The 114290-nt window shown below is 59.2% G+C and carries 102 protein-coding genes, 1 tRNA gene and 3 pseudogenes (1 of these 106 running past the window's edge); 66 read left to right on the top strand and 40 right to left on the bottom strand.

From position 1 onward, the window contains the following. The 6 genes from CHU71_RS08000 to CHU71_RS07975 form a co-directional block, all read left to right on the top strand. Positions 1–596 carry the 3' portion of a hypothetical protein gene (locus CHU71_RS08000; RefSeq protein ID WP_110333308.1) on the top strand. It extends 247 nt beyond the left edge of the window, so only the last 596 of its 843 coding nucleotides appear in the window; the start codon falls outside the window, past its left edge; it ends in the stop codon at positions 594–596. A 20-nt stretch (positions 597–616) separates the two neighbouring features. Next, on the top strand, positions 617–1714 hold the full coding sequence (locus CHU71_RS07995; RefSeq protein WP_147760735.1) for an exonuclease SbcCD subunit D: 1098 nt from the start codon (positions 617–619) through the stop codon (positions 1712–1714). A 3-nt stretch (positions 1715–1717) separates the two neighbouring features. Beyond that, positions 1718–4303, top strand: a complete 2586-nt coding sequence (locus CHU71_RS07990; RefSeq protein WP_147760734.1) for an AAA family ATPase — start codon at positions 1718–1720, stop codon at positions 4301–4303. A gap of 37 nt (positions 4304–4340) precedes the next feature. Next, on the top strand, positions 4341–4865 hold the full coding sequence (locus CHU71_RS07985) for a MarR family winged helix-turn-helix transcriptional regulator (protein ID WP_034657594.1): 525 nt from the start codon (positions 4341–4343) through the stop codon (positions 4863–4865). 68 nt (positions 4866–4933) lie between these two features. Then, positions 4934–5221 (top strand): molecular chaperone GrpE, encoded by a 288-nt coding sequence (locus tag CHU71_RS07980; RefSeq protein WP_147760733.1) that lies wholly within the window; start codon positions 4934–4936, stop codon positions 5219–5221. A 141-nt stretch (positions 5222–5362) separates the two neighbouring features. Further along, the gene (locus CHU71_RS07975; protein ID WP_147760732.1) at positions 5363–5563 is read left to right on the top strand and encodes a hypothetical protein; all 201 of its coding nucleotides are present in this window, start codon (positions 5363–5365) and stop codon (positions 5561–5563) included. Between the two features lie 91 nt (positions 5564–5654). Here CHU71_RS07975 and CHU71_RS07970 read toward each other — a convergent pair. From CHU71_RS07970 to CHU71_RS07940, 7 genes and pseudogenes are all read right to left on the bottom strand, one after another. Next, positions 5655–5942: pseudogene (locus CHU71_RS07970) on the bottom strand (cupin domain-containing protein); the annotation flags it as partial. An 819-nt stretch (positions 5943–6761) separates the two neighbouring features. Then, a complete protein-coding gene (locus tag CHU71_RS07965) occupies positions 6762–7088 on the bottom strand; it encodes a hypothetical protein (RefSeq protein WP_147760731.1) in 327 nt (108 codons plus the stop codon). A gap of 218 nt (positions 7089–7306) precedes the next feature. Beyond that, positions 7307–7380 (bottom strand) — tRNA-Arg (locus CHU71_RS07960). A 129-nt stretch (positions 7381–7509) separates the two neighbouring features. Next, a complete protein-coding gene (locus CHU71_RS07955) occupies positions 7510–8145 on the bottom strand; it encodes an LUD domain-containing protein (RefSeq protein WP_005531997.1) in 636 nt (211 codons plus the stop codon). Further along, positions 8142–9647, bottom strand: coding sequence for a LutB/LldF family L-lactate oxidation iron-sulfur protein (locus CHU71_RS07950; protein WP_147760730.1), 1506 nt, complete (start codon positions 9645–9647; stop codon positions 8142–8144). The genes CHU71_RS07955 and CHU71_RS07950 overlap by 4 nt, the downstream gene beginning before the upstream one ends. After that, positions 9647–10432 (bottom strand): (Fe-S)-binding protein, encoded by a 786-nt coding sequence (locus CHU71_RS07945; RefSeq protein ID WP_046645516.1) that lies wholly within the window; start codon positions 10430–10432, stop codon positions 9647–9649. Before CHU71_RS07945 ends, CHU71_RS07950 begins: the two co-directional genes overlap by 1 nt. A 333-nt stretch (positions 10433–10765) precedes the next feature. After that, on the bottom strand, positions 10766–12418 hold the full coding sequence (locus CHU71_RS07940; protein WP_147760729.1) for an L-lactate permease: 1653 nt from the start codon (positions 12416–12418) through the stop codon (positions 10766–10768). Positions 12419–12615: 197 nt separating this feature from the next. Here CHU71_RS07940 and argS point away from each other — a divergent pair, with 197 nt between their 5' ends. The 4 genes from argS (at position 12616) to thrB (ending at position 18033) form a co-directional block, all read left to right on the top strand. Next, on the top strand, positions 12616–14277 hold the full coding sequence (gene argS / locus CHU71_RS07935) for an arginine--tRNA ligase (RefSeq protein ID WP_147760728.1): 1662 nt from the start codon (positions 12616–12618) through the stop codon (positions 14275–14277). Further along, complete coding sequence (gene lysA, locus CHU71_RS07930) at positions 14278–15612, top strand: diaminopimelate decarboxylase (RefSeq protein WP_147760727.1); 1335 nt, start codon at positions 14278–14280, stop codon at positions 15610–15612. A gap of 157 nt (positions 15613–15769) precedes the next feature. After that, complete coding sequence (locus CHU71_RS07925; RefSeq protein WP_147760726.1) at positions 15770–17107, top strand: homoserine dehydrogenase; 1338 nt, start codon at positions 15770–15772, stop codon at positions 17105–17107. Next, positions 17104–18033 carry a homoserine kinase gene (thrB, locus tag CHU71_RS07920; protein WP_147760725.1) on the top strand — a complete coding sequence of 310 codons (930 nt, stop codon included), beginning with the start codon at positions 17104–17106 and terminating at the stop codon, positions 18031–18033. The genes CHU71_RS07925 and thrB overlap by 4 nt, the downstream gene beginning before the upstream one ends. Here thrB and CHU71_RS07915 read toward each other — a convergent pair. The 4 genes from CHU71_RS07915 to CHU71_RS07900 all read right to left on the bottom strand — a co-directional run bounded on the left by CHU71_RS07915 (position 18030) and on the right by CHU71_RS07900 (position 21556). After that, positions 18030–18725 carry a metalloregulator ArsR/SmtB family transcription factor gene (locus CHU71_RS07915; protein WP_070420389.1) on the bottom strand — a complete coding sequence of 232 codons (696 nt, stop codon included), beginning with the start codon at positions 18723–18725 and terminating at the stop codon, positions 18030–18032. The two genes, thrB and CHU71_RS07915, sit on opposite strands and share 4 nt — an antisense overlap. A 135-nt stretch (positions 18726–18860) precedes the next feature. Continuing rightward, positions 18861–20546 carry an ATP-binding cassette domain-containing protein gene (locus tag CHU71_RS07910; RefSeq protein WP_100086841.1) on the bottom strand — a complete coding sequence of 562 codons (1686 nt, stop codon included), beginning with the start codon at positions 20544–20546 and terminating at the stop codon, positions 18861–18863. A 10-nt stretch (positions 20547–20556) separates the two neighbouring features. Then, the gene (gene modA / locus CHU71_RS07905) at positions 20557–21279 is read right to left on the bottom strand and encodes a molybdate ABC transporter substrate-binding protein (protein ID WP_100086842.1); all 723 of its coding nucleotides are present in this window, start codon (positions 21277–21279) and stop codon (positions 20557–20559) included. 16 nt (positions 21280–21295) lie between these two features. Next, the gene (locus CHU71_RS07900) at positions 21296–21556 is read right to left on the bottom strand and encodes a DUF2249 domain-containing protein (RefSeq protein WP_100086843.1); all 261 of its coding nucleotides are present in this window, start codon (positions 21554–21556) and stop codon (positions 21296–21298) included. A gap of 75 nt (positions 21557–21631) precedes the next feature. Here CHU71_RS07900 and CHU71_RS07895 point away from each other — a divergent pair, with 75 nt between their 5' ends. Genes CHU71_RS07895 through CHU71_RS07885 form a run of 3 tightly spaced genes read left to right on the top strand, consistent with a single transcriptional unit; the run spans position 21632 to position 25271 of the window. After that, positions 21632–22699, top strand: coding sequence for a hypothetical protein (locus tag CHU71_RS07895; protein WP_253254928.1), 1068 nt, complete (start codon positions 21632–21634; stop codon positions 22697–22699). Next, positions 22686–23885 carry a beta-carotene 15,15'-monooxygenase gene (locus tag CHU71_RS07890; RefSeq protein ID WP_147760724.1) on the top strand — a complete coding sequence of 400 codons (1200 nt, stop codon included), beginning with the start codon at positions 22686–22688 and terminating at the stop codon, positions 23883–23885. The genes CHU71_RS07895 and CHU71_RS07890 overlap by 14 nt, the downstream gene beginning before the upstream one ends. Further along, positions 23886–25271 carry a multicopper oxidase domain-containing protein gene (locus CHU71_RS07885; RefSeq protein WP_101504858.1) on the top strand — a complete coding sequence of 462 codons (1386 nt, stop codon included), beginning with the start codon at positions 23886–23888 and terminating at the stop codon, positions 25269–25271. It begins immediately after the preceding gene. 58 nt (positions 25272–25329) lie between these two features. Here the strand turns inward: CHU71_RS07885 and narI are convergent, their stop codons facing one another. The 5 genes and pseudogenes from narI to CHU71_RS07860 form a co-directional block, all read right to left on the bottom strand. Further along, the gene (gene narI / locus CHU71_RS07880) at positions 25330–26112 is read right to left on the bottom strand and encodes a respiratory nitrate reductase subunit gamma (RefSeq protein ID WP_147760723.1); all 783 of its coding nucleotides are present in this window, start codon (positions 26110–26112) and stop codon (positions 25330–25332) included. Between the two features lie 9 nt (positions 26113–26121). Then, on the bottom strand, positions 26122–26940 hold the full coding sequence (narJ, locus tag CHU71_RS07875; RefSeq protein WP_147760722.1) for a nitrate reductase molybdenum cofactor assembly chaperone: 819 nt from the start codon (positions 26938–26940) through the stop codon (positions 26122–26124). 17 nt (positions 26941–26957) lie between these two features. After that, positions 26958–28553 (bottom strand): nitrate reductase subunit beta, encoded by a 1596-nt coding sequence (gene narH / locus CHU71_RS07870; protein ID WP_147760721.1) that lies wholly within the window; start codon positions 28551–28553, stop codon positions 26958–26960. Next, positions 28553–32279 (bottom strand): annotated as a pseudogene (locus CHU71_RS07865) (nitrate reductase subunit alpha). The gene narH and the pseudogene CHU71_RS07865 overlap by 1 nt, the downstream one beginning before the upstream one ends. 32 nt (positions 32280–32311) lie before the next feature. Further along, on the bottom strand, positions 32312–33637 hold the full coding sequence (locus CHU71_RS07860) for a NarK/NasA family nitrate transporter (protein ID WP_147760720.1): 1326 nt from the start codon (positions 33635–33637) through the stop codon (positions 32312–32314). Positions 33638–33869: 232 nt separating this feature from the next. Between CHU71_RS07860 and CHU71_RS07855 the strand changes: the two genes are divergently transcribed. Further along, positions 33870–34352, top strand: a complete 483-nt coding sequence (locus CHU71_RS07855; protein WP_147760719.1) for a molybdopterin-binding protein — start codon at positions 33870–33872, stop codon at positions 34350–34352. Between the two features lie 16 nt (positions 34353–34368). On the opposite strand, the gene CHU71_RS07850 is transcribed toward CHU71_RS07855, so the two are convergent. From CHU71_RS07850 to CHU71_RS07830, 5 genes are all read right to left on the bottom strand, one after another. Further along, the gene (locus tag CHU71_RS07850) at positions 34369–34971 is read right to left on the bottom strand and encodes an NTP transferase domain-containing protein (protein ID WP_147760718.1); all 603 of its coding nucleotides are present in this window, start codon (positions 34969–34971) and stop codon (positions 34369–34371) included. Between the two features lie 3 nt (positions 34972–34974). After that, entirely contained in the window at positions 34975–35454 is a 480-nt protein-coding gene (moaC, locus tag CHU71_RS07845) for a cyclic pyranopterin monophosphate synthase MoaC (protein WP_100086847.1), read from the bottom strand. A gap of 32 nt (positions 35455–35486) precedes the next feature. After that, a complete protein-coding gene (locus CHU71_RS07840; RefSeq protein ID WP_147760717.1) occupies positions 35487–36722 on the bottom strand; it encodes a molybdopterin molybdotransferase MoeA in 1236 nt (411 codons plus the stop codon). 26 nt (positions 36723–36748) lie between these two features. Further along, on the bottom strand, positions 36749–37765 hold the full coding sequence (gene moaA / locus CHU71_RS07835; RefSeq protein ID WP_147760716.1) for a GTP 3',8-cyclase MoaA: 1017 nt from the start codon (positions 37763–37765) through the stop codon (positions 36749–36751). Between the two features lie 72 nt (positions 37766–37837). Continuing rightward, positions 37838–39598: a long-chain fatty-acid--CoA ligase gene (locus tag CHU71_RS07830; RefSeq protein ID WP_049146393.1), complete on the bottom strand. Its 1761-nt coding sequence runs from the start codon at positions 39596–39598 to the stop codon at positions 37838–37840. A gap of 366 nt (positions 39599–39964) precedes the next feature. On the opposite strand from CHU71_RS07830, the gene rho reads away from it, so the two are divergent. The 22 genes from rho (at position 39965) to CHU71_RS07720 (ending at position 60789) form a co-directional block, all read left to right on the top strand. Beyond that, a complete protein-coding gene (gene rho, locus CHU71_RS07825; protein ID WP_147760715.1) occupies positions 39965–41959 on the top strand; it encodes a transcription termination factor Rho in 1995 nt (664 codons plus the stop codon). Beyond that, positions 41959–43035: a peptide chain release factor 1 gene (gene prfA / locus CHU71_RS07820; protein ID WP_147760714.1), complete on the top strand. Its 1077-nt coding sequence runs from the start codon at positions 41959–41961 to the stop codon at positions 43033–43035. The genes rho and prfA overlap by 1 nt, the downstream gene beginning before the upstream one ends. Before the next feature lie 2 nt (positions 43036–43037). Next, the gene (prmC, locus tag CHU71_RS07815; protein ID WP_147760713.1) at positions 43038–43946 is read left to right on the top strand and encodes a peptide chain release factor N(5)-glutamine methyltransferase; all 909 of its coding nucleotides are present in this window, start codon (positions 43038–43040) and stop codon (positions 43944–43946) included. Between the two features lie 30 nt (positions 43947–43976). Continuing rightward, a complete protein-coding gene (locus CHU71_RS07810; protein ID WP_147760712.1) occupies positions 43977–44645 on the top strand; it encodes an L-threonylcarbamoyladenylate synthase in 669 nt (222 codons plus the stop codon). Positions 44646–44719: 74 nt separating this feature from the next. Continuing rightward, positions 44720–45895: an MraY family glycosyltransferase gene (locus tag CHU71_RS07805; RefSeq protein ID WP_147760711.1), complete on the top strand. Its 1176-nt coding sequence runs from the start codon at positions 44720–44722 to the stop codon at positions 45893–45895. Between the two features lie 28 nt (positions 45896–45923). Next, the gene (locus tag CHU71_RS07800) at positions 45924–46370 is read left to right on the top strand and encodes a hypothetical protein (RefSeq protein WP_049062703.1); all 447 of its coding nucleotides are present in this window, start codon (positions 45924–45926) and stop codon (positions 46368–46370) included. A 540-nt stretch (positions 46371–46910) separates the two neighbouring features. Beyond that, positions 46911–47711 carry a F0F1 ATP synthase subunit A gene (gene atpB / locus CHU71_RS07795; protein WP_046645535.1) on the top strand — a complete coding sequence of 267 codons (801 nt, stop codon included), beginning with the start codon at positions 46911–46913 and terminating at the stop codon, positions 47709–47711. A 105-nt stretch (positions 47712–47816) separates the two neighbouring features. Continuing rightward, positions 47817–48056, top strand: coding sequence for an ATP synthase F0 subunit C (locus CHU71_RS07790; protein ID WP_005532052.1), 240 nt, complete (start codon positions 47817–47819; stop codon positions 48054–48056). Between the two features lie 45 nt (positions 48057–48101). Continuing rightward, complete coding sequence (locus tag CHU71_RS07785; protein ID WP_046645536.1) at positions 48102–48668, top strand: F0F1 ATP synthase subunit B; 567 nt, start codon at positions 48102–48104, stop codon at positions 48666–48668. 6 nt (positions 48669–48674) lie between these two features. Continuing rightward, positions 48675–49490, top strand: coding sequence for a F0F1 ATP synthase subunit delta (locus tag CHU71_RS07780; RefSeq protein ID WP_100086854.1), 816 nt, complete (start codon positions 48675–48677; stop codon positions 49488–49490). A 59-nt stretch (positions 49491–49549) separates the two neighbouring features. After that, positions 49550–51190: a F0F1 ATP synthase subunit alpha gene (gene atpA / locus CHU71_RS07775; protein WP_046645538.1), complete on the top strand. Its 1641-nt coding sequence runs from the start codon at positions 49550–49552 to the stop codon at positions 51188–51190. 57 nt (positions 51191–51247) lie between these two features. Then, positions 51248–52231 (top strand): F0F1 ATP synthase subunit gamma, encoded by a 984-nt coding sequence (locus CHU71_RS07770; RefSeq protein ID WP_049062706.1) that lies wholly within the window; start codon positions 51248–51250, stop codon positions 52229–52231. A 3-nt stretch (positions 52232–52234) separates the two neighbouring features. Further along, positions 52235–53680, top strand: a complete 1446-nt coding sequence (atpD, locus tag CHU71_RS07765) for a F0F1 ATP synthase subunit beta (RefSeq protein WP_005532061.1) — start codon at positions 52235–52237, stop codon at positions 53678–53680. Positions 53681–53690: 10 nt separating this feature from the next. Next, positions 53691–54062: a F0F1 ATP synthase subunit epsilon gene (locus tag CHU71_RS07760; RefSeq protein WP_005532062.1), complete on the top strand. Its 372-nt coding sequence runs from the start codon at positions 53691–53693 to the stop codon at positions 54060–54062. 178 nt (positions 54063–54240) lie between these two features. Beyond that, a complete protein-coding gene (locus CHU71_RS07755; protein ID WP_100086855.1) occupies positions 54241–54720 on the top strand; it encodes a DUF2550 domain-containing protein in 480 nt (159 codons plus the stop codon). Positions 54721–54741: 21 nt separating this feature from the next. Beyond that, positions 54742–55434: an endonuclease NucS gene (gene nucS, locus CHU71_RS07750; RefSeq protein WP_046645542.1), complete on the top strand. Its 693-nt coding sequence runs from the start codon at positions 54742–54744 to the stop codon at positions 55432–55434. After that, on the top strand, positions 55434–55718 hold the full coding sequence (locus tag CHU71_RS13040; RefSeq protein ID WP_100086856.1) for a hypothetical protein: 285 nt from the start codon (positions 55434–55436) through the stop codon (positions 55716–55718). The genes nucS and CHU71_RS13040 overlap by 1 nt, the downstream gene beginning before the upstream one ends. Positions 55719–55728: 10 nt before the next feature. Next, positions 55729–56037 (top strand): MTH1187 family thiamine-binding protein, encoded by a 309-nt coding sequence (locus CHU71_RS07740; RefSeq protein ID WP_046645543.1) that lies wholly within the window; start codon positions 55729–55731, stop codon positions 56035–56037. Beyond that, positions 56034–56924: a tetratricopeptide repeat protein gene (locus CHU71_RS07735; RefSeq protein WP_100086857.1), complete on the top strand. Its 891-nt coding sequence runs from the start codon at positions 56034–56036 to the stop codon at positions 56922–56924. The genes CHU71_RS07740 and CHU71_RS07735 overlap by 4 nt, the downstream gene beginning before the upstream one ends. A 275-nt stretch (positions 56925–57199) precedes the next feature. After that, positions 57200–58639, top strand: a complete 1440-nt coding sequence (locus CHU71_RS07730; RefSeq protein ID WP_100086858.1) for a cation:dicarboxylate symporter family transporter — start codon at positions 57200–57202, stop codon at positions 58637–58639. Positions 58640–58759: 120 nt separating this feature from the next. Further along, on the top strand, positions 58760–60337 hold the full coding sequence (locus tag CHU71_RS07725) for an ABC transporter substrate-binding protein (protein WP_110333285.1): 1578 nt from the start codon (positions 58760–58762) through the stop codon (positions 60335–60337). A 47-nt stretch (positions 60338–60384) separates the two neighbouring features. After that, on the top strand, positions 60385–60789 hold the full coding sequence (locus CHU71_RS07720) for a low molecular weight phosphatase family protein (RefSeq protein ID WP_005532079.1): 405 nt from the start codon (positions 60385–60387) through the stop codon (positions 60787–60789). 26 nt (positions 60790–60815) lie between these two features. Here the strand turns inward: CHU71_RS07720 and glgB are convergent, their stop codons facing one another. Both glgB and CHU71_RS07710 read right to left on the bottom strand, forming a co-directional pair. Next, the gene (glgB, locus tag CHU71_RS07715) at positions 60816–62936 is read right to left on the bottom strand and encodes a 1,4-alpha-glucan branching protein GlgB (protein ID WP_147760710.1); all 2121 of its coding nucleotides are present in this window, start codon (positions 62934–62936) and stop codon (positions 60816–60818) included. A gap of 51 nt (positions 62937–62987) precedes the next feature. Beyond that, positions 62988–64994, bottom strand: coding sequence for a maltotransferase domain-containing protein (locus tag CHU71_RS07710; protein ID WP_147760709.1), 2007 nt, complete (start codon positions 64992–64994; stop codon positions 62988–62990). A 58-nt stretch (positions 64995–65052) separates the two neighbouring features. Between CHU71_RS07710 and CHU71_RS07705 the strand changes: the two genes are divergently transcribed. The 8 genes from CHU71_RS07705 to CHU71_RS07670 all read left to right on the top strand — a co-directional run bounded on the left by CHU71_RS07705 (position 65053) and on the right by CHU71_RS07670 (position 74366). Then, the gene (locus CHU71_RS07705; protein WP_147760708.1) at positions 65053–65904 is read left to right on the top strand and encodes an ABC transporter ATP-binding protein; all 852 of its coding nucleotides are present in this window, start codon (positions 65053–65055) and stop codon (positions 65902–65904) included. 12 nt (positions 65905–65916) lie between these two features. Continuing rightward, positions 65917–66744: an NUDIX domain-containing protein gene (locus tag CHU71_RS07700; RefSeq protein ID WP_147760707.1), complete on the top strand. Its 828-nt coding sequence runs from the start codon at positions 65917–65919 to the stop codon at positions 66742–66744. Continuing rightward, positions 66741–67925, top strand: coding sequence for an SAM-dependent methyltransferase (locus CHU71_RS07695; protein ID WP_147760706.1), 1185 nt, complete (start codon positions 66741–66743; stop codon positions 67923–67925). The genes CHU71_RS07700 and CHU71_RS07695 overlap by 4 nt, the downstream gene beginning before the upstream one ends. 24 nt (positions 67926–67949) lie before the next feature. After that, positions 67950–68726 carry an electron transfer flavoprotein subunit beta/FixA family protein gene (locus CHU71_RS07690; protein WP_147760705.1) on the top strand — a complete coding sequence of 259 codons (777 nt, stop codon included), beginning with the start codon at positions 67950–67952 and terminating at the stop codon, positions 68724–68726. A gap of 8 nt (positions 68727–68734) precedes the next feature. Further along, positions 68735–69676, top strand: a complete 942-nt coding sequence (locus CHU71_RS07685; RefSeq protein ID WP_147760704.1) for an electron transfer flavoprotein subunit alpha/FixB family protein — start codon at positions 68735–68737, stop codon at positions 69674–69676. Further along, complete coding sequence (locus tag CHU71_RS07680) at positions 69676–70785, top strand: cysteine desulfurase family protein (RefSeq protein ID WP_147760703.1); 1110 nt, start codon at positions 69676–69678, stop codon at positions 70783–70785. Before CHU71_RS07685 ends, CHU71_RS07680 begins: the two co-directional genes overlap by 1 nt. Positions 70786–70855: 70 nt before the next feature. Then, positions 70856–72064, top strand: a complete 1209-nt coding sequence (locus CHU71_RS07675) for an esterase family protein (protein WP_147760702.1) — start codon at positions 70856–70858, stop codon at positions 72062–72064. Continuing rightward, the gene (locus tag CHU71_RS07670; RefSeq protein WP_147760701.1) at positions 72051–74366 is read left to right on the top strand and encodes a bifunctional lysylphosphatidylglycerol flippase/synthetase MprF; all 2316 of its coding nucleotides are present in this window, start codon (positions 72051–72053) and stop codon (positions 74364–74366) included. Before CHU71_RS07675 ends, CHU71_RS07670 begins: the two co-directional genes overlap by 14 nt. Here the strand turns inward: CHU71_RS07670 and CHU71_RS07665 are convergent. After that, positions 74338–75522: an HNH endonuclease signature motif containing protein gene (locus CHU71_RS07665; protein ID WP_147760700.1), complete on the bottom strand. Its 1185-nt coding sequence runs from the start codon at positions 75520–75522 to the stop codon at positions 74338–74340. The genes CHU71_RS07670 and CHU71_RS07665 overlap by 29 nt on opposite strands. Positions 75523–75715: 193 nt before the next feature. Here CHU71_RS07665 and CHU71_RS07660 point away from each other — a divergent pair, with 193 nt between their 5' ends. Beyond that, positions 75716–76816, top strand: a complete 1101-nt coding sequence (locus CHU71_RS07660) for a glycoside hydrolase family 25 protein (protein ID WP_049063740.1) — start codon at positions 75716–75718, stop codon at positions 76814–76816. On the opposite strand, the gene CHU71_RS07655 is transcribed toward CHU71_RS07660, so the two are convergent. After that, positions 76797–77618 (bottom strand): spermidine synthase, encoded by an 822-nt coding sequence (locus CHU71_RS07655; protein ID WP_147760699.1) that lies wholly within the window; start codon positions 77616–77618, stop codon positions 76797–76799. The two genes, CHU71_RS07660 and CHU71_RS07655, sit on opposite strands and share 20 nt — an antisense overlap. 93 nt (positions 77619–77711) lie before the next feature. Here CHU71_RS07655 and mnmA point away from each other — a divergent pair, with 93 nt between their 5' ends. Beyond that, positions 77712–78797: a tRNA 2-thiouridine(34) synthase MnmA gene (mnmA, locus tag CHU71_RS07650; protein WP_147760698.1), complete on the top strand. Its 1086-nt coding sequence runs from the start codon at positions 77712–77714 to the stop codon at positions 78795–78797. Beyond that, on the top strand, positions 78797–79708 hold the full coding sequence (locus tag CHU71_RS07645; protein WP_147760697.1) for a methionine synthase: 912 nt from the start codon (positions 78797–78799) through the stop codon (positions 79706–79708). The genes mnmA and CHU71_RS07645 overlap by 1 nt, the downstream gene beginning before the upstream one ends. On the opposite strand, the gene CHU71_RS07640 is transcribed toward CHU71_RS07645, so the two are convergent. The 5 genes from CHU71_RS07640 to CHU71_RS07620 form a co-directional block, all read right to left on the bottom strand. Then, the gene (locus CHU71_RS07640) at positions 79709–80689 is read right to left on the bottom strand and encodes an ATP-binding protein (RefSeq protein WP_304505071.1); all 981 of its coding nucleotides are present in this window, start codon (positions 80687–80689) and stop codon (positions 79709–79711) included. 336 nt (positions 80690–81025) lie between these two features. Beyond that, positions 81026–81337, bottom strand: a complete 312-nt coding sequence (locus CHU71_RS07635; protein WP_147760696.1) for a hypothetical protein — start codon at positions 81335–81337, stop codon at positions 81026–81028. Beyond that, on the bottom strand, positions 81334–82344 hold the full coding sequence (locus CHU71_RS07630) for a serine hydrolase (protein ID WP_187272048.1): 1011 nt from the start codon (positions 82342–82344) through the stop codon (positions 81334–81336). Before CHU71_RS07630 ends, CHU71_RS07635 begins: the two co-directional genes overlap by 4 nt. Continuing rightward, complete coding sequence (locus CHU71_RS07625; RefSeq protein WP_049146438.1) at positions 82344–82865, bottom strand: helix-turn-helix transcriptional regulator; 522 nt, start codon at positions 82863–82865, stop codon at positions 82344–82346. Before CHU71_RS07625 ends, CHU71_RS07630 begins: the two co-directional genes overlap by 1 nt. A 38-nt stretch (positions 82866–82903) precedes the next feature. Next, the gene (locus CHU71_RS07620) at positions 82904–83575 is read right to left on the bottom strand and encodes a 3'-5' exonuclease (protein WP_147760695.1); all 672 of its coding nucleotides are present in this window, start codon (positions 83573–83575) and stop codon (positions 82904–82906) included. Between the two features lie 76 nt (positions 83576–83651). Between CHU71_RS07620 and ligA the strand changes: the two genes are divergently transcribed. Genes ligA through CHU71_RS07605 form a run of 3 tightly spaced genes read left to right on the top strand, consistent with a single transcriptional unit; the run spans position 83652 to position 86546 of the window. Beyond that, a complete protein-coding gene (gene ligA / locus CHU71_RS07615) occupies positions 83652–85688 on the top strand; it encodes an NAD-dependent DNA ligase LigA (protein WP_239297909.1) in 2037 nt (678 codons plus the stop codon). Between the two features lie 48 nt (positions 85689–85736). Beyond that, the gene (locus CHU71_RS07610; protein WP_147760693.1) at positions 85737–86213 is read left to right on the top strand and encodes a hypothetical protein; all 477 of its coding nucleotides are present in this window, start codon (positions 85737–85739) and stop codon (positions 86211–86213) included. A 12-nt stretch (positions 86214–86225) separates the two neighbouring features. Then, positions 86226–86546 carry a transcriptional regulator gene (locus CHU71_RS07605; RefSeq protein WP_086891527.1) on the top strand — a complete coding sequence of 107 codons (321 nt, stop codon included), beginning with the start codon at positions 86226–86228 and terminating at the stop codon, positions 86544–86546. Here the strand turns inward: CHU71_RS07605 and CHU71_RS07600 are convergent. After that, positions 86543–87202, bottom strand: coding sequence for an amino acid-binding ACT domain protein (locus CHU71_RS07600; protein ID WP_147760692.1), 660 nt, complete (start codon positions 87200–87202; stop codon positions 86543–86545). The genes CHU71_RS07605 and CHU71_RS07600 overlap by 4 nt on opposite strands. A gap of 198 nt (positions 87203–87400) precedes the next feature. Here CHU71_RS07600 and gatC point away from each other — a divergent pair, with 198 nt between their 5' ends. From gatC to CHU71_RS07585, 3 genes are read left to right on the top strand one after another with little or no spacing between them, the layout of a single operon-like run. Then, the gene (gene gatC / locus CHU71_RS07595; RefSeq protein WP_086891525.1) at positions 87401–87703 is read left to right on the top strand and encodes an Asp-tRNA(Asn)/Glu-tRNA(Gln) amidotransferase subunit GatC; all 303 of its coding nucleotides are present in this window, start codon (positions 87401–87403) and stop codon (positions 87701–87703) included. Next, positions 87703–89187: an Asp-tRNA(Asn)/Glu-tRNA(Gln) amidotransferase subunit GatA gene (gene gatA, locus CHU71_RS07590; RefSeq protein WP_147760691.1), complete on the top strand. Its 1485-nt coding sequence runs from the start codon at positions 87703–87705 to the stop codon at positions 89185–89187. Before gatC ends, gatA begins: the two co-directional genes overlap by 1 nt. 5 nt (positions 89188–89192) lie before the next feature. Next, entirely contained in the window at positions 89193–90002 is an 810-nt protein-coding gene (locus CHU71_RS07585; RefSeq protein ID WP_005532116.1) for a siderophore-interacting protein, read from the top strand. Positions 90003–90059: 57 nt separating this feature from the next. On the opposite strand, the gene CHU71_RS07580 is transcribed toward CHU71_RS07585, so the two are convergent. Beyond that, positions 90060–90383, bottom strand: coding sequence for a hypothetical protein (locus CHU71_RS07580; protein WP_005532119.1), 324 nt, complete (start codon positions 90381–90383; stop codon positions 90060–90062). Between the two features lie 47 nt (positions 90384–90430). Between CHU71_RS07580 and CHU71_RS07575 the strand changes: the two genes are divergently transcribed. Both CHU71_RS07575 and CHU71_RS07570 read left to right on the top strand, forming a co-directional pair. Further along, positions 90431–91831: a DHA2 family efflux MFS transporter permease subunit gene (locus CHU71_RS07575; protein ID WP_201817226.1), complete on the top strand. Its 1401-nt coding sequence runs from the start codon at positions 90431–90433 to the stop codon at positions 91829–91831. Between the two features lie 10 nt (positions 91832–91841). Next, positions 91842–92873 carry an ATP-dependent 6-phosphofructokinase gene (locus CHU71_RS07570; RefSeq protein WP_147760689.1) on the top strand — a complete coding sequence of 344 codons (1032 nt, stop codon included), beginning with the start codon at positions 91842–91844 and terminating at the stop codon, positions 92871–92873. 55 nt (positions 92874–92928) lie between these two features. On the opposite strand, the gene CHU71_RS07565 is transcribed toward CHU71_RS07570, so the two are convergent. Next, complete coding sequence (locus tag CHU71_RS07565) at positions 92929–93738, bottom strand: DUF4261 domain-containing protein (RefSeq protein ID WP_187272047.1); 810 nt, start codon at positions 93736–93738, stop codon at positions 92929–92931. A gap of 144 nt (positions 93739–93882) precedes the next feature. Here CHU71_RS07565 and gatB point away from each other — a divergent pair, with 144 nt between their 5' ends. From gatB to CHU71_RS07550, 3 genes are all read left to right on the top strand, one after another. Beyond that, the gene (gene gatB / locus CHU71_RS07560; protein WP_086891519.1) at positions 93883–95388 is read left to right on the top strand and encodes an Asp-tRNA(Asn)/Glu-tRNA(Gln) amidotransferase subunit GatB; all 1506 of its coding nucleotides are present in this window, start codon (positions 93883–93885) and stop codon (positions 95386–95388) included. A gap of 84 nt (positions 95389–95472) precedes the next feature. Next, positions 95473–96525, top strand: coding sequence for an NAD(P)-dependent alcohol dehydrogenase (locus tag CHU71_RS07555; RefSeq protein WP_147760687.1), 1053 nt, complete (start codon positions 95473–95475; stop codon positions 96523–96525). A gap of 153 nt (positions 96526–96678) precedes the next feature. Further along, entirely contained in the window at positions 96679–98109 is a 1431-nt protein-coding gene (locus tag CHU71_RS07550) for a hypothetical protein (protein ID WP_147760686.1), read from the top strand. A gap of 5 nt (positions 98110–98114) precedes the next feature. On the opposite strand, the gene CHU71_RS07545 is transcribed toward CHU71_RS07550, so the two are convergent. Together CHU71_RS07545 and CHU71_RS07540 are read right to left on the bottom strand one after the other, a co-directional pair. Then, positions 98115–99389, bottom strand: coding sequence for an Nramp family divalent metal transporter (locus CHU71_RS07545; RefSeq protein WP_147760685.1), 1275 nt, complete (start codon positions 99387–99389; stop codon positions 98115–98117). A 151-nt stretch (positions 99390–99540) separates the two neighbouring features. Then, a complete protein-coding gene (locus CHU71_RS07540) occupies positions 99541–100209 on the bottom strand; it encodes a LysE/ArgO family amino acid transporter (RefSeq protein ID WP_110092349.1) in 669 nt (222 codons plus the stop codon). A 69-nt stretch (positions 100210–100278) separates the two neighbouring features. Between CHU71_RS07540 and CHU71_RS07535 the strand changes: the two genes are divergently transcribed. Beyond that, positions 100279–101139, top strand: coding sequence for a LysR family transcriptional regulator ArgP (locus tag CHU71_RS07535; protein ID WP_005532133.1), 861 nt, complete (start codon positions 100279–100281; stop codon positions 101137–101139). A 13-nt stretch (positions 101140–101152) separates the two neighbouring features. On the opposite strand, the gene CHU71_RS07530 is transcribed toward CHU71_RS07535, so the two are convergent. Beyond that, complete coding sequence (locus CHU71_RS07530; RefSeq protein ID WP_147760684.1) at positions 101153–102244, bottom strand: glutathione S-transferase C-terminal domain-containing protein; 1092 nt, start codon at positions 102242–102244, stop codon at positions 101153–101155. A gap of 238 nt (positions 102245–102482) precedes the next feature. On the opposite strand from CHU71_RS07530, the gene CHU71_RS07525 reads away from it, so the two are divergent. The 3 genes from CHU71_RS07525 (at position 102483) to CHU71_RS07515 (ending at position 104585) form a co-directional block, all read left to right on the top strand. Further along, entirely contained in the window at positions 102483–103697 is a 1215-nt protein-coding gene (locus CHU71_RS07525) for a DoxX family protein (protein ID WP_147760683.1), read from the top strand. Positions 103698–103819: 122 nt separating this feature from the next. Continuing rightward, positions 103820–104260: a hypothetical protein gene (locus tag CHU71_RS07520; RefSeq protein WP_147760682.1), complete on the top strand. Its 441-nt coding sequence runs from the start codon at positions 103820–103822 to the stop codon at positions 104258–104260. Next, positions 104253–104585 (top strand): transcriptional regulator, encoded by a 333-nt coding sequence (locus CHU71_RS07515; protein WP_147760681.1) that lies wholly within the window; start codon positions 104253–104255, stop codon positions 104583–104585. Before CHU71_RS07520 ends, CHU71_RS07515 begins: the two co-directional genes overlap by 8 nt. Here the strand turns inward: CHU71_RS07515 and CHU71_RS07510 are convergent. From CHU71_RS07510 to CHU71_RS07500, 3 genes are all read right to left on the bottom strand, one after another. Then, complete coding sequence (locus tag CHU71_RS07510) at positions 104540–105796, bottom strand: glycosyltransferase family 87 protein (protein WP_147760680.1); 1257 nt, start codon at positions 105794–105796, stop codon at positions 104540–104542. The two genes, CHU71_RS07515 and CHU71_RS07510, sit on opposite strands and share 46 nt — an antisense overlap. An 87-nt stretch (positions 105797–105883) precedes the next feature. Further along, a complete protein-coding gene (gene ilvD, locus CHU71_RS07505; protein WP_147760679.1) occupies positions 105884–107737 on the bottom strand; it encodes a dihydroxy-acid dehydratase in 1854 nt (617 codons plus the stop codon). A gap of 85 nt (positions 107738–107822) precedes the next feature. Further along, entirely contained in the window at positions 107823–108365 is a 543-nt protein-coding gene (locus CHU71_RS07500) for a PH domain-containing protein (RefSeq protein ID WP_086891508.1), read from the bottom strand. A 398-nt stretch (positions 108366–108763) separates the two neighbouring features. Here CHU71_RS07500 and CHU71_RS07495 point away from each other — a divergent pair, with 398 nt between their 5' ends. From CHU71_RS07495 to CHU71_RS07480, 4 genes are all read left to right on the top strand, one after another. Then, the gene (locus tag CHU71_RS07495; protein WP_086891507.1) at positions 108764–110611 is read left to right on the top strand and encodes an acetolactate synthase large subunit; all 1848 of its coding nucleotides are present in this window, start codon (positions 108764–108766) and stop codon (positions 110609–110611) included. A 5-nt stretch (positions 110612–110616) separates the two neighbouring features. Further along, positions 110617–111132, top strand: a complete 516-nt coding sequence (ilvN, locus tag CHU71_RS07490; protein WP_147760678.1) for an acetolactate synthase small subunit — start codon at positions 110617–110619, stop codon at positions 111130–111132. Between the two features lie 90 nt (positions 111133–111222). Then, positions 111223–112236 (top strand): ketol-acid reductoisomerase, encoded by a 1014-nt coding sequence (gene ilvC, locus CHU71_RS07485; RefSeq protein ID WP_147760677.1) that lies wholly within the window; start codon positions 111223–111225, stop codon positions 112234–112236. Positions 112237–112703: 467 nt separating this feature from the next. Next, complete coding sequence (locus CHU71_RS07480) at positions 112704–113330, top strand: DUF2335 domain-containing protein (protein ID WP_052953141.1); 627 nt, start codon at positions 112704–112706, stop codon at positions 113328–113330. A gap of 90 nt (positions 113331–113420) precedes the next feature. On the opposite strand, the pseudogene CHU71_RS07475 reads toward CHU71_RS07480, so the two are convergent. Next, a pseudogene (locus CHU71_RS07475) lies at positions 113421–114172 on the bottom strand (IS256 family transposase); the annotation flags it as partial. Positions 114173–114290: the final 118 nt, after the last annotated feature.

Below are 114290 nucleotides of genomic sequence, written 5' to 3'. Positions count from 1 at the left end.
GTGCCGTTCACGGCAAGGTGGCCGGCTCGCAGAACGAGCCCTTTACCGTCCTCATTCAGGTGCCGTATCGCACTAATGATGACATCGCGACGCTGAGCCAGATGTTTGCCCGCACGCCGAACTCCATTGCTAATGCGCGCGACGGCCTGCTTAGCGAGGAAGCGCTCGACATCCTCATCGCTGAGGACCCAAGCGACATGCGCTTTTCCTGCACCTGCCCGGACCCGGTGTACGTGTGTAAGCACGTGATCGCGGTGGCGGACCGCTTGGCTACCCGCATCGACGCGGATTCCTCCGTCGTCTTTGCCCTGCGTGGGCTCGACTTTGGACGCCTTGAGCAGTCCGTGATGGAACAGGCCAAGGCTGTCTCGGAGGATAGTTTTGCTGGAGCGGGGCTTTCTACCGAGGAGCGCAATGAGCTGTTCTGGGGCGGGCGGCAACTGCCCGATATGCCGCGGCCAAAGGTGGCGCCGGCCGTGGATGATTCGGACCCAGAGTTGCTGCGAAAAGCCATGCGTGCAGTAAGCCATACGAACATAGATTTGCTTCGAGCGGTCTCTGATGTCGAGGACCTCTACTATCATCTGACGCACTGATTCTTAAAAGGGGGAAACTCATGGTCAAGTTCATTCATACTTCTGATTTCCAGTTAGGCATGACGCGGTGGTTTCTGGAGGGGGAAGCCCAGGCACGCTTTAACGACGACCGCATGGAGTCCGTGGTGCGTCTTGGCGAGCTGGCGCGCGAGACGGGCGCGGAGTTCATCGTCGTGGCCGGTGATGTCTTCGAGCATAATGCGTTGAGCAAGAACACGTTGAGCCGCGCGAAGGAGACCTTCCGCAACCTGCCGGTGCCGGTCTACCTCTTGCCCGGCAACCACGATCCACTCGTGGCTGATTCGGTGTTGCGCAAGCCATTTGCTGACAATGTTCACGTCATCGCGGACTTTGCACCCATTGAGTTTCGTCCTGGAGTAGAAATCGTTGGCGCCCCGTATCTGACCAAGCGGGCCAACTATGACTTGGTGCGCGAGGCGCTTGCCCCGCTGGAGCCATACGACGGCGTGCGTATTGCGGTAGGTCACGGCCAGGTCGAGGCGCGCGATTCGGAAGCGGACGTCATCGATCTGCGCTTCGTGGAGGAACAAATCGAGGCGGGCGTCATTGATTACTTGGCCCTCGGGGATACCCACTCCACGCAGGAGCTGGGCTCAAGCGGCCGGGTATGGTTCTCCGGCAGCCCTGAGACCACCGCCTTTGATGACCGCGAGCGTGACTCAGGCAATGCGCTGATAGTGACGGTCGACGGGGGAGAGGTCGACGTCGTCAAGCATCGCGTGGGCCGCTGGCACTTCCGGGTGCTGGAGGCCGACGTGAACTCCATGGAAGACGTGGAGCGTTTCTTGAAGGAAGTCGATGAGCTGCCGTACAAGAGGCGCACGGCTGTGAAATATGGCTTGCGCGGCACCGTGGGGCTGGAGGCGCAGGCGCGGCTCGAGCAGGGACTGGCGGATCTGGAGCCGGTGTTTGCTTCGCTGCGCCCGCGTGAGCGCACCATGGATTTGCACCTTGCCCCGTCGGAGGAGGAGCTGGCCAACCTTGACCTGCATGGATTTGCCGCCGACGCCTTGGCCGACCTGGTAGGCAATCTTGATGACCCGGTTGCGCGTGATGCCGCCAACCTGTTGTTCCGACTCACCGCAAAGGAGGCCTAGGCTATGATGCGACTTCACTCCATTGAGATCCACAACGTCCGCGGCGTTGAGCACCTGCGCGTCGACGAGCTTCCGGAAACAGGTGTGGTGGTCATCCACGGCGAGAACGAGGCCGGAAAGTCCACCATCGTTGAGGCCATTGACACCGTACTGACGGAGAAGCACTCGGGCGCCTCGAAGAAGATTAAGGCGCTCAAGCCGGTGCATCGCGATGCATCACCGGAGGTCAGACTTGAGGCGACCGTGGGCCCGTATCGCTTCCGCATTCACAAGCGGTGGCTGAAGAAGAAGATCTCTGAGCTCCACGTTCTTGAACCGCGCCCCGCGCAATTTACCGGCGGCGCGGCCGATGACGAGCTCGACCGAATCCTCTCAGAGCATCTGGATCGCCAGCTTCTCGACGCCCTCTTCCTGCGCCAGGATGACCTAGGTTCCGGCGTGGCTGCGGTCGGCATTCCATCGGTGACCAGTGCGCTGGAATCTGCTTCCGGGATGGACACCGCTGTGGCCGAGGACTCCGAGCTCATCACGCGAGTACAGAAGGAATACGAGAAGTACTTCACCGCACGGACCGGGGCGCCGGCCAAGGAATACAAGGACGCGCAGACCCGGGTGAGCGAGGCCGAGTCCGTGCAACAAGATGCTGAGCAGGCATTACGCCAACTTGACGACGTCGTGATCAAACACGAAGCTGCCCAGCAAGCCAAGGCGGAGGCTGAGCAGGCTTTGCCGGCCGCTGAGACAGAACTCGCCCAGCGCGAAACTGAGGTCGCGGAGGCTAGAGCAGCACTGGAGAAGATCGAGGCTCAAAAAGCAGAGCTTTCTCGTGCCGAGGCTGAACTGGAGACTGCACGCGAGGCCGTGGAGCGGCGCCGCGCGATGGCACAGGACGTGGCAAGCGCAGCAGAGGCAGTCGAGGCCTTGGCGGCCAAGGTCGAGGAGCTTAAACTGAGCACCGCGCAGGAAGAGGAAGTCCGTGAGCAGCTTGCAGGCAAGCTCGCCGAGGCACAGAAGTCTTATGAAGCTGCCCGCAAGCAACTGCAGCTTGCGCGCCGCTACCATGAGAAAAAGCAGTGGGAGGCGTTGCGGCAGCGCCTTGCGGGGCTAAAGGAACTCGACGCTGAGCTCAAGCGTCGCCGCAGTCAACTTGCCGAGGCGCCTGAGGTGGGCGATCTGCGCGCGCTTGAACAAGCAACCACTGAGGTAACCGTCCAGGAACGCGTTCACGCCGCTGCCACTGCCAAGCTCGTGTTTAGCGGTGAGGGCGCCTTCGTCGTCGACGGTGAAGAGCGAACTGTGCCTTCTGCCGACGCCAGCGACGACACCGTTCAGCTGCGCGACGGAATGGCCTTCGAGTTCGGCGCGTTGCGCGCGACGTATCAAGCTGGTGCAGGTGAGGCATCAGAAGATACCCTGCAACATGTGCGGGCTCGTCTCGCGGAACTTTTGGATGCGGCCGGCTGCGAGTCGGTCGAGGAAGCCCGCGCGAAAAACGACGAGTACCAGCGTTTGCGCAGTTCCGTGGAGCAGGCACAGCGGGAGCTTAAGGCTGCTCTTGGCGCCGATGATTTGGGCGAGCTAGAAGCCCGATATGCGGCCCAAGCGGACAGCTTTGAAGGGGTAGCAGAGCTGGAGGAACAGGGCGAGCAGGAGCGAGTTTCTTTGGGGGATGCGGAGGTAGCAGAGGAGGCGGCACGCGTTGCTGTAACCGGCGTTGAGAAGGAACTTGCTCCGTACCGGGAGAGCTCGACAGCAGCGGCGTTGGCCGGTGCCCAGGCTCGTCATGAGGCGGCCGCCGAGCATCATGATTCAGCCGACGCAGCGCTGCAGAAGGCTAGGGAAGTGGCAACGGACGCAGTGCTGGACTCTGCGGTTGCAGCGGCGGAGGAGAAGCTCACCCGGCAACGCGGAGTCTTGGCCGAACTTAGCGCCGTGGACGTCGATACTGTGTTTGCGCTTTACGAGGGGGCCAAGGAACAGGTCCGGAGCCTGCACAACACCGTGCACGATGCGGATGGTGATATGCGTGAATACTCAGGCCGCATCGAGATGCACTCGGGCGTGGCGGAACGCCTCGAGTCTGCGAACGCAGAACTGGAGATTGCCCGGGAAGTGCTGGCCGCGGTGGAAAAGCGTGCCAACGCAGCGCGATACCTGCGGGAGCACTTGCTCACGCACCGCGATGCGGCACGTCAGCGCTACGCGCAACCCTTCGTCACCAAGCTCAACGGGCTCGCCCGTAAGGTTTTCGGTGGCGACGTGGATTTCGAACTTTCTGAGGAGCTTGTGGTCACGGCGCGCAGCCGCGATGGTCAGACCGTAGATCTTGGTTCCCTCTCGGGCGGGGCCAAGGAACAGATGGCCATTCTTACGCGCTTTGCAATAGCGGGATTGGTGCAAGATGACGGAGTACCCGTTATTGTTGACGATGCTCTTGGATCTACCGACTCGACTCGACTCAACCTTATGGCCACGTTGTTTGCTCAAGTGGCCAAGCACTCCCAAGTATTGGTGTTAACATGCATGCCACAGCGATATGCACGTGTACCCAGCAGGGTAGAACTGGATATAGAAGCGTTAAAGGGATAGCTTTCTAATACCTAAACGAATGTGTAAAGTTGTTGACATGACTACAGAAACTCGGTGGCTAAACGAAGAAGAGCAAGAGCTGTGGCGCCTCATCCTCGGTTCTATTCGCAAGATTAACCGCGGCATGGAGGAAACCCTCATGGCTGGGGGCGAGGTCTCAATGTCAGAGTTCGCCGTTCTCGTTGCACTTTCCGAGGCAGAAGGCAATGAGCTGCGTTTGCGTGAGCTTTGCGCGGACTTGGAGTGGGACCGTTCACGTACCTCCCACCAAGTAACACGCATGGAAAAGCGTGGTTTGGTCACAAAGTCCAAGAGCGTCGGTGATGCGCGAGGCGTCATCGTTCGTATTACCGATGAGGGCCTTGAGCGTCTCGAACGCGCCGTGCCCGAACACGTAGAGTCTGTGCGCCGCATAGTCTTTGACCATCTCAACGAGAAGGACATTCCATCCCTTGTTAATTTCTTCCAGGGAATTCTCGCAGTCAACAACGTGCCTGGGTATGACGGCTTCGTTCCGGACGAACTGCTGCATGGCAGGTGCACCGTGGATGAAAAGAATTAGTTATCTCAGCAGGCTCTTACCTGCTTTATTGTTTTGTGGGGCAATCACCACCTAAGAGAGGAATCACCATGATGGGGCAAGAGCTCTTTGAGCATCCCATGTCGCAGTACCCGATTTATAACGTTGCGGTCCTAGACGGGCTAGGAGATCCCGAGTCGCACCTGAATGGCACTGCCTCTGAAGCGGAGTCCGCTGCGATGGAGGAAGCCCTCGACAAGTATCCTGATGCCGCGATTACTTTCGACGAGGAATCGGGCCACTGGATAGTCGGCGCAGAGGCAGATATAAACCGTATGTTCGCTGATAGGGACGCCTTCGTGGAGGCGTTAGAGAACAATGAAGACCCCGGAGTGTAAATCTTGCCAATTCGGTGTCAATAAAACGGTGGATAACTACGAATTCATAACGATCTACTGCTAAAGTTATCCGCAGTGATTTCTCTTGCTAGGCGGAGTGTGCCTAGCGGTTTCAGGCGCAGTGAAAGGAAACAACGGATTATGAACGAATACGAGGCACAGGAACAGCGCGAAGCAGCTGCACGTGACAAGGCTGACGGCTGGGTTTCCGTGTTTGTCCAGTGGATCCCTAACACGCTTTTCGCATTCGTTCTGGTCACCGCCATGTTCCTCGGAATGTATTACATCGAGCACGGCACCCTTGATATCACCCAGGAGATCGTAAACCCATTCATCAAGTAGTACTTGGAGAACTCAAAGCTCAATAGCTAAATATTAAAATGGCGGCCCATCTTCTGGACCGCCATATTGTTGTTTTTAAAGCCTGCCGCAATTAGTGCTGCTCGTTCGGATCGTTGTCCGCGTCTTCCTTGGTCTCGTGGACGGTGCCCTTAACGTGTTCCGGTGCGGCGTAGATGGAGTAGAGCTTTGCCGGCTCGGAACCCTTGTTGACGAAGTTGTGCCACTTGCCAGCTGGTACGAAGATGGCAAAGTCGTCTTCGGCTACCTGGTCGATGTCCAAGTTGTCCTCGTCTTCACCAATCATGATGCGGCCCTGGCCGGACTCGAGGCGCAGGAACTGGTCATGGTCATCGTGGACCTCCGCGCCGATTTCGCCGCCGTCCTGCCATTGCTTCTTATGCTGTTCGGACTTTTTGTGGTTGCGGATGGACATCATGCCGATGGCGATACCGATGACGATGGGCACCCACACCTTCGAGCTATCGAGCAAGAAAACCATCCACTCGGGCAGCGCCGGGAGGTCAGGGAAATCGATGTTCGGCCAGTTGATGTCCGGCCAATCGATACTGATGGTTGGCAGATGGATTTGGGGAAGTTCGGGGAGGTCTGGCAGATCTGGCCAGTCGATGTCGGGAATAGGTAGCAAGTCCAAAAGCTTGCGCAGGATTGGGCCGAGCACGATAACAGCCAACGCCCAACCGCCTTTACCAAGGCCCGCGAGGAGGGGATAGGTCACGCGTTTAACGGGGCTTTGCTCCATTGCTTCGCGACGCCGCGCACCACGGCTGCCAGCTGGTGGCTCAAACTCGACCACCTCTGAGCCGTTGTGATAGGTCACCTCGATCAACTCGTCGAGGGCATTCGCGTGGAGCTTGAGGTGCGGCTTCGTGCGGTTGACAAGCTCTAAGCTGCGTAGCTCGTCGGTATCGATTTGTTTTAGGGCCACTCGCGCCGAAGACAACGAGGTGTACCTTCCAAGGACTTCGCCGTCGCGGCAAATTTGCACGCGAATAGGTGGATTATTAATGAATGCCCGGATTCTTTCTTTAAGCGGCATGTTGGCGTCCAGGGCGGTGTATTCATGCTCGCTCGGTTGTTGCGGCCAGGATTCATAAGCTGCAGCAAACTCCACATCGGGGCCGACCATGACTTCGAGTTTTCCGGCCTCTGGATGGTCAAGAGTCCACGTTTCCATGATCTAGGCCTTCCTTCCTGTTAACCAGCTGCCCAACCAAGCAAGCAGGACGACTTCAACTGCGTAAATCCACGTACCGGTGTTGTAGTAGACCTTGGTAGAAAGCCAGAACATAAAAGCCGCAATGAGCGGAAAGGACAGCGTATAGCGGAAGAGCCGGCCATCCAGCATGCCCAATGCCAACGCCATCATCGGAAGCAGCACCAGCATGGTCACAGTCGCTGTACTCCCACTAAGAGCCGCGCCCACAATCCCCGGCACCACGAAGAACGCTAACGCGGTTGCGATAAACGAGAGGTAGGCCCGTTTCGGACGAGACGTCGATTCCATGGCCCTGACCTTACAGCCTGCGGGATCATTCTTAGGAATGATTCTTTGACTTCGAGCGGCAGGGGAATTCCTATCAAAATAGATTGAAAAGAATTCGCTGTCTTTGACCTAATGTCTGCCTAATGTCTGAACTCTTAACAATGAGTTGAAAGCTAAGGGGCGAAGGTAAATCCCTCGCCTGCTGGGGCTGAACGCCGAGAAAGCGAGGGGAGAAATTGTGCCCCCGACAGGGATCGAACCTGCGACCTTCGGTACCGGAAACCGATGCTCTAATCCGCTGAGCTACGGAGGCAAAAGATATGCGGCATGCGCCAGATATCAACGGTGTGATTCTAGCGCATGCTGTCACCAAGTAGCCAATGCGGGGGCTACTTAGTGGTGTGGTGTCTAGCTTTAGTGGTGTGGCGGCTAGCTAGCCTGGCTACTTCACGATGACCACGATGAGGTCGCGCGGACCGTGGACGCCCTCCACACGGGAGAGTTCAATGTCAGAGGTAGCAGACGGGCCGGAAATCCACGTAGCGGGGAAGTCCGGGTTAATGCGAGAGACCATCTCCGGAACTCCGTAGACGATCTGGTCCTTGCGCACGATGCACACGTGACGATCCGGAACCAAAGTTAGGGCGCGGCGACCACACAGTGGGCCGGCTTCTAGCACGATGGTGCCAGTCTGTGCCGAGGTGACGTGGGACTCGGTCAGCACAGCATCAACGGTGTCGAGTTCGCGCGGATCCGAAGTTGGATCGTCAGGGGTGAAGGTGGCGTTGGACGTGATGGCGTCGATAAGCGCTGCGTCCATTCCCTGAGCGTAGGTGACCTTGGAGCATTCCTTGTTAGTAAAAATCTGGGAAATGGTCTCTGCGAGCTCAGCCTCGGTGGTCACGTGGACTTCGGCCTTGTAATCCTCGAGGCGTTCCACAAGCATGTCACGCAGCTCGTCGGCATTGAGCGTGCCCTCGGTGTCGTACTCACGCGGTGCCTCCACGTGATCGGACAAGCCTGCCTGCTTCTGCGCGGTGCGAATGCGCTTCAGGATCTCTTCTTTGGCGGTACTCACTTGATGCCCTCCTTCTTGGCCTGGGCGAGCAGTTCTTTAGCTTCATCGGAGTCGAACCACTGACGGAAAGACTTCTTTGGTGGAACAGCAGTATCGCGGGCATCGGACCACCCGGACAGGAACAACGGGAGCTTGTCCATCACTCCGTTGAATCCGCCGAGAACGCGGCCCAGCGCAACCATGTGCGTGACCTGGTTCCAGATCTTCGGGTGACCCCAGACCAGCTGAACCACGCTGAAGAGCTTGGACTCGACTGGTGGGGTAGCGTGGGTGACCTTTTGGTGGCGGTTCTCCAGGATGACCTCAGAAAGCGGAATCTTCACCGGACAAACCTCGTCGCAGCGTCCACACAGGGAGCATGCATAAGGCAGGCTGGCGGAAGGATCGTGGTGGTCCTTCATGCCGGTCAGCTGTGGGGTCAGGGAGATGCCAATCGGGCCAGGGTAAACGGAGCCGTATGCGTGGCCGCCGGCGCGCTCGTAGACCGGGCAAACGTTAAGGCAAGCCGAGCAACGGATGCATTTGAGAGCCTGGTGGCCAATCGGGCTGGACAGGGCAGCGGTACGACCGTTGTCCAAAAGAATCAGGTGGAAGTTCTTCGGGCCGTCGTTTTCAGTTACGCCCGCCCACATGGAGGTGTATGGGTTCATGCGCTCTGCTGTGGAAGAACGCGGCAGCAGCTGCAGGAAGACCTCAAGGTCCTGGAAAGTTGGCACGAGCTTTTCTATGCCCATCACGGTAATCAGGGTCTCCGGCAGGGTCAGACACATACGGCCATTGCCCTCGGACTCCACAATGTTGATGGTGCCGGTCTCGGCAACGCCGAAGTTAGCGCCGGAGATGGCAACCTTGGCCTTCATGAACTGTTCGCGCAGGAAGGTACGAGAAGCCTCCGCGAGTTCGGCTGGCTCAGCCTTTAGGGATTCATCCGTGTGCGGCATTTTGTTGACGAAGATGTCACGGATTTCGGCACGGTTGCGGTGGATGGCCGGAACCAGGATGTGGGAGGGCTTATCCTCGCCCAGCTGAACGATGAGCTCAGCCAGGTCGGTTTCGCGGGCATTGATCCCTACGGACTCGAGGTGCTCGTTCAGGCCGATTTCCTGGGTTGCCATGGACTTGACCTTGACGATGTCGGTCTCGCCGGTCTCGCGGATAAGGCCCTCGATGATTTCGTTGGCTTCCTTAGCGTCGCGTGCCCAATGGACGATGCCGCCGCGCTTGGCTACCTGCTCCTCGAACTGCTCGAGAAGTTCCGGCATGCGGGCAGCAACGTCTTCTTTGATTGCGGAGCCGGCGTCGCGGAGCTTCTGCCAGTCCGGCAGCTCTTCGACGGCGTTGGCACGCTTATTACGAATGGTGGTGGTGGCGTGGTGCAGGTTACGACGCTGGGTCGCGTTGTTGAGGCCAACGTGGGCGAGTGGAACGAATGCCTTCTCGCCGCGGAGGTTGCCGTAGCCCTCCGGCGCGCGAGGCGGGGTGGTGTCGAGGAAGGAAGTCATTAGAGCATCTTCTCCTTGGAGTAAGCGGCCGTCTCAGGGGTCCAAGGGTGTTCCTTGGTGGAGGCCAAGATTTCAGCCATGTGCAGCACGCGAACGCCGCTGCGCTGGCGCGCTAGTGCGCCGCCGATGTTCATAAGGCAGGAAGAGTCACCGCCGGTGAGGTACTCGGCTTCGGTGTCCTTCACGTGGCGGGTTTTGTCAGAAACCATGGCCTGGGAGACCTCTGGGTTCTTAAGTGAGAAGGTGCCGCCGAAGCCACAGCACTCTTCGACGTTTTCGAGCGGCACGAGGTCGATTCCCTCGACTTTGCTCAGCAGCTGGTACGGGCGGTCACCGAGCTTCAGGAAGCGCAAGCCGTGGCAGGAAGCATGGTAGGTGACCTTGTGCGGGAAGAAAGCGCCGAGATCGGTGCGCTGCTCGATGTCCACGAGGAATTCGGGCAGGTCCAAGGTCTTCTGGGAGGCCTTTTTAGCGCCATCCACGTCAGCGGAGGAGCCGAACCGGTCAGCAATTTTGACGTGTTGCTCACGAACTGCGCCAACACACGAGCCAGAGGCGGAAACCACGTAATCGATGGAAGGATCTGCGAACGCGTCCGCGTAGCTGCGGATCATGCCCAGTGTTTCCTTCTGGTAACCAGTATTGATGTGCATCTGGCCGCAACAAGTTTGCTCTTCTGGGAAGACCACTTCGTGGCCCAAACGGGAGAGGATTAGTGCGGTTGCCTTGTGAGCGTCCGGGAAGAGGGCGTCACCAATGCACGTAGAAAAAAGTGCAATTCGCATGCTTGCGCTCCTTTAACTGCCCAGTATGTGCCATGGAAGTCAGCGCGTACTTGGGTGGGCTAATTTTTATGGGTGTGCCTTAAATAATACCGATAAAAACGCAGAATTTCATAGTGAAAATGCCGTCTAGCTGCGGTTATTCTGCAACACTAATGTTGCGAAATTTATTACGTGCGCAAACCACTACCGCCGTGCGTCTCGTGGGGAACTTGTGGTTTCTGATGAGTGATGCGTCACTTTAAGGCAATATACCTTTTGGGGGTAGACAAAAGTCTCCCCATCGCGCGGCTGTAATTGCAGCGGATGCGGAGACTTTCTTTAGGGGCAGAAGTTTTAAGGAACTAGGAAGCCCAACGCGTTGGTCATGAGGAACACAATGACACACACGACGGCCAGGAAGACGAGCGAGTAGCCCACGACTGCCTTGAGGATGCGGGACTCCTCGCCCTCCATCTGAACTGCCGTTGCGGCGATGGCCAGCGACTGCGGGGAGATCATCTTGCCCACAACGCCACCGGCGGTATTCGCCGCCAGCATGAGGTCTGGGTTGACGCCGATGCGTTCTGCAGCGGTGACCTGGAGGTTGGCAAAGAGGGCGTTGGCCGAGGTATCCGAACCGGTAACTGCAGTGCCGATCCAGCCCAGCACCGGCGCGAAGAGCGCGAAGATGCCGCCCGCGGAGGCCACGAATTCACCGATAGAGATGGTCTGGCCGGAGTAATTCATGGTGTAGGCCAAAGCGAGAACCAAGATGATGGTCAACGCAGAGAACTTCATGCGGGAGCAAACCTCACCGAACTTTTTCAGTGGGGCAGACTTCGGCAGGTGGTAGTGGCCGTTCTCGTTGAAGATCCAGAAGATGATGGCCACGATGAGTCCGGAGATGAGCAACAGCGTGCCCGGGTTGCCAAAGACATTGAAGCTAAACGAGGTGTCCATTCCCTTGCCAGCAGAGTCAAGGACTGTGCCATCCAGGCCCGGCCAGGCGAACTTAATCTTCCAGAACCCAAAGAGCTTCGGAGCTGCGGTAGCTACCGCGAAGACTGCGGTCACGACTGCGTAGGGCAGCAGCGCCATCCAGATGCGGCTGCCGGACAAGTCGGTGACTGCCTGCTGCGCCGGAATGCCCATGCGCTCACGCAGCTCCGCAACGCCCTTTGGCTTCCACATGCGCAGAAATACGAACGCGCAGCCCAGCGAGACGATGCAGGCCACAACGTTGGTGAGCTGGTAGGCAAAGAAGTTGGCCGCAGCCCACTGCGCGATGGCAAAAGAAACGCCGATGACGCCAGCAGCCGGGGCGGCTTCCTTGACGCCGCGGACTCCGTCCAAGATGAACAGGATGAAGAAGGGGACTGCCGCTGCAATCAGCAGCACCTGCAAGGAAATAAGTCCTGCGATATCAGCAGTCTGCTCGGCGGTACGGCCGCCCACCTCACCGGCGGTGGTCACTGGAATGCCCACCGCGCCGAAGGCAACCGGTGCAGTGTTGGCGATGAGTACAGTCGTGGCAGCCTTGAGCGGCTTGACACCCAGCGCCAGAATCATCGTCGCGGTAATCGCCACTGGGGCGCCGAAGCCGGCGAGAGCCTCAAGCAGGCCGCCGAAGCAAAACGCGATGAGGATGGCCTGGATGCGGATGTCACCGTCGCCAAGCAGGTCGAAAGTCTTGCGAAGATCCTCAAAACGCCCAGAGGCCACGGTGATCTCGTAGAACCAAATGGCGGTGATGATCACCCAGACAATCGGCAACAAGCCAAAGAGGCCACCGCGTGCGGCGGAGGACAGCGCCATGCCTGTGGGCATGTCGAAGCCGAAGATAGCAATGGCGAGAGCCACGATGAGTGCCACAGCACCCGAGGTATGTGCGCGAGCCTTAAGACCCAGCAACATGATGAAGAAGGCGATGAGGGGAAGTGTCGCTACGGCAGCGGAAAGGCCGAGGCTACCGCCAATGGCATCCGTCGATATTTGGAAAGTGTTCATAGTTACCCAAGTCTCTAGAAGGAAAACGAGTGTCTTATTTAATACACAGTCTTTCTAAAGCCTAAAACTTGAGCGAGCCTTTTCGCGTAAGTTTCGCAATAAAGGGCATATGTCACACAAGTTGCTTGCTGTTATAAAAGACCCCAACGCGTGCCTGATGCTGCTCATGTCAGCGCGGGACGATAGACTTTGACGCTATGAATCCCGTAGATCTTTCTGTGCTTATTAAAGAGACCGCAGTCGCTGTATTGAGCGAACACGAGCTCGACACCGCCGTCCTTCCTGAGACCGTGACCGTGGAGCGTCCGCGTAATCCCGAGCACGGTGACTACGCCACCAACCTTGCCCTGCAGGTAGCCAAGAAGGCCGGCGTGAATCCGCGCGAGCTGGCCACCTGGCTGGCCGAGGCGTTGGCTAAGCACGACGCCATTGACGTCGCCGAGATCGCAGGCCCGGGCTTCCTGAACATCCGCCTGGCTGCCGCCGCACAGGGCGCCATCGTGGACCAGGTCCGCCAAGCCGGCGCTAACTACGGCCACAACGATGCCTACAAAGGCCAGAAGATTAACCTCGAATTCGTCTCCGCTAACCCCACCGGTCCGATCCACCTGGGCGGCACCCGTTGGGCAGCCGTGGGCGATTCCCTCGGCCGCGTGCTCGAAGCCTCCGGCGCTGAGGTAACCCGCGAGTACTACTTCAACGATCACGGCCGCCAGATCGACCGCTTCTCCAACTCGCTCGTGGCTGCGGCCAAGGGCGAGCCGACTCCGGAGGACGGCTATGGCGGAGAGTACATCCAGGAGATCGCAGCCAACGTCCAAAACCAGGTCCCCAATGCACTCGAGGGCACCGAGGACGAGGTCCGCGAGAAGTTCCGCGCCGCTGGCGTGGAGATGATGTTCGCGCACATCAAGGAGTCCCTGCACGAGTTTGGCGTTGACTTCGACGTCTACTTCCACGAGAACTCCCTGTTCGAGTCCGGCGCCGTTGACAAGGCCGTGGCGCACCTTAAAGACAACGAGAAGCTCTACTTCGAGGACGGCGCCTGGTGGCTCAAGTCCACCGACTACGGCGATGACAAGGACCGCGTGGTCATCAAGTCTGACGGCGACGCCGCATACATCGCTGGCGACATCGCCTACGTTGCGGACAAGTTCGACCGCGGCCACGACCTCGCTATCTACATGCTGGGTGCGGACCACCACGGCTACATCGCCCGCCTGCGCGCCGCCGCTGCCGCCATGGGTTACAACCCAGAGCAGGTCGAGGTTCTCATCGGTCAGATGGTGAACCTGCTGCGCGACGGCAAGGCTGTGCGCATGTCCAAGCGTGCTGGCACCGTTATCACCCTCGATGACCTCGTCGAGGCCATCGGCGTCGATGGTGCACGCTACTCCCTGGTGCGTTCTTCCGTGGATCAGTCCATCGACATCGACCTGGGCCTGTGGGCTTCCCAGTCCTCCGATAACCCTGTTTATTACGTTCAGTACGGCCACGCTCGCATCTGCTCCATCCTGCGCAAGGCTGCAGACCTGGGCCTGGGTGCCGAGGCCATGCAGGGCGCGGACCTTTCCTTGCTCACCCACGAGAAGGAAGGCGATCTCATCCGCACCTTGGGCGAGTTCCCTGAGGTTGTCTCCACCGCAGCGACCTTGCGCGAGCCACACCGCATCGCCCGTTTTGCTGAGGATCTCGCCGCCGTGTTCCACCGCTTCTATGACCAGTGCCAGGTGCTGCCGAAGGCGGACGAGACAACGCAGCCAATCCACCTCGCACGCCTCGCGCTTGCCGACGCCGCCCGTCAGGTCCTCGCCAACGCCCTCACCATGGTGGGTGTTAGCGCGCCGGAGAAAATGTAAATGGATTTTAACGAGCTGCCAGCGCACGTCTGGCCCCGTAACTCGCGCCGCGAAGAAGACGGCGTGGTTACCGTCGCCGGGGTCCCGCTGACGGATCTCGCCGAAGAATACGGCACGCCACTCTACGTCTTCGACGAGGATGACTTCCGCTCCCGTTGCCGCGACACGGCCCGCGCCTTCGGCGGCCCTGAGCACGTGCACTATGCCTCCAAGGCTTTTATCACCAAGCGCATCGTGAAATGGGTAAACGAGGAAGGCCTGTGCCTTGACGTCGCTTCCCTCAACGAGGCCAAGGTGGCGCTGGCCGCCGGTTTCCCGCCGGCCCGCATGACCGCCCACGGCAACAACAAGGAGCCCGAGTACCTCGAGCTGTGCGTGGACAACGAGATCGCGCACGTCGTCCTCGATAACGAGGGCGAGCTGGCACAGCTCAACGAGATCGCGCGCGCCGCTGGCCGCGTGCAGCCGGTGATGATCCGCGTCAAGCCGGGTGTCGACGCCCACACGCATGAGTTCATCGCCACCTCGCACGAGGACCAGAAGTTCGGCATCTCCTTGGCCACGGGCGCGGCTTTCGACGCCGCCAAGGCTGCCCTCGAGTCCGAGAATCTTCAGCTCGTGGGCCTGCACTGCCACGTGGGTTCCTCCGTGTTCAACGCTGAAGGCTTCAAGCTCGCCGCAGAGCGCGTGCTCTCGCTGTACAAGCGTATCCACACCGAGCTGGGTGTAGCACTCAAGGAACTCGACCTGGGTGGCGGCTTCGGCATTCCGTACATGGAGTACGAGGAGGCACTCGACGTCGCCAAGCTGGCTCAAGATCTCCTGGCAGCCGTGGAGCGCACCGCGCACGAGCTCGACATCGAGCCGCCCTTCGTGCTCGTCGAGCCGGGCCGCTCCCTCGTGGGCGCAAGCGCAGTCACCGTCTATTCCGTGGGTACGGTCAAGGACGTGGAGACCGGCAAGGCCGAGCTGCCTATCCGCCGTTATCTTTCCGTCGACGGCGGCATGTCCGACAACATCCGCCCAGCGCTCTACAAATCCGAGTATGACGTGCGCGTGGCCAATCGTTTCACCGACGGTGAGCCCGTGGACTCCCGCGTGGTGGGTTTCCACTGCGAATCCGGCGACATCTTGGTCAACGAACGCAAGCTTCCGGGAGACATCACCACCGGCGACCTGCTCACGTTCGCAACCACTGGCGCCTATCAGTACATGATGGCGTCGCGCTACAACGGCGCACTGCGCCCGGCCGTGGTGTCGGTGCGCAATGGGCAGGCAAATCTGATGCTGCGTCGCGAGACTGTCGATGACCTTTTGGCTCTCGAAGTCAATTAAATTCACTTAAAATCCACTGGCGGTGGGGCCATGACCAAAAGGTTTGCCCCTCCGCCTTCCTATATGGGGCCATGATTTGGATCCCTAAACCCAAAACTAGACAGCTCGTTCTGTATAGTGTGGTTAACAATTTCAGTACCGACGAATGAGGGACGATATGACTTCACAGACCAAGATTCGCACCGGCAAGGGCGAGGGCGAAGCAGTAGGTATTGCACTGCTCGGTTTCGGCACTGTCGGCGCCGAGGTCTTCCGCCTGCTGGGGGAGAACGCTGATGCTTTTGCACATCGCATTGGTGGTCCCGCAGAGATTCGTGGCGTAGCTGTCCAAAACAAGAACAAGCTGCGCCCAGGCGTTCCTAAGGACCTGCTTACTGACGACGCCAAGGCGCTAGTCATGCGCGACGATATCGACTTGGTCGTCGAGGTCATCGGCGGTATTGACTACCCGCGCGAGCTGCTGCTGGCCGCGCTCAATGCGGGCAAGTCCGTGGTGACCGCGAACAAGGCTCTGGTGGCCGCGCACGCGGACGAGCTGGCTGAGGCTGCCGACCGTGCGGGAGTCGACCTCTACTTCGAGGCGGCTGTCGCAGCCGCCATCCCGGTGGTAGGAATGCTGCGCCGCTCGCTGGCGGGTGACCAGGTGCAGCGCATCTCCGGTATCGTCAACGGCACCACCAACTTCATCCTGGATGCGATGGAGACCACCGGCGCTTCCTACGAGGATGCGCTGGCTGAGGCCACCCGCCTGGGCTACGCGGAGGCAGACCCGACCGCCGACGTCGAGGGCCATGATGCAGCTTCCAAGGCAGCCATCTTGGCTTCGTTGGGCTTCTACACCCGCGTCACCTTTGATGACGTCTACTGCGAGGGTATCTCGAGCATCACCGCTGACGACATCGCCGCTGCGAAGAAGGCGGGTTACTCCATCAAACTGCTTGCGATCTGTGAGCGCTTGCGCGACGAAGATGGCAACGAGTCCGTCAACGCCCGCGTCCACCCGACGCTCGTCCCGAAGGATCATCCGTTGGCTTCTGTGAACAAGTCTTATAACGCAATCTTCGTCGAGGCAGAGGCAGCAGGTTCCCTAATGTTCTATGGCAACGGCGCAGGCGGTAATCCTACTGCTTCCGCAGTGCTTGGCGACGTCGTCGGTGCCGCCCGCAACATCATCCACGGCGGCCGCGCACCAGGGGAAAACACCTACGCCAACCTGCCGATTGCTCCCTTCGGTGAGGTTTCCACCCGCTACCACATCGACATGGAGGTCGCAGATCGCACCGGCGTTCTGGCGGCGATCTCCGCGCTGTTTGCCAAGCACAACGTCTCCCTGCGCACCGTGCGCCAGGAGGACGGCGACGACACCGCACGTCTCATCGTGGTCACCCATGCGGCCACCGAGGCGGAGCTCGAGGCCATCGTCTCCGAGCTGAGCACTCTCGACGAGGTCAAGGCAGTGCACTCCGTTATCCGCCTGGGCGGTGAAGCCCTGTGAGCATCGAGCTAGAGGTCGGCACCAAGGCCATCGTCACGGTTCCAGCCTCCTCGGCCAACTTGGGTCCAGGCTTCGACACGCTCGGAATTGCGCTGAGCCTGTACGACACCGTCGAGGTAGAGGTCACCAACTCTGGTCTTGAAGTGGAGATCTTCGGCGAGGGCGCCGAGGACCTGCCGCGTGACGGCTCCCACCTAGTGGTCAAGGCAATCCGTTCGGCCCTCAACGCTGCTGATGTTTCCGCGCCCGGCCTGCGCGTGGTCTGTAACAACAACATTCCGCAGTCCCGCGGCCTGGGTTCCTCGGCGTCTGCAGCCGTAGCAGGCGTTGCCGCCGGCAACGGACTTGCAGGATTCCCGCTCACCGAGCAGCAAGTAGTGCAGCTTTCCTCGGCTTTCGAGGGACACCCAGATAATGCCGCGGCATCGGTTTTGGGCAACGCGGTGGTCTCGTGGACCACGGTTCCCGTCGATGGTCATTCCCTGCCGGAGTACAAGGCAGTCACCGTGGATGTGCATAAGGACATCAAGGCAACGGCATTGGTGCCTGACTTCCACGCATCGACCCAAGCCGTGCGTCGCGTGCTGCCATCTCACGTCACCCACGGCGACGCAACGTTTAACGTCTCGCGCACCGCTGTGCAGGTCGTAGCGCTTCAGAACTACCCGGAGCTGCTCTGGGAGGGTACGCGCGACCGCTTGCACCAGCCTTACCGTGCCGACGTCCTACCGGTGACCTCCGAGTGGGTCAACCGTCTACGCAACCGTGGTTTCGCGGCCTATCTATCGGGCGCCGGCCCCACCGCCATGGTGCTGCACACCGAGCCCATCGACGAAAACATCTTGCGCGACGCGCGCGAGGCCGGCCTCCGCGTTATCCCCTTGGAGGTCGCGGGGCCGGTCGAGGTTAAGGTCGTTCAGGCTTAAGAAGACCGCTTCACGTGCACGCAGCAGGTTCCGTTGCCAGATTTCGGAAGCAGCGTGAGCTTGAGGCGGTTTCCTGCGTCTGCGGCTGATTGCTCGAGGAAGCCGTCGTGGATAGCACACAAGAACGGGGAAGGCTTGATGCCTGCGGTCACGAATGGGCAGGCGTGCAGCTCCATGTCCGTGTGGCCCTTTTCCTCAAGGTCGGCGTTTGAGGCAGTAGGGTCGAAACCCATGTCACGCATCTTGCGATAAAGCGGGGTCAGCGCATTCGCGGAAGCGTACTGGTCCTGCTGCGTGGAGTTGGCCCACTTGCGGCCGATTTCCCGTGCTTGTTCGGAGGCGAAGTCATTAAGCTGGTCTTTGTCCGCGAGCATCTCTGCTAAGACGCTGATCAAGGTCACGTATTCCTCGGCCACCGAACGATTGTCAGGGATGCGTACCTGGAAGATAAGCGAGGGACGTCCGCGGCCCTTGGCCGGGGCCGTAATAACGCGCACGGCTCCCACGTGTACGAGCTCGTCTAGATGGCCGCGCGCGGTGTTGACATGCATGCCCATGTCTTGGGCGATGTCTGCTGCGCGAGCTCCCTGGGGATATTCCTGCAACGCGTTGAGAACCTCGCGCTGCTTTGGGGAAAGGCGCAGCGCCTCGGGAAAAAGTTCTGTGGAAGAACGCGGAGCTTGGGTGGGCATGTGTTTACCTCGGTGAAAGTTCTTGGCGTGAATTTATTAGGGTAATCAGTTGTTAAAAACGACGATACAACTACAACCCGTAAAAAATACAAACTAGCGAGTGCGATATATGCCACTACGTGGAGCGACTTCCCCCTAATTAGTGAGGATGGAGCAGTGGACTTGCCCGCCGACGACGAGGTTTGTTGCCTCGGTGACCGAGATTTCGGCGTCTACAGATTGCCCGCTCAAGTCCAGGGTAACGACGGCCCGGTCCAAGGAGATAGCTCGCAAATCCAGCACGGTGGCAGTGATGCTTCCGGAAGGGGAAAGCACGACGTCGCTATTGCTTAGAACGAGCGTTGTGTCGCCCTGCGGATCGGGCTGCAGCGCGCCTGCAACCTGGTTGCCGCGGATGACGCTGCGGCCAAGTAACTGCGCCACGAAGCGGTTGGGCGGAGCATTGACGACGTCCTGGCGAGGGGCGTGGGCAAGAATTTCGCCTTTTTCCACCACCGCGATGTCATCGGCCAGGCTGAGAAGGTCGAGAACATTGTGGGTGACAAGGACCGTGGTGCGGTCGTGCGCCGCGGCAGCAAGCAGGCGGCGCCATTGTGCGGCGGCAGCGGCGTCCACTGCAGCCAGGGGTTCGTCGAGTAGCAGCACTGCCGGTCGCGCGGCCAAAGCGCGCACCAAGGCGGCTTGTGCTGCTTGTCCGCCGGAGAGGTCCCGCACTTTGACGTGGGCGATCTCATCCAAGCCGGCAGCGGAAATGAGCTGCGCGGTAACGTCCTCGGCACCGGTGACCATGGTGATCGCCTCGGTCACTGTGGCCAGCGGCGGCAATGCGGGCTTCTGGGTGAGCATGACGCTTTCGGAGGAGTCAGCGATGCGGCGCAGCAGCGTTGTCTTGCCAGCACCGTTAACGCCCACCACGGCGGTCGTGGCATGGGGCCGGAACGGCGTGAGTTTGCGGCTTTGCTGCGGCCTGCTTAGCTCGCGGAGTTTTTCGATATCAAGTGGGCCTTGCGCGTGTGCCCGTGGCGCTGGTTCCTTGCGCAGCAGCGTGGGCAGGCCCGCGAGTGCTAAACAAAGCACGGCCAGGCCGATGAGTACGGCGGAGAGCGCATAGGAGTTGTCCGCGCTGACCTCGCGTTCTAAGTAGATGCCGCTCGACATCGTGCGCGTAATACCTGGCGTCGAACCAACGAAGGTAATCGTGGTGCCAAACTCGCCCAGGCTGCGCGCGCAGGCCAGAACGGCGCCGGTAAAGATGGAGGGCGCAACGGTAGGCAGCGTGATCTTCTGCCATATCGCCCACCGTGACATTCCCACCCGGCGCGCTGAGGTGGATACCTCCTGGTCAATGTGGCGTAATGCCGAGTCCACCGCCACCACCACGAAGGGCAGCGCCACGAAAGTATGCGCTGTGACCACACCGGCAAAGGCAAAGGCGAACTTCAAGTGGAGGGCGTCGAGAAGCGGGGCCAAGAGCCCGCGTCGACCGAGTGCCGCGCTTAGCGCTAGGCCACCCACCACCGGCGGCATGGCCAGCGGAAGGTAGACCAGCAGGCGCACAGCCTGGCCCATGCGTTTGAGGCCGTGGAGCCACACGGCGAGCCCGACGCCCAGGAACGTGGCAAGGACGGTGGCCAAGACCGCAGAACCCAAAGTCACGCGCAGCAAGTCGTGGGTGGAGTCTTGACCGACGACCGCCCCGAGACGGGACCACGGCACGCGCGTTGCTAGCGCCACGACGGGAATAGCAACGTATAAAACCGCCACGGCGCCCACGAAGGCGAAGGGCCACGGGGCGCGGGTGGGGGTTTCGTGAGAAGCCATGCAGAGCAGTTTAGTCGGCGGGTTGGAAGCCGTACTGCGTCCAGGTTTCATCAAAGTCGTCGGAGAGCGTATCCAGCAATTGCTCGGCAGCGTCGCGTCGCTCGGTGTGCGTGACCACCGCGCCCATAATCTTGTTGCGGTACTTCTCAGCGCCCTCGATGGGGATGACCTCGAGGTCTGGGTTGGCCGCGGCGTCCGTGGAGTAGACAAAGCCGGCGTCGGCTTCGCCGCTGGCGACCTTGCCCACGACGTCGGCTACCTGGCCTTCATTCGAATCGGGAGTGATGGTGAGGTGGAGATCCTTCATGATCTTGTCCGCGATGTCGCCGCAGGGCACGGACGGATCGCAGCGCACGAAGTAGTCCTCCTCGCGCAAGTCCCGGACCGAGGAAATCCCTGCCGGATTACCGGGCGGGACCACCATGACCATGGTGTTGGTGGCCAGCACGCGGGGCTTGTCCACATCGCCGTTGTCCATGGCTTTGTTCATGGTCTTTTCTGAGGCCGTGATGAGGAGGTCTGCTGGTGCTCCTTGGTGGATCTGCTCGACGAGGGATGCCGATCCGCCGTTGTTGATAAGCACTGGGGTGGTGGCCGTGAGGGCATCGTTGAGCACACGCGTCGAGGACGCAGCAAAAACGTTGAGTTCCGCGGGGTCGCTGGCGCAGGCGCTCAGCGACAGAGCCGCCAGCGCCGATCCAATGAGTGGGTTAAGGAGCTTCTTCACAGCCATCTAACTTACGCCAGCACTAGGCGGTGCGGGTGAACTTGATGTGGAAATCCTGTGGTTCTTCCTTGAGGTAGGCAAGGTCGAAGGACTCCTCGCGTGCCTCAATCTCCTTGAGCAGTGGCACCGGGTTGTGCGGCGCGATGAGGATCATCGACTCGCCAACGTTGAGGGTGCCGAGCGCGCCGTGGATGGCGCCGTGGCGGACTGCATGCGGAATTTCAGAGGCGTTCAGGGTAGGGATGTCGTTGCCCTTGTTCGCATCAGAGATAGGCAGTTGCATGGTGTTCCTTTCGTTGGAGGTGCTCGAAAGCGTTTCGAGTTTCACCTTAGCCCCAATATTAGTACGATAAAACTTGTGAAAAATATTGCGCATCGTTTCGTGTTTCTGGCATTCGCCGGCGCGGCGTTGCTCGTCGGCCTTTTCGCCGGTGCCTCACTGCTGGGCGTCGCCCCAGCCAGCGCAGTGACCAATGCCCATGGCCCGCTGATGGTGTTCGGTTTCGTGGGTGGCGCCATCGGCTTGGAGCGTGCCGTCGCGGTGAAGAAGACGTGGGCCTGGGCGGGCCCGGCCTTCCACGTGCTGGCAGTGCTAACGCTTCTCGCCGGGGTAACGCGACCCGTACCCGCGGTGTGCTTTGCACTGAGCTTCCTCGTCCTGGGCTTTATCTATCTGGAGGTCCATCGCCGCCAGCCCACCCTCGCTGTCCTCGTCCAGGCTGCCGGCGTGATCGGGGGAGTCGCCGCTTCCTTACTGTGGGCGATGACGCCCTCCTTTGCTACGGCCATGCCGCTGTGTGTCCTCTACGTCGTTGCCACCATCATCGGCGAACGCATGGAGCTCGCCCGCGTGACCATGGCCGGCACTCGCGCGGAAAGCCTCATCACTGCATTGGTCCTCGCCCTGGCGGCCGCGGGAGTTATCTACATCCTCGTACCTGCAGTGGGCTACCGCCTGATGGGCGCGCTTTTACTCGCCATCTCCTTGACCACTGTCCGCGTGGACGTGGCCAAGAACCTCGTGCGCGCTAAGGGACTGCCCCGATATTCCGCAGCTTGCATGCTGGCCGGTTACTTCTGGCTGGCGGTTGCTGGACTGGCGTGGCTGGGCATGGGGCAGGCCAGCGGCTTTAGTTACGACGCTTCGGTGCACACTGTTTTCTTGGGCTTTGTCATGTCCATGATCTTTGCGCACGCACCGATCATCTTGACGTCTGTCATTCGAAAGAAGCTGCCCTATAACCCCGTTCTCTACGTGCCTGTGGTGCTACTGCACGCGGGCCTTATGGTGCGCGTCGGCGCGGATATCGTTGCTCACACTGGGGTGTATCAGGTAGGCGGTATGACTAACGTGGTGGCGGTGCTGCTGTTCGTTTTAAGTGGCTTTGTTTTGACCATCCGGGAGGCACGACGTGCACATCGTTGACGTATCTTTAGCCGCCCGCGGACGCTGGCACACGATCGCAGCGAGCGTCATTGGCTTCTGGGTGCTGGTGGGCGTTGCCATCAACGTGGCAGGAAATCTCGGTGCCAACGTGGTGTGGTGGGATCTCATTCACCCGTTCACGATTGGCGCGATGACCACGGCAATCATCGTGTATTCCACGCACTTTACTGAGGCACTGACCCGCATGCAGGCCCGTGGCTACAAGTCGGTGGCCTGGCGCGTGGCGCTAATTCAGGTGGGCTTGGTCCTCCTGCTCGTCGATCGTGCGGGCTATGATTGGGGCCCGCTTTCCGACGCCGCCTCGCTTCTCATCATCGTCACCTTCTTCTGGCACGCGTGGGATATCTACCGCGCGCTCAAAGGTTCGCTCGCGGGTTCTTTTGCCGTGACAGTACCTTTCTACATTGCTGCCGCCGTGTTCTTGATGGCCTCAGTCGTGATGGTCATTTTCGCGGCTAACGGCGTGGGCAACTACTCACTGCTGGTCGCCGCGCACTCCCGCGGAATGGTGTGGGGCTTTGCCTGGCTGACCATCCTCGGAACAGTGGTCACGCTGCTGCCCACGCTGTCGGGCACCAAGATCGCCCCGGCAGCGCGCGCCCGCTGTTCCCGGGCACTTATAGTGCACTGCGTAGGCCTCGCCCTCGCGGTGGGGCTTTGCGCAGTGGGGCTTACTCGGGCAGCGGGCATGGCCCAGTTGCTCGTCGTGCTCGCCGCAATTTACATCATTCAGCCCATCCTGGCCACGGTGGTGGCGGGAAACCCGCAGCAGACCACGGCGACGGTCTCGGCCGTCGCCGGATTGTTGTGGATGCTCAGCTTATGCGCTGCGGACGCGGTGTGCGCCGTAATCGGCGTCTACCCCCGCGCGGTGACGTTGTTGCTCATGCCCGCCTTCGTCGGCGCTGGCCTGTTGCAATTGGTCACCGGCGTGCTGCATCACCTCCTACCCACCCTGTTGGGCGGTGGTCCGGCGAAAGTCACATTGGGGCGAAAAGTCGCTGACCGCGGCGGTTATGCGCGTTTGGTGCTTATTAACTTGGGCGCAGTGTTGTGCTTACTCGGCGCGGATGTTGCCGGGCTTATCATGATGGGGCTTGGCCTCATCACCAACGTCTTGGCCATCGTAGTGGCCGTTTACAAGCAGAAAAGACTGGAGAACTAAATGCTCAGCGTTTCTTCGAATCAATCTCCGAAGCCGCCGGCTCAAAACAATTGGGCTTCCTGGTTGCTCATTGGCATTGCCCTTGCTGCGGTTATCGCGCTCGCGGTGTTTAATAGCACGGGCAAGGCGCAAAGGGCGTCGGAAAGCGCGGGCGTGGAAGCGACCGTTGTCGACGTCTCAGTCTCCGGCATGGCCTTCGTCCCGGCCTCCATTGACGTGCCACAGGGCGCCCACCTGGTGGTCAACTTCACCAACGACGGCGACCAGGTCCACGACCTGAAGATTGGTGACAACGAGACCGGCCGTGTGGAGCCAGGCAAGACCGTTGAGCTCGACGCGGGCATCATCAACGAATCCACCCAGGGCTATTGCACCATCGCCGGGCACAAAGCACAGGGTATGGTGCTCCAGATAAACACGACTGACGACGCCGCGGGAGCTGCCAGCACCGCAGGCTCTGCAGGCGAAGCAGGCGATGCTCAGCACGAGCACCATCACTCTGCGAGCCACCCCGACGTACCGAGTGCAGCGGAGCGCACCAAGAAGCGCGACGACTTCAAGGCTTTCGATGCCCGTTTGGCCAAGGCCGAAGGAACCACCCACGAGGAGACCTGGACCATGACCGAGGAAGAAGTCGAGGTCGCACCCGGGGTAAAACAAACGCGGTGGCTATTCAACGGCCAAGCCCCAGGGCCAACCCTGCGCGGTAAGGTAGGCGACAAGTTCAAAATCACCATCAAGAATGAGGGAACGATGGGCCACTCCATCGACTTCCACGCCGGTGAGGTCAATCCGGATGAGAACATGAAGTCCATCGACCCGGGCCAGTCGCTTACCTACGAGTTCACCGCTCACCGCGCGGGGATCTGGATGTATCACTGCTCCACGGCGCCGATGAGCCTGCACATCGCCAATGGAATGGCGGGCGCCGTCGTCATCGACCCAGCTGAACTCAGCGAGGTGGATGCCGAGTACGCCATGATTGCCTCCGACATCTTCCTAGGCGACGAGAACGGTGCCGATGCGGACCGCGTCTCCAACGGCGAGTACGACCTGATGGCGTTCAACTACTACCCGAACCAGTACGACCTTGAGCCACTGCATGCCAAGGTGGGCGATAAGGTTCGCATCTGGCTGCTCAACGTGGGCCCTGACCAGCCATTGTCCTTCCACGTGGTGGGCGAGCAGTTCGACACCGCGTATAAGGAGGGCGACTACCTCATTAAGGACCGTCGCGATTCGGGTTCGCAGGCGCTGGATCTGCTTCCCGCGCAGGGCGGCTTCGTGGAGATGACCTTCAATGAACCCGGCACCTATAGCTTTGTCAATCACATCATGACCTCGGCCGAAAAGGGCCAGCACGGAAAGATTGTGGTCACGCAGTAGCGCTTAGACAAAAGGAGCGAGGAAGAAATCTTCCTCGCTCCTTTAATCGATCTAGTGCTTAGGCACCGTGGGCAGGAGTCTCGTTGGCGTCGAGCTGCGCGCGGTGGGAACGCACCGGCTCCCACGCAGTGTGCGAGCGCATATCCGTAGTGCGCTGGTCGCGGGAACGGTAGACCACGTACGGACGGGTGACGTAGCCAACCGGCGCTGAGAAAGCGTGGACCAGGCGAGTAAAAGGCCAGACGGCGATGATGGTAAAACCACACAAGACGTGGACCTTGAACTGCCAGGGAACATCAGCCATCCACTCCGGGTGGATGTTGAAGATCAGCAGTTGGCGCAGCCACGGCGAGATGGTTTCGCGGTAGTCATAGCCTTGAGGTCCGCCGAAGACCTGGGTGCTAAACGTCGCGATGGTGCCAGACAGCAGCGCTAGCGCCAGGAAGAAGTACATGACCTTGTCCGAGTTCGAGGTGGACAGGAACACTGAGCGATTAACGATGCGGCGGTAGAGCAGACCCAGGAAGCCAAGAATCACGGCGACCGCCGCGATGGAGCCAGGGATCGTCGCTAACAGGTGATAAGCGTGGTCACTGATGCCTACCGCCCGCGTCCACGACTTTGGGAAAGCTAGACCCATCAGGTGGCCGATGACCACGAAGACCATGCCCCAGTGGAACAGCGGGGAGGAAAGGCGCAGCAGCTTCGATTCATAGATCTGGGAAGAGTGCGTGGTCCAACCGAATTGGTCGGTGCGCCAGCGCCAGAAGATGCCGACGAAAAACGCGGCGATGGCCAGCCACGGGAAGGCACCCCATAAAAAGTTGTTGAAATAATCCATGAGTGCTCCTTAAACGAGATCAGGTTGGGCAGTGGGGAAAGGAAGATCAGCAATGCCCACCATCTCAGCTGGAGGGCCGGTACGAATGAGATCGACGTATTTCTGAGCGGTTTCGGCATCTACCTCCGGCAGCGCCTTGCACACGGCGACGATAAGGCGCACATAAGGCGAATCCTGTTGTGAAAGTGCAGCACGCAGCACCTCTATGCCCTCGCGATAGCTCGCCAGCATCTCAACGGCGCGCGCATGGTCTTCGCCCTCGGCGAGTCCTAGCGCTTCCAGAACCACACAGAGGTGGTCCGGCAATTCATTTTCTGCCAGCTGGAAACCAAATGACTCAAGCTGTTGGGAGAAAGACAAGATGGCCATTCCGCGCTGCCGGGTATCGCCGACGGCGTAGTAGGACAAAAACAGCGAGCAGCGGCGACGCTGATCGAAGGTCTCAACGTAGTGCTCCTGCAGTGCGCGCAGCCCCGCGGTACGGGCGGCGTCGATAAAGCCCATGAAATCCGTTGCCAGCGCCATTGGTAGCTGGTCGAGCTGGTCCTGGACCACGTCCAAATGGGAGAGAAAATCCTCCTCCGGGTAGCGCAGCAAGACGCTGGCCGCCATGGCGACGATGCGCCGCTGGGTCTCATCGACCGCCACCGGTGTCACGAAGTCAGTGGGGACCTGGCCGGTGTGCGTGCGTGCCGTGCGCTTGACATCGGAAGCTCCGCCCAAAGAGCCGATGCCGGCAGGCACACCGCTGACGGTGCCGAATCCTGCCACGGCGTCATCTTGCGGAGGTTGAGCCGCACGGGCGGCAAGTTTTTCAAAGATATTCATCTTTCAGACTTACCCCCCTAGTCCCGGTCTGGGAACATCGAATCGGGGCGGTCACCAGTCCACGACAGCAGGGAAACCGTGCCGGAACCTGCTGCCGCGCCGTGCGTGCAGGCCTCCGGCGCGCCCATGCCCAAGTCGTGGAAGACGTCCTCGGAAGCGCGTGCCGGGTCGACGTCGCCGAAAGGATCCAGCGAAGCGATGCCACGCGGGGTCTCTGGGGAGGCAGTCGGGATGACGTAGCGGTCGTCGTACTTGGCGATGGAAAGCAGGCGGTACATAGCCACCATGTCCTCTCCGGTCATGCCGACGGCCTGTGCAATCTCCTCCTGCGGCTCGTTGCCCAAGTTGATATCGCGCATGTAGGAACGCATAGCGACGAGGCGGCGCAGCGACTTTTCCACTGGCACGGTATCGCCTGCGGTGAAAAGACCTGCGAGGTATTCCAGCGGAATACGCATGTTAGACAGCGCGGAGAAGAGGATCTTGTGGTCCTCGCCGTCATTGCCGGTGGCGCTTACCTGGTCCACGATGGGCGAAAGCGGCGGGATGTACCAGACCATCGGCAGCGTGCGGTACTCCGGGTGCAGCGGAAGCGCGACGTTGTACTTGAAGATGAGATCGTAGATTGGCGAGTTCTGCGCGGCGTCGATCCAGGAGTGCGGGATGCCTTCTTTCTGTGCGGCAGCTACGACAGCAGGGTCATGCGGGTCCAGCATGATGGACTTCTGCGCTTCAAAGAGGTCCTGCTCATTCGGCGTCGCGGCAGCCTCGGCCACGCGATCGGCATCGTAGAAGATGACGCCCAAGTAGCGCAGGCGGCCCACGCAGGTTTCCGAGCAAACCGTGGGCTGACCTACCTCAAGGCGCGGGTAGCAGAGCGTACATTTCTCGGCCTTGCCGGTCTTGTGGTTGAAGTAAACCTTCTTATAAGGGCAGCCCGAGACACACATGCGCCAGCCGCGGCACTGGTCCTGATCCACGAGCACGATGCCGTCTTCAGCGCGCTTGTACATCGCGCCGGAAGGGCACGAAGACACGCAGGTGGGGTTCATGCAATGCTCGCAGATGCGTGGCAGGTAGAACATGAAGGAGTCCTCGATCTCCTTCTTTACCTGCAGATTCATCTGGTGCAGGGTAGGGTCCTGGTCCATGGTCTCAACAGAACCACCCAGGTTGTCATCCCAGTTGGAAGACCACTCAATCTTGTTTATTTCGCGGCCATCGATTTGAGAGACCGGCTTTGCGGTGGGCTGGGTCTTTTGACCAGCCTTGGCACCCATCAGATCCTCGTACTGGTAGCTCCACGGCTCGTAGTAGTCCTGGATGGTCGGCAGGTTCGGGTTATGGAACAGGGTAGCCAGCTTCTTCAAGCGTCCACCGGCCTTGGGTTTGAGCTTGCCAGAGCCGGTAAGCTCCCAGCCGCCCTTCCACCTTTCCTGGTCCTCCCAGGTGCGCGGGTAGCCCACGCCGGGACGAGTTTCAACGTTATTGAACCAGATGTACTCAGTGCCTTCGCGGTTGGTCCATGCCTGCTTACACGTGACCGAACAGGTGTGGCAGCCGATGCACTTGTCCAGGTTCATGATCATGGAGATTTGGGCCATGACTTTCATTAGTAAGAAACCTCCTGGGAGCGACGGCGCACGCGGGTGACTTCGTCGCGGTTGTTGCCGGTTGGGCCGATGTAATTGAAGTGATAGGTCAGCTGGCCGTAGCCGCCGGCAATGTGGACCGGCTTGATGGAGATACGGGTCAGCGAGTTGTGCGTGCCGCCGCGGCGGCCGGTGAACTCATTGATTGGGGTACCAACGGTGCGTTCCTGGGCGTGGTTGCAGATCATTGTGCCCTCCGGGATGCGGTGGGAGACGATGGCGCGGGCGGACACGATGCCGTTGCGGTTGTAGACCTCAACCCACTCGTTGTCCTTCACGCCGATCTTTGCGGCGTCCTTGTCCGACATCCAGACCACCTGGCCGCCGCGGGAAATAGACAGCACGTGCAGGTTGTCGAAGTACTGCGAGTGAATCGACCACTTGTTGTGGGTGGTGAGATAACGCAGGGTGACCTCGACCTCGCCGCGCTCATTCTGCAAGGTCTGGCCCGGCGCGAATTCGCCGTGCATATGCAGATGATCAAGCGGCGGGCGGAAGATAGGCAGCGCCTCGCCGTAGTCCATGAACCAATCGTGGTCGATGTAGTAGTGCATGCGGCCGGTCAGCGTGTGCCATGGCTTGTCGAACTCGACGTTGATACTAAACGCCGTGTAGCGGCGCTTATTGCGCTTGTCAGCCGTCCATTCCGGCGAGGTGATGACCTCGGTCGGGCGCTCCTTGATGGAATCCCAGCTGATGTGCACGTCTTCATCGGAGGCCGCAAGCGGTGTCATGTCACGGCCGGTGCGCGAAGACAGATACTCGAAGCCTTGCTTTGCCAGCTCGCCGTTGGATACACCGGACAGGTGCAAGATGGCGTCGATGACCTTTGTGTCTTTGCTCAGGTCAATGAGCTCACCCATCGAGGTCTTCGAGGTTCCACAGATGAGCTCAAGCTCCTTGACCTGCTTTTCCACGTTGAACTTGGTGCCATGCACTGCAGTCCCGGCCTTGGCCGGCAGCGGGCCCAAGTGAGTCCACTTCTCATAGATCTTGGTGTAGTCACGCTCCACCACATGCAGCTTCGGCATGGTAACCCCTGGCACCAAGCCGAGCTTTTCGACGTCGGGCACAATGCCGTTTGGCATGCCCAACTCATCGGGGGAGTCGTGGTGCCTCGGTTGCGTGACGATGTCAGTTTGCACGCCGAGCCACTTTGCGGACTTGGCAGAAAGCGAAGCCGCGAGGTCGCGGAAGACCTCGAAGTCGGTGCGCGCCTCCCACGGCGGGTTGATGGCCGCGTTGAAGGAGTGCAGGTATGGGTGCATATCCGTCGAGGACATATCGTGCTTTTCGTACCAGGTAGCTGCTGGCAGCACGATGTCAGAGACCAAGGTGGTCGACGTATTGCGGAAGTCCGTGGTCATCATGAGGTCGAGCTTGCCCTCAGGAGCCTCATCAACCCACTTGATGGTGCGCGGACGATCCTCGGCAGCGAGCTCTTCGGCCGTGGCATCGGAGTCGATTCCGAGCAAGTGACGCAGGAAAAACTCGGTGCCCTTTGCAGAAGACCCCAGCAGGTTGGTACGCCAGTTCAAAAGAATACGCGGCCAGTTTTCTTCTGCCGAAGGGTTGTCGTAGGAGAACTCGAGGTCGCCATCTTTGAGTTGGCTTACAACGTAGTCATTGATGTCGACGCCTTTTTCCTTTGCCTCTGCCGCAAGTAATAGGTTGTTGCGGTTGAACTGCGGGTAAGCCGGCATCCAGCCGCGACGCATAGCCTCAGCCATGGTGTCGGAGACCATCTTGTCACCGATGACACCGTGGTTGGCCAGGGGCGATCCCAGATGGGAGGCGCGGGAGTTGTCGTAGCGGTATTGCTCGGTGGCGAAGTAGTAGAAGCCTGTCGAAATCATGTGGCGCGGAGGACGCTGCCAGTCGGTGGCCATGGCCCACTGGGTCCAGCCGTTGATAGGGCGCAGCTTCTCCTGGCCCACGTAGTGAGCCCAGCCGCCACCGTTCACACCCTGGGTGCCGCACATCGAGGTCAGCGCCAAGAAGGTGCGGTAGATGGTATCTGCGTGGAAGTAGTGGTTGACGCCGGCACCCATGATGATCTGGGAGCGCCCTTTGGAATCTGCGGCGTTCTGCGCGAACTCACGGCCGATGCGGATGGCGGTATCGGCAGGCACGCCGGTGAGACCTTCCTGCCAGGCTGGCGTGCCCACTTCGGAGGCATCGTAGAAGTCCGTCGGCCAGGAACCTGGCAAGTTAAGCTCTTCGCGGTTGACGCCGTAGTGCGCGAGCATGACGTCGAAGACGGTGGTCACGAGTTTGCCGTCGACGCGACGAACCGGCACACCGCGGTGCACGATGCCCGTGCCGACTGGCTTGTCGGTGCCGATGTCGGCTGGATCCGCATCTAGGTCGAAGCGCGGGAAGAGTACCTCGGCGGTCTCGAAGGAATCGGTCTCTGCGATGGACATGACAGGATCGGCGTTGTCGAGGGAGAGGTTCCACTTCGCCGAGTTATTGTCCCAGCGGTCAGCGACGGTACCGCCCGGATCGACTACCTTGCCATCTTCTTCCATGACCAGGCCACGGTGAGTGGCGTTTGGCGAGGAATTCAGCTCCGCATCGGAGACCTGGGAAGCTGTGAGGAACTTGCCTGGGGTATAGGTGCCGTCCTCGCGCTTGTCCAAGGTGACCAAGAAAGGCGAGTCCGTGTACTTGCGCATGTAGTTCAAGAAGTACGGTTCTTGGCGCTCAACGTGGAACTTCTTCAAAATGACATGCCCCATGGCAAAAGCCAAAGCGGCATCAGAACCCGGCTCGATGCGGGCCCACTCGTCGGCGAACTTTGTGTTGTCAGCGAAGTCCGGCGAAACCACGACGACCTTGGTGCCTTTGTAACGTGACTCCACCATGAAGTGTGCATCCGGGGTACGGGTCACAGGGATGTTGGAGCCCCACATCATGAGATAGGAGGAGTTGTACCAGTCACCGGATTCCGGCACGTCAGTCTGATCACCGAAGGTCTGGGGGGATGCCGGCGGCAGGTCGGCGTACCAGTCATAGAAGGACAGAGCGACGCCGCCGATGCTCTGCAGGAAGCGGGTGCCGGCGCCATAAGAGACCTGCGACATGGCAGGAATAACTGTAAAGCCGAAGATGCGGTCCGGACCGTACTTGCGAATGGTGTAAACGTGCGCCGCAGCAGCGATGTCGATTGCCTCTTCGTAGCTGATACGAATCAGGCCGCCCTTGCCACGCTGGGAGATATAAGCCTTGCGCTTTTCAGGATCTTCTTGGATGGCACGCCATGCGAGGACAGAGTCGCCGCCGTTTTTAGCTTTTCCTCACGGAACATGTCCACCAGAACGCCGCGCGCATAGGGATAACGCACGCGGGTAGGCGAGTAGGTGTACCAGGAGAAAGAAGCACCACGAGGGCATCCGCGCGGCTCGTATTCCGGCATGTCATTGCCGGTGGTCGGGTAGTCCACGGCCTGGGATTCCCAGGTGATGACGCCATCTTTGACGTAGACTTTCCACGAGCAAGAACCCGTGCAGTTGACGCCGTGTGTAGAGCGAACCATTTTGTCGAAGGCCCAGCGGTTACGGTAGAAGACATCTGCCTGCCTGCCGCCCTTCAAAAAAGCTGTTGGCCAGAGTCGCTGGCTTCGCCTTTGCGCAGATAGGCGCCGAGCTTGAAAAGGGAGCTGGGGCCGGATTTATTTTCAGTCATGGGGGTGGGTTACTCCTTTAGGAAGGCGTGGTTTAGCCGGGGAAAGGCGCGCGTGGACGGGCGTAGTAGATCCACACGAGAACAGAGGTGATTGCGAAATACACAACGCAACCCCAGAAGAACGTGGCGGCCGGCATCATGGAAAGCAGCACGCCTACGACGAACGGGCCGAAGGCGCCGATGGCACCAGTCCAACCGATGACGCCGCCTGCCTGACGCTTCGGCAAAATCATTGGCATCTGCTTGAAGGTGCCGGCATTGCCCAGACCGGTGAAGAAGAACATGATGAGCATGCAGGTCAAAAAGCCCTTGAACTCGCTCGGGTCGGAGGGGTTTAAGAAGAGTGCAGAAAGGGCAGTAAACACCGTCATGCCTACACAACCGACGAAGGTCCAGATAGCGCCGCCGAACTTATCGCACAGCGGGCCCCACAGCGCGCGGACCAGCGCGCCGATCAGCGGGCTGAGGAAGGCATAGGCAGCCCCGCGCGGCAGGTCATCGAACTGGCCAGCAAACTGAGAATCGGCGCCGAAGGTCTGGTTGATAAGAAGCGCCATTTGAGCCGCGAAGCCAGAGAAAGCGCCGAAGGTCATCAAGTAGACAACGGTCAAGATCCACGTGTTCTTGTTGCCGAAAATATCGATCTGCTGGCGGAAGTTTGCCTTGACTGGAACGTCCTTGAGCAGCATCCATGCGAGAACAGCACCAACTAGTGCCCATGGAACCAAGAAGATTGCTGGGTTGTGCACGAAGATTGCGCCATCATCTGTGCGCTGTGGTGCCACGAAGCCGATTCCCAGGAGGGTAAAACCCATCAGCCACGGCGCAACCAGTTGAATGAAGGAAATACCGAAGTTGCCCAAGCCTGCCTGCAGGCCGAGGGCGGTGCCGGACATGCGCTTAGGGAAGAAATAGCCGGTGGAAGGCATAAAGCCAGAAAAGACGCCGCCGCCGATACCGGACAGGAAAGCCAAGGTTAAAAGCCACCAGTACGGGGTGGAGGTGTCCTGCACGGCGAAGAACCAGCCGAGCATCGGGATGATGAACAGCAGGGAGGACACGAACACCAGCTTGCGGGTGCCGATGATAGGTGGCAGGAACATAAACAGCAGGCGGAATAAGCCGCATGCGAGGCCTGCAATGGAGGTCAGCCAGTACAGCTGACTCTTGCTGAGATCGAAGCCGATCTGGTTGAGCATCGGTGCAATTGCGGAAACGAGATACCACGTTGCAAAACCGATGATCAGCACGAAGGTGGAAACCCACAAGGTTCGCCACGCAACCTTGGAATCCCAGTGGTCTTTTTCTTCGGGGTTCCATCCTTGGATGGTCTTGCCCGACGTATCAAGTGCAGTCATTATTCCTCGGTATTCTCGTAGAAACTTTCTCTTTCTAATGTAGTTTCAATTATCCTAAAAAGAGGAATTTTCTACGGAATTCTTCGAGTTTAATTAGGAAACGTTAGTGTTGTGAAAATATTTCACATGCCGACCTTTCGCTGGTTAACCCATCAAGGGGTAGGAAACTGCTGCTTATGGCTTGCTTCTGTTAAAAATGTCACACCATTAAACCGAGGGAAAGGACGCCCAAATGAAACCTGCCACCGCTGCCATAATCGTCACTGCTGACCGCGTTTTGAACGGCGCAAAGCCTGATTCTGCAGGCGCCTTGGCCGAGGAGCTTTTGTTGGCTCAGGGACTCGAAGTGGTGAGCCACGATGTCGTTGCGGAAGGCTACGCCCGCGTGGCCAAAGCGCTGCGCGAGCAAGTACGGGCCGGCGTCGACGTCATTGTGGTCATCGGAGGTACTGGCGTCGGTCCCACCAACTACACACCTGAAGTAACCGAAGAGTTCATCGCAGCCCGCCTGCACGGGCTGGAAACCCAGGTGCTGCTCAAAGGTCTGGAGAATTCGCACAAGGCTGGCCTTTCCCGCGGGGTCATTGGCATGACTGACCGCGGCTGTGGCTCGCTGATTATCAATTCCGCGTCCTCCCGCGGCGCAGTTGCTGACACCTTGGGTGTCGTTCTCCCTTTGCTCGGGGATATCTTTCGGGACGCGAAGGGTAAATGATAAGCGTGGTTACTTATTAAGCTCGGCGGCGCTCCCACTCGGCGAGTTCAGCCAAAGTATCGTAGTCCATTTCCGCGCCTGTACCCGGCACCGCGATGAGGCGGGGGACTGCGTGCAACAGCCTGCGGGCTGACTTGTTGTGCAGGCAGTCGAAGGAATCTACCGCTTGGCGCAGGCCGTCGTAGTGCCACAGCGCGCACAGCGGCTGAATAAAATCGCCGCTTAAAGCCGCCGCTACCGAGGGAATCGAGCTTTGTGCTTCGCAGGCGGCGAGTTTTTTCAACAACTTTGGCAGCATTTGGGGCGAATCCGGCGCATCCACAGATAACACTGCGATATAGCGAAGTGGCGCTAAACTACGTGCTTCCAGGTTCTTCAGGCCTGCCGCGATGCCAGCTGCAGGCCCACCAAAAAGCGGATTTTCGCATACCTGCGGCAGGCCCAGCGGAAACGGGGAAACCACGCAGACCGGCGCGCCATAAGGAAGCCGTCTGCGCACCACGTCGACAAGCCTTTCGCCCCGCACACGCACCGAACCCTTATCGCGCCCGCCCATCCTGGTGCCGCGGCCGCCTGCCAGGATGATGACTCCTAGCTCGTGCGGTTTGTAGTTCAGCATTGCCTAGGTTTTAGGAAGCTCGCGGCTCCAGTCGCCGGAACGGCCACCGGACTTTGCGGTGATCCCACAGCGGCGGATAAATGCGGAGCGGTCGACGCCTTTGACCATATCGATGATGGACAGCGCCGCGACGTTGACCGCGGTAAGCGCCTCCATCTCCACACCGGTGCGATCGGCGGTTCGCACCGTTGCCTCGATGAAGACGTGGTCGTCTCGGATTTCCAGATCGACCGAGCAACCATGCACGCCGATGGTGTGGGCGAGAGGAAGCAGTTCCGGAACCTTCTTGGCCGCCGAGATGCCGGCGATGCGCGCGACCGCTAGCACGTCGCCCTTGGGGACCGTGCCGTCGCGAAGCGCAGAAAGAACCTTAGGAGAACATGCAACCTCGCCTTGCGCGGTAGCGGAGCGGACGGTGGGCTGCTTTTCTGTCACATCCACCATGTAGGCGGAGCCGGAGGAATTGAGATGGGTAAATTTCATGGGTTCTAGTCTAATTAAGGCCTAATCGAGAATTAATAGATAACCACGCGGACTTCATCGCCAGCCTGAATTTCGGAGGTCACCTCAACCAGGCCACACGTGCCGTGGAGTGAGGCCACGAAGTGGCTGCTCAACCCGCTGGCAAAGGGGTACGCCACGACGAACTCGCCGAACTCCAAGCGCGTGGGCACAAATGCCGTGCCGTGCTTGTGTGCCACGGGGAACTCCTCCCCGGCGCGCGCGACGATAGTGCGCCCGCTGCAGACTTTCGTGCGGGCAGGACGCCCGCTCAAGGCCTCGAGGAAAGGCGAAACATAAAGGTGGTAGGAAACAAACGCCGCTACGGGATTGCCCGGCAGGGAGATAACCGGCAAACCCCCATAGAGGGAAAAACCTTGCGGCGTGCCCGGCTTTTGCTTGACCCCGCCGAACCAAGCCTCACAGTCCTCTGCGGCCTGGAGCACGGTCTGCGTAACGTCGAAGGCGCCGGCGGAAACACCGCCCGTCGTGATTACTACCTCGTGGGAATGAAACAGCTGCTCAATCGTCTCGCGCAGCTGCTCCGGGGCGTCGGAAGAGCGCATGTGCGTTACCACCGCGTGCGGGATGGTGGAGCGAATCAGCGACTCGATCATCGGCCCATTCGAATCGGGTAGCTGGCCCGGCTCGAGGCTTGAGCCCTCGACCAGTTCATCGCCGGAGGAGACCACGCCTACGAGAACGGGGCGGTAGACGCGAACATGCGTGATGCCAGCCGAAATCAGCGCGGCAATAAGGCCGGCATCGACCACGGTGCCCGGCTTGGCGATGGTCGCGCCCTCCCGAACGTTTTCCCCCTTCGGGCGGATGTGCGTGCGCCTGGTCGTCTCGTTGATGGTGACCTCACTCGGCAGCTCGTGTGGGCCGGCTGGAATATCGGTCAACTCCACCGGGACTACAACTAGGCCATCGTTGTCCTCCGGAACCGGCGCGCCGGTCATGATGCGCACTGCCTTGCCCGTTGGCACCTCCTTGGGGGCGTGGCCCGCCGGAACGTCGCCTGCGACGGGCATACGCGCAGGCAGCTCAACCAGATCCTGTACGTGCACCAAGAAGCCATCCATCGCAGAGTTGCTAAACGGCGGCACCGCTAGGCGCGCAGTGACGTATTCTGCAACAACGCGGCCCAAAAGTTTCTCGTTGACCGGCTGGGCTTCCGGAAATACCTCTACCGGCACCGGCCGGGCGTGAGACATTATCGCATCGAAGTGTTCTTGTGGGGTGCGCATGTTTTTCAAACTAGATCCTTAAGCCTTTAGCCACCGATTGCTGCCATCAAGCGATCCGGCTGCAAGAAACCCTCGTCATTCACTCCGTGGCCGGGCAGCTTCGCCCACATTTCGGCGGCCCATGCCTCCATGAGCTCTTCATCGCTGGCGCCCCCGCGCATGAGGTCACGCAGCGAGGTTTCAGAGTTTCCAAACAAGCAGTTGCGCACTGCACCATCCGTGGTCAAACGCGTGCGATCGCAAGAGCCGCAGAAGGAGTGCGTCACGGAAGCGATGACGCCGATCTTGCCCACATATTCGCCGCCGCGGGAGGCGTTCCACAACGCCGCGGGTGCGGAGCCGCGTGGTTCGCTGGCTGGTTCAAGTTCAAAGGAAGCGCGCAGACGCTCCAAGATATCTTCTGCCGTCACCATGTTCTCGCGGCGCCACTTATCACGTGGCCCCAACGGCATCTGCTCGATGAAGCGCAGCTGCGCGCCCGCCTCGATGCAGTACTCGGCCAGCGGAACGATGGAGTCCTCGTTCACGCCCGGCATGACCACTGCATTGACCTTGACCGGGTGCAGCCCGGCGCGCGTTGCTGCCTCGATGGATGTGAAGACATCCTGGATGCGGTCGCGCCGGGTTAGCCGGGCATAAAGCTCGCGGTCGGTGGTATCGAGCGAGATGTTCACGCGGTCGAGACCTGCTTCCACCAATCCATCGATACGCCGGTCGAGGCCCAAGCCGTTCGTGGTCAGTGCGGCAGACGGTGATTTACCTTCGTCGGTGCGCAATTGCTTAGTGGCAGCGACAATCTTCTCCAAAGACTTGCGCAGGAGCGGTTCGCCGCCGGTGAAACGTACTTGACGGATGCCTAGCTTTTCGACGCCGATGCGGATCAGGCGGATCGTTTCCTCATCGCTCAAGGTTTCTGCGGTGGGAAACCACTCGAGACCTTCGGCCGGCATGCAATACGTGCAGCGGAGATTGCAGCGATCAGTAAGCGAAACGCGCAGGTCGCGGGCCCTGCGGCCGTATTTATCTAGAAGCGGATAAGTCATTGTCGTCCTAGTCTATAAGGAGAGTGGTCTTATCCATATTAACCCGGAAATATTCGCGTTTAATCCGGGGGGCTAATCACGGGGCGGGAAATGCTGCGGCAAGTCATCCAGGCGCTGCGACTCGCCAGGGCCTTTCAGTCGAATGATGTTGTATTCGCCTTCAGCCAAGTGTGAACGCAGGTCCTTCTTATCGAACTTGCCAACCGAGGTTTTGTCGATGTGCTTTACGAAGGTCCAGTACTCCGGAAGCATCCACGAAGGCAGCTCCTTGCGCATGCCTTCGCGGATGCGCTCGGCGGTTTCGATTGTCGGAGAAAACCCTGGCGCCAACACCGTTACCGCGAGAGGGCGTTCCACCCACTGTTTATCCGGATAACCGATGACCGCGGCTTCCACCACGACAGGGTTGGCCATGATGAGGTTTTCCAGCTGCACGGAATAGATCCACTCGCCGCCAGAGCGGATGACGTCGCGGGCGCGGTCCTCCACGGTAAGGAAGCCATCTTCGGTGACGGAACCGACGTCGCCAGTGCGCAGCCAGCCATCCGCGGTGAATTTGGATTCGGCATCCTCGACCTGCTTGCCGCGGAACTCTTCTGCTGAGCCGCCCGGCTCGGAGGTGGGTGAGTGGTAATAAGAGCCCGTGACCAGGTTGCCGCGCACCTGAATCTCGCCGGCGTTGCGGTCGGAACTGGGCACGACCACGCCGTCGTTGACCACGCGGTATTGCAAGGAAGCCGGGAAGCGTCCTTGGGATACGCGGTAGGCCCAGCGGGTATCGCCATCGGCGCCCTGGGGTGGACGGGCAACCGTGCCCACCGTGGTGGTCTCGGCCATGCCCCAGACGTGGACAACATCAACGCCGTATCGCTCCTCCCACATCTTGATTAGCTGCGGTGGCACCGGCGAGCCGCCTGCGAAGATTTCCGTGAGCGTCATGCGGCTTGGCGGGTTCTTGAGGTAGTGAACGAACAGCTGAATCCAAATCGTTGGCACGCCATGCGCCACACGCGGCGACGTTGCCGCGATGATGCTGGCGAGCGTCGGTGCGGAAACATCGGCGTCGGGAAGCACCAACGGCGTACCCGTCATGAAAGCCGCAAACGGAACACCCCAGCTCAACACGTGATAGATAGGGATGCAGCACAGGAAGGTCTCGCCGTGGGTCACGCACAGTGAGTCGGATGCGCGCAGCTGCATGCTCTCAAGGTAGAGCGCGCGGTGGGAGTAGAGCACGGCCTTCGGTGCGCCGGTGGTGCCGGTGGAGTAACACAAGGCTGCCGCCGTATGCTCTTCCAGCTCCGGCCAGTTGTATTCGGTGGAACGTCCGTCAAGCAGCGCCTCGTAGGAGTACACCTCGACGCCACGTCCAAACTTTCCTGCGTGCGACTGCGGATTGCTGGCGCCGATAAACAACACGGCGCGCACGGATTCCGCTCCGGCTAGAACTTTGGCGAGCTGATCTGCCAGGCGTGGGTCAGCGACGATGACCTCCACCTCAGCATGGTTAATGATGTGCCGGATTTGGTCATTCATCAGCTGCTTGTTCAAGGGAGTGAAAACAGCGCCCTTGCAGGCTACGCCAAACATGACCTCGAGATGTTCCGCACAATTCCACATGAAGGATGCGACACGCTGATCCCCGGTAACTCCAAGTTCGTCGTGCAGCACGTGCGCGAAAGCTGCGGCTCGTGCGCCGATGGCGGAGAAGCTGGTCTTTTCCGGTTCCGAGTTGCTATGCCACGTGGTCACCTGTGTCTGCCCATGAACGGTGGACCCGTATTCCAGGATGCGTGTAAGGGAGAGCGGGATGTCCTGCATGGTGGAAAGCATGCTGTCTACTTTAGCGGTGTCACTTCCAGCTTGCGCGTACAATGCGTTATAGTTGACAGCGACTGGTGCGGATTGGCTTGACAAGTGTTTCCGAGTCGCCGCGCAACCGAGTATTCCGAGGATGCAACCTCGTGTTACTTTCTCGCTCGCAGTCGCCTTCTACTAATTCTCCTCCGTGGCATTCCTTTTCCCAGGGGAGAGGCCTAGATATTTCACCGCCCGCGCAGTTAACCCGAATAATTCGTTACTTCGGAACTTGCTTCGCTCGTGGCGGCGTGCACCATAAAAATACAGATTGGCTTCCAGCGCGTAGGCCACATTTCAGGCTACGCAAATCAATGCTGGTGAAGCGACGAAAGGATATCCGTGAGCAATACGGACAAAGCCGCAGCACAGGATTACGCATCCCTGAAGCTGCCGGAACTGCGCAAGCTTGCTGCAGAGCGCGGCCTTCGAGGCGTCTCTGGTTTGCGCAAGGGGGACCTCATCACTGCACTGACCACTGGCCAGGTTCCAGCCAAGGCCGCCAAAGCTGCCAAGGCCGCAAAGCCCGTAGCGGACGCTGTGCCTGCCGACGCCGCGGCGAAGCAGGAATCTGCAGCCGATGCAGCTGAATCGACGAAGGCTGGCGCAAACCCGCGCCGGGTTCGTAAGGCTACCCGCAAGGCTGGTGCTGCACACGACCACGCAGCGCGCGACCACGCGGACAAGGACAATTCCGCAAACGCCGCAAACGCCGCAAACGCCGCTGCCGCCGAGGCTCAGAACGAGAACAAGAGCGAGCAGAAGGGCGAGCAGAAGGGCGACGAGCAGCGCTATGAGTCCCGTTCCCAGGCCCGTCGTGCCCGCCGTAACCGTGCTCGCCGCCAAGAGCGCGAGAACGCCGAGAACAACAAGTCGGACAACGACTCTGGCAATGGCGCTGCGAGCGAGGGTTCCCAAGATTCCTCCAGCGAGCAGCAGGGCAACCAGGACAAGCGCGAGAACAACGACCGCGGCGACCGTAACGACCGCGGCGACCGCAACGACCGCAATGACCGTGGTGGTCGCAACAATCGTCGCAACACCGATGATGACGATGACAACAACGGCGGACGCCGTAACCGCCGCAACCGTCGCAACCGCCGCAACCGTGGCGGCAACGACAACAACGGCGGCGGCAATGACCTGCAGATCCGTGAGGGTGATGAGGTGCAGGCAGTCGGCGGCATCCTCGAGGTCGTGGACAACAACGTAGCCTTCCTGCGCACCACCGGTTACCGCGCGGCAAGCTCCGACGTCTTCGTGAACAACAACCTCGTTCGCCGTCTGGGCCTGCGCTCTGGCGACGCCCTGACCGGTAAGGTCAAGGTCTCCGGCCCAACGCACACCCACGGCAATGGCCGCAACCGCCGTAAGTACAACCAGTTGGTGCAGGTTGACACGGTTAACGGTGCGGATCCTTCGACCGCGCAGAACCGCCCGCACTTCTCCAAGCTGACCCCGCTGTACCCGAACCAGCGCCTGCGTCTGGAGACCGATCCGAAGATCCTGACCACCCGCGTCATTGACCTCATCATGCCGATCGGTAAGGGCCAGCGCGCGCTCATCGTCTCCCCACCTAAGGCCGGTAAGACCACCATCCTGCAGAACATCGCCAACGCGATCTCCGCAAATAACCCAGAGTGCTACCTCATGGTCGTCCTCGTCGACGAGCGCCCAGAAGAGGTCACCGACATGCAGCGCAGCGTCAAGGGCGAGGTCATTGCCTCCACCTTCGACCGCCCGCCATCAGAGCACACCTCCGTGGCCGAGCTCGCCATCGAGCGCGCAAAGCGTCTCGTGGAGCAGGGCAAGGACGTCGTCGTCCTGCTCGACTCCATCACCCGCCTAGGCCGTGCATACAACAACTCCTCGCCGGCTTCCGGCCGCATCCTCTCCGGCGGTGTGGACTCCAACGCCCTTTACCCGCCGAAGCGTTTCCTCGGTGCTGCCCGCAACATCGAAGACGGCGGCTCCCTGACTATCATCGCTACCGCAATGGTCGAGACCGGCTCCACCGGAGACACCGTCATCTTCGAGGAGTTTAAGGGCACCGGCAACGCCGAGCTCAAGCTCGACCGCGCTATCTCCGAGCGCCGCATCTTCCCGGCTGTCGACGTTAACCCGTCTGGCACCCGTAAGGACGAGCTGCTGCTCGTTCCGGAAGAAGCGCGCATCATGACCAAGCTGCGCCGCATCCTGTCCGGCCTAGACTCCTTCGCCGCGATCGACTTGCTCATCAAGCAGCTCAAGAAGACCCGCTCCAACGGCGAGTTCCTCATGCAGGTGGCAAGCTCTGCACCGATGGTTGCTGACAAGGAAGCTGAGGATTACATCTAATGGCAAGCCAAGTTTCACTCGTTGACGACATCGTCTCCGAGTACCAGGGCATCGAAATGCAGATGGGCGACCCAGAGGTCGCCGGCGATCAGAAGCTCTTCCGCAAGCTTTCCAAGCGCTACGCGGAGCTGCGTCCTATCGTTGCCGTCAACAACGACCTGATCCAGGCACGTCAGGACCTCGAGGACGCCAAGGAAATGGCATACGAGGACCATGACTTTCAGGACGAGGTCGATCGCCTTGAGCCGCTGGTAGTCGAGCTCGAAGAAAAGCTCGCCGACCTGCTCGCGCCGCGCGATGAGCACGACTCCGAGGACATCATCATGGAGATCAAGGCCGGTGCCGGTGGCGAAGAGGCAGCCCTTTTCGCAGGCGACTTGGCCCGTATGTACGAGCGCTTCGCCGACAAGGCTGGATTCCAGTGGGAAGTCTTGGGAATCAACGAGTCCGACCTCGGCGGCGTGAAGGACATGTCCATCTCCTTCAAGTCCAAGACCCCGTCCCGCGACGGCGCTTGGTCCGTATTCAAGTTCGAGGGTGGCGTGCACCGCGTGCAGCGCGTCCCGGTCACCGAGTCCCAGGGCCGCATCCAAACCTCCGCCGCTGGCGTGCTGGTGTACCCAGAGCCGGACGAGGTAGAGTCCGTCAACATCGACGAGAAGGACCTGCGCGTCGACGTTTACCGTTCCTCCGGTAAGGGCGGCCAGGGCGTTAACACCACTGACTCCGCAGTGCGTATCACGCACCTTCCCACCGGCTTGGTGGTGACCTGTCAGAAGGAGCGTTCCCAGATTCAGAACAAGGCCCGTGCACTGCAGGTGCTGCAGGCCCGCCTGGATCAGATTGAGCGCGAAGCTCGCGAGGCCGAGGCCGGCGAGCAGCGTGCTTCCCAGGTCCGTACCCTGGACCGCTCGGAGCGCATCCGCACCTACAACTGGCCGGAGAACCGCATTACCGATCACCGCATTGGCTACAAGGCCAACAACCTGGATGCCGTGCTCAACGGTGACATGCAGGATCTCATTACCGCCCTGCAGGCCCAAGAGCGAGCTGAGCGCTTGGAGGCGGAAGGCTAAAGGTGGCTTTTCACACCTACGCAGAAGCGCTTCGCGACGCCGCGGAGCGCTTTCGCGCATCTGGAGTTCCCAGCCCCGAGTGGGATGCCCGTTTGTTGGCCGCCGAGCTCATCGGCTGCGGGCACATGGACATAGACCTTGATGCAGCTCCCATCCCGGGCTTCGACATCGCGTACGAGGGCTGGGTGGCGCGCCGTGCTGCCCGCGAGCCGCTGCAACACATCCTCGGTACTGCGTGGTTTGGCCCGCTTGAGCTCGAGGTCGGACCAGGCGTGTTCATCCCGCGCCCCGAGACTGAAGTCCTGGCGGATTGGGGAGTGCGCATGCTTCGCGACGTCGCTAAGCACACAGCTCTTACAGTTCCCGCGTCGCCTCCGCGTGTCGTCGACCTGTGTACCGGTAGCGGCGCGCTGGCCGGCTACGTCAAGCACGAAATGCCGGAAGCCGAGGTGTACGCGGTCGAGCTCTCCGATGAGGCGTTTTCCTATGCGCAGCGCAACCTCTCCCGCGTAGCCGCCGAGGGGCTGAGGCTTGTCCAGGGCGACGCGACTGCGCCTGCGACCTTGCGCAAGCTCGACGGCAGCGTCGACCTCGTGCTCACCAATCCGCCCTATGTGCCGGAAACCCTAGATCTCGAACCCGAGGTCTACCACGATCCACACATGGCAGTCTTTGGTGGGGAAGACGGTATGGCTATAATCAACCGCCTCGTCCCGCGCATCGCGGAGCTGCTCAAGCCCGGCGGCCGAGTGGGCATCGAGCACGACGACGCCACCAGCGCTGCAGTGCAGGCTGTGCTCCACGCTGATGGACGGTTCACTGATATTGCCGTGCTGCGGGATCTGACAGGGACCGCCCGTTTCGTTACGGCGCGCAAAAGTGTAAGCGCCTACTCCGCAGGAGTACAGTAGGTTGGTCTGTAAACATGAAGTGAGGAAAGCATGCAGGGAAAGATTTATAACTGCGCCGACCAAGCAGAGCGCGAAGAGGGAATGGCACTCGCAGTAAAGGCTGCGAAGTCGGGCCGACTGGTTGTGATGCCAACTGACACTCTTTACGGCCTGGGCTGCGATGCGTTCGACAACGACGCCGTGGCAAGCCTGCTGGCCACCAAGCATCGCGGTCCTGACATGCCGGTCCCAGTACTGGTGGGATCGTGGGACACAATCCGCGGCCTGGTTGCCAGCTACACCGATACTGCACGTACCTTGGTCGAGGCTTTCTGGCCGGGCGGCCTGTCCATCGTGGTGCCACAGGCACCGTCTCTGCCCTGGAACCTCGGCGATACCCGCGGCACCGTGATGCTTCGCATGCCGCTGCACCCGATCGCGATTGAACTGTTGCGCGAGGTAGGCCCCATGGCTGTGTCTTCCGCAAACATTTCCGGCCAGACCCCGCCGACCACCGCGCTTGAGGCAAAGCAGCAGCTGGGTAAAGCCGTGACCGTTTACCTCGATGGCGGCGAGACCGCAATTGGCAAGCCTTCCACCATCATCGATCTCTCCGGGGAGCGTCCGTACCTGCTGCGCGAGGGTGCGCTGTCCGCGGAGGAAATCGCTGCGGTTATTGGTGTGGCCGCAGAGTCTCTGCGTACCCGTCCTGGCGCCTAGGCGCTGAGGCGTAGTAGTGCCTAGGCGCTGAGGCGCAGTAGCAAAGACAAGAACCCGAGCGAAAAGGAGAGTGTGTGGGCGGAACTGGAGTACCGCTGCGCGAGATAGCCCTCGTTATTCTCGTCGCAGCGACCTTTACCTATCTTGCCACTGGCTTAGTTCGGAGCTTTTTGGTCCGCACTGGCCGAGTGGCAGAAATTCGCTTGCGAGATTCGCATTCTCAACCCACCCCGCAGATGGGCGGCGTGGCGATGTTTACCGGGTTTGCGGCCGCGGTATTCATTGCGGGCCAGTTTCCAGCCTTGACTCGCGGCTTTATGCCCGTTACCCCAGAGATGAACGCGGTCTTATGGGCGGCGCTGGCCGTAGTGCTTGTGGGCGTCATCGACGATCTTGTTGAGCTCAGTGCGGTAGTCAAACTAGTGGGCCAATTACTGGCCGCTGGAATCATGAGCGGCCTCGGCCTGACGTGGACGTTGCTCTTCATTCCGCTGGGGGATGGAACTACGGTTCTTCTTGATCAAATCCAGGGCACACTCTTGACTACGTTCTTTACGGTACTGCTGATTAACGCTATGAACTTCGTGGATGGGCTTGACGGTCTCGCCGCCGGCCTAGGTCTTATTGCAGGCGCCGCGATCCTGGTATTTTCCCTGACCGTCTTGCATGATCAAGGTGGTGCGGTCTCCGCATATCCGCCCGCAATCATCGCGGCAGCGCTGGTGGGTATCTGTGCCGGATTCCTGCCCCACAACTTTGAGCCTTCTCGTATCTTCATGGGGGACAGTGGCTCGATGCTCATTGGTCTGCTGCTGGCGGCGGCTTCGACGTCTGCCTCGGGCAAGATCAATATGTCCTTGTATGGCACTGTCGACATGGTGGCTCTCGCCTCGCCGTTCATCGTCGTGGCCGCTGCTGTATTTATTCCAGTCCTGGACCTTGTCTGGGCGGTTATTCGCCGCCTCTCGCAGGGGCGTTCGCCATTCTCGGCGGACAAAGCGCACATCCACCACCGTCTCTTGTCCTTGGGGCATACTCACCGCCGAACCGTACTCGTCCTCTATTTGTGGGTATCCGCTGTAGCTTTTGGGGCGGTGTCTTTTTCCATAGTCCCGCCGGTTCTCGCAACGACTATTACGGTGCTGGCTTTGCTCTTTGCCTTCGGCGTCACGCTCATCCCACTTCGCCAGGGCAAGCTCGGACGGGCCAACCCTGGCGCCACAGTAGTGACCCATACGGATCCTTCCTAGACGGGGGCGTGATGTAGGCTTTTTGCCTATGACTAACAACGCCGCGAATGATGCGCCGATTAACAAGGTTGAAGACTTTGATGATCCAGTTTTGCCGCTCAAGCGTGCCTTAAACTTCGGCTCGATGGCACTGGTAGCGATAACTATCTTGTCCCTGGCTGTCTGGGGTAGTATGCGCGGACTACCCGGCATTTGGGGCGTCGTAATTGGCGCTGGCATCGGCGGCGGTTTCGTACTGCTGACTGTGGTGTCTGTGCTCGCTGCATCCAAGACTTCGCCGACCAATACCATCATCGTGGTGATGGGCAGCTGGCTGGTGAAGATCTTGGTCCTCATTATCATCTTGGCCGTGATCCGCGACCTTGAGTTTTACGACAAGATGGCCATGTTTGTGACCGTAGTCTTGGCGCTCTTGGCGACTCTCGGCACGGAGGCATGGGGCGTAGTCAGTGCCCGCGTATCTTACGTGCATTAAATTCTCGCGCTAACCCATGTTTGCCGCACTTATCGGCCTTTACCCCGTGGTGGGTGGACATTCGTTGTCTGCTTACCCGGGGTGGCTTATGTTTTGCGCCATATAACCCGAATGTGGGGCAGGTACCTTCCTTGGGGGAACGTGTGAAAAGTGTGTAAATTCCACCCCCGGGGTGGTGCATATTTCCTGTGTGTGACAAAGGCCATAAAAGATCTTTTGCCTAGTCATAAGCCTTAAAAGTGGGAAATAGCGAAGCGGGGCGGGGTGGTGTCATTTCGGCTCCACCCTGCTACACGTCTCAAACGCGCTGAACTGATATTATTTCGTGCGGGTTACCGCGGAACCGAAATATTTTCCTTGCTAGCTGCGAGGTCATTGAAATTTCGGCTCCCGCGCGGTCAATCCCTGTCACTTCTTCGAAGATGTGCGACGGAGTCCGAAGTCGTGACAGAGAGCTTGAGACGTCCATCGCACCGTCCGCAATATCCAATTGCGGCGGCCCTAACACGGGAGAGAACGCTGAGCGTTACAACATTGGCCATGAAAGGGCACTTCCACGCGCCTGATCTGGGTGAAGAATTCTTCCCGGGGCAAGTAGATGCTAACCATCTGTTCTTCGGCGACTTTGCCGACGGATGGTTCGCGCTTGATCGCCTAATGCTGGTGCGCATCTTGATGACGCTGGTATTGGTGGTTCTTTTCATGTTGGCCTTTAAGAACCCTAAGTTGGTTCCAAAGGGTCTGCAGAATGTCGGCGAGCATGCGGTCGATTTTGTCCGCATCTACATCGCCGAAGACATCTTGGGTAAGAAGGAGGCGAAGCGATTCCTCCCGGTTATCGCGACGATCTTCTTCGCAGTCCTGTTTATGAACGTACCGACCATCATCCCGGGACTTAACGTCTCGCCGAATGGTCGTATCGGTATGCCTATCGTTCTTGCAGCGGTTTCGTACATCGCAATGATTTACGCCGGTGCAAAGCGCTACGGTTTCGGCAAGTTTGTTAAGTCCTCGGTGGTTATTCCTAACCTTCCGCCGGTCCTGCACTTGCTCGTTGTGCCGATCGAGTTCTTCTCGACCTTCATTCTGCGACCAGTTACCCTCGCCATTCGTCTCATGGCGAACTTCTTGGCTGGACACATCATTCTGGTCCTCCTGTTCTCTGCGTCGAACTTCTTCTTCTGGCAGCTGAACGGTTGGACGGCACTGTCTGGTTTGACCATTGTTCTGGGACTTGCATTCAGCTTGTTCGAGCTCCTGGTCATCTTCCTGCAGGCCTACATCTTCGCCCTTCTGACGGCGGTGTACATCGAACTGTCCCTCCACGCGGATTCGCACTAAGGACGAGGTCGACGAGCGCGACCGAGAAAAATCTCAACTTCACAGAAACTATCTCCCTGTCCGTGAGAATGCGGGCAGGACATACGAAAGGGAACGACTTTCACCATGAACGAAATCATTCTTGCACAGGATGCTGCCGCTAACCTCGACAGCTTGAAGGCTGTTGGCTACGGCCTCGCCGCGATCGGCCCTGGTATCGGTATCGGCATCGTTGCCGGTAAGACCGTTGAGGCTATGGCTCGCCAGCCTGAAATGGCCGGCCAGCTGCGTACCACCATGTTCCTTGGTATCGCCTTCACCGAGGCTCTTGCACTTATCGGCCTCGTTGCAGGCTTCCTGTTCTAAAAAGTTCGCGTTTTCCTAAACCAACCTTTTAAGACTGGAGACCACATGAACAACGTCTTTTATACGCTTGCGGCGGGGGAGGAGAACCCGGGTTCCGGCAGCTTCTCCGTCCTTCTGCCCAAGAACTATGACATTTTCTGGTCTTTGATCTGTTTCGTTGTCATCTTGTGGCTGTTCTGGAAGTTCGTTCTTCCGGCATACAACAAGATGCTCCAGGAGCGCGAGGACCGAATCGAGGGTGGCATGAAGCGTGCTGAGGCTCAGCAGGCTGAAGCTAAGGCTGCTCTCGAGAAGTACAACGCACAGCTTGCTGACGCACGTGCAGAAGCTGCAGAGATCCGTGAGCAGGCGCGCGAGCGCGGCAAGCAGATCGAGGCTGAGGCTAAGACCCAGGCCGAGGAAGAATCCCGCCGCATTGTCGCTTCTGGCGAGAAGCAGCTGCAGGCTTCCCGTGCACAGGTCATCTCCGAGCTGCGTTCCGAAATCGGACAGAACTCCATCAACTTGGCTGAGAAGCTGCTCGGCGGCGAGCTTTCGTCCGCTACCAAGCAGTCCTCCACGATTGACACCTTCCTGTCCGAGCTCGATTCTGTGGCACCGGCCGGAAAGTAGGCAACTATGAAGGCAGCTAGCCGCGAAGCTCTCGCGAGCGTTGAATCCCAGCTGGATCAGTTTCTGGCTTCGGACACCGCTGTTGCGAGCGCTGCACAGGCAGGTCTCGACCTCTTCGAGGTCGTCGATGTCCTTGATGCAGACCGCGAACTGCGCGTTGCGCTAACCGACGCCGCCGTTCCGGCCGACACCCGCAAGTCTCTGGTGCAGAACCTCTTTGGCTCCAAGATTGCTCCGATCGCCGCTCAGGTCATCGAAGCAGCTGCAGCCGAGCAGTGGTCCTCCACTCGTGACTTGGTCAAGGGTCTCGTATCCCTTGGTCGCCGCGCACTCCTGCGTGGTGCTGAGGCTCAGGGCCAGCTGGGCCAGGTGGAAGATGAGCTTTTCCGTCTGTCCAGCATCCTGAAGAACGAGGCAGAGCTGACCCAGTTGCTTTCCGATCGAACTGCTACGTCCGCACGTAAGCGCGGATTGCTGGCAAGCGTGCTCTACGGCAAGGTAACGATGTTCACTGAGGCGCTTGCGCTCCAGGCCATCGGCCGCCCTGAGCAGAACCCCATCGATGATGTCGCCGCTCTGGCCGACTACGCAGCGCAGCTGCAGGGTCGCACCATTGCACGCGTCACCACCGCGGGTGAGCTGAATGATAGCCAGCGTGCAGCACTCGCTGAGAAGCTGGGCAAAATTTATGGTCGTGCGATGTCCATTCACTCTGAGGTTGACACCAGCCTCCTCGGTGGTATGGCCATCCGCGTCGGCGATGAAGTTATCGACGGTTCCACGGCAGGCAAGATTGCCCGCCTGCGTGCCAAGATGGCTTAGCCGAAACGACAGAAATGATTAAGTAATTGCTGGAAGATACTACCGAGAGCAGGAAGAACATGGCGGAGCTGACGATCTCCTCCGATGAGATTCGTAGCGCGATTGCGAACTACACCTCGAGCTACTCCGCGGAGGCCTCCCGTGAGGAGGTCGGCGTGGTCATTTCGGCAGCTGACGGTATTGCGCAGGTTTCTGGCCTGCCATCCGTTATGGCGAATGAGCTGCTCGAGTTCCCAGGCGGCGTTATCGGCGTCGCACAGAACCTTGACACCAACTCCATCGGTGTCGTTGTCCTGGGCAACTTCGAGTCCCTCACCGAGGGCGACGAGGTCAAGAGGACTGGCGAAGTCCTTTCCATCCCCGTGGGCGAGGAATTCCTCGGCCGCGTTATCAACCCACTGGGCCAGCCGATCGACGGCCTGGGCCCAATCGCCGCTGAAGAGGACCGCGTCCTCGAGCTGCAGGCACCGTCCGTGCTGCAGCGTCAGCCGGTTGAAGAGCCGATGCAGACCGGCATCAAGGCTATTGACGCAATGACCCCGATTGGTCGTGGTCAGCGTCAGTTGGTCATTGGTGACCGTAAGACTGGTAAGACCGCAGTCTGCATCGACACCATCCTGAACCAGAAGGCTAACTGGGAGTCTGGCGACAAGGACAAGCAGGTACGTTGTATCTACGTCGCTATCGGCCAGAAGGGCTCCACCATTGCTGGAGTCCGCCACACCCTGGAGCAGCACGGCGCACTGGAGTACACCACCATCGTGGCTGCTCCGGCCTCCGACGCTGCCGGCTTCAAGTGGCTCGCCCCGTTCTCCGGTGCGGCCCTGGGTCAGCACTGGATGTACCAGGGCAACCACGTCCTGGTTATTTACGATGATCTCACCAAGCAGGCTGAGGCCTACCGTGCGATTTCCCTTCTGCTGCGCCGTCCGCCGGGCCGCGAGGCATACCCGGGCGACGTTTTCTACCTCCACTCCCGTCTGCTGGAGCGTGCTGCAAAGCTCTCCGACGACATGGGCGCAGGTTCTATGACCGCACTGCCGATCATCGAGACCAAGGCAAACGACGTTTCCGCCTTCATCCCGACCAACGTTATTTCCATTACCGACGGCCAGGTCTTCCTGGAGTCCGACCTGTTCAACCAGGGCGTCCGTCCGGCAATTAACGTCGGTGTGTCCGTCTCCCGTGTGGGTGGCGCTGCGCAGACCAAGGGCATGAAGAAGGTCGCCGGTAACCTGCGTCTTGAGCTTGCTGCTTACCGTGACCTGCAGGCATTCGCTGCCTTCGCTTCCGACCTCGACCCGGCCTCCAAGGCACAGCTCGAGCGCGGTGAGCGTCTGGTCGAGCTGCTCAAGCAGGCAGAGTCCTCCCCGCAGCCTGTCGAGTTCCAGATGGTTTCCATCTACTTGGCAGACCAGGGCATCTTCGATGTCGTTCCCGTCGAGGATGTACGTCGCTTCGAAGCTGAAGTTCACGAGTACCTGCACTCCAACACCCCACAGGTGTTCGAGCAGATCGCTGGTGGCCAGGCTCTGTCCGACGAGTCCAAGGATGCGCTCGTTAAGGCTGCAAAGGAATTCACCCCAACCTTCCGTACCTCCGAGGGCCACAACATTGGCTCCGAGGCACCGGTTGAGCCGCTCGACGCGGCTGAGGTGAAGAAGACCGAGCTCAACGTCTCCCGCAAGACGGCTAACTAGAGTCCGCACAGCTCTAAGAATCAACCGTCTAGATAAAAGAAGGGAGGAGCGAACACCATGGCTAATCTTCGTGAACTGCGTGACCGCATCAGGTCCGTTAATTCCACCAAGAAGATCACCAAGGCACAGGAGCTCATTGCTACCTCGCGCATTACCAAGGCACAGGCAAGGGTTGAGGCATCACTGCCTTACGCACACGAGCTTGCGAATGTTATGAACAGGCTCGCAGCGGCCAGCTCGCTGGATCACCCCATGCTTCGTGAACGTGAAGATGGCAAGGTCGCCGCTATTCTCGTGGTCTCTTCTGACCGCGGCATGTGCGGTGGCTACAATAACAACATCTTCAAGAAGGCAGCCGAGCTCGAAGCACTGCTCAAGAAGCAGGGCTACGAGACCGTCCGCTACGTCACGGGTAATAAAGGCGTTGGCTTCTACAAGTTCCGTGAAGCTGACGTTGCAGGCAGCTGGGCTGGTTTCTCCCAGGATCCGTCCTGGGAAACCACCCACGATGTCCGTCGTCACATGATTGACGGATTCATTGCAGGTTCGAAGGGTACCGCTAAGTACCGCGAAGGCATCAACACCGAGGGCGAGGCCATCCGTGGCTTCGACCAGGTCCACGTTGTGTATACCGAGTTCGAGTCCATGCTGACTCAGACCGCGCGTGCCCAGCAGTTGCTGCCAGTGGTTCCGGTCATCGAGGACGAGGAATTCCACCTCGGCGAGTCCGCGCTTTCCGACGCCGAGCCCGCTGATCAGGTCACCCCTGATTACGAGTTCGAGCCGGATGCGGACACGTTGATGGAGAGTCTGCTCCCGCAGTATGTCTCTCGCATCCTCTTCGCGATGTTCTTGGAGGCTTCCGCTTCCGAGTCCGCCGCTCGCCGTACCGCAATGAAGTCTGCTACTGACAACGCTACCGAGCTGGTCAAGAACCTCTCGCGCGTGGCCAACCAGGCTCGTCAGGCACAGATTACCCAGGAAATTACAGAGATCGTCGGTGGCGCTGGTGCGCTCGCCGAAAGCGCAGAAAGTGACTAGATTATGACTTCAGCTCTGCAAGAGCAGAACACACAGTCGTCGGCTGTTGCCGGCCGTGTGGTGCGCGTCATCGGTCCGGTCGTCGACGTGGAGTTCCCGCGTGGCGGACTGCCGGCACTGTACAACGCACTGACCGTCGAGATTACTCTCGAGGCTGTTGCAAAGACCGTCACCCTCGAGGTCGCTCAGCACCTCGGTGACAACCTCGTCCGTACCGTTTCCATGGCACCGACCGACGGCCTCGTCCGCGGCGCTACCGTGACCGATACTGGCAAGCCAATCTCCGTTCCAGTCGGCGATGTGGTCAAGGGCCACGTCTTCAACGCACTGGGCGACTGCCTCGACCAGCCTGGTCTGGGCCGCGACGGCGAGCAGTGGGGCATCCACCGTGAGCCGCCAGCATTCGACCAGCTCGAGGGCAAGACCGAAATCCTGGAGACCGGTATTAAGGTTATCGACCTCCTGACCCCGTACGTGAAGGGCGGCAAGATCGGCCTCTTCGGCGGTGCAGGTGTTGGTAAGACCGTTCTTATCCAGGAGATGATTACTCGTATCGCACGCGAGTTCTCCGGTACTTCCGTCTTCGCCGGCGTCGGCGAGCGTACCCGTGAGGGCACCGACCTCTTCCTCGAAATGGAAGAGATGGGCGTTCTCCAGGACACCGCCCTCGTGTTCGGCCAGATGGATGAGCCGCCAGGAGTCCGTATGCGCGTGGCTCTGTCCGGCCTGACCATGGCGGAGTACTTCCGCGATGTGCAGAACCAGGACGTGCTGCTGTTCATCGACAACATCTTCCGTTTCACCCAGGCAGGTTCTGAGGTTTCGACCCTGCTGGGCCGTATGCCTTCCGCCGTTGGCTACCAGCCAACCCTGGCTGACGAGATGGGTGTCCTGCAGGAGCGCATTACCTCCACGAAGGGCAAGTCGATTACCTCTCTGCAGGCCGTTTACGTTCCTGCGGATGACTACACCGACCCGGCTCCGGCCACCACCTTCGCCCACCTCGATGCAACCACCGAGTTGGACCGTGGTATTGCTTCCAAGGGTATTTACCCGGCTGTGAACCCGCTGACTTCTACCTCTCGTATTCTGGAGCCGTCCATCGTGGGCGAGCACCACTACGAAGTTGCACAGCGTGTTATTCACATCCTGCAGAAGAACAAGGAACTCCAGGACATCATCGCCATCCTTGGTATGGACGAGCTGTCTGAGGAGGACAAGGTCACCGTTCAGCGTGCACGTCGTATCGAGCGCTTCCTGGGCCAGAACTTCTTCGTCGCAGAGAAGTTCACCGGCCTGCCAGGCTCCTACGTCCCGCTGACCGAGACCATCGACGCTTTCGAGCGCATCTGCAACGGCGAGTTCGATCACTACCCAGAGCAGGCCTTCAACGGCCTGGGTGGCTTGGACGACGTCGAGGCTGCGTACAAGAAGCTCACCGAGAAGTAGGGAGTGGCACATGGCTGACATCACCGCTGAATTGGTATCCGTCGAGCGCATGCTGTGGTCTGGACAGGCCACGCTGGTTACGGCTGAGACCACCGAGGGTGAGATCGGCGTGCTTCCTGGTCACGAGCCATTGGTCGGCCAGCTGGCTGAGAACGGCGTCGTGACCATCCACCCAGTGGACGGCGAGCGCCTCGTCGCTGCGGTCCAGGGTGGCTTCCTCTCCGTGTCCAGGGACAAGATCACTGTCCTCGCCAACTGGGCCACCTGGTCCACCGAAGTTGATGAGGCACAGGCTTCCGAAGACCAGAAGTCTGACGAAGCTCTCGTCCACAACCGCGGTGCAGCCGCACAGCGTGCTGTGCGCCGCGCCAACAAGGGCTAGGAGAGTAACGGGCAGCAAAGCCCTTCCGCTCTCGAAGCGCTCCATTTCCTCCACACGAGGAGATGGAGCGCTTTTTCTATCTCGCCATTCATTAGCTCGATTAGTGGCATTTGGTGCAACTAAAGCGCTAGAATTCATTCATCAGCTACGGTTGCCTAGCAGTAAGGAGCACCTGAATATGAATTCATCAGTAATTGGTTTGTTCCTTCTTGCGTTGGGGCTCATTGTGTTGGCCTGTTTGTTCCTCGCCGCACGCCGTTTCTTTATGCTGCGTGAGCGCGGGACCTCAGTACTGCTGCGTTCCTTGCCGGCTAAGGATTCCCACACTTGGCGCCATGGTGTGATGCGCTACAACGGCGAGTACGTTGAATACTTCAAGCTTCGCTCCGTTTCACTGCAAGCAGACCTGCGCTTTAATCGCCTCGACGTCGAACTAATTGGCACGCGCCCATTGGACGATGACGAGGCTGCTTTCATGTCTGAGGGGCAATCAGTGCTGCATTTCTCCTTGGGCGGGCAGGAGTATGAGATCGCCTCGGATTCGCACGGCATCATGGGGCTTACGGCTTGGATTGAGGCTGCCCCATCGAAGCGTCAGGAGAGGCTGGATTACCGTCAGCTTCGGCAGCGGGCGACCCGCTTTGCTAAAGAACAGTAGCCAACCTATAGGGTAGAGGGCATGCGTTTAGTCATCGCCCGTTGCTCAGTAGATTATGTTGGCCGCTTGGATGCTCACCTGCCCATGGCGGACCGCCTTGTGCTAGTTAAGGCCGATGGCTCCGTGTCCATTCATGCCGACGACCGCGCCTACAAGCCGCTCAACTGGATGACCCCACCCTGCACGCTCGAAGAGTCCGCTATCACCGACATTGACGGCGAGGACACCGGCGAGCAACTGTGGCTCGTAGAAAACCCCAAAGGTGAGCAGCTGCGCATAACAATCGCAGAGATTCATCAGGACATCTCCGTGGAGCTGGGCGAAGACCCCGGCTTGGTCAAAGACGGAGTCGAGGCTCACCTGCAGGAGCTCCTTGCTGAGCACATCGACACACTCGGTGAGAATTATTCGCTGGTCCGTCGCGAATATCCCACCGCGATTGGCCCAGTAGACATCATGGCCAAGGACCAAGACAACAAGTTCGTGGCCGTCGAGGTCAAGCGGCGCGGCGGTATCGACGGCGTCGAACAGCTCACCCGCTACCTTGAGTTGCTCAACCGCGATGAACTTCTTGCTCCTGTGCAGGGCGTGTTCGCCGCCCAAGAGATTAAGCCGCAGGCGCGCACACTCGCCGAAGACCGCGGTATCCGCTGTGTCATCCTGGACTACCAGGACCTCCGCGGGATTGAATCGAACGAACTGCGGTTGTTCTAGTGCCACGTCGCAACCGCCGTAATCGCCCTGAACTGCGTCCTCTTCCTAAGGACGGATCCACCTTCTTCGGTTCCCAGACAGTCGAGGGCACTAAATGGACCCACGGCGAACCTTTCATTATGCGCCACATTGGCAGCGCCGCCGCCACGAAGTTTTATATCTGTCCGGGATGTAATCAAAACATCCCGCCACGCGTGGCTCATATCGTGGCCTGGCCTCGCGATACCGGTGGTAGGGAAGAAGACCGTAGGCACTGGCACCGGCACTGTTGGGAGCGTAGGTAGGATAGCGGGCATGATTGTTGCATTTTCTGTAGCGCCAACCGTCGTTGGCGATGAAACCGCAGAGATGTCCGCGGCCGTAGCCGAGGCAGTGCGCGTCGTTCGCGCTTCCGGGCTCCCCAATGAAACAAATGCCATGTTCACCCTCGTGGAGGGAGAATGGGACGAGGTCTTCGCGGTCATCAAGGAGGCAACCGACGCCGTGCGCCAGGTTTCTCCCCGTACGTCCTTGGTCATCAAGGCCGATATCCGCGAAGGCGTGACCGGGCAGCTCACACAAAAAGTAGACTCTGTTAATCGTCGTCTGGAGGAAAAGAAGTGACCGGACCTTACGTAGGCGGTGCCCTCGACCTGGGCGCCTTGAAGAAGAAGGCAGAAGCGCCTAACGATGCCCCCGCAGGCATCGCGGCTTTCTTCGAGGTCACCGAGGAGAACTTCGAAGCAGAATTAATCCGCCGCTCCGCTGAGGTGCCTGTCATTGCACTCATCGGTTCCCCGCGCTCACCTGCTTCCGAGCAGCTCAAAGCTGATCTCAAGTCCCTGGCGGAGGCCGGTAACTTAAGCTTCATCGTCGGCTACATCAACGCCGACGTGGTGCCCCAGGTGGCTCAGGTCTTCGGTGTCCAGAACCTGCCGACCACCGTCGCCATCGCTGCAGGCCAGCCCGTCACCAACTTTGAGGGAGCTCAGCCAAAGGATGCCCTTGAGCAGTGGACTGGCACCCTCGTTGAGAAACTCGGTCCGCAGCTGCGCGGCTTAAGCGGTGGGGAAGCACAAGAGGAATCTGAGGCGCCGGATTCCCGCCTGCACGTCGCTGAGGAAGCCTTGAATAGCGGCGACTTCGACGCCGCTATCGCACAGTATGACGAAATCCTGGCTTCTGAACCCGACAACGTGGAGATCAAACAGGCGCGCAACACCACGGTGCTGCTCAAGCGCCTCGACCCTGCCAATCGCAGTGAGGATCCAGTGGCGGCAGCGGACGCGGAACCGCAGGACGTCGCCAAGCAGCTCGATGCAGCCGACGCCGAGGCAGTCGCCGGCACTCCCGAAAAGGCGTTTGACCGCCTGATTGAGGGTATGAAACGTACCGCGGGTGACGAGAAGCAAACACTCAAGGACCGTCTGCTGGAGCTGTTTGGACTCTTCGAGTCTTCGGACCCGCGTGTACTTAAGGCGCGCACCCAACTCGCCAGCGCCCTGTACTAGGCAGGGGCAAGGGGTAGACAGCGCTCCTGCTTACCCCCATTCTGAAAAGTCCGATTCTCCCATTTTTCTGGACTTGGGGGACTGGCTATTAACCCCGGCTATGGCCCGGGGTTATTTTTCGTATACCCCCAGCGCAGGGCCAATTTCTAGATCCCAATAGGTGCGGTTTAATATCGCCTACATTAAGAATGCTGAGTGAGCCGTAGCACTTTGTTGGGCAAAGTTGTCGAGTAACTCTCAGTGCAGGTTTCTAGTTCCCCCTGAAGGGAGTGTCCATGTCCACCCTCTCACCACAAGGTCCAAAGATTGCGGAGTCCAAGGCTCCGAAGAAGGACCGCACCCACTGGCTCTACATCGCGGTTATCATTGCCGTTCTCGGAGGTATTGCCTTCGGCCTGATCGCGCCTGATTCTGCGTCGAACATGAAGATCGTCGGCACGATGTTTGTCAGCCTCGTCAAGATGATCATCGCTCCGGTCATTTTCTGCACCATTGTCCTTGGCATTGGATCCGTTCGCGCTGCTGCCTCGGTGGGCAAGGCCGGCGGCATTGCCCTCATCTACTTCATCACGATGTCTACGTTTGCACTCGCAATCGGCCTCATCGTTGGCAACTTCATCGAGCCAGGCGCGGGCCTAAACATCCAGGCCACCGCGGGCGAAGCTGACAAGTACGTCAAGCAGGCCGAGGAAGGCGCTCACGGCCTTTCCGGTTTCGTGCAGTCCATCGTTCCGGACACCCTGTTCTCGGCGTTCACCTCCGGTTCCGTCCTCCAGGTTCTCTTTGTTGCTCTGCTCTTCGGCTTCGCCGTTCAGTCAATGGGCAAGGCCGGTGAGCCGATCCTGGCTTTCGTGGCCAACCTGCAGAAGGTCACCTTCAAGATCTTGACCATGATCCTCTGGGTTGCCCCGATTGGTGCATTCGGCGCTATCGCTGGCGTCGTCGGCGCCACGGGCTTCGAGGCAGTCAAGTCTCTGGCAGTGCTCATGCTGGCCTTCTATATCACCTGCTTCCTCTTCGTTTTCGGTGTTCTCGGCCTAATTGCCCGCCTGCTCGGTGGCATCAGCATGTGGAAGCTGTGCAAGTACCTGGGGCGTGAGTTCCTTCTCATCGTCGCGACCTCGTCCTCTGAGTCTGCTCTGCCGAACCTCATGCGCAAGATGGAGCACCTGGGCGTCGCCAAGCCAACCGTGGGCATCGTCGTTCCGACGGGCTACTCCTTCAACCTGGACGGCACCGCTATCTACCTGACCATGGCGTCCATCTTCATCTCTGACGCCATGAATATGCCAATGCAGCTCGGTGAGCAGATCGGTCTGCTGGTCTTCATGATCATCGCTTCCAAGGGCGCCGCGGGCGTCTCCGGTGCTGGCCTGGCTACGCTGGCTGCGGGTCTGCAGTCCCACCGCCCTGAGCTTCTCGACGGCGTGGGTGTCATCGTTGGTATCGACCGCTTCATGTCTGAGGCTCGTGCGCTGACCAACTTTGCGGGCAACGCTCTCGCCACCATTCTTGTTGGCCGCTGGACCAACTCCATCGATATGCCACGCGTGCGCGAGGTGCTCAATGGCAATCTTCCTTACGTGGAAACCGCGGACGACGCTGATGTTGACCTCTCCAACCCAACCGTGGAGAATCCGGCAACCGCGCATCTGCAGCCAACTCCGCAGCTCGATATCGACAACTACCAGAAGGGCTCTGGCGCGCTCCAGTAGTGCGAACACTTAAGCTTCAATAAATGACCGGAATATTTCCGGTCATTTTTGCTTTAAAAGTGATCTACCATGCTAGTTTTTCTCCAAGTGTTCTATCTCATATTCCACTGGAGGAAATATATGCGAAAGCTTTATGGCGTTTTGGCTGCCGGCGCCCTCGCCTTTGGTCTTGTTGCCTGCGGCAGCGATGCAGGTGATGCGGCTAGCGACGCCAACTATGTCACCGTGCTCGGCACCGAGCCACAGCAGGGACTCATTCCGGCCATGACCAACGAGAACGGCGGCGGCCGCGTGGTCGATATGCTTTACTCCGGCCTTATCTACTACGACGCAGAGGGCAAAGTCCACAACGAGATGGCCGAGTCCATCGAGCAAGAAGGGGACAAGACCTACAAGGTCACCCTCAAGCCGGATCTGAAGTTCTCCGACGGATCCCCGGTTACTTCCGCAACCTTCGTAGACACCTGGAACTATGCCGTGGCCAACGAGCAACTCAACGAGAGCTTCTTTTCTTCCATTAAGGGCTATGAGCCAGGCGTCAAGGAGATGGAAGGTCTCAAGGTCATCGACGATCGCACCTTCACCATCGAACTGACCCAGCCGGAGTCCGACTTCCCGACTCGCCTGGGGTACAACGCCTACTTCCCGCTTCCCAAGGCCGGGCTCGACGACCCAGAAGGCTTCGGCGAGAACCCCGTCTCTAATGGCCCATACAAGTTTGTCTCGTGGGACCACAACCAGAGCCTCATCATCGAGCCGAACCCGGAGTACGGCGGCGAGCGCACCCCGCAGAACGAAGGTATCCAATACACCTTCTACAACGACACCGATGCGGCGTACATGGACCTGTTGGCCAACAACCTGGACGTCCTCGAGGCGATTCCTTCCTCGGCCTTCGGCAACTACGAGGCTGACCTAGCTGAGCGCAGCGAGACCAAGCCAGCGGCGACCTACCTCGAGATGTCCATCAATGAAGAGACCCCGCACTTCAAGGGTGAAGAGGGTGTTCTGCGCCGCCAGGCTATCTCCATGTCCATCAACCGTGCTGAAATCGCCGAGTCCATCTTCAAGGGCACTCGCACCCCGGCCCGCGACTTCACCTCGCCGGTCTTGGACGGCTACGACGACGATTTGCCGGGTTCCTCCAACCTTGACTACAACCCAGAAAAGGCGAAGCAGCTGTGGAAGAAGGCCGACGAGAAGTACGGCAAGTTTGAAGGTCAGTTCCCGATCAACTACAACACCGACGGCGACAATAAGGATTGGGCCGACGCCGTAGCGAACAACATCAGCAACACCTTAGGCATCGAGTCCGTGGGAAGCCCGTTCCCCGACTTCAAGTCCTTCCGCGACGCTTATCGCAAGGAGCGCATGGACGGCGCCTACCGCACTGCGTGGCTGGCCGACTACCCATCCATGGGCAACTTCCTCGGCCCGAACTTCACTAGCGACGTCGCCTCCAACGACGCTAAGTACTCCAACCCAGATTTCGACGAGCTCATCGTGAAGGCCAACGGCGCCAAGAGCTCTGAAGAGGCTGCCAAGCTCTACAACCAGGCCCAGGAGCTGCTGCTGCGCGACCTGCCTGCCATCCCGCTGTTCTACCCGAATGTTGTTGGTGGCTGGTCGCAGAACGTCGATAACGTCGAGTTTAGCTGGAAGTCCCTGCCGGTCTACTACGCCATTACTAAGAAGTAGCGCTACAGCTCAACGCGAGGCATAAAACACGGAAAAAGTACGGAGTCATGACCTCCGTACTTTTTCTTTGCAACAGCAACCGCGGCAAGTCCCAGATGGCTGCCGCTCTGGCCAAGCAGCACGCGCCCGAGTGGGACGTGTATTCCGCAGGCGTCCAGGTGTCAGAGCCAGGCATTGCCGGCGACATTAACCACGAGGCAGCGGAATCGCTTGCCGCGGTCGGTGCCGACATGGCGCAGGGCACTCCGAAGCCTGTGGACCCTGAGCTCGCCTCACAGGTCGAGCACGTCATCGTGGTAGGTGGCGCAGACTACGACGGTCCCGCTGAGCGCTGGGATATCGAAGACCCGTCCCTGCGCGGCGTCGAGGGCACCCAGCGCATGAACGAGCTGCGCGACGACATCGACTCCCGCGTGCAGGAACTCATCGCGAGAGTCAACAAGCAGGCTTAACGCGGGCCTGCCTCGGGGGGGGGAGCTTAGCCCCTGAACAGGTACCACTGCACGGAGTTCGACGGCAAGTGGAGCTCCGTGTAGTTGCCCTGCGAGTGAATCCAGCGCGGCAGATCGTTGCCTGCTCCTTGGTAGACGGCGTCGTCAGTGTTGAGGATCATCTCCCACGCGCCGTCGCGCGGCAGCCACAGGTTATAGTTGGGCACCGAGCTGCCTGAGAAGTTGCACACCGCCAACAGCGCGGAGCCATCCGTGCCGTAGCGGACGTAGCCCAACATGTTGTTGTTCGAGTCGTCAGACTTGACCCATTGGAACCCTTCAGGTGCAAAGTCCTGCGACCACAGCGCCGGGGTGTCCTTGTACACCGCATTGATATCGCGCACCAAGCGCTTGATGCCGTGGTGCCACTCGTTGCCCCAGCCCTCCAGGTTGGACCAGTCAACCGAGTTGGACTCGTTCCACTCCGTGGTTTGGCCGAACTCCTGGCCCATGAAAAGCAAGTTCTTGCCAGGGTGGGAGAACATGTAGCCATAGAGCGCGCGCAGGCCGGCGGCCTTGTTCCAGTCATCGCCCGGCATGCGGGTCCAGAGCGAGCCCTTGCCGTGGACAACTTCGTCGTGGCTAAACGGCAGCACGTATCGCTCCGAGTAGGCGTAAATCATGGAGAAGGTCAGCTCACCATGGTGGTACTGGCGGTGGATGGGCTCGTGCTTGAAGTACTCCAAGGTGTCATTCATCCAACCCATGTTCCACTTCAGGGCGAAGCCCAGACCGCCCTGATCCGTCGGTGCAGTAACGCCTGGCCAGGAGGTGGACTCCTCAGCGATGGTCAAGACACCAGGATGGACGCGATTCAGCGTGGCGTTGGTCTCCTGCAGGAACTGGACCGCCTCCAGGTACTCGCGGCCACCGTACTGGTTGGGAAGCCACTCGTCGCGGGAGTAGTCCAGGTAGAGCATAGAAGCCACCGCGTCGACGCGCAGGCCGTCAATGTGGAACTCCTCCGCCCAGTACAAAGCGTTGGCCACTAGGAAGTTGCGTACCTCGTTGCGGCCAAAGTCGAAGACGTAGGTGCCCCAGTCGGACTGCTCGCCGCGGCGCGGGTCCGGGTGCTCGTAGAGAGCCTGGCCATCGAAACGTCCCAGGGCGAAGTCATCCTTAGGGAAGTGCGCCGGTACCCAGTCGACGATGACGCCGATGCCGGCGCCGTGGAGGGCGTCGACAAGCGCGCGCAAGTCGTCTGGAGTACCCCAACGCGCGGAAGGGGAATAGTAGCCCGACACCTGGTAGCCCCAGGAACCGCCGAATGGGTGCTCGGCAACAGGGAGCAGCTCGACATGAGTGAAGCCATGCTCCTGCAGGTACGGGATGAGCTCTTCGCGCAGGGAGTTGTAATTGGAACCAATCTTCCAGGAACCCACGTGCAGCTCATAGACGCTCATTGGCACGTTAAGGTCACCATTGCGCTGCTCTAACCACGCAGCGTCGTTCCACTCGTAGCGATTAGCGGAGACCACCGAGGCAGTCTCCGGCGGGGCAATAGTGCGCTTGGCTAGCGGGTCCGCCTTATCGATACGGCGGCCGTCCCTGGTCTGGATGGCGAACTTGTAGTGTTCGCCCTCGCTAATGCCTGGGATGAAGACCTCCCAAACACCAGTTGAACCCAAGCTGCGCATCGGGTACTGGGTGGGATTCCAACCACAGAAGTCGCCTATTACCGCAACGCCTTCAGCGTTCGGCGCCCACACGGCAAAGGCCACGCCGTCGACGGTGCCCAGGTCCGTGTCGTAGCTCTTCAGGTTCGCGCCCAACACTTCCCACAGGCGCTCGTGGCGGCCCTCGGAAATCAGGTGCAGGTCTAGCGTGCCCAAGGTGGGCAGGAAGTGATAGCCGTCGGCGACGTCGACAGGCGTCTGTCCCGGGTAGGTAACGCGCAGGCGGTAGTCCTGTTCCTGAGGCAGGGTTGCCTCCCACAAGTCGTGGCCCACCGGGGACATGTCTACAGCGCCAGCCGCGGTAACCAACTGGACTGACTCAGCGCCAGGGCGGCGGGTGCGGACGAGACCTTCATGCCAGCCATAAAAGGCATGCGGCGCGTGGTGACGGCAATTATTAAGGCGGGAAAGGTCTGGTTCCGGAATGGTCATGTGTCCAAGTTACCTAACTGTGTGAGGGTGCGGGGCTGGTTATGAAAGGCGTTATGCGCGGTAATCGTCAACGTCACGCCAGGCAAGGCGGTTCAACGAATGGGAGTCTGCCTGTGGAAGGACGAACACGTGGGCCACATCGCGCATCGGTTCGAGGCGCACGAAGTTGCGGTTGGACCAGTTATAAGCCGCGCCAGTGATGGCATCGTGCACGGTGTAGACGTCGCCGTCTGCGCGGCCGATGGCCTCCATGTCCACGGTTACGGTGGCCTCCTGGGCATTGCGCGGGTCTAGGTTCACCACGGCGAGAACCACGTTGCCGGTGGCTGGGTCCGCCTTGGAGTAGGCGATGATGTTCTCGTTATCCGCATTGTGGAACTTGAGGTTGCGCAGCTGCTGCAGGGCCGGGTTCTCGCGGCGAATCAGATTCAGCAGGCGGATGTAAGCCTCAAGCGACGCCCCCTTCTTCAGCGCTACCTGGAAGTCGCGCGGGCGCAGCTCGTACTTTTCGGAATCCAAGTACTCTTCACTACCCGGCGCAACAGCCTCGTGCTCGTAGAGCTCATAGCCGGAGTAGACACCCCACAGTGGCGACAAGGTGGCCGCGAGAACCGCGCGGATGGCGAACATTGCGCGGCCGCCGGTCTGTAGGGACTCGTGCAGGATGTCCGGGGTATTCACGAACAAGTTCGGGCGGCAGATATCAGCCTGTTCGACGTGCATCTTGGCAAACTCCGTCAACTCGTACTTGGAGGTCTGCCAGGTGAAGTAGGTATAAGACTGGGTAAAGCCCGCCTTGGCCAGCCCAAACAGGCGCGGTGCGCGGGTGAAGGCCTCAGCCAAGAAGATGACCTCAGGATGGGTTACGTGGACCTTGGAGATGAGCCAGTTCCAGAAGTTTGCTGGCTTCGTGTGCGGGTTATCTACGCGGAAGGTGGTCACACCCGCATCGACCCACAGCATGACCACGCGGAAAATTTCGTTGTAGATGACGTCAGGATCATTATCGAAGTTGAGCGGGTAGATGTCCTGGTATTTCTTTGGTGGGTTTTCCGCGTAGGCGATGGTGCCGTCCGGCAGCACCGTGAAAAACTCCGGATTGGTTTGCGCCCATGGGTGATCCGGCGAAGCCTGAAGGGCCAAGTCCAAGGCCACCTCGAGACCCAGCTCCTTTGCGCGGGCCACCAGTTCCTTGAAGTCTTCCATCGTGCCCAGCTGCGGGTGCGTGGCGGAGTGATCCTGAATAGCCCACGGGGAGCCGACGTCGTCTGGCTCTGCTACCACGGAGTTGTTCTTACCCTTGCGGTGTACCTCGCCAATCGGGTGAATCGGCGGGAAGTAGACGGTATCGAATCCCATTTCGGCGACGCGTTCCAAAGCCTTCTGCGTAGTCTTGAATGTGCCATGCACCGGCTGGCCGTCCTCGTCCCAACCGCCCGTGGAGCGAGGGAACAGCTCGTACCAAGAGTTAAATAGCGCTTCGCGACGCTCGACTAATACCTCGTGGATTTCGCCCTCTACGAGGAGATCACGCAGCGGGTGGGTGTGCAAAAGCTTCGTAGTCTCTTCAGACAGCGCCAGTTGCACTCGCTCGGTGGGGTCCAAGGATTCGTCGCTCAGCGCACGGGCGGCGTCGATAAGCAGCGCTGCCTTATCCGTTGGGGACTGAAGGGATGCGCGCTCGAAGAGCTCCGTGCCGTGGAGCAAGTCATTGGACAGTTCCTGCGCTGACTGGCCGGCCTCCATCTTCTTGGTAATAGCGTTACGCCACGTCGCCATCGGATCTGACCACGCGTCTACACGGAAGAACCAGCGGCCGGGGGTCGCCGGAGTAAACACGCCATGCACTCGGTCGGGATTGACGGAATCGAAGTCCATCGTCACGGAAGAAACCGCGGGGGAGTCCGAGTTCCACACCGACAACGTTGCGGCGACTGCGTCGTGGCCCTCCCGCCACACCAGCGCAGTTACTGGAATTACCTCGTCCACCACTGCTTTAGAGGGGACAGAACCGGACAAGCTTGGGCGAACGTCATCGATAGCAAGGCGTGTAGTCATGCCCTTAAGATTAATGCAGCTGTGTCACTTTCACCGGCCAACAGAAATATCCGCCACAATGGAACCTGTGAATCAAACAAACCCAGTGAATCCAGTGAACCCAGCTCCCGAGCCAGAGACTGACGAAGACTGGCTCATCGACTTCCGCGGCGTCGAACTTCGACGTGGCGGCCAGACCCTGGTGGGCCCAGTTGACTGGCAAGTAGAACTCGACGAGCGATGGGTCATCATCGGCCCCAACGGCGCCGGCAAGACCAGCCTCGTGCGCATCGCCGCCGCGGAAGAGTTCCCCTCCAGCGGTACCGCCTTCCTCATGGGCGAGCGCATTGGCAAGACCGACATGCGCGATCTCCGCGCCGCCATCGGCATCTCCTCAGCTGCCGTGCAACATCGCATCCCCGATAACGAGCGCGTCGATGACCTCGTTATCTCCGCAGGCTACGCAGTGCTCGGCCGCTGGCGCGAGGAATATCAAGACATGGACTTCTCTCGCGCTTATGAAATTCTCGAACAAGTGGGCGCTAGCCACCTTGCGGAGCGCACTTGGGGCACCCTGTCGGAAGGGGAGAAGAAGCGCGTCATCTTGGCGCGTGCCTTGATGTCGAACCCCGAATTACTCATCCTCGACGAGCCCTCCGCAGGCATGGACTTAGGAGGTCGGGAAGACCTAGTGGGATATCTGGGAGGCTTAGCTCTCGACCCTGATGCGCCTGCAATCGTCATGATTACTCACCACGTAGAAGAAATCCCTTTCGGATTTACGCATGCGATGATCCTCGATGAGGGTAAGGTCGTGGCCAAGGGCCTCATTAACTCGGTCCTCACCTCCGCGAACCTCACTCAGGCATTCCACCAGCCGATCCAAGTGGATCGCATCGGTGATCGGTACTTCGCCCGCCGCCTATGCTAAACGGAAAGATGCATGACCCAGCCCATCCATGACCGCCTTGACGCGATCGACCATAACGAAACCACCGGGTTCAATGGTGGACGCTTGGCGGCGACTGTCTTGCTTCTTAGAGACGGCGAAGAAGGGCTCGAGGTATGGATTCAGGAGCGCGTGTCTACCATGCGCAACTATCCAGGGCACGCGGTGTTCCCAGGCGGAGGAGTCGACCCACGTGACTTCCCGCCCCGCATGTGGAGCTCAGGCGATCTGTGGACAGGCCGCTCCGTTATCTCCCTGGCACGGCGCATGGGAGTAACTAAGTACAAAGCACATGCCTTGGTGTTTGCAGCGATCCGCGAACTCTTCGAGGAATCCGGCACGCTGCTCGCCATTCGCGACGACGGTATTGTCTCCGATGCATCGCGTTATCACCGCGAGCGCGTCCTCCTCGAATCCCATGACATCTCTTTTACCGAGTTTCTCAGCAACAACGGCATGCGCGCCGATTCCGACATGCTCCGCCCGTGGTCCCGTTGGGCAGGCGAAGACGGGGGACAGTGGTTCGACACCTTCTTTTTCATTGGGGTACTGCCCGAGGGCCAAGAGCCGGACGGTCACACCATGGAGGCCGACGACGCCGGTTGGTTTCCACCGCAGCTCGTCCTCGACGGTTGGCGCGCCGGGCTGGTGCGCCTTGCGCTGCCCACGTGGGCACAGATGCTGCGGCTATCCAGCTATTCCACGGTGCAAGAAGCGCTTGACGACGCCTCCTTCTCCGACCTTCGCCCCATCATCGGCGATCCCAAAGACGACCCGCGCTACCGCGAGTACTTTACGACTTTCCCAGTAGACAGAATATGAGTTATACCCTCGCTGAGGTCGATTTCCTCACCCAGCATCTGCCCGAAATCGCGGGCCTAAACCTTGAGTTCAGCAAAGCCTCGCAGCTGAGCGACGTCGCCAAGCTCCAGCAGCTCTATGGTGAGAACTATCGCTGCGTGGCCGAACTGATCAAAGCCCGGCGTAGCGGCAAGCTACCAGCCGACTGGCTCATGGATTCCGACTCTGCGCAGCAGGCCACGCCTTTGGTGCTGGCGCAGTACCGACGCCGCTTTCTGCAGGGCCTGGGCGTGGAACTTGTCCACGATGTCACCTGTTCCATCGGCACCGAAGGGCACGCCTGGAACAAGGGCACCTACATCGGCTCCGACCTGGACGCTTCCCGCATCAAAATGGCCCAGCACAACGTGGACCACCCCTTCTTCCGCGCCGATGCGCTGACCCAAACCTCCACTGCACAGGTACTCATCGCTGACCCCGCGCGCCGCAAGGACGGCAAGCGGATCACCGATCCCGCCAAGCTTTTGCCGCCTCTGCCGGACCTAGTTGCTGCGCACAGTGCTGACAGTTCGCGCATTGCGCACAGTGCCGAGCTGGCCGTGAAGTGCGCGCCCGGCCTCGACTTCTCTCAGTGGCCGGGCCTGGTCTCTGTGGCCAGCGTGAATGGCAACGTCAAGGAAGCGTGCCTCTATACACCGGGTTTGGCTACCGGCCGCCAGGCTGTGTTGCTCAAAGACGGCACGGAAGGCGCTGAAGGCGCCGCAGACGTCCTCGACAGCAACGACTTTGACGAGGACAACCTGCCCGAGGCCGGCGACATCGGAAGCTACATCATCGATCCCGATGGCGCCGTGGTCCGCGCGGGTCTGGTGCGCCACTACGCGGCCCGGGAGGACCTGCACCAGCTCGATCCGCGCATCGCGTACCTCACCGGGGAACGCATCCCGGCAGGCACGTCCGGATTTCCATTCATTGAGGCCGTGCCCGTCAAGCGGCTTAAGGCTGCGCTGCAGGCGCATGGCGCGGGCTCGCTTGAAATACTGGTCCGTGGTCTAAACGTCGATCCGGATCAGCTGCGCAAGAAGCTCAAGCTCAAGGGCAAACGTTCCATGGCGATTGTGATGACACGCATTGGCTCGCAGGGAATCGCGTTGCTGTGCGGACCGCGAGTAGTATCGTCCGAGGATAATTACGCAACATAAATCTATCGGAAAGGGAAGTGTCCAATGCCCGCAATCGTGGCTCTGGTCAAACACGTACCGGATACCTGGTCCACCAAGTCCCTCGAGGAAGACCACACCCTCGACCGCACCAGCGTCGACAACGTCATCGACGAGATTAACGAGTACTCCGTTGAGCAGGCCCTGCGCCTGAAGGAGGCTAACCCCGAGTTCAAGGTCGTAGCACTAACCATGGGTCCAGCCGCCGCCGATGAGGCGCTGCGCAAGGCTCTTGCCATGGGCGCGGACGAGGCAGTGCACGTGCTTGATGACGCCCTCTCCGGCGCCGACGCGCTGTCCACCGCATGGACCCTGAACGCGGCCATCAACACTATTGAGGACGTGCAGGTTATTACCCTCGGCAACTCCTCTTCGGACGCATCCACCGGCCTGCTCGCAGGTCTGCTCGCCGAGTACCGCCAGCTGCCTGCGCTTACCGATCTGAAGTCCCTGAGCCTAGATCGCGGCGTCCTGCGCGGCGTCCGCGAGGACGCCCACGGTCACTGGGAGCTCGAGGCGCCTGTGCCTGCGATCGTCTCCTTTACCGACAAGGCCGATAAGCCGCGTTTCCCCAACTTCAAGGGCCTCATGGCCGCGAAGAAAGCAGAGGTTAGCACCCTCGACGTCGCCAAGCTCGGCATCGATGCAGTGGCGCCGACCACCACCGTTACGGCCTCTGCGCAGCGCCCAGCCCGTACCGCCGGCGAGGTCATTACCGAGCCGAACCCACAAGAAGCCGCCAAGCAGATCGCCGACTTCCTCGCCGCGAAGAACCTTATCTAGGAGAATAAATGTCTCACGTATACGTACTTGTAGAACACGAAGATAACGTCCTGAGCCCTGTCACCGGCGAGCTCATTACCGCCGCTCGTGCCCTGGGCACCGTTTCTGCGGTCGTCGTCGGCAAGCAAGCCGATGCCTTCGATTCCGAGCTCGCAGCACTGGGTGCCGCCCAGATCGTCCAGGCGACCGCCGAGGACTACGACAAGCGCATCATTCTGCCCGAGGTCGATGCCCTGCACGCCCTCGCCGCTGCAAACCCGGCCCCAATCGTGCTGGCAGCCACCCCGACCAACAACGAAATCGCCGGCCGCCTTTCTGCGCGTTTGGCGTCTGGCGCCTTGGTCAACGTCGACGGCATCAACGCCGATAGTTCCGCACACCTGACCATCTTCGGCGGCTCCTACGAGACCACCGCCACCGCAGCCGGTGCCACCCCGATTTACACTCTGCGCCCAGGCGCCGTGACCGTTGATCCGCAGCCGGCTGCCGTCGCTCCCGCACCGATGCCGCTGCCCGCCGCCACCGCGAAGGACGTCACCGTTGCTTCCTTCACCCCGCACGAGAAGTCGGCTCGCCCAGAGCTGACCGCAGCGAAGGTCGTCGTCTCCGGCGGCCGCGGCGTTGAAGACAACTTCTCCACCATCGTGGAGCCGCTGGCTGACGCCCTCGGCGGCGCCGTCGGCGCCACCCGCGACGCTGTTGACCAGGGCTTCTACGACCCAGCACATCAAGTAGGCCAGACTGGCGTCACCGTGTCACCCGATCTCTACATCGCCCTCGGAATCTCCGGTGCCATCCAGCACACTTCCGGTATGCAGACCTCCGGCACCATCGTCGTGGTCAACCAGGACCAAGACGAGCCCTTTTTCCAGATCGCCGACCTCGGCGTCGTGGGCGACGTGCACGAGATCGCCCCGGCACTCGTTGCTGAGTTGGAGTCCCGCAAGTAATGTCTCGCTACTTCGACTATGCGGCCACCCAACCCATGCGCCAGGTGGCCATCGATGCTTGGGTTGCCGCCTCCGGGGCCGTTAACTCGGGAGCCCAGTATGCCTCTGGCAGGCGCGCTCGCTCCGTGCTTGACGACGCCCGCGAGAAAGTCGCCGAGCTCCTTGGCTGCGAACCCATCGAAGTGATCTTCACTTCCTCTGGAACTGAAGCAGACAACATCGCTATCCAGGGCCTTTACAAGGCTGGCAACACAAACCGCGTCATCTCGACGCCCATCGAGCATCCCGCTGTCCGCGACACCGTCGCACAGTTGAAGGGCGCGCAGGTGGAACTGCTGCCTGTCGACAGACACTCCCACGTCAGCGACCTCTCGCTGCTGGATACCCCGGCCGACGTCGCCACTTGCATGTGGGCCAACAACGAGACCGGTGCTATCCAGCCCATCGCCGAGTTCGCGGCGCGCGCGCAAGCTGCCGGTACGCCCGTTCACGTGGATGCGGTCCAGGTAGCAGGTAAGTTGCCCATTAACTTTCACGAGCTGGGGCTGACCACTCTGGCTGCGAGCGCCCACAAGTTCGGCGGCCCGCGCGGCATCGGACTCCTGCTGGCCAAGCGCAGCCCGGCACCGCAGCCCATCGCCTATGGCGGCGGCCAGGAACGTGGAATCCGCCCTGGCACAGTCGACGTCGCCAGTGCCTCGGCTCTAGCCGCAGCTCTCGAGGAGTCCATCGCCGAGATTCCTTCCGAGTCCCAGCGCGTGGGCCGGCTTCGCGACGCCCTCCGCGCAGGCATCGTATCCAGCATTGACAACGTGGTGCTCAACTCCTCCGAGCCGATGCTTCCTTCGCACCTGCATGTTTCTTTTCCCGGAACTGATGGCGATAGCCTCATCATGCTGCTCGACTCGTTGGGCATCGAGGCGTCGACAGGCAGTGCATGCCATTCCGGCGTGAATCGCATGTCGCACGTGCTGGAAGCAATGAATGTTTCCGAGGCCGATGGAATTGGTTCGCTACGCTTTACCCTCGGACGCAACACCACCCAAGAGGACGTTGACTTCGTGCTCCAGGAGCTGCCCGCAGTGGTAGCGCGTGCCCGCAGCGTTTAGGTAGCGATTCAGTACCAACCTCGCAGCCTTCTCACAGCGTATTCAGCCAGCGCAGGACTAGTGTTTAGGAGTGAATTTCTTCCTAGACCTTCCGCTGGCTGATCCTGTTAATGGCATCATTTACGTGGTCATCCTCGTGGGCGCAGTTGGCTTGATTGCATGGACCCGCAAGATAAAGCCGGTCTTGTTCGCCGTTGCTGCCGCTATCATCGCGTGGCTTTTCCTTCGGCACTGGGACGTTCCCGTCTACATTCTGATCGCGGGTGCCATTGCTATCGCTGCGTTGCTTCGCAAACCTAAGACTTCGACCGTGATCGCTGGGCTGTTGTCCTTGATCGCACTGGCCGGTTTGGTGAATTTGGAGTACCAAACGTACCCGACCGTCGGTTCCCTCGACCCTAGGCCCGTGGCCCAAGAGATCTCACCTTGGCAGTTGCCTACCTACAAGGGCCAAGGCGCTGCGACGGTGCATTTGAACCTGCAAGGGGAGAAGTCAGGCTTTCAGGCGCGGGAGGCCATCGCTTACCTGCCACCTGCTTATTTCCGCGGACAACGACTGCCAGTGATGGTGCTTCTCCACGGCAACCCGGGTGGACCTGAACAATGGTTTGGTTCAGGAGGCGCCGCGCAGACCGCGGACCAGTTCCAAGCAGCAAACGGAGGAGTCTCGCCAATCGTTATCGCGGTGGATGCGACTGGCTCGGAAACTGGAAATCCCGTATGCGCCGACTCTGCCCGTGCCAAGGTCATGACCTATCTCTCGCAGGACGTGCCCGCTGCAATCAAAAAGCAGCTGCGCGTAGACGAGGATCAGTCGCACTGGTCACTTGCAGGCTTGTCCTATGGCGGTACGTGTTCGCTGCAAGTGGCCACGAACCATCCCGCAAGTTACGGCAGTTACATGGACTTTTCCGGTCAAGCTGAGCCCACCCTGGGCAATCACTCGGACACCGTGACGAAGCTCTTCGAAGGCGACGAGCGCGCCTTCCAAGCACAAAATCCTGCGCACCTGCTTCAGAACAAGAAATATCCCAATCTTGCGGTGGCGTTCATTTCCGGCGATAAGGATAAAGATGCCCAGAGCGCGCAGAACGATCTCGCCGAGATGCTCCGGCAGGCAGGCGCTAAGAGCTACGTTGCCACGCTGCCCGGCGGCCATTCCTTCGGGGTTTGGCGGCCCGCGCTTAGACAAACCTTCGCGTGGGCTGCAGCCCGCGGAGGAATCCAAGTAGAACGAGACCCATTCGACGGAATTAAGGAATCCGATGTCTACGCTTAAGAAGCTCAAGTTCTTCCCAGTTACCGCAGCTCTTATCGCGGTGATGTGGGCTTTGCATCTGCTTGACTACGAATGGGTCGTCACCTCTGGGTTGAGTACCGTCACCATTGGTGGCTCGATAGTCGTGACCTTCTTTGCGCTCGTCTTTGGCATCCCCACAGAAAAGGTTTTGGGCAGCAAGAAATACTTCGTCGTTGGCCTTCTGGCACAAATGGTTTCGGCACCGCTCGCTCTTGTTATTGCCCGCGGAATTGAGATCACCGGCTTGAATCGATGGGGCGACGACTTGCTCCACAACTTCTTGTTTACGCCGGTTGGCTGGATCTTTGGCGCAGCCATGTATGCCTCAGCGATTATGCCCCGCCTGTGGAAGCGCCGCTTCCGAGTACTCATCATGGTGCTGGCCTTGACCAACGTCTTTTACGCCGGCTCTCTTGCAGATGTGCTTGGCCTTACCGCTGCGCTGCTTGGGCTTTTCTTGGGCATGTGGAGGCATCCTCAATCGCGTGCGACGCCCTCACTTCGCGAGCGGCGCGTCCTCGTTGCCCTGATTTTGGGCGCGGTTGCCATCAGCCCCGTCCTCGTGGCAATCAATCCCACCGCCGAAGGGCCCTTTTCTGACCTCACCCGACTCATGTGGGGGCCTGTGCTTTCCGACGTCTCCGTCGAAGTTCTGTGCACACTCGATTCCACGTCCGATGCGTGCATCTCGGCAGCTGACATTGCTCGCATGCATGGCTTTGGGCCCATGTTGGCCAACCTGATGCCGCTTCTTCTTCAGCTTGTATTGTGCTTTGGCTTGGTGCGCGGCCGGCGTGTTGCTTGGTCTCTTTCCTTGGTCGTCCAGCTCGCGTCCTTGGGCTTCCTCCTGATTCAGCTTTGGGATCTTGACCAAGATGGCTTCTTTTTGTATGGGGTTAATCTGTTTGAAGCGCTGCTTCCTTGGCTGTTCTGCATTGCTGTGTTGCTCTACTCGCACAAGCTTTTTAGCGTTCACGAATCCCCGCGCATGCTTAAGAAATACGCGGGCATCCTGGCCATTGTGGCTGCTTCCTGCTCGGCTGCGTGGCTGCTCGGAACGCTGCTGGTTAAGTCGGCGTTTGTAGGCGGGGCGTCGTTAAGCACTGCTCTTGCTGAGTGGCCGTTGCGGTTCCTTCCTGCAGTGATCACACTGGTCGCTCCACACGAGCTGATCCCGGCCAACGGTTTTGGCTGGTTCCTTTACGAATGGGTGGGCAACGTATGGTGGCTCGCAGTGATTTGGGCCTTGTGGCGCTGTTTTGCCGCCCCTTCGGATCCTCAGCAGGAGGCCGACCGTGTCAAGGCGCGCGAAATCCTGGAACGACGTTCTGGCGACCACCTCTCTTTCATGACTTTGTGGCAGGGCAACCGATATTTCTTCGAGCGAGATTCCTACGTGGCCTACCGTGCTTCCAACGGAATTGCCCTGACTCTGGGCGGACCGGTCGGCGACGATATTTCGCGTGAGTTTGAAGACTTTGTCAGGACCGAAGGCATGACACCGGCGTGGTATTCCGTGAATGCTGACTTTGCTAATAACCACCCAGATTTTAAGCGTCTCGAGGTCGCCGAGGAAGCGGTGCTGAGCTGTGAGAACACCGAATTTAAGGGTAAGAAATTCCAGAACATCCGCACCGCGCGTAACAAGGCGGCGAAGGAAGGCGTCACAACTGTCTGGACCACTTGGGACGAACTCGACGTCGGTGTGGCATCCGCCCTCGTGGCACTGAGTGAGGAATGGGTGAGCGAGAAAGCGCTCCCAGAGATGGGGTTCACCTTGGGTGGTATCGAAGAAATGAAGGTGGCTGGCACGCGGCTCCTCCTAGCAATTGGTGATGATGGCATGATTCATGGCATGACCAGCTGGATGCCGGTCCGCCGTGATGGGCAACTTCCGGGGTATACGCTCGACGTGATGCGCCGCAATGATCAGGGGTTTAAGGGCGTGATGGAACTGCTCATCTCGGAGGCGCTTGTGATTGCGGCAGGAGAAGGCTGCGAGTGGATTTCGCTTTCTGGTGCGCCGTTGGCAGGAGCAGCCGAGAAGCCATCCATACTTGATACTTTGCTCGCCAAAATAGGAGAGCAGATGGAACCTCTCTATGGATTCCGTTCTCTGGCTGCCAGTAAGAGGAAGTTTCAGCCTGAAGAGCACAAGTGGTTCCTTTGCTACGAGGACGAGCTATCGCTTCCTTCGATCGGTCTGGCAGTTGTTCACGCATACCTGCCCAACTTGAAAGCATCCGAGGCGCTTAACGCTCTTCGTCTTTCAAACAGTTAGCTCGGGCCTCCCTTCTTCTTGCTGCCACGGCCTCCATGAAAGTTCGCAACCAGTTGCGTTTCTTCGGAGCGAGGGGGCCTTCGGCTCGGGAGAATTCGTAGTGGCCATCGTCGAAGAGCCAGATGATGTCATTGGTTTCTTCGTCCATGATGTACCAGACGCGGCCGTCGGTCTTGAGGTTGTGGTGAGGCTGGCATAGGCTCACCAAATTCGATGCTGTGGTTTGGCCTCCGTCTGCGAAGTTTATGCGGTGGTCCATCTGGCATTCCCAGGCTGGGCGGTCACAACCAGGGATGCGGCAGGTGAGGTCGCGCCCTTCGACGTACGCACGGATCGTGGCCGGTGTGGTGTAACTGCTGCTCACCGCGGTCTCGGCCTTTTCCATGTCACGAACGACAGTGGGCTCCAGTGTGTCCGCTACCTCAGCGGATACCCAGCCGACGTCTTGAATGAACGCAGGCGCATCCTTGAGGTCGCTAGCGCGGTACATGTTGAGGATGACTGTGGCCTGGGAATTAGCTTCTCCTCGAATGAGTTTTTCGAGGGCCTCGGCCGGAGTGATCTCTAGCTTTTCGGCGGTGTCTTTGAGGTGTTTGTCTAGTTCGAATGCTGTGGCGGCGTCGTATTCGGCGCTGATGGCCGCCCGGCCACCTGGTACTGGGTAGGTGGAGTAGGAATCATTTCGCTTTTCCTCTTCCTTTAATTCTGGCTCGATGTTGTCATCAAGCAGGCGGAGGAGATCGTAGATGAATTTGGTGATGGCGCGGTTGGATGGAAGAACCTGCCGCGGCTTAGTGGGAGTGAAAAACTCGCACAACGCCGCGTCAATTTGCTCGAGAGCTTCCGGTGAAGGCGCGCCGAGTTTGTTGAGAGCGAGGTCGATGGCAGTGAGCCTGGATATGTCGAGGAAGTATGACTCATGTTGCAACGCAAGCAATTGAGGCAATTCGTGGACGCGGTATAGAGCGAAGAGAATCTTCTTTGCTTGGTAGGTACCGCGGCCTGTTGTGGTGGCTAGATTTTGGATAACAAGTTCGATATCTGCGTCGTGCTCTGGAATACATTCGGCCCAGAGCTCAAACTCAAGCTTTCTTACTTCCCTGGCGGCGGTAGCTACAGGGCATGAGGTGTCATTGACCAAGTAGTATCCGTTCATTCCCCCAGCCCCCCGCTGTTAGAATATTTGTTTGAATGTTCATACCCCTATTCTAAACGTGTACGGAGACAAGTTCAAGGAGAAATCGAAAATATGTACGAAAGGAATGAAAGAGGTAAAAGTGGAAAAATATTATAAAAGATACGCGTGTTACTAAAGGGATAATTGGGTTTGTCTCGGTACAGTTACGCGCATGACTTCAAATAAGGGAATGCGCAAGGCCATCGTTGCTGTTGTTGGATCCGTTGCTCTAGCTATCGCAGGAACGATGACCGCCGGCGCTTGGACCTCGAGTGCCCCTTCGGGAATTGACATCGCAGCACACCAGCATCCAGGTGGAGCGCTGATTAATTGGAGTGACGTCAAGACTGACGGTCAGTCCTTCGCCTTCGTCAAGGCAAGTGAGGGCAGCGACTGGACAAACTCTTATTTTGTTGCTGATGCCAACGCAGCCTCTGCTGCGGGCCTCAAGGTTGGTGCTTATCACTACGCGCGCCCGGCGTCGTCAGCTTCAGCGCAGGCTGCCCACTTTGCGGCGCAGCTGGCGCTCGTGCCAGGTCAGACCCTGCCTCCTGTTCTTGACATTGAGGTAGACGAGGGCTTGTCACCGGTGCAACTAGCCAATTGGATTCGCCAATTCACCACTGAACTGCGCGCGCTTACCGGCCGTACCCCGATGATCTACACCTACAAGTACTTCTGGATGGGGCAGATGGGTAACACCAAGGAATTCTCCGATATGCCGCTCTGGCTCGCCGCATACCAGGATAAGGCCCCGGAACCAGTGGGCGGCTGGGACAAGATCTCCTTCTGGCAACGTTCCGGCTCCGGCCGCGTTAACGGCATTACCGGTCCGGTGGACATGAACCTGTTTAACGGTAGCGAGGGGCAGCTCGAGTCCTTCAGCAACGGCAACTACCTCGACATCGGCGGAATCCTTGAGGGGCTTGTGCTCGGCGACGACGCACCAGACCTCAGCTCCAACAGTGGTCCGCTGATCGGAGCCATCCTCGCGTTGGCGGCAGGCATTATCGCGACGCCGCAGCTTGTCGACGCCGCCGAGCAGGCAGGTCTTGGCGGGAACGCTGCGGGCGTGTTCACGGACTTCGTCAAGCAGCTCACCCAGAATGGAACGCTGCCTATCGATGACCTCGTAGAAATGGCAACTGGCGACTTCACAGTCGGCGACTTGGCCATCCTTCTGGACAACGCGGGCCATATCGCTACGAAAAACGGCGTCAACCCAGACCAAGTAGAGCAGGCACAGGAAGCAGTTAATCAGCTCGCGCAGTAGCGCCCTGCATGTGCTTTTTGGTCCACTTCTCGTCTTTGTAATGGGCGGGGACAGCGCCACCTAACAGCAACTTTGACAGTTGTGCGGCTTCAACAGAGCCCGCAGCTGGCATTTCGCGATCAGAGCCCAAGAGGATGATGTTGCCGTAACGCCTGCCTTTGAGCATTGGTGGATCGGCAATAACGGAGATGTGTTCAAAGACCTGCGACATTCCCTGCAGCTCAGCTTTGGCGATAGACAAGTCGTGGTGATCACCGCAGTTAGCTACGTAGAGGCCTTCGGGAGCGAGGGCGTCGTGAGCCGCACGGAAGAATTCAACCGTGGTGAGGGGATATGGCGTCGTGTCGCCTGCAAAGACGTCACGGATGATGACGTCGCGGCTGGCAGGGACGAAACTGTCTGTAACCGCGCGGGCCTCGCCGGCGCGAATCTTGACGGTGGGCGAGCGGGGGACGTCGAAAAGCGTACGCACAAGCTCGCCCAGCTTTGCATCGAGCTCGACCACCGTGTGCCGTGATTTGGGCCAGATACTGGCGAAATAGCGGGGAAGGGAGCAGCCCGCGCCGCCCAAGTGGGTTATGCGCAGCGAAGCTGGATCGACTGGCAGAAGCGTTTCTACCGCCGCGGCAATCCACCGCATGTACTCGAATTCGAGGACTTCCGGGGAACCGATCACGATGTGGCTCGATGGCACACCATTGACCATGAGGATGTAACCATTGTCGTGATATTCGTCTGCGAGTACCTCAGCCGTGCCTGTGGAAATCTCGTAAGTGCCAACCAATTCATCCGTTTTGCGCATGTCTTTAAGCCTAGGGAATGTAGGAGCTGCGATTGTCGTTAGGCCTAAAAGGAGAAAAAGAGTAACGTATTCGGCCGAAGTAAAGGAGTATGTGTGCGAGTTCTCGTTGCGATGTCAGGTGGCGTCGATTCCTCGGTGGCTGCAGCCCGAGCGGTGGAGGCAGGCCACGACGTCGTGGGCGTGCACTTGGCCCTACATAAGGATGCTCAGCAGACCCGTGAGAAGGCGCGAGGCTGCTGCTCCTTGGAGGACTCTGCAGACGCGCGTCGCATCTGTGACAAGCTGGGTATTCCTTTCTACGTGTGGGATTTTTCCGAGCAGTTTAAGGAAGAGGTCATCGGGGACTTCGTGGATTCTTATGCCCGCGGCGAGACTCCGAATCCTTGTCTGCGGTGCAACGAGAAGATCAAGTTCCGTGCGCTACTCCAAAAAGGTATGGCGTTGGGCTTCGATGCCGTAGCAACGGGGCATTACGCCACGCTTGACGACGCCGGCTATATGCGTCGTTCCAAGGACGAGAACAAGGATCAGTCCTATGTTCTCGGCGTGATTTCCGTAGAAGAGCTCGAGCATTGCTACTTCCCGATCGGCGATACCCCAAAGCCGCAGATTCGCGAGGAAGCGGCGCGGCATGGCTTTTCCACAGCGAAGAAGCCTGATTCCTACGACATCTGTTTCATCCCTGACGGCAATACCCAGGCTTTCTTGGGCTCGCGAATCGGATTGCGTCCGGGCATGATCGTGGACCAAGAGGGCCAGGAGCTCAAGCAACATGATGGTGCGTGGAACTACACCATCGGTCAGCGCAAGGGCCTTGACATTAAGGAGCCCACGGGGGATGGTCGCCCGCGCTACGTCACCGACATCGATGCAGCGAGCGGCACTGTGACCGTGGGGTCGCGCGAGGATTTGGCGGTGTCAACGATTCAGGCAGACCGCCTGAAGTATCTGCACCCGGCCATGGACGGCGAGCTGGAGTGCGAGGTCCAGGTTCGCGCGCACGGGTCAGTTGTGCCTTGCAAGGCATACGTGGATCGCGATGGCGACAAGATGACGCTGGAGCTGAAAGAACCGCTCTTCGGTGTTGCACGCGGCCAAGCCGCAGTGCTGTACCTGCCGAGCACCGATGAGCTGGGCGACATTGTCTTGGGTTCCGGAACCATCTGCGGGACGGCATAGTGACGGGCTTTTCGCTGGGTCCGATGCGTGGGGTTTCCATGACGGAGGCTGCCGACATCGTGATGGGCGAGTCTGGGCATCTGCCGGCGATTCCGCAGCTTCCCGAGCGCGGGCTCGGTGCGGATGCCGTGGGCTCTACGGCCGCGCTTTTAGAAGCGGTCAACGTTGACCGCGGCCCACGCGCGTGGCAGATGACCCAGCGCCCACAGCTTATGATGCGACGCACATGGGATCTGTGGGAGCGTGATTTGGACGCCATCCAAGAGGTATGGGGCGAGTCTGTTTCCGCTTTAAAGATGCAGGTTTTGGGGCCGTGGAGCTTAGCAGCGGCGGTAGAACTTGCGAATGGACACCGTGTGCTTTCCGACGCCGGTGCTACCCGCGATCTGCATGAAGCCCTGCAGATGGGCATCGCGGATCACGTGGCTAAGTTGCAGCGGCGTTTTCACGGTCAGGTGCGGGTGCAGGTGGATGAGCCATTACTTGGCGACGTCCTTACTGGAAAGGTCCCCGGTACCACCGACTTTGACGAGATTCGCGCGATCCCAGCGGAAGTTGCTCGGGAGAAGCTCAAGGAGTTGGGTGCGGACTATCTCGTTTCGGGGACGCATTGGGAAATCGCCGATGCCGCGGAAACATTCGTGACTGACTTCGTTGGGCTCGACACGGCAAAGAACATCGATGGCCTTGGCGAGTTCTTAAGCGAAGGCAAGCGAATCGGTTTCGTAATCGCGGGCGTCGATGCGCGGGCAGAAGCAGTGGCTGTGGCCCGGCACTTTGACCGCATGGGTATGCCACGGCAGCTGCTGGTGGATGCGGTGGACGTGGTGCCAAGGGAGGCGTCGGCAAGCACGCTGCGCTCGGTCGTGGAGACGGCGGGCATGTTGGTGCGCGACGCCGGTGATCTCTAGCTAGTCGACCCTGCCGAGTTTGTCGGTGGAGTTGAAGAAGCGCTCCATGTAGGGGATGACGAATTGCAGCTCGCCGTGGGCGGCGGGCTCGATGAGGTCGGCGTCGATAAGCCTTTGGCGCGTTGCCGAAAGCGAGCGGACCGTGCGGCCTTGGCTTTCTGCAATCTCCGTAATCGTGGCGATGCCATCAACGGAAGCACTAGACATCGAGTCAAGGAACTGGCGCTGAGCAGGAGGCAGCGAGGACGCGGCGGGCAAGTGCACTTGAGTGCACAGGATGGAAATGGCTTCGTCGGCAATGCTGTCTACGTCGGTACTTTCAATCTGGGTCTCGTCCCGGGCGTTTGCGCGCTCCCAAGCCAAGGAACCCACCAGCTGAACGAGGTATGGGTAGCCCTTCGACAGCTCGACGGCCTTGCTGATGGCCTCCGATGAGAAATTTAGGCCCGAGTCAGCTGCGGTGGCAGTAAAGGCTTCGGTGGCGTTGCCTGCAGAAAGCGGACCCAGAACGAATCTTTGGGCGCGGCGCAAGAAAGTAACGCCTGGGAGATCGAGCAGGCGGTTGACGCCTTGCGGCAATCCAGCGGCGACAAAGGAAATGTCGAGCTCATTGCGCAGGAGATCTTGGTAGGCCACTGCGATAGAAGTGAGGTCTTCTACTGAGGCGTCTTGAACTTCGTCGATGCTGAGCAGAATTCCGACCCCGCCGATTCCGATGCGGTTGATTTTCCGCTTATCTCGGGGCGCGAGTTGCTCGATCAACCGCGGAATGGTGGTCTCGACGAGCTCCTCGACCATGTTGGTGCGCCCAGAAGCTCGAATGCACATCCAGCCTTGTGCTTTCGCAGAATCCTCCAGTTCATTGAGCAGAACTGTCTTTCCGATACCGCGCGCACCGCTGACGATCATTGTGCGAGCGGAGGCGCCGGCTGGGGACTGCAGGGCATTGCGGAATGCATCGAGCACAGCAGTACGGCCCACCTAATAAAGAGGCGGGACTCCGAAGGTGGGGCGGAAAGGATTACTGCGGGTGCTCATAGACGGCAACGCTACCTCAAGATGGGAGATTTTGGAGATTTGGGAGACTTTTCGGAGGTTGGAGATTTGGGAGACTTTCTGTGAAAGGCCGCTTTTCCAGCATAAAGTGCCGTCATTGCTACCAACCGGCTGAAGTGGCCTTCGATACGCTCGAGTCTTTTGGCGCTGACTATCTCCACGCTGAACCCTTGTGGGAGATGGCAGCCGCGGCAAGTACCTTCATTACCTCGTTCAAGGGGTTGGAGACTGGGCAGAACATCGACGGCTTGGGCGAACATCTCAGCGAGGGACGCCGTATTGGTTTTGCGATTGCTGGTGAAGGTGCTCGTGCGCGACGCGGGGGATCTGTAGGCGTAGCGCGACTGTGCCCGCATAAAGCGCGGTCAGCGCCACGAGCGCATACCACCACCAGATGCTCAGCGAGCTGTTCCAGCCGAGTACACCTCCGAGAAAAGCGACGACGAGCCAGGTTATCACGGCATCGAAAATGCGGTAGCTCGTGATTTTCGGAGCGGTCCAGGACTTCCATATGGACCGGACGATGTTGCAGAGGAAAAATGCGGTGACCAGCAGGGGTAAATAGTCCATCATGGCAGCTCCTTGAAGATGGTTCGCGTGATGTCTTTGGCCCCGGCAGGGGAATCGTTGTTGACGAAGGCTGCGTGGCGAGTGCGTGGGTCAATGATGAGCATCGAGGAATAGCCGTAGGTGCCGCCGTTGTGCCAGAAGCCGCCGCCGTCCTCGACTGGGTTTTCTTGCCAGCCGTGGGTGAAGTCGCCGTACGCGAGCATCCACTCGGCAAACTTAGCCATGTCGTGTGCAGTCGAACGGATAGCGCCGGCTGGACCTGTGCCGGGCATCTCCCAGGGTTCGGCGCTTCTGCCGCGATTGGTCAGCCCGCGCGGGGCGTTGTCAGGCACTGCCCCTAGGCTCATGAGGTAAGTCTCCTCCATGCCGGCGGGCTCGAGGATGTTGGATCGTAGGAGCTGCTCGTAGGATTTGCCGGAGGACTCTTCTAGCACCAAGCCCAACAAGGCGTATCCGAGGTTGGAATAGGACTCGGTGCCGCGGCCCGTTATTTTCGCGTCCTTGGCGGCGGAGAGGATGTCTGCCTTGGTCTCGTTGGCGTAGGGATTCTTGCCGCTAAAAGCCGAGGTTAAGCTAAGAAAGCTGGTGCCTTGGGCGAGGCGGGGAAGTCCCGAGGTGTGCTTGGTGAGCTCGGTGAGGGTGACGTCGCTAATGGGGGAGTCGCCGGTGTCGAGGACCTCGCCCACCTTGGTTTCGTAGGTCAGATGCTGGCTCTCAACCTCCTGGCGCAGCAGTTCAGCGGTGAACATCTTGGTTACGGAGCCGATTTCGACCTCGGTATGTTCGTCGGCGCCAAGGCCTGCGAAGGAGACCTTGCCGTTCGACAGCGTAAAGGCCGTCAGATTGTGGTGTCCGCGCTGTGCATTGTCACGCAGCTTCTGGGCTAGGTCGGTCGAGCCAGTGGCCTCGGTTGCCAGGGCGATGCGGTGAGGGCCTACCAGGACAAGGCCGGCTGCTACGAGAGCAGCGACCAGGAATCCGATTGCGAGTTTGCCAATGGAAAAGTTCATTAGTGTGCCTCCACCGCCGTGATGATTGTCATGAGGGGGATGACGCGGGCCGGCCGGATTTCGAAGGCGCCGGACTTGGATTTGGCGATCCACCCGGCGCTGCTGAGTTCGTTGAGGTGGTGATATGCGGTTCCTGTCGAGCTAGCCAGCCCCTCCTGCACAAGGTCGCTGACGCTGGCGGGCGCACACAGGAGGCGACGCAGGATCTCCGCGCGGGTGGGATGTGCGATGGCGGTAAGACGCTTGATGCTTTCTTCCCAAGACTCGTCGGTGACGAATTGGGTGGGGCGCTGCCATTGGTATTTGTACTCGCGATTGCCGATGGTGACGTCGCCGCCAAAGATGACGGAGCCGTCGGGAATGTCGGGCCCTTCTTCGAGGGCCTCGACGAGCCAGTAGCGGGAATCGGAGGTGGGTGCTGGGGGCGGAGTGACCGAGTGCTGCCCTTCGAGAGCCTCGACACGGGCCTCGAGGGCGGCGAGGCGGGCTTCGAGTTGAGGTGCGGAAGTTCTGGAATTCATATTTATAGTATTCCAGAATTTTAAAAATATCGCAATATTTAGCCAATCATTGGCCAAGCGGTGGAGATGTCGCTTGCGTCCTTACCTTGGCCTTCCAAGTACTTCTTGAAGGACTCGCGGTCCTTGTACCATTCGACGGCCTGGTACTCCATGAGCTCGGTGGTGTCCATTTGGGCCAGTTCTGGGAAGTGCTGACGCACCTGCATCCAGGCGATGCGAGCTGCGGCGAGTGCGTCCGAGGTTGCTTCGTGAGCGTTTTCGAGGGTGACGCCGTAGTGTGCAGAAACGTCGCCAAGCGTGCGCTTGCCCTTGCGCCACTTGTCCTTGACGCGGTCGATGACGAAGGGATCGAAAACCGGACCGTCAACCGTGAAATCGCCCGTGAGTGCGCGCAAAACGGAGAGGTCATAGGCGGCGTTGTAGACGATGAGCGTCAGACCGTCGTCCCACGCCTGACGGATGGAGCGGACCGTCTCGGCTAGGACTTCGTCGTGTGGCTGACCCTCCGCGCGTGCCTTTTCAGTGGTGATGCCATGGATCTTGGCGGCTGCCTCGGGGATTTCCACGCCGGGGTCTGCGAGCATTTCGCGTTTGTCGACGTCGCGTCCATCAATGCGCACCAACGCAGAGGTGACGATGCGCGCTTCTTTGGGGTTGACGGAGGTGGTTTCGAGGTCGAAGGAGAGCATGCGGGTGGCGTCGAAGTTCATGTGAAACACTTTAGCGCTTGGATCGGACACGGACTGTGGCACTCGGTGTCGGAGGTGATGACTAGACTGGTTGACCGTGACTAACTCTGCAGAAAACTCCGTAGATATCCAACGAAAGTGGTCCGAGCTTGCGCAAGAAGTGCGCAAGCACCGCGAGCTCTATTACAACGGTGAGCCTTCGATCCCTGACGCTGACTTTGACGAACTGTTCCAGCGCCTGCTCAAGCTTGAGGCAGAGCATCCTGAGCTGGCTGTTCCTGATTCGCCCACCCAACAGGTTGGCGCGGCGCCGGAGGGCGCTGCGGATATTGAGCACTTGGAGCGCCTCTACAGCTTGGACAATGTTTTCAATGAATCGGAGATGCAGGATTGGCTCGACCGAACGCCGGCGCAGACGTACTTGACGGAGCTGAAGATTGATGGCCTGTCCATCGACTTGGTCTATCGGGATGGCAAGCTGACCACCGCGGCAACGCGTGGCGACGGCCGCGTGGGAGAAGACATCACCGCCAATGCCAAGGTGATTACGGATATCCCGCACGAGCTGAGCGGCACCGATGAGTATCCAGTGCCGGCGCTGGTTGAGGTTCGCGGCGAGGTCTACATGCGCCCTGACGAGTTTGCGGAAATCAACGCGGCGCGCCGCGAGGATGGCAAGCCGACGTTTGCCAACCCGCGTAATGCTGCGGCAGGTGGCCTGCGCATGAAGGACCCCAACGAGGTGAAGAAGCGCCGCCTACACATGGTGTGCCACGGTATTGGCGCACGTGAAGGCTTCCAGCCAAGCTCCCAACATGATGCCTACAAGGCCTTGGAGGCCTGGGGCTTCCCAGTCTCGCCGTACACCAAGCAGGTTAAATCAGCGGCCGCAGTGCAGAAGGAAGTCAAGCACTGGGCGGAACACCGTCATGACGCCTATTTTGAGATGGACGGCCTCGTGGTCAAGGTCGACGACTTGGCTTCGCAGCGTGCGTTGGGTGCGACGTCGCGCGCGCCGCGCTGGGCCATCGCTTATAAATACCCGCCTGAGGAGGTGACCACCAAGCTGCTGGACATTGAGGTAGGAGTGGGTCGCACGGGCAGGATCACCCCATTCGCGGTGATGGAACCGGTGTTTGTCTCAGGCTCCACGGTGTCGAAGGCGACCCTCCACAATCAGTTCGAGGTCAAGAACAAGGGCGTTATGATTGGGGACACCATCATCATCCGCAAGGCGGGCGAGATTATCCCTGAGGTGCTTGGGCCGGTTCTGGAGCTGCGGGATGACTCCGTGCACGAGTGGGTATTTCCGGAGAACTGCCCGTCTTGTGGCACTAAACTTGCCCCACAGAAGGACGGCGACCAAGACTGGCGTTGCCCGAATACACGCAGCTGCCCGGCCCAGTTGTCGGCGCGCTTGGAGTACCTGGCTTCACGCAAAGCGCTGGACATCGAAGCGTTGGGGGAGAAGGCCGCCATTGACCTAATCGAGTCGGGCGTTTTAGGAGACGAGGCTGACCTCTTTGAACTGGACGAAGAAAAGCTGCTGAAGTCCTCGATGTACACCACCAAGGCTGGCAAGCTCAACGCGCAAGGCAAGAAACTACTGAAAAATTTGGAAAGTGCCCGCGAGACTGACTTTTGGCGGGTCCTGGTGAGCCTTTCGATTCGCCACGTTGGCCCGATTGCTGCGCGCGCACTGGCGACGAGGTTCGGGTCGATGGAGGCGCTACGCGCAGCGTCGGAAAGCGAGCTCGCGGATACCGACGGCGTAGGTGGGATCATCGCGGCGTCGTTTAAGGCGTGGTTCGAGGAAGATTGGCATCGCAACATCGTCGAGAAGTGGGCTGCCGCAGGCGTGACCATGGAAGACACGGTCACCGAAAAACTAGAGCAGACGCTGGAGGGGCTTACGATCGTCGTAACCGGCACGCTGGAGAACTTCTCCCGAGACTCGGCGAAGGAGGCCATCATCGCAAGGGGAGGTAAGGCCTCGGGCTCGGTTTCGAAGAAGACCGATTATGTCGTGGTTGGTGAGAATGCCGGCTCGAAGGAGGCGAAGGCGCGGGATTTGAACTTGAAAATCCTTGATGAGAATGCCTTTAAGGAGCTGTTGGAAGCTGGGGAGGCTTAGAACTTCACTAACAAAAGTAGGACTGTAAACCACTTTACGTTTTGTAATGTGGTTGTTACTCTGGTGAATGTCAGTTCAGGAGTAGCGAAAGGGAATGTCATGGCGCAGCGTTCTAGTGCTAAGAAATCTGGTCTTCCAAGTGGTCTGAGCGAAGGTGAGGGATGGGGCTTCGTAAAGATGGGGTTAGCAACCGCAATTTTCCTAGTGGTCAATTTTCTTATAGACACGCAGGGGTGGGGAGCCTTAGTGCGTCTGATTTTGCTGTTTATATGGCTTGCTTGGGTGTGGCGCTTCCGCAATGAGCAAACCAAGAACCGTCGTGTTCATCCTCGGGGATTCGGGCGCATCTACGCATTTAGCGCAATCCCGCCGCTAGCGTTAGCCATTTTCGGGGGTTGGCTGTGGATTGGAGAGACAAACGATCTGGCTGATGTAGTTGTAGTCGTGATTGCCAGTGCTTTGTCCGTAGCTCCAATCACGATTTTGGGTCTATGGTTTGTAAACCAGGCTCGTAAAAACGCATAGGAGGATAAAGCGATGGACTTATCGCAAGCGCGAAATGGTCTTGATGGAACGCTGCATTCTCCAGTGCGGTTGAGTATCTTGGGGGCGCTGAATTCAGTTGACTCGGTTGACTATCAGACGCTGAAGGATGCCCTTGGTGTCAGCTATTCGCTTTTGACTAAGCACCTTGGAGTGTTGGAACAGGCCAGCTTAGTAAAAGTGGATAAGCAATTTGTTTCCCGTACGCCAGTAACCAATCTGAAACTTACGAAACAGGGCAGACAGCAATTTGAGAACTACCTGCTCTGTTTAGATCGGATTGTTCAGGGTTTGACGGCTGAGTCGATGGATTAGCGGAGGAATGCCCCCAAGATAGTTCCCAAGTGTCCAAGGTGCTCGACCTCTGATGCGAGGTAGTCAGGTCCACCGACGCGGCCCATTACGATGACGTAGTTGGTGCCAACGAGGGGAGCAGCGGCCAGTGCAGAATCAAGGAGTGCCCAGGACTTAGGGATCCAGGCCTCGCGCTCAGGGTGAAGGACTCGGGCGGTGTCTACGTCGATGTTAGTGGGGATGGAGCCGTCATCTTCTGGTGCGGCATCGGAGCCAGCCACGCGGCTGATGGGGGCATTGTTGTTGATTACGATGGCCCAGTTAGAGGTAAGCGCCTTCGGAATTGCGGCGCATACTTCCTGCATAGCGGCGGTGACGTTCTTCTTGGAAGCGACGTCGGCAAGCAAGCTAATCTGGCCGCGGCGGTCGACGCGGCCACTAAATGGTCGGATGGAGTCGATCTCTACGCCGTCGACGCCTTGCGCGGCTGTAATAATCTCATCTGCCATGGTCCCTTGCGGAAGCTCGATGACAATGTCATCCATGACAGTTCCGTCGGGGAAGTTTTCCACGATGTCTACCGATTGAATATTGGCATTGACGTTGCCTAACGCGTCCGCCAGCAAGCCTAAACTGCCAGGTGTGTCTGGAATGAGGACGCGTACGAGAAAAGACATGGCTAACTTTCGGTAGGAGGTATAGTTTTCACTATCGTACAGGCCACAATTGTCGCTGTTCAATAGAGATGCGGGTGTATCCATATCGTTACCTGCCCGTGGGACCGGTGCTGTGGTGTTCGGTTGGGTGCAGTAACATGGTGCGATAGCTACAAGCATGTAACCAATCACGTCTGTGAATAAAAGGATGGAGAACGCGTGTCTGAGATTTCGCGTGAAGAGGTCGCTCACTTGGCTAAGCTGTCGCGCCTCGCGCTGAGCGACGAAGAGCTGGAGCAGTTTGCGACGCAGATCGACAAGATTGTCGATTCCGTGTCTGCCGTGGGCAAGGTCGATGCCGAGGGTGTTGAGCCGATGTCCCACCCGCACTCCGTTGTTGCCCCAATGCGTGAGGACGTCATTGTTCGCACGCTGACTGCCGAGCAGGCTCTGGACCAGGCTCCGGCTGCAGAGGATGAGCGTTTCGTAGTACCGCAGATTCTGGGTGGAGGAGAAGAATAATGACTACTTTTATCGCCCCAACCGAGGGAATTCTGTCCATGACCGCTGCGGAGCTGGCGGAGAAGATTCACTCCCGCGAGCTGACTTCGCGCGAGGTTACCCAGGCTTTCTTGGACCGCATCGCGGACACCAACGATGAGCTCAACGCGTTCCTGTACGTCGGTGCAGAGCAGGCGCTCGCTACCGCTGACGCTGTCGATAAGGCGCTCGACGCGGGGGAGAAGCCGGCCTCCGCGCTGGCTGGCGTGCCTCTGGCGCTGAAGGACCTACTGGTTACTACCGACGCCCCAACTACCGCGGCATCCAAGATGCTCGAAGGCTGGATGTCTCCTTATGACGCAACCTTGGTCACCAAGCTGCGTGAGGCGGGCATCCCGATTCTGGGCAAGACCAACTTGGACGAGTTCGCCATGGGTTCTTCCAACGAGAACTCCGCTTATGGCCCAGCCCATAACCCGTACGATACTGACCGCACCCCGGGCGGTTCTGGCGGCGGCACCGCCGCTGCACTGGCTGCGGGCCAGGCACCGCTGGGCATTGGTACCGATACCGGCGGATCCATTCGTCAGCCAGCCGCACTGACCAACACCGTTGGCGTGAAGCCGACCTACGGCACCGTGTCCCGTTACGGCCTCATCGCCGCCGCATCCTCGCTGGACCAGGCTGGTCCGACCGCTCGCACGGTTCTGGATACTGCGCTGCTGCACGAGATCATCGCGGGCCACGATTCCTTCGATGCCACCTCGGTGGACAAGCCGGTCGCTCCGGTTGTCGCTGCTGCCCGCGAGGGTGCAAACGGCGACCTCTCGGGCGTGAAGGTTGGCCTCATCAAGCAGTTCGAGCGCGATGGCTGGCAGCCGGGCGTCATGGAGGCTTACCACGCATCTGTAGAGCAGCTCAAGGCGCAGGGCGCGGAGACCGTAGAGGTCGATTGCCCGCACTTCGACGATGCTCTCGCTGCGTACTACCTGATCATGCCGTGTGAGGTTTCCTCGAACCTCGCTCGCTTCGATGGCATGCGTTACGGCCTGCGTGAGGGCGACGACGGCACGCACTCTGCTGAAGAGGTCATGTCCCTCTCGCGTGCCAAGGGCTTTGGCCCCGAGGTCAAACGCCGCATCATGCTGGGCACCTACGCGCTGTCCGTGGGTTACTACGACGCGTACTACCTGCAGGCACAGCGCGTGCGCACCCTCATTGCGCAGGACTTTGCCAAGGCATTTGAGCAGGTTGACGTCCTAGTTTCCCCAACCACTCCGACCACGGCCTTCAAGCTGGGCGAGAAGGTTGAGGATCCGATGGCGATGTACAACTTCGACCTGTGCACCCTGCCATTGAACCTGGCTGGCGTGTGCGGCATGTCCGTTCCTTCCGGTTTGGCATCGGACACGAACCTGCCCACCGGCCTGCAGATCATGGCGCCAGCGTTTGCCGACGATCGCCTCTACAAGGTTGGCGCGGCATACGAGGCTGGCCGAAAGTAGCGGCGATGCCTGAGCAAGACTGGACCGAGGGTTTCCGGGCAGGTTATGCCGCCGGATTCTCTGATGGGTTCCGTGCGGCACGTGAGGCTCTTTCTTCTGGCGAGCTCGCACCCGCTGCGGTGCCACACAAGCATGTTGCTAAGAAGCGGTATGGCACCGCCACCGTGACAGGCAAGCAGCAGCTTTCAGTCGATATGATTCGGGTCTTTGCTCAGGCGCCCGATATGGTCGGTCTTTCCTTAGACAAGACGGATCACTACATCAAGATTTTCTTCGGTGAGCAGACGCGTTCGTACACGTTGCGCAAGGTGGACACCGCCACCGGAGAGATCGCGATCGACTTCTTCTTCCACGGTGATGTTGGGGTGGCAGGACCATGGGCGCGTGATGTGCACGTGGGAGAAACGTTTTCTTATAAGGGGCCAGGCGGCAAGTGGTCACCGACGACACCGCTGCCCGGGGTTCAAGAGTTTGTGTTTGCTGGCGACGAGTCGGCGGCACCAGCGATTGCTTGTGGCCTGGAGAGGATTCCGGCTGGGGCGAGCGCAACTGCCTACGTGGAGGTCGCAGCACCGGGCCACGAGATTCCGATGCCGGAGGGCTCGTCGGTGGTGTGGCTGTACCGGGAGGGTAAGCCGGCAGGGCAGGCGCTTGTCGACGCCCTGCGTGAACACAACGTAAAGCACGCGCGTACGGCCTGGTTCGTGCGTGGGCCGTCGAGCATAGTGAAGGATGCGCGGCGCTACCTGTTCCGGGAGAGGGGCGTCGCTAAGCAGGATGCGTCGATCTCTGGATACTGGAAGAACCGGCGATAGGGTTTTGAGCGCACGCCTTATTTGGTTTGCTACTTAACTCCTAGGCTGTCGCCGAAGTTACTTTGCATCTGAAAGGAAGTATGCAGCGCCCGCAGAGGCTGCAGTCACGGTAAGGACAGACGGCCACGCTCCAATCTTCTTAGCGAGGGGGTGGGAAGCGCCGAATGCGCCGAGGTAGAGCGCAGACAGAGCGGCAGTGGTGGCAGGATTGGTCTTGTCGAGCCAAGAACGGCCGGCCCAGATGCCTGCCGCGCCGAGGATTACGCCACCGAGAGGGCGGATACCCGTTTCTTTGGCGGTTACCCAGCCGCCAATGAGGCCAAGGGCAACGGTGGTTGCGGTGGATACTTGCTTTGGTTTCTTTACATCAATCATAGACATGGGGTCAGTTTAGGCTTCCTTTTGGGGAGATGGCTAGACTTCCCGGCATGACAGTGCCCACTTTTGCAGCCGCCTCAGAGGTGCCACCGGAACGCGATGCGTGGCGCGCGATGTTCGCGCTTTCCCTGGGATTTTTCGTCTCCCTGTTGGATCAATCGATGATTGCGGTGGCCCTCCCTCGCATTCAGGCTGACTTGTCAGCCAACGTCAATGAGGTTCTGTGGGTCTCAGCCATTTACTTGCTAGCGGTGGTCGTGCCACTGTTGTTCACGGGTCGCTTGGGAGACATCTTCGGACAAAAGAAGATGTTCCAGTGTGGAGTGAGTTTGTTTGGTATCGGCGCGCTGATGTGCGCGCTGGCGCCAAATATTCAGATATTGATTGCAGCCCGTGCGGTGCAGGGTATTGGTGCTTCGTTGCAGATGCCGCAGACGATGGCGGTTATCAATCGCGTGTTCGCGCGTGAACGCCGCGGCCGCGCGCTGGGCGCCTGGGGTGTTATTGGTTCGGTTGCTTCGCTGACTGGACCATTGCTGGGTGGCTTTTTGGTCGGTGCATTCGGCTGGCAGGCGGTCTTTTGGGTGCACATGCCTTTCGTTATCGCTGCCGTGGTGCTTTCGGCAATTTGGGTACCCGTGCTCCAGACGACGTCTCGCAAGATTGATGTGCTCTCAGTATTTGTTTCCTTCCTCGCCCTGACGGCGCTGGTGTTTGGAATACAGCAGGGGCCGGCAACGGGATGGCCGGTGTGGATTTGGGCGCTGCTAGCGTTTGGGTGCCTCGCGTTGGCGGGGTTCATGTGCTTGCAGGCAACGGCAGCTGCGCGAGGAACAGAGCCGCTAGTGCCATTGCAGCTCTTTGCAGATAGGAATTACGCGGTAGGCAGCGTGGCCATTGTGACAATGGGCTTTATGGCGGCCTCGATGATGTTGCCCCTCATGCTCTGGCTGCAGAACGAAAAGGGTATGCCGGCGGGGACAGCGGGAATCATCGTCGCTCCAATGGCGATTGTTTCGCTGGTGGTCTCGCCATTGGCGGGCATCTTGGCTGACCGCTTGGACCCGCGGCGCTTGGCGATGACCGGATTTAGCATCCTGGTGGCATCGTTTGGCGCGGCGTTTGCGGTCATCATCAGTGACGTTTCTGCGTGGTGGATGTGTGCTCCTATCGCCTTGCTTGGTTTCGGGCAGTCCTTCATCTGGGGCTCGAATGCTGCGACGACCATGCGCGACGTTGCGCCGGAACTCATGGGCGCTGCTTCGGGCGTGTACAACACCTCGCGCCAAGTGGGTTCGGTGCTCGGCGTTGCTGGGGTGTCTGCGGCGCTGCAAGCGGCGGGGATTGCCACATCGTTGTGGGTGATTGTCGCGGTGCTTGCCGTGGGACTATGCGCCTCGCTCTTCTTCAGAGACACCCTGCACGGTGCGGGCGCGGCCCATCAGGGGTAAGTTGGAGAATATGCGCCTTGCTGTACTTACCTCCGGCGGCGACTGCCCCGGACTGAATGCTGTTATCCGCGCGGTCGTTCGCACCGCTTCCAACGAATTTGGCTCCACCGTCGTGGGCTACGAGGACGGATGGGTAGGCCTCATGGAGGACCGCCGTCGCGATCTTTACGACGATGCCGAGATCGACCGTATCCTCCTGCGAGGCGGTACCATCCTCGGCACGGGTCGCCTGCACCCAGACAAGTTCAAGGCTGGGCTGGACACCATCAAGACCAACATGGCGGATGCGGGTGTTGACGCATTGGTTGCCATCGGTGGCGAGGGAACGCTCAAGGGCGCCAAGTGGCTGTCCGACAACGGAATCCCGGTTATCGGCGTTCCGAAGACCATTGATAACGACGTTAACGCTACGGACTACACCTTTGGTTTCGATACCGCAGTATCCGTGGCTACTGACGCTATCGACCGCCTGCACACCACTGCTGAGTCCCATGACCGTATCCTCATCGTCGAGGTCATGGGCCGTCACGTGGGTTGGATCGCATTGCATGCCGGCATGGCTGGTGGCGCTCATTACACGGTTATCCCAGAGGTTCCATTCGACATCGCTGAGATCACCAAAGCTATGGAGCGCCGCTTCCAGATGGGCGAGAAGTACGGAATCATCTGCGTGGCTGAGGGTGCGCTGCCGAAGGAAGGCACCATGGAGTTCGAGGAAGGTGGGGTAGACCAGTTCGGTCACCAGACCTTCAACGGCATTGGCCAAGTCATCGGCGATGAAATCAAGAGGCGTACGGGCTACGATGTTCGTACCACCGTTCTTGGCCACATCCAGCGTGGCGGTACGCCGACTGCCTACGACCGCGTTCTGGCTACCCGTTACGGCGTGCACGCAGCTCGTGCCGCTCACGAGGGCAAGTCCGGTATGTGTGTCGCTTTGCATGGCGAGAACATCGATCTTGTTCCGCTCGAAGAGGCAGTGGGCAAGCTTAAGACGGTTCCGCCAAAGCGTTATGCCAACGCCCAAGCGTTGTTTGGCTAAATAGGACGTATATAAAAATGTCACCGCGCCTGTGAGGTGACATTTTCCGTTTTGTCTAGAAGTGAATGCGAAGGGCGGGAACGTCGGCGTCGACAATCCACGGCTCCGCAGTGATGCGAATCGGGGGTTCGCCCTCCGCGAAGGCCATGGTGTCGCCATCCTTTAAGGTCGCGCCCTGTTGGGCGTAGTCAGCAATGTTGGCAAGCACGGAGTACAGCTCGTCGGGGCTGCCCTGGAAGTCGCGGATCTGGAGTTCTGGGTGGCCGAGCATGGGCATGCCCAAAGTGTAGGCCTGAAGGCCGTTGTCGTCCTGTGCCACCCAAGTGGACGCGAGGTAGTGCGCGGGCAGCTTATCGGCCACAGCTTCAACGTAGTTTTCCGTGCTCTCGGCCACGCGGCCCACGGAGTTAAGGACCGCAATTGCGCCGGGAGTCTGGGCAATTGCCGACGTCGCAAGGCCTAACGTGACCAGCTGGTGCAGGCGGGCCTCGCGGGTGTTCTTGATGAGTTCGAGGCGCTCGTTAGAGGGGAAGACGTTTATAAGGACCATGCACGCGATGTCCTCCCAGCCTGCAGGATCACCGGACAGGATTGGGTGCTGATGGAAGGATGGATCACCTTCAAGGTCTGCTCGAGTTGCTGCGGCCGGAGTAAACGCGAGGGCATACTCATCGTTGATTTCTACGACCATGGACTTCTCTGATTGCTCCAGCGGTCCGAGGTTCTGGCCGAAGGCTTGTGTAATCATGGACTTCATCGCTTCGGTGTCGGGCGCGCTGTCGAAGAACACGAGGGAGGTGGCCAGAGACGTGACGAGGCCATAGTCAACAGCGTGTGGGGTTCCTTGAGGGGAAGCAGTGGTCATTGAGGGCTCCTTAGCTGTTTGCGGCTTGCTTTCGCTGTAGGTTCGCTTTAGTTCTGCGGTGGTTTCGGGCGCACGCCGCGCAACCGTATCGGCCATCATAGGGGAATGCATGCGCGTTCGTGGCTTCATACTAAGATGGCACCCATGACTGCTGCGATTTATGACCTGATGGACTACGACGAGGTCCTGGAGAAGTTCGAACCAGTAATGGGTATGGAAGTTCACGTCGAGCTCAATACCCAAACCAAGATGTTTTCCACATCGCCGACGAACTTCAACGCAGCGCCGAACTCGAACGTCGACCCAGTGTCCTTGGGCCTGCCAGGCGCACTGCCGGTAGTCAACTCTGCCGGCGTCGAGGGCGCAATCAAGATTGGTCTTGCGCTCAACTGCAAGATCGCTGAGTCTTCTCGGTTCGCGCGCAAGAACTACTTCTACCCAGACCAGCCGAAGAACTACCAGATCTCTCAGTACGATGAGCCGATCGCGTACGACGGTTACCTGGATGTCGTTCTGGAGGATGGCACCGAGTGGCGCGTTGAGATCGAGCGCGCACACATGGAGGAAGATACCGGCAAGCTGACCCACATCGGTGGAGCCACCGGCCGTATCCATGGTGCGACGAGCTCCCTGGTTGACTGCAACCGTGCAGGCATCCCGCTTATTGAGATCGTCACCAAGCCGATCATCGGTGCGGGCGAGCGTGCCCCAGAGGTAGCCAAGGCATATGTTTCCGCACTTCGCGAGCTCGTCGCAGCGCTCGGCGTTTCTGACGCGCGCATGGACCAGGGCTCGATGCGCGTGGACTCCAACCTTTCCCTGCGCCCGATTGGCCAGGAGGAGTTTGGTACCCGTACCGAGACCAAGAACATCAACTCGCTGAAGTCCGTCGAGCAGGCAGTGCGCTTCGAGATGCAGCGCCAGGCTCAGGTCATCACCGACGGCGGCGAGATCGTGCAGGAGACCCGCCACTACCAAGAAACTGACGGTTCCACCTCTAAGGGCCGTCCGAAGGAGACCGCTGAGGACTACCGCTACTTCAACGATCCGGACCTTCCGCCGGTTATCGTCTCCCGTGACTGGGTTGAGGAAATTCGCAAGACCCTTCCGGAGATGCCGTGGATTCGCCGCGCCCGCATTCAAGAGGAGTGGGGCCTTAAGGATGAGGAGATGCGCGACCTGGTAAACGCCGGTGCGCTTGACCTTATCGTCGCCACCGTCGAAGCCGGTGCAAAGCCGGACGAGGCTCGTTCTTGGTGGGTTTCTTACCTGACTGGTAAGGCGAACGAGGCCGGTATCGAGCTGGCCGAGCTCGCAATCACCCCGGAGCAGGTCGCACGCGTTGTGGCTTTGGTTAACGAGGGAAAGCTGACGAATAAGCTTGCTCGCCAGGCTGTCGACGGCGTCTTGGCAGGCGAGGGTGACGTTGACGAGGTCGTCGCAAAGCGCGGGCTCGAGGTCGTGCGTGACGACGGCGCGATTGAAGCCGCTGTTGACGAGGCTCTTGCTGCTAACCCGGACATCGTGGAGAAGTACAAAGCTGGCAACACGAAGGTCACCGGTGCCATCGTGGGCGCCGTCATGAAGGCCACCCGCGGTAAGGCTGACCCGGCACAGGTCAATAAGCTGATTGCGGAGAAGCTTAAGTAAGTAACTCGGTGCCTTTGCACCGTGGCTACATGGGGATGATTTTCATTAAGTGCCGATAATGAAAATTGGCGTAGGATCGTCCCCATGGCTATTAAGACAAAAGCTCTGCAAAAGACCGCGCCCGATGCGCCTTTCACGGTAGTAGATATCGAGCGCCGCGATCCTCGTGAAGACGACGTTGTCATCGATATCAAGGCTGCTGGCATCTGCCACTCCGATATCCACACCATTCGCAACGAGTGGGGAGAGGCCCACTTTCCGCTGACGGTGGGCCATGAAATCGCGGGCGTAGTTTCCGCAGTCGGAGACAAGGTCACCGAGTTCAAGGTCGGAGACCGTGTGGGCGTTGGCTGCCTCGTAAACTCCTGTGGCGAATGCGAGCAGTGCCAAGCCGGAATGGAACAAAACTGCCTTAATGGTGGCGTCGGAACGTATAACTCCAAGGACGTTGACGGCACTATCACTCAAGGTGGTTACGCCCAGAAGGTCGTGGTTAATGAGAACTTCGTCCTGAACATTCCTGACTCCCTTGACTTCGACGTCGCGGCACCTTTGCTGTGCGCAGGTATCACTACGTACTCTCCGCTGGTTCGCTGGAACGTGAAGGAACGCGACAAGGTCGCGATTGTGGGCCTTGGCGGTTTGGGCCACATGGGCGTCCAGATTGCTGTAGCCAAGGGCGCTGACGTAGCCGTCCTTTCTCGTACTTCTCGAAAGGAGAAGGAAGCAAAGGAACTTGGTGCGGCTCGCATTCTTGCGACGAATGAAGAGGAAGACTTCTTCAAGAACCATCGCGGCGAGTTCGACTTCATCCTGTCTACGATTTCTGCGCAATACGACCTAGAGGCTTACCTGGGTTTGCTGAAGCCACGTGGCATCATGTCCGTAGTTGGCTTGCCGCCAGAGGCGCTGTCGCTGCGTATGAACCGCATCGTTGGCGGCGGCAAGGTGCTCACCGGTAACAACATTGGCGGCATTGCCGAAACTCAGGAGATGCTGGATTTCTGTGCCGAACACGGCTTTGGCGCAGTGATTGAAAAGGTCAGCGTCGACGAGGTCGATGCGGCGTATGACCGCGTGGTCGCGGGTGATGTGAAGTTCCGGTTCGTTATCGATACGGAGACCTTCCCCGCCTAGGAGCTGAGCCTTGGTGCATTCCCCACGGGGTGAGGTACGTCATGCTTTTTATGGAAGCGGCGTAATCTCACCCTGTTCTTTAATGTTGTCACCTGCGGCTTTCCGTATCATGGAACGGGTCTATCGTCTATCAAGTAAGGCATTGAGACACCTGTGTCTTTGAAAAATATCCTATCCATTTCTTTGTCCTTCGTCGGCCTCCTTGTCGGTGCTGGTTTTGCCACTGGCCAGGAAGTCGTGCAGTACTTCACGTCCTTCGGCCTTCCCGGCGTGTGGGGAATTATTGTCGCCGGCATGGTTATGACGCTTGCGGGCACCGTGTTCCTTCAGCTGGGAAGCTACTTCCATGCTTCTGAGCACAATCAGGTCTTCCGCGAGGTAACTCACCCATTCATCTCGCGAGTCTTGGACGTGGCTGTCATTTTGACGCTGTTTGCCGTGGGCTTCGTGATGCTCGCCGGCGCGGGTTCCAACATGGAACAACAATTCGGCTGGCCTGCTTGGGTTGGTTCTTTGCTGATGCTGGTCATGGTGATTGCCGTGGGCATGATGGACGTCAGCAAGGTTTCCCAGGTGATTGGCTTGCTGACTCCGAGCATCATCATCGCGGTGCTCGGCGTTGGCATCTATACAGCGCTGAATATGCCGGCAGAGCCCAGCGTGGCCATCGCTACATCCGCAGAAATTGAGTCACCGATCTCTAACTGGCTGGTATCCGCGCTCAACTACAACGGTCTGGCTCTGATTCTGGCCGTGTCCATGTCCCTCGTTATTGGCGGCGACAACATTAGCCCGCGTGAGGCTGGCTGGGGCGGCGTCGTCGGCGGCGCTCTCTATTCGGTACTCATGGGCGTTGCCGGGTTTGCATTGCTCATGAACTCCCAGATGCTTGGGGACTCTGATATTCCGATGTTGACCCTGGTGGATTCCATTCACCCAGTGCTCGGCGTGATCATGGCGGTCATTATCTATCTGATGATCTTTAATACCGCGATCGGAATGTTCTACGCCCTGGGTAAGCGCCTTTCGTCCGGACATGAAGCCCGCTACCGCATCATCTTTAGCGTTGGTTGTGTTGCTGGTTTCGCGGTGTCCTTCGCCGGCTTTAAGACGCTGATGCAATACGTGTACCCGGTTCTTGGCTACATGGGCATTGTCCTGGTCTTCATCTTGGCGGTAGCGTGGCTCAAGTCGCTCGGCCAGATTAGGGATGAGGGCATGCGTCGTGAGCGAATCCGCGCACTGCTGCACCTGAAGCTGCACCCGGACAAGGAATATGATGCGGCGCGCTTTGACGACGAGCTCGGTCAGCACATCGTTGACTCCAACATGGAGGATGAGGCGCTTTTCGACGACCTCGCTTACGAGGTCGCCGAGTCTCTCGACAGCGATGACAGCGTTGATTTCGATAAAGAAGTGTGGGAGGACAACCGCAATGATGCTTCCTTCTATACCGAGCGTGACGCTGTAGAAACAGATCGCACGGAGGAAGAGATCAAGGCTTGGCTCGAAGAAGCGGGCGCCTCCGGAGATCCGGAGGAAGCCGTTGAAGAAACTACCGAAGAGGCAGAAGACGCGAAATAGCTTAACTAGCCGCCAACGAAGATCTTAGTGAGCTCGTTGACGCAGATATACACAAACGCCGCCGAGATAATGGCCATCAACATGTTGACGAACCAACCGTTGCGCCACTCGTGCGGCGTGTGCCTTGTGTTGAGCAATATCAATAGGGTGAGGCCGAGGAATGGCATGAAGAATGCGCCGAGGACACCGTAGGCAATAACGAGTGCCGTGGGCTTGCCCAGGAAGAGCAGCAGCATCGGTGGGAAGGTAAGCCACAAGACGTACCAGCGGTAGTACTTGCCACCCATCTGCGTATCGGGGTGTTCCTGGGGCAGCTTCTTGATGTGCCCGACGTAGTCAGCGAACATCATGGAAACGCCGTTCCACACGCCAAGAACGGAAGACAGCGCGGCGGCCCAGAATCCAATCAAGAAGACCGGTGCCATGAAGCTGCCATAGCGGTCACGGAGGACGTCAGCCAGATCAATCAGTCCCTTATCGCCCTTGGAAACAGCGATGTTGGCAGAGTAGAGCAAGTCGCCGCCGATGATGAGCATTGCAGCAACAAAGATGCCGGTGACCACGTAAGCCACGGTGTTGTCGAGGCGCATGACGCGCATCCACGGAGGGGAGTCCCAGCCTTTCTCATGCAGCCAATAGCCATAAGCGGCAAGTGTGATTGTGCCACCCACACCACCGGCAAGAGAGAGCACATAAACGAATGAGCCCTCTGGCAGCGTTGGTACCAAGCCCTTGAGGATTTCTCCGATGTTGCTTAGCGATAGGCAGGCGATTCCCACCACGGTGAGGAACATGATGCCCACCAAGACGGCAATGATCTTCTCGAACATTCGGTATTGGCCGGCCCAGGTTAATCCGAAGCCGATGAGGCCGGAGATGACAGCCCAGGCTACGAGTGGGACTTGCGGGATGAGCGCGTGGAGAGCCATGCCGGTGGCGCTCATGGCGGCGGCACCGTACACAAATCCCCAGATGATGATATAAGGGGCGAAGTACCAGGAGGTCCATTTACCGAGGGATGACCAACCATGGAACATGGTGTTGCCGGTGGCCAGGGTGTAGCGTCCGACGCCCTCGACCAAAACGATCTTCATGATGGTGCCCGCGATGCAGGCCCAGAGAAGCGCGAAGCCGTACTTCTGACCGGCGATGAGTGTGGCGACCAAGTCACCAGAACCAACACCGGTTGCGGCGGCGACGAGGCCAGGTCCGATTACTTTCCACTTCGGTACGTCTTTATGCCCACTAGCGGGAGGTGATGAGGATGCGGGGGTGCTCATGGGTGCGCCTTCCTGTAAATCGAAATGTTTTACAGGTCACAATAGAGTAGCGCCCGGCGCTCTGGTGTGGTTTTGAGCACTCGACTTTGTAACCGGGCGGCTTTGGCGCCGCTGAGTGCGACTAGTGAAGGCACGACTGGTGAAGGCGCGATTAGTGGAGCAGGAGCTTGGCTGTCAGCAGCATCATGACGCAGCCGATGGCGAAGTTGACGTAGCGCCAGGTAGTGGGTTTTGCCAGGACGTGAGACAGTTTGAAGGCGCCATAACCCACGGTGGGGAACCAGACTGCGCTCGCCATGATTGCGCCTGCAGCGAAGATCCAGCGTTGATCGCCGTAATGCTGGGCGATACCGCCGAGCATCACCAGGACGTCGACGTAGGCGAGTGGGTTGAGCCAGGTTAGAGCCATGGCGCCCATGACTGGCTTGACCCAGGTGCGCGACTTGGTGCGCTGCTTGGTCATTACGGCGGTGCCGCCGCCAAGCTCTGTTTCATTAGGGGCAGACGGGGGCGTGCTTGAAACGACGAGTGCTTCCTGTTCCTTTTTGAATGCATCCCGGAAACAGGTAAAGCCAAAGTAAATCAGGTAAGCCGCGCCGAGGTATTTCATGATGATCAGGCCGGTGGGGAACTTCTCAACGAGCACGCCCATGCCGCCTACACCGGCGTTGATGAGGATGACGTCGCTAAGCAAGCAGGCAAGGATTATGGCACCGATGTGGTCGCGTTTGACGCCCATCTTGATGATGTAGGCATTTTGGGGGCCGATAGCGACGATGAGGGAGAGGCCAAGGAGGAAGCCTGCGAGCAAAACTGACATGCTTTTAGTGTGCCCACGCTGCAAGCTGAAGTCTAGTTAAAGAAACTAAACTTAGTTTAGAATAGCTTCATGAACCCAGTCCATTTGGAAACTTTGCTGGCCATTGTTGAGGAAGGCAGTTTTGAGGATGCCGCCGCTGTGTTAGGAATCACTCCTTCGGCGGTGAGCCAGCGTATCAAGGCGCTCGAGCACAACACCGGTCGCGTGCTCTTGCATCGCGCCACTCCGGTCACTGCCACGGAGGCAGGAGAGATTCTTGTGCAATCTGCCCGGCGCATGGCGCTGGTGCAGGCGGAGACCGATGCACGCTTGCAGACGAGGCTTTCCCGTGTGCCCTTGACGGTTGCAGTGAACTCGGACTCCCTGGCCACCTGGTTCAAGGAGGTGGTGCGTGATGTCGCGACGCGCGGCGAGGTGGCCCTGCGTATCCGTATTGAGGACGAAGCTCGTACGTTGGCGATGCTGCGTAGGGGAGACGTGCTTGGTGCGATTACGCGCGAGCACACTCCCGTTTCAGGTTGTGAGTCGACGTACCTCGGCACCATGCGCTATTTCGCGGTGGCGGCGCCCTGGCTGGCGGAAGGCTTTGACAGTTGGGAGACGCTGCCGCTGGTGGGCTACGGTCCCAATGATCAGATTCTGGATGACGCCATGCGCGAGCGCTTCATCGATTCGCACGTCATTCGTGCCCGAGTTTCCCAGGTGCCCTCGTCGGAGGGCTACTTGGACGCGGTGCGCTACGGGCTGGGCTGGGGCTTGATCGCCGAACTCCAAGCGCGGCCGCTGTTGGACAACGGGGAACTGGTGCTTCTCGACGACAAACCAATGGACGTTGAGCTCTATTGGCAGCGGTGGCGCTTGGAGTCGGAGGTTTTGGAGGAGTTAACGCAATCCGTGGTGGCTGCGTCGAGCGTCCTCCGCGGGCAGTAGTGAGACACGCCTTTTAGTGGGTTGCAAACAGTGCCTGCTGGAAGCTCTCCGGGTTCTTGACCTTTTCACCGTTAGGCACTGGGCCTGGAAGGACGGTGCCTGCGGCGAAAGGCTGGCTGCCAAAACGGTCACGGTCGTGGTCTTCCATGAGCCAGTCCATGTTCGGGCCGACAGGAATGATCTTCGTCGGGTTAATCTCGGTGTGGACGATGAAGTAGTGTTCCTTGATTTCGGTGAAATCGGTGGTGTCTCCGAAACCTGGGATCTGGAAAAGCTCCTGCAGATAGCCACGGATATTTGGCATCTCAGCCATCTTGGTCCGCGAGCATTTGAAGTGGGAATAGTAGACCGGATCAAAGCGTATGAGGGTCACGAAGAGGCGGATGTCAGTTTCCGTGATGTGATTTCCGACCATGTAGCGCTGCTTGCCTAGGCGTTCCTCGACCCAATCAAGTGCCTCCCACAGCTGGGCGTAGGCAGCATCGTAAGCCTCTTGGGAGCCGGCAAAGCCACAGCGGTATACGCCGTTATTGATGTTGTGAAAGATGTAGTCGTTTATCTCTTCCATTTCAGACGCGTGCTCCTCGGGGTAGAGGTTTGGCGCACCTGGGGTCTGGAACTGGGACCATTCCTTGATGAAGTCACGGACGATGGAAGGGTAGTCGTTAGTGACAACGCGCTTGGAAGATTCCTCCACGATTGCTGGAACAGTGATGCTGCGTGGGTACTCGGGGAAGCGGTTGAAATAGGCATCCTGGAGACGAGGAATGCCCAGTACTGGATCCATTCCGTCCTCATCGAGGTCGAAAGTCCATGAGCGAATGTCGTGAGTTGGGCCAGCGAGGCCTAGTGAAATTGAGTTCTCCAAACCCATGAGGCGGCGGGTGATGACCGCACGGTGCGCCCATGGGCAAGCGCGGGCGGCAATGAGACGGTAGCGATCTGCTTCCATTGGCCAAAGGAAGGTGCCGTCTTCTTGTGCAGTTACCTCGGAAACCTGGGAAGAGATGCGGTCCCCGATGTAGTTGGTGTCGCGGATGAACTCGCCGTCGGGCGAGGCATTCTTTGCGTCGCCCGCCCAGTCCTTATCGTTTGTGGCTGCCACAGTTCATTCCTTATGGGTTGATGTTTTGATTCTTAGAGCATTGAAAAATGCGGGGAGGTAGGTAAACCACCAATTTTGTTAACGTGTCAACAAAATATATTTTTGATGATACATACTCAAAGTTGCGATGGCAATATGGTTCCGGCCGCGCCCATTTCGGGGACTTAAAACACTTTGCGGCCGCGCCGCGCCGTGTGATGTGCACCATTAGCGCTGCGTGCTGCCCTAAGTTGGAAGTATGAGCGATAAGAATGTACCCGATAAAGCGACGAGCTTCGACGACGATCTCGATCTCCCGACCTATAGCCGCGACAAGGCCGCCGCAGATGCGGCTGCGAACAATGCCGACGCCGCTACCGAGGTTACTCCCGCGGCTGCACCAACGCGGTCCCGGCTATTCCAACGTCCGGGCCGAGCGGAGCCGCAGGAAATCAAGCCCAAAGAACCTAAAGTCCATGACTCGGAACCTGCTGAGACTGCATCTGTTGAGTCCGAGCCCACCGAGGTCTTCGCGTCTGCCTCAGAGGCTGACTCTACAGTGGCATCTCAGGCTGTTCAGGCTCCGGAGAACGGGCACAAGGAAGGCGAGGGGCTGTCCTTTGACTCTTCTCGCAAGCATTCGCAGGCCGCTCCAGTCGCCGCCCCTGCAGGTGAGCCTATAGCTGAAGATGCTGAACCGGCTGCGGAAACAAAACAGTTCGTTGCCCCGCGCGATGAGGAGCCCGCTGTTGCCGAGGATCGGGCAGAAGATTCCTCTTATGACGATGCTGACTTTGCCCCCACGGCTGTTGCCGCTGCGGCGCCAGCGGCAACGACCACCGTTATGCCGGCGAGCGCCTCGGATGTTGACCTGGAGGCAGAGGCAGAGGAAGAGGAAGAAAAGTCGGATCGCCTCAAAGCGGAACAGGCCGAGCGTGACGGATACCGTGAGTACGGCCGGCGCGGCACGATTGACTTCGGTCTTCTCTTTGTGCGTATTGCATTGAGCGCTTATCTGCTTCTGGCTGGCGCAACGACCTTCTTTAAACTGGGTGGCGGCGAGGGGCTATCCGGCCTCGAGTCTGAGTTTGCCAACTATGCATTTGCGTCGCCGTTGGCCATTGCTGTGCCGACTATGCAGCTGATCGCGGGCGCATTCCTCCTGCTGGGCCTAGTCACGCCGTTGGCTGCGATGATCGGCCTTGTCGTCACCGGCTTTATGGCTCTCCACGAGCTGGCAGCTTCGGGCGCGGGAGTCGATGTCTTTACTTGGCCAGAGTCAGTATGGCTGTCTTCGGTGCTTTTTGCCATCGCTATCGCGCTTCAGTTTACTGGTCCCGGCTTTATTTCTTTCGATGTCAAGCGCTCGTGGGCGCGCCGCCCGCTGGCTACCTCTTGGATCTTCGTCATCGTCGGTATCGCCGTGCTTGTCGCACTGTGGTGGTTCGGTGCGGGAGTTAATCCAATCGCTTAATCGCTCTGAATCCGCCTGCCAGAAAAATGGTGGGCGGATTTTCTTTCCCCCTTGCTTTCCAAGATGGAAAATAATATGTTTTCGAGTAGGGAAAGCAAGCGAATCATCGAGGAGTCATCGCCATGGACCAGAACATTCAAGAGTCTCTGAAGTTCAACGAGGAGGTAACGCATCGTGCAGAAAAGCCCCAAACTCTCGCCAACGCAGTTCTTTCCTTTGTCTTTCCCCTATGCTTGCTGGCGGTGGGGGTAGCGCCAGAGCAATGGGGATGGCCTGTATTTGCGGTGGTCATGGTCGTGGCTGTTGCCGCGTGCATTTTTGCTTGGAAGAAACGCTCCAAGACCCGCATGTCTTATCGCCAAGACCCACGCAAGGAACCTAAGCCGGACAAGAAATACTATGCCGGGATGGCAGTGCTGTTTGCGCCTGCTCTGCTTATGTGGGCTTTTGATGAAAAGATATGGCTTGGGATCGCCGCAGCTTTCATCTGGGGCTGCGCGATGTTTTGGGCGCTGCAAAGCGATGCGCTGGATCTAAACAAGAGGGCGAGCCGCAATGCGTAAGTCACTATCTGCTCTAAACCCCATCATCCAGCCACTTAACCGATTCAAGATCTGTGCGGCGCTCAGGGCTTTCGGGGCAGTCGAGAGCCAACAGCGGAAGGAGATGCGTTTCGGTGCGCTGCGCGATGAAACGGGACTCACAGATGCGATGCTGTCGAAGCAGCTGAAGGTCTTGGAGGAGGCAGGCTTTGTTACCCGCTTCCGCGAGTACGGCTCAACGCGCGCCAAAGACACCGTCTGGGTCATGCTGACCGCAGAAGGAAAAAACGTGTTTGATTCTCACTTAGCGGCGCTGCGGGAAATCGCGGGCGACGTTGTTACATAACGCAGGCAGTAGGCAAAAAGTGCTACTGCGATGAAGGTCAACCACACAAAGTCGTCCACGAGGAACTTCTGATAGAAGGGCTGGCCGTGCACGTCAATGGAGTCACCGAACCACCACTTTGGTGGCACCGTAATGACCATCGCGCCCCACGCTGCCATAACCGCTAGGAAGGAGCCTGCGACCCACGTGTTGTTGCGCCATGTCCATGCACGGTAGGTGAAGACCGGGATAACGAGTGCGAGCCAGACCCAGTGGTGAGACCAAGAGACTGGGGAAATCAGCAGCATGACTAGTGCGGTGACCAGCTGGGCGTCGACAAGCATGTTGCGTTTGAGCAATGCCAAGATGAGCAGCGAGCCAACGGCGACCACAGCAAGCGCCAGCACCAACCAGATGATGTTGATGAGGGTTCCGTTGGCCTCCATCGACTCCGTGGAGGGGAACAGGCGCTGCACGACCGCCTTGAGTGAGCTGTTGGACTGGTAATCGGTGGCCACGCCGAAGTCGGCGCCCGAGCCCATGTCGAGCAGCTTTGAGGTGAAGAACTCTACGAATGCCTGCCAGCGAACCGCGGCGGCTGCCAGCGTGGCTGCGGCTGCAGTACCGATAGCAATCAGGATCGGCTTGAGCTCCTTGCGCAGCAAGAAGTAGAGTAGCATCGCCAGGGGAGTGATCTTGATGGCTGCAGCGAGACCGATGAGGACGCCCTGCGGTAGCCAGCGCTTGCGCGGGACGAGGTCTAAGATGACCAGGGCCATGATGACGATGTTGACCTGCGCAAAGCCGTTGTTGAGGCGAATTGGTTCGAAGGCCATCGTCAGAGCCCAAACCAGGGAAACCACCGGCAAGAGCCATGTGCGGTCCTTGAGCAATGCACGGAAAATGAAATAAAGGCAGGCGAACACAAGCACGTCCGACAACACGTTCATGATGTTGCCGGCCATGTCGTGGGTAATCCAGTCAGGCGCCGTGAGTGGCACCATCGCGAGCGCGCCGAATGGCGGGTAGATGAAGGGTAGCGCAATGTCGCCGGCCATCATGGGCTCCGAATACATGGAGCGGCCCTCGAGATAAGCCTTCACGCCTTCCCGGTAGATGACCATGTCGATGGGGAAGTCTGTCATGCGCACATGCAGGATCATTCCCACAGTTCCGGCAATGAGGCCGAACAGCGTTAGTGCCCATTTCAAAGTTGTATTCGCGGGTTTCATCGGATTCAACAATAGGACACTTTCGCCCATGCGCTGCGTAGGACGTGGCGCATGGGCGAAGTTAGTTGGGATAAGCAGCGGGAACGCTTAGTTCACGTGGCCATCCACCACTCGGACGGCACCGCGGTCAGCGGAGGTTGCCATGTTGGCATAAGCACGCAGAGCCTTGGTGACAGGGCGGTTGCGCTCAACCGGGGTCCATGGCTTTTCGCGCTGCTCTTGTGCTTGACGACGTCGCTGAAGCTCCGTCTCATCAACGTCCAAGGAGAGCTTGCGCTCGTGGATGTCTATGGAGATGGTGTCGCCGTTTTCAACCAAGCCGATGAGGCCGCCGTGGGCTGCCTCCGGGGAGATGTGGCCGATGGATAGGCCAGAGGTGCCGCCGGAGAAGCGGCCGTCCGTGATGAGCGCGCAGGCCTTGCCTAGGCCTGAGCCCTTGAGGAAGGACGTCGGGTGGAGCATCTCCTGCATGCCTGGGCCGCCGGCTGGGCCCTCGTAACGGATCACGATGACGTCGCCCGCCTGCACCTCGCGCTTCAAGATGATGGAGACGGCCTCTTCCTGGGACTCGACCACGCGGGCCGGACCGGAGAACTTCCACAGCTCTTCCTCGACACCAGCAGCCTTGACGATTGCGCCGTTCGGTGCGAGGTTGCCGCGCAAGACCACGAGGCCGCCGTCGGAGGAGAAAGCGTGCTCTGCATCGTGGATGCAGCCATTGGCTTGGTCGGTATCCAGGGACTCCCAGCGGTTGGACTGGGAGAAAGGCTCGGTGGTGCGCACACCACCCGGTGCGGCGTAGAAGAGCTCGCGGGCCTTGTCCAGAGCCTTGTCGTTACGGATGTCCCAGTCGTCCAACCACTGTTCAGCGTTGTCGTAGAGCGCGGTGTGCACCTTCAGGTTGAGGTGGCCGGCGCGACGCAGCTCACCAAGGATGGCGGGGATGCCGCCGGCACGGTGGACGTCCTCGATGTGGTAGGTGCCGTTAGGCGCGACCTTGGACAGGCACGGTACGCGGTAGGAAATCTCGTTGATGTCCTCCAAAGTGAAGTCAACCTCGCCCTCCTGCGCTGCGGCCAAAGTGTGGAGGATGGTGTTGGTGGAACCGCCCATGGCCATGTCGAGTGCCATGGCGTTGGTGAAGGCTTCCTTGGTGGCGATGCTGCGCGGGAGGACGGATTCATCCTCCTCGCCGTAGTAGCGGCGGCACATGTCCACGATGGTGGAGCCGGCCTCTTCAAACAGCGCCTTGCGGGCTGTGTGCGTGGCCAGGGTGGTGCCGTTGCCCGGCAGTGCCAAGCCGAGTGCCTCGGTCAGGCAGTTCATGGAGTTGGCGGTGAACATGCCGGAGCACGAACCGCAGGTAGGGCAGGCAGACTGCTCGACGGTGAGCAGATCCTCGTCAGAGACGTCGGCGCTTGCCGACGCCGTGATAGCGGTGATGAGGTCGGTCGGGGCCTTGGCGACGCCGTCGACTACCACGACCTTGCCTGCCTCCATGGGGCCGCCGGAGACGAAGATGGTGGGGATGTTCAGGCGCAGCGCTGCATTGAGCATGCCCGGGGTTATCTTGTCACAGTTGGAGATACACACCAGTGCGTCCGCGGTGTGGGCATTGACCATGTACTCGATGGAATCAGAGATGATTTCACGTGAAGGCAGGGAGTACAGCATGCCCTGGTGGCCCATGGCGATTCCGTCGTCGACAGCGATGGTGTTGAACTCCTTTGGGACGCCACCGGCTGCGCGGACCGCATCGGCCACGATGTCGCCCACATTTTTGAGGTGAACGTGGCCTGGCACAAACTGGGTGTAGGAGTTAGCAATCGCCACGATTGGCTTGCCGAATTCGTGCTCCTGGGTGCCGGTTGCGCGCCACAGGGCACGCGCGCCAGATGCCTGGCGGCCAACGGTGGTTACTGTCGAGCGCAGCGGAAACATGGGGTGATAATCCTTAATCTCTATGGCGTGATACTAGACGCTTTCTGGCGGGCTGAGAAGGTCGTTAATGCTCAGTTTTAGGGGCTCACTCGGGGTGTTTTTCGAGGTATTGGCTGTATTCTTCCTTGGACATGAGAACCTGCTGACCATCGCGGTGCACGATGACCACCTTCTCGTCGGCGGCATCACGCCCGGCGGTGAGTGCATCGGGGATGCGGCCGCGGGAGGCGTCGGAAAGCCTTGGCAACGAATTGAAGGTCACGCCCGGAAGCGTGAACTGCTTTCCGGACTTCGTGCGGGCGAATGCTTTGGCGCGCTGGAAACCAATGCCTGCGAAGTTGTCCCAAGAGATGTTTTGGGAACCCTTGAATGCGTAGCTGATTGCGATGCCCTTTTCGGAGACATGAGTGCGGGACTTTAATACCCACCAGATGCACAACACTGGAACGATGAGCAGCCAAGCCAGATACTTGGGAGCCCAACCGATGCTGAGCAGTGCGATGGCGGATAAAAGAATGATGCCCAAAATGTGGTCTCGAGCGGGCTTGAATACCTCTGCCTGGGCGTGGGTGGCCCGAGCCTCCGAGGTCGGAGCGGAGTCGGCGTTCTGTGGGTGAGATGACGTCATAGGTGCCTATGCTAATTGACTTTGCCCCCCGCGCGTTAACCGCCCCACCTGTACTATCTCGCAAAATGGAACGTCGCTCCCAAAAGTGGGGGTATTTCCAGCAAGTCAATATCTATACGTGTACAGTAATTCCCATGATCATTATTCGACTTCAGCTAGTAGTACCGGCGCGGCGTTTGCCGTAACGAGTTGCCGAATCAAACTTCAGCGACGTCGAAAAGCAAGCGCCCCCGCCAACCTCTTAGTGGAAGTTGAGACGGGGGCGTTGGCATTTTCTGGTCAGTTCAGCAAATGTGGCACCGCACCCAGGGTGTTTCATTAGCAAACGGACATCCCACCATCCCCGGGTTGTCACCCAAAGTAGATACAGTAATTCATCAACAAGGAGCTTATTCCCCGTGGCCGCTACACATTCGCCCACCCCGGCATCGGTGGCCTCTGCTAAGAAGCAGGGGGCCGAGATCATCACCGGCGCGCAAGCGATCGTCCGCACCCTAGAAGACCTGGGCACTGACCTAGTATTCGGCATTCCGGGCGGCGCAGTGCTGCCGCTCTATGATGCGTTGCACCATTCCACCAAGCTGCGCCACGTGCTTACCCGCCACGAGCAGGGTGCAGGTCACGCCGCAGAAGGTTATGCTCAAGCCTCTGGCAAGGTGGGCGTGATGATCGCGACCTCCGGTCCGGGTGCAACCAACTTGGTTACGCCGCTTGCCGACGCCAACCTGGACTCCGTTCCTGTTGTGGCCATCACCGGCCAAGTGGGCACCAGCCTGCTGGGGACGGACGCCTTCCAGGAAGCAGACATCCGCGGCGTGACGATGCCGATTACCAAGCACAACTTTATCGTTACTGATCCGCAACAGATTCCCACCGCTATTGCTGCAGCCTTCCACCTGGCTTCGACTGGACGTCCTGGTCCGGTGCTAGTCGATATCCCGAAGGACGTGCAGAACGCCACGCTCGAGTACGTGTATCCGCCACAGATTGAGCTGCCGGGTTATAAGCCCACCACTACGCCGCACCCGCGTCAGATCACGCAGGCTGCAAAGTTGATTGCTGAGGCTGAGGCGCCTGTACTCTACATCGGCGGCGGCGTCATCAAAGCGAATGCCTCTCGCGAGCTACTGGAGTTTGCCGAGCTTTCTGGGATCCCGGTTGTCACCACCCTGATGGCGCTGGGTTCCTTCCCCGATTCGCACCCGCAGCACATGGGTATGCCGGGCATGCACGGTACGGTTCCAGCGGTGGCTGCGATGCAGCGCGCGGATCTGCTTATTGCCATTGGTGCGCGTTTCGACGACCGTGTTACGGGCGATACCGAAACCTTCGCACCGAACGCACAGGTTATCCACGCGGACGTGGACCCGGCCGAAATTGGCAAGATCCGGGAAGCAGCCGTTCCAATCGTCGGTGATGCACGCGAGGTGCTGCTGCAGTTGACCAAAGCTTTCCAGAATGATGCGAAGCTCAACCCACCGGTGATCGGGGAGTGGATGGCCTACCTGGAGGATCTAAAGAAGCGTTTCCCGCGGGGCTATGAGCCCACGCCGGACGGTTTGCTCAATCCGCAGTTCGTATTGGAAAAGCTCAGCTCCATCATCGGTCCTGAGGCTATCTATTGTGCCGGTGTGGGCCAGCATCAGATGTGGTCCGCTCAGTTTATTGACTTTGAAAAGCCGCGCACCTGGATTAACTCTGGTGGTGCGGGCACGATGGGCTACGCGGTCCCCGCTGCGCTGGGTGCTAAGGCTGCTTGCCCAGATAGGGAAGTGTGGGCCATCGACGGCGATGGCTGCTTCCAGATGACCAACCAGGAGCTGACCACCGCGGCGGTGGAAGGCTTTCCATTCAAGGTGGCTGTTATTAATAACGGAAATTTGGGCATGGTGCGTCAGTGGCAGACGCTTTTCTACGACCGGAACTACTCAAACACCAAGCTGCGTGAGCACGATGAGTACCTCCCGGACTTTGTGAAGCTCGCGGAGGCGCTGGGCTGCGAGTCGATTCGCGTCACCAAGGAAGAGGAAGTCGAGCCGGCCATCAAACGGGCGCGCGAAATCAACGACCGTCCTGTGGTCATCGACTTCATCGTGGGGCAGGATGCGCAGGTATGGCCGATGATCGGTGGCGGCGCTTCCAATGAGGAGATCCAGTATGCATTGGGACTGCGACCACTATTTGATGAGAACGAGTCCGCTGCTGAGGAACCCGCAGAAATCCACGAGACGGTCGAGGAGGCCTAAGAGTAATGGCAACGAATGAAGTCACCCGCCACACCCTGTCCGTCTTGGTGCAAGACATCGAGGGCATCATCTCTCGCGTTGCGGGTATGTTTACCCGCCGCGGCTACAACTTGGTCTCGCTAGTTTCTGCGCGTACGGAAACGGAAGGCATCAACCGTCTTACCATCGTGGTTGATGCTTCCGACGTCGTCATTGAGCAAGTCACCAAGCAGCTCAACAAGATCATTCCGGTTCTCAAAGTGGTGGAACTGAAGGAGGAATCCACCATCGCCCGCGCCATTATGTTGGTGAAAGTCTCTGCAGACAACACCAATCGTCCGCAGGTGGTTGATGCGGTCAACATCTTCCGAGCGCGCATTGTCGACGTCGCGCAAGAGTCCGTGGTTATTGAAGCCACTGGTACACCCGGCAAACTGCGGGCGCTGCTTGATGTCTTGGAGCCTTTTGGTATCCGTGAACTCGTCCAATCGGGTCACGTGGCGCTGGGGCGCGGACCAAAGACGATGGCTCCTTCGAAATAAATAATCTCACATTGTGAGCAAACCATCCCGTTGTGTGTTGCTACTATAGGTAGTTCACCGCACAGCAAAATTTATGTAAGGAATACTGACATGGCAATCGAGACTTTCTACGACGCTGACGCAGACCTCTCCATCATCCAGGGCCGCAAGGTCGCCATCATTGGTTATGGCTCCCAGGGCCACGCACACGCACAAAACCTGCGTGATTCTGGTGTTGAGGTTGCAATTGGTCTGCGTGAGGGCTCCAAATCCCGCCCAAAGGCTGAGGAGGCCGGCTTTAAGGTTCTCACCAACGCTGAGGCGGCTAAGTGGGCAGACGTCATCATGTTGCTGGCGCCGGATACCTCCCAGGCACAGATCTTCTCCGAGGACATTGAGCCGAACCTGGAGGACGGCAACGCGCTGTTCTTCGGCCACGGCCTGAACATCCACTTCGGTCTCATCAAACCGGCAGAGAACATCACCATCGGCATGGTTGCTCCGAAGGGCCCAGGCCACCTGGTTCGCCGTCAGTTTGTTGACGGTAAGGGTGTTCCTTGTCTTATCGCTACCGAGCAGGACCCGAAGGGTGAGGGCCACGACCTTTCCCTGTCCTACGCAGCGGCAATCGGTGGCGCTCGTGCGGGTGTTATTCCGACCACCTTCAAGGACGAGACCGAGACTGACCTCTTCGGTGAGCAGGCTGTGCTCTGTGGTGGCCTCGAGTACCTGATGATGGCGGGATTTGAGACCCTGACCGAGGCTGGCTACGAGCCGGAGATGGCCTACTTTGAGGTTCTTCACGAGATGAAGCTCATCGTCGACCTCATCTGGGAGGGCGGCCTGGCCAACATGAACTACTCCATCTCTGATACCGCTGAGTTCGGTGGCTACGTTGCTGGACCGCGCATCATTGACGATTCCGTTAAGGCTCGCATGAAGGACGTTCTCACCGACATTCAGGACGGCACCTTCGTCAAGCTCCTGGTTGCCAACGTTGAGGGTGGCAACAAGGAACTCGAGGATATGCGCGCTAAGGTTAACTCACACCCAATCGAGGACACCGGTGCCAAGCTGCGTGACCTCATGAGCTGGGTTAAAAACCCTTTGGACGCTACCGCCTAAGAATTGGCGGGTGAAAGCGCTAGCCTCCCTTTTTACAATAGACGGGGATCCCGCAAAAATCCCGCAAAAGATACGAAAGCGCCCCCGGCGATTTGATTAGATTCAAGAGCTGGGGGGCGCTATTGCTGTTCTGCTATTCGCTGACCGCGGGTTAAACGACAGAAGGGGATGTGGACGAAATCTTGGAGGATTTCCCGTATGATTAATGTGCGATACACGGATGCCCAGCGGCTCAAGGCTTAGAGGTATTCGATAGAACATAATCTGCTACCGATTAAACCAGCAGGGGTTTCACATCAAACCTGGGCGCTTCAGAAAGTGGGTGGAAAGAGGAGCGTTAGCGACGCGAAAACAAGCGGATGGGGTTAATTTATATGAAGTAAACGAGGTTCACGATGTCTTGCGCATCAGAAACGGCTACAATCAAAAGCCCATAGAACCGTGACCGTCTAGCGAAAGGAGTAGTGATGTCAGATGGCACGCCGGAAGATGAACTTCCAGACGCGGAGTCGGAAGCTACTAGCGACGACGAACAGCGGGGAAAAGATTTACGGAGTGAGAACTCCGAGGCCCGAGACCCTGGTCGTGGAGGGCTGGAAAGACACCGGTCGAGCATTGACGAGTGCAATGCAACAGATCCCGATCTCGAGGTAATAACTCCAGACGAAGAACGCCAAATCACTTCGGCTGAGTTCCAAACGATGATAGCGACTCACACAGGGCCGCTACCATCAGTAAACGATTTCGCTGGGTATGACGATGTTCTTCCCGGTGCTGCGGATCGTATTGTCCAGATGGCCGAGAAATCAATTGATGCCTACCATCAAACTGCTTTGGCTGATGCAGAAATTCAAAAAGCAACTGCTCGTTCGATTGACAATCGAGGATTAATTGAACGACGTCAGCAAGGGTTGTTTTCAGCGGTTGCCATCATCGCTCTTCTTGGCACGCTTATTATGGCTTGGTTCGACAAACCGGTCCCCAGCGTAGTGGCGCTAATTGTTACTGCTGCAAGTGCATACATGGCGTATCGCACGGGCAAAGAAGGTCTGCAGGTGAATCCAGTGCGACACGATGGGGAGAATGACGACTGAGTTTTGTCACGCTGTGTGATATAACCGACGCGACTATTTATACCCTGCCACCGGCGAGGGTGTCAGTCCGTTTGTGTACGGGGACTGATTTTACAGGTATGCGGCGAACCTGTCGGGGTAGGCCACGGATAGCTGATTGATTGCCTGCTTCCAGTTGCTGGTCTTGCTGCCTTCGACAAGTCGCTCGGCTGAAACAGAAGCCTTGGCACCTTCTTTAGCGCGGCGGGCAGCACGACGGTCCTCGATGTTACAGATCATCAACCACAGCGTCTTGACTGTCGCTGAATCCGACGGGAACTGCAAGAACGGAATGAACCTGCCCCAAGCGTCGCGCCAGACTTTCACTGATTGCGGATACTTCTGGCCAAGCTCGCTGGCCTCAAACTCATCGAGTGCACTTCGAGCTTCATCCTCGTTGACAGCGGTATAGATGCCTCGTAGATGCTTCGAGAGCTCTTTCCGGTCGCCGTAGGCTACCCACCTGTTAGCGGCACGAATCAAATGCACCACGCAGGTTTGGATTATGGAGTCCGGCCAGGTTGCCTGGATTGCTTTGGGAAAGCCTTTCAGTCCGTCACAGCAGACAATAAAGACATCGTTGACACCGGGGTTGGCGACTTCTGCGCACACCTGCGACCAGAATGCTGCACCTTCATTGGTAGTTACCCGCAAGCTCAAGTGTGCTTGATGCCTTCCATGTCCACACCGACAGCCATGTAGACCGACTTGTTGACGACGCGTGCGTTGTCACGGACTTTTACACGTAGGGCATCAAGGAAGATGACTGGGTAGAACTCGTCGAGTTGCCTGGTCTGCCACGCGGTGACTTCCTCTAAGACTGAAGCGTCCTGGGTTTGGTTCCGCTTCTTTTACGGCCCTGTGTTGATGGGCTGGGTGAGATAGTACTCGGTTTCTACTTCCTGTGGGGTGGCGTAGGCCAAAGCTTTATGAAGCCGCTTG

Origin of the sequence: Corynebacterium sp. LK14, assembly GCF_008042215.1 — a bacterium.
Lineage (GTDB): Bacteria > Actinomycetota > Actinomycetes > Mycobacteriales > Mycobacteriaceae > Corynebacterium > Corynebacterium striatum.
Note: the sequence above shows the minus strand (reverse complement) of the source record. Positions and strands in the feature narration are given on the sequence as shown.

What these genes read in the sequence shown, in the direction of transcription:
- CHU71_RS07995 (WP_147760735.1), top strand. Translation starts at nt 617, where the DNA reads ATGGTCAAGTTCATTCATACTTCTGATTTCCAGTTAGGCATGACGCGG.
- CHU71_RS07990 (WP_147760734.1), top strand. Translation starts at nt 1,718, where the DNA reads ATGATGCGACTTCACTCCATTGAGATCCACAACGTCCGCGGCGTTGAG.
- CHU71_RS07985 (WP_034657594.1), top strand. Translation starts at nt 4,341, where the DNA reads ATGACTACAGAAACTCGGTGGCTAAACGAAGAAGAGCAAGAGCTGTGG.
- CHU71_RS07980 (WP_147760733.1), top strand. Translation starts at nt 4,934, where the DNA reads ATGATGGGGCAAGAGCTCTTTGAGCATCCCATGTCGCAGTACCCGATT.
- CHU71_RS07975 (WP_147760732.1), top strand. Translation starts at nt 5,363, where the DNA reads ATGAACGAATACGAGGCACAGGAACAGCGCGAAGCAGCTGCACGTGAC.
- CHU71_RS07965 (WP_147760731.1), bottom strand. Translation starts at nt 7,088, where the DNA reads ATGGAATCGACGTCTCGTCCGAAACGGGCCTACCTCTCGTTTATCGCA.
- CHU71_RS07950 (WP_147760730.1), bottom strand. Translation starts at nt 9,647, where the DNA reads ATGACTTCCTTCCTCGACACCACCCCGCCTCGCGCGCCGGAGGGCTAC.
- CHU71_RS07945 (WP_046645516.1), bottom strand. Translation starts at nt 10,432, where the DNA reads ATGCGAATTGCACTTTTTTCTACGTGCATTGGTGACGCCCTCTTCCCG.
- CHU71_RS07940 (WP_147760729.1), bottom strand. Translation starts at nt 12,418, where the DNA reads ATGAACACTTTCCAAATATCGACGGATGCCATTGGCGGTAGCCTCGGC.
- argS (WP_147760728.1), top strand. Translation starts at nt 12,616, where the DNA reads ATGAATCCCGTAGATCTTTCTGTGCTTATTAAAGAGACCGCAGTCGCT.
- lysA (WP_147760727.1), top strand. Translation starts at nt 14,278, where the DNA reads ATGGATTTTAACGAGCTGCCAGCGCACGTCTGGCCCCGTAACTCGCGC.
- CHU71_RS07925 (WP_147760726.1), top strand. Translation starts at nt 15,770, where the DNA reads ATGACTTCACAGACCAAGATTCGCACCGGCAAGGGCGAGGGCGAAGCA.
- CHU71_RS07915 (WP_070420389.1), bottom strand. Translation starts at nt 18,725, where the DNA reads ATGCCCACCCAAGCTCCGCGTTCTTCCACAGAACTTTTTCCCGAGGCG.
- CHU71_RS07910 (WP_100086841.1), bottom strand. Translation starts at nt 20,546, where the DNA reads ATGGCTTCTCACGAAACCCCCACCCGCGCCCCGTGGCCCTTCGCCTTC.
- modA (WP_100086842.1), bottom strand. Translation starts at nt 21,279, where the DNA reads ATGGCTGTGAAGAAGCTCCTTAACCCACTCATTGGATCGGCGCTGGCG.
- CHU71_RS07900 (WP_100086843.1), bottom strand. Translation starts at nt 21,556, where the DNA reads ATGCAACTGCCTATCTCTGATGCGAACAAGGGCAACGACATCCCTACC.
- CHU71_RS07885 (WP_101504858.1), top strand. Translation starts at nt 23,886, where the DNA reads ATGCTCAGCGTTTCTTCGAATCAATCTCCGAAGCCGCCGGCTCAAAAC.
- narI (WP_147760723.1), bottom strand. Translation starts at nt 26,112, where the DNA reads ATGGATTATTTCAACAACTTTTTATGGGGTGCCTTCCCGTGGCTGGCC.
- narJ (WP_147760722.1), bottom strand. Translation starts at nt 26,940, where the DNA reads ATGAATATCTTTGAAAAACTTGCCGCCCGTGCGGCTCAACCTCCGCAA.
- narH (WP_147760721.1), bottom strand. Translation starts at nt 28,553, where the DNA reads ATGAAAGTCATGGCCCAAATCTCCATGATCATGAACCTGGACAAGTGC.
- CHU71_RS07860 (WP_147760720.1), bottom strand. Translation starts at nt 33,637, where the DNA reads ATGACTGCACTTGATACGTCGGGCAAGACCATCCAAGGATGGAACCCC.
- CHU71_RS07855 (WP_147760719.1), top strand. Translation starts at nt 33,870, where the DNA reads ATGAAACCTGCCACCGCTGCCATAATCGTCACTGCTGACCGCGTTTTG.
- CHU71_RS07850 (WP_147760718.1), bottom strand. Translation starts at nt 34,971, where the DNA reads ATGCTGAACTACAAACCGCACGAGCTAGGAGTCATCATCCTGGCAGGC.
- moaC (WP_100086847.1), bottom strand. Translation starts at nt 35,454, where the DNA reads ATGAAATTTACCCATCTCAATTCCTCCGGCTCCGCCTACATGGTGGAT.
- CHU71_RS07840 (WP_147760717.1), bottom strand. Translation starts at nt 36,722, where the DNA reads ATGCGCACCCCACAAGAACACTTCGATGCGATAATGTCTCACGCCCGG.
- moaA (WP_147760716.1), bottom strand. Translation starts at nt 37,765, where the DNA reads ATGACTTATCCGCTTCTAGATAAATACGGCCGCAGGGCCCGCGACCTG.
- CHU71_RS07830 (WP_049146393.1), bottom strand. Translation starts at nt 39,598, where the DNA reads ATGCTTTCCACCATGCAGGACATCCCGCTCTCCCTTACACGCATCCTG.
- prfA (WP_147760714.1), top strand. Translation starts at nt 41,959, where the DNA reads ATGGCAAGCCAAGTTTCACTCGTTGACGACATCGTCTCCGAGTACCAG.
- CHU71_RS07810 (WP_147760712.1), top strand. Translation starts at nt 43,977, where the DNA reads ATGCAGGGAAAGATTTATAACTGCGCCGACCAAGCAGAGCGCGAAGAG.
- CHU71_RS07800 (WP_049062703.1), top strand. Translation starts at nt 45,924, where the DNA reads ATGACTAACAACGCCGCGAATGATGCGCCGATTAACAAGGTTGAAGAC.
- atpB (WP_046645535.1), top strand. Translation starts at nt 46,911, where the DNA reads ATGAAAGGGCACTTCCACGCGCCTGATCTGGGTGAAGAATTCTTCCCG.
- CHU71_RS07790 (WP_005532052.1), top strand. Translation starts at nt 47,817, where the DNA reads ATGAACGAAATCATTCTTGCACAGGATGCTGCCGCTAACCTCGACAGC.
- CHU71_RS07785 (WP_046645536.1), top strand. Translation starts at nt 48,102, where the DNA reads ATGAACAACGTCTTTTATACGCTTGCGGCGGGGGAGGAGAACCCGGGT.
- CHU71_RS07780 (WP_100086854.1), top strand. Translation starts at nt 48,675, where the DNA reads ATGAAGGCAGCTAGCCGCGAAGCTCTCGCGAGCGTTGAATCCCAGCTG.
- atpA (WP_046645538.1), top strand. Translation starts at nt 49,550, where the DNA reads ATGGCGGAGCTGACGATCTCCTCCGATGAGATTCGTAGCGCGATTGCG.
- CHU71_RS07770 (WP_049062706.1), top strand. Translation starts at nt 51,248, where the DNA reads ATGGCTAATCTTCGTGAACTGCGTGACCGCATCAGGTCCGTTAATTCC.
- atpD (WP_005532061.1), top strand. Translation starts at nt 52,235, where the DNA reads ATGACTTCAGCTCTGCAAGAGCAGAACACACAGTCGTCGGCTGTTGCC.
- CHU71_RS07760 (WP_005532062.1), top strand. Translation starts at nt 53,691, where the DNA reads ATGGCTGACATCACCGCTGAATTGGTATCCGTCGAGCGCATGCTGTGG.
- CHU71_RS07755 (WP_100086855.1), top strand. Translation starts at nt 54,241, where the DNA reads ATGAATTCATCAGTAATTGGTTTGTTCCTTCTTGCGTTGGGGCTCATT.
- nucS (WP_046645542.1), top strand. Translation starts at nt 54,742, where the DNA reads ATGCGTTTAGTCATCGCCCGTTGCTCAGTAGATTATGTTGGCCGCTTG.
- CHU71_RS07740 (WP_046645543.1), top strand. Translation starts at nt 55,729, where the DNA reads ATGATTGTTGCATTTTCTGTAGCGCCAACCGTCGTTGGCGATGAAACC.
- CHU71_RS07730 (WP_100086858.1), top strand. Translation starts at nt 57,200, where the DNA reads ATGTCCACCCTCTCACCACAAGGTCCAAAGATTGCGGAGTCCAAGGCT.
- CHU71_RS07725 (WP_110333285.1), top strand. Translation starts at nt 58,760, where the DNA reads ATGCGAAAGCTTTATGGCGTTTTGGCTGCCGGCGCCCTCGCCTTTGGT.
- CHU71_RS07720 (WP_005532079.1), top strand. Translation starts at nt 60,385, where the DNA reads ATGACCTCCGTACTTTTTCTTTGCAACAGCAACCGCGGCAAGTCCCAG.
- glgB (WP_147760710.1), bottom strand. Translation starts at nt 62,936, where the DNA reads ATGACCATTCCGGAACCAGACCTTTCCCGCCTTAATAATTGCCGTCAC.
- CHU71_RS07710 (WP_147760709.1), bottom strand. Translation starts at nt 64,994, where the DNA reads ATGACTACACGCCTTGCTATCGATGACGTTCGCCCAAGCTTGTCCGGT.
- CHU71_RS07705 (WP_147760708.1), top strand. Translation starts at nt 65,053, where the DNA reads ATGGAACCTGTGAATCAAACAAACCCAGTGAATCCAGTGAACCCAGCT.
- CHU71_RS07700 (WP_147760707.1), top strand. Translation starts at nt 65,917, where the DNA reads ATGACCCAGCCCATCCATGACCGCCTTGACGCGATCGACCATAACGAA.
- CHU71_RS07695 (WP_147760706.1), top strand. Translation starts at nt 66,741, where the DNA reads ATGAGTTATACCCTCGCTGAGGTCGATTTCCTCACCCAGCATCTGCCC.
- CHU71_RS07690 (WP_147760705.1), top strand. Translation starts at nt 67,950, where the DNA reads ATGCCCGCAATCGTGGCTCTGGTCAAACACGTACCGGATACCTGGTCC.
- CHU71_RS07685 (WP_147760704.1), top strand. Translation starts at nt 68,735, where the DNA reads ATGTCTCACGTATACGTACTTGTAGAACACGAAGATAACGTCCTGAGC.
- CHU71_RS07680 (WP_147760703.1), top strand. Translation starts at nt 69,676, where the DNA reads ATGTCTCGCTACTTCGACTATGCGGCCACCCAACCCATGCGCCAGGTG.
- CHU71_RS07670 (WP_147760701.1), top strand. Translation starts at nt 72,051, where the DNA reads ATGTCTACGCTTAAGAAGCTCAAGTTCTTCCCAGTTACCGCAGCTCTT.
- CHU71_RS07665 (WP_147760700.1), bottom strand. Translation starts at nt 75,522, where the DNA reads ATGAACGGATACTACTTGGTCAATGACACCTCATGCCCTGTAGCTACC.
- CHU71_RS07660 (WP_049063740.1), top strand. Translation starts at nt 75,716, where the DNA reads ATGACTTCAAATAAGGGAATGCGCAAGGCCATCGTTGCTGTTGTTGGA.
- CHU71_RS07655 (WP_147760699.1), bottom strand. Translation starts at nt 77,618, where the DNA reads ATGCGCAAAACGGATGAATTGGTTGGCACTTACGAGATTTCCACAGGC.
- CHU71_RS07635 (WP_147760696.1), bottom strand. Translation starts at nt 81,337, where the DNA reads ATGATGGACTATTTACCCCTGCTGGTCACCGCATTTTTCCTCTGCAAC.
- CHU71_RS07630 (WP_187272048.1), bottom strand. Translation starts at nt 82,344, where the DNA reads ATGAACTTTTCCATTGGCAAACTCGCAATCGGATTCCTGGTCGCTGCT.
- CHU71_RS07625 (WP_049146438.1), bottom strand. Translation starts at nt 82,865, where the DNA reads ATGAATTCCAGAACTTCCGCACCTCAACTCGAAGCCCGCCTCGCCGCC.
- CHU71_RS07620 (WP_147760695.1), bottom strand. Translation starts at nt 83,575, where the DNA reads ATGAACTTCGACGCCACCCGCATGCTCTCCTTCGACCTCGAAACCACC.
- CHU71_RS07605 (WP_086891527.1), top strand. Translation starts at nt 86,226, where the DNA reads ATGGACTTATCGCAAGCGCGAAATGGTCTTGATGGAACGCTGCATTCT.
- CHU71_RS07600 (WP_147760692.1), bottom strand. Translation starts at nt 87,202, where the DNA reads ATGTCTTTTCTCGTACGCGTCCTCATTCCAGACACACCTGGCAGTTTA.
- gatA (WP_147760691.1), top strand. Translation starts at nt 87,703, where the DNA reads ATGACTACTTTTATCGCCCCAACCGAGGGAATTCTGTCCATGACCGCT.
- CHU71_RS07585 (WP_005532116.1), top strand. Translation starts at nt 89,193, where the DNA reads ATGCCTGAGCAAGACTGGACCGAGGGTTTCCGGGCAGGTTATGCCGCC.
- CHU71_RS07580 (WP_005532119.1), bottom strand. Translation starts at nt 90,383, where the DNA reads ATGTCTATGATTGATGTAAAGAAACCAAAGCAAGTATCCACCGCAACC.
- CHU71_RS07575 (WP_201817226.1), top strand. Translation starts at nt 90,431, where the DNA reads ATGACAGTGCCCACTTTTGCAGCCGCCTCAGAGGTGCCACCGGAACGC.
- CHU71_RS07570 (WP_147760689.1), top strand. Translation starts at nt 91,842, where the DNA reads ATGCGCCTTGCTGTACTTACCTCCGGCGGCGACTGCCCCGGACTGAAT.
- CHU71_RS07565 (WP_187272047.1), bottom strand. Translation starts at nt 93,738, where the DNA reads ATGACCACTGCTTCCCCTCAAGGAACCCCACACGCTGTTGACTATGGC.
- gatB (WP_086891519.1), top strand. Translation starts at nt 93,883, where the DNA reads ATGACTGCTGCGATTTATGACCTGATGGACTACGACGAGGTCCTGGAG.
- CHU71_RS07555 (WP_147760687.1), top strand. Translation starts at nt 95,473, where the DNA reads ATGGCTATTAAGACAAAAGCTCTGCAAAAGACCGCGCCCGATGCGCCT.
- CHU71_RS07545 (WP_147760685.1), bottom strand. Translation starts at nt 99,389, where the DNA reads ATGAGCACCCCCGCATCCTCATCACCTCCCGCTAGTGGGCATAAAGAC.
- CHU71_RS07540 (WP_110092349.1), bottom strand. Translation starts at nt 100,209, where the DNA reads ATGTCAGTTTTGCTCGCAGGCTTCCTCCTTGGCCTCTCCCTCATCGTC.
- CHU71_RS07535 (WP_005532133.1), top strand. Translation starts at nt 100,279, where the DNA reads ATGAACCCAGTCCATTTGGAAACTTTGCTGGCCATTGTTGAGGAAGGC.
- CHU71_RS07525 (WP_147760683.1), top strand. Translation starts at nt 102,483, where the DNA reads ATGAGCGATAAGAATGTACCCGATAAAGCGACGAGCTTCGACGACGAT.
- CHU71_RS07520 (WP_147760682.1), top strand. Translation starts at nt 103,820, where the DNA reads ATGGACCAGAACATTCAAGAGTCTCTGAAGTTCAACGAGGAGGTAACG.
- CHU71_RS07515 (WP_147760681.1), top strand. Translation starts at nt 104,253, where the DNA reads ATGCGTAAGTCACTATCTGCTCTAAACCCCATCATCCAGCCACTTAAC.
- CHU71_RS07510 (WP_147760680.1), bottom strand. Translation starts at nt 105,796, where the DNA reads ATGAAACCCGCGAATACAACTTTGAAATGGGCACTAACGCTGTTCGGC.
- ilvD (WP_147760679.1), bottom strand. Translation starts at nt 107,737, where the DNA reads ATGTTTCCGCTGCGCTCGACAGTAACCACCGTTGGCCGCCAGGCATCT.
- CHU71_RS07500 (WP_086891508.1), bottom strand. Translation starts at nt 108,365, where the DNA reads ATGACGTCATCTCACCCACAGAACGCCGACTCCGCTCCGACCTCGGAG.
- ilvN (WP_147760678.1), top strand. Translation starts at nt 110,617, where the DNA reads ATGGCAACGAATGAAGTCACCCGCCACACCCTGTCCGTCTTGGTGCAA.
- ilvC (WP_147760677.1), top strand. Translation starts at nt 111,223, where the DNA reads ATGGCAATCGAGACTTTCTACGACGCTGACGCAGACCTCTCCATCATC.
- CHU71_RS07480 (WP_052953141.1), top strand. Translation starts at nt 112,704, where the DNA reads ATGTCAGATGGCACGCCGGAAGATGAACTTCCAGACGCGGAGTCGGAA.